The organism is Nonomuraea sp. NPDC051298 (genome assembly GCF_055586305.1).
The window spans coordinates 1-112,039 of sequence record NZ_JBVJIM010000027.1; the positions used below are offsets into that span (position 1 = coordinate 1).

The 112,039-nt window shown below is 71.4% G+C and carries 101 protein-coding genes, 5 tRNA genes and 5 pseudogenes (1 of these 111 cut by a window edge); 60 read left to right on the forward strand and 51 right to left on the reverse strand.

Annotated elements, in window-relative coordinates:
• Positions 1-276: 276 nt before the first annotated feature.
• Positions 277-456, reverse strand: coding sequence for a hypothetical protein (locus tag ACZ6S0_RS44045; protein ID WP_465925409.1), 180 nt, complete (start codon positions 454-456; stop codon positions 277-279).
• 143 nt (positions 457-599) lie between these two features.
• Between ACZ6S0_RS44045 and ACZ6S0_RS44050 the strand changes: the two genes are divergently transcribed.
• Complete coding sequence (locus tag ACZ6S0_RS44050; protein WP_465925411.1) at positions 600-1,490, forward strand: helix-turn-helix domain-containing protein; 891 nt, start codon at positions 600-602, stop codon at positions 1,488-1,490.
• A 153-nt stretch (positions 1,491-1,643) separates the two neighbouring features.
• Here the strand turns inward: ACZ6S0_RS44050 and ACZ6S0_RS44055 are convergent, their stop codons facing one another.
• From ACZ6S0_RS44055 to ACZ6S0_RS44065, 3 genes and pseudogenes are all read right to left on the reverse strand, one after another.
• Complete coding sequence (locus tag ACZ6S0_RS44055) at positions 1,644-2,579, reverse strand: CU044_5270 family protein (protein WP_465925413.1); 936 nt, start codon at positions 2,577-2,579, stop codon at positions 1,644-1,646.
• On the reverse strand, positions 2,579-2,692 hold the full coding sequence (locus tag ACZ6S0_RS44060) for a sigma factor-like helix-turn-helix DNA-binding protein (protein ID WP_465925415.1): 114 nt from the start codon (positions 2,690-2,692) through the stop codon (positions 2,579-2,581). The genes ACZ6S0_RS44055 and ACZ6S0_RS44060 overlap by 1 nt, the downstream gene beginning before the upstream one ends.
• A gap of 224 nt (positions 2,693-2,916) precedes the next feature.
• A pseudogene (locus ACZ6S0_RS44065) lies at positions 2,917-3,189 on the reverse strand (RNA polymerase sigma factor); the annotation flags it as partial.
• A gap of 176 nt (positions 3,190-3,365) precedes the next feature.
• On the opposite strand from ACZ6S0_RS44065, the gene ACZ6S0_RS44070 reads away from it, so the two are divergent.
• From ACZ6S0_RS44070 to ACZ6S0_RS44100, 7 genes are all read left to right on the forward strand, one after another.
• Positions 3,366-4,010, forward strand: coding sequence for a tyrosine-type recombinase/integrase (locus ACZ6S0_RS44070; protein WP_465925417.1), 645 nt, complete (start codon positions 3,366-3,368; stop codon positions 4,008-4,010).
• Between the two features lie 140 nt (positions 4,011-4,150).
• A complete protein-coding gene (locus ACZ6S0_RS44075) occupies positions 4,151-5,362 on the forward strand; it encodes a cytochrome P450 (RefSeq protein ID WP_465925419.1) in 1,212 nt (403 codons plus the stop codon).
• A gap of 205 nt (positions 5,363-5,567) precedes the next feature.
• A complete protein-coding gene (locus ACZ6S0_RS44080) occupies positions 5,568-5,906 on the forward strand; it encodes a DUF4190 domain-containing protein (protein WP_465925421.1) in 339 nt (112 codons plus the stop codon).
• 234 nt (positions 5,907-6,140) lie between these two features.
• The gene (gene helR / locus ACZ6S0_RS44085; RefSeq protein WP_465925424.1) at positions 6,141-8,300 is read left to right on the forward strand and encodes an RNA polymerase recycling motor ATPase HelR; all 2,160 of its coding nucleotides are present in this window, start codon (positions 6,141-6,143) and stop codon (positions 8,298-8,300) included.
• A gap of 56 nt (positions 8,301-8,356) precedes the next feature.
• Positions 8,357-9,313, forward strand: coding sequence for a hypothetical protein (locus ACZ6S0_RS44090; RefSeq protein ID WP_465925426.1), 957 nt, complete (start codon positions 8,357-8,359; stop codon positions 9,311-9,313).
• 50 nt (positions 9,314-9,363) lie between these two features.
• The gene (locus ACZ6S0_RS44095; RefSeq protein ID WP_465925428.1) at positions 9,364-10,017 is read left to right on the forward strand and encodes a TetR family transcriptional regulator; all 654 of its coding nucleotides are present in this window, start codon (positions 9,364-9,366) and stop codon (positions 10,015-10,017) included.
• A 64-nt stretch (positions 10,018-10,081) separates the two neighbouring features.
• Entirely contained in the window at positions 10,082-10,948 is an 867-nt protein-coding gene (locus tag ACZ6S0_RS44100) for an SDR family NAD(P)-dependent oxidoreductase (protein WP_465925430.1), read from the forward strand.
• 18 nt (positions 10,949-10,966) lie between these two features.
• On the opposite strand, the gene ACZ6S0_RS44105 is transcribed toward ACZ6S0_RS44100, so the two are convergent.
• Positions 10,967-11,725, reverse strand: coding sequence for an ankyrin repeat domain-containing protein (locus tag ACZ6S0_RS44105; protein WP_465925432.1), 759 nt, complete (start codon positions 11,723-11,725; stop codon positions 10,967-10,969).
• 103 nt (positions 11,726-11,828) lie between these two features.
• Between ACZ6S0_RS44105 and ACZ6S0_RS44110 the strand changes: the two genes are divergently transcribed.
• From ACZ6S0_RS44110 to ACZ6S0_RS44120, 3 genes are all read left to right on the forward strand, one after another.
• Positions 11,829-12,713 (forward strand): MerR family transcriptional regulator, encoded by an 885-nt coding sequence (locus tag ACZ6S0_RS44110; RefSeq protein WP_465925434.1) that lies wholly within the window; start codon positions 11,829-11,831, stop codon positions 12,711-12,713.
• Between the two features lie 308 nt (positions 12,714-13,021).
• On the forward strand, positions 13,022-20,404 hold the full coding sequence (locus ACZ6S0_RS44115; RefSeq protein ID WP_465925436.1) for a DNRLRE domain-containing protein: 7,383 nt from the start codon (positions 13,022-13,024) through the stop codon (positions 20,402-20,404).
• 66 nt (positions 20,405-20,470) lie between these two features.
• Positions 20,471-21,079 (forward strand): hypothetical protein, encoded by a 609-nt coding sequence (locus ACZ6S0_RS44120; protein ID WP_465925438.1) that lies wholly within the window; start codon positions 20,471-20,473, stop codon positions 21,077-21,079.
• Positions 21,080-21,132: 53 nt separating this feature from the next.
• On the opposite strand, the gene ACZ6S0_RS44125 is transcribed toward ACZ6S0_RS44120, so the two are convergent.
• Both ACZ6S0_RS44125 and ACZ6S0_RS44130 read right to left on the reverse strand, forming a co-directional pair.
• Complete coding sequence (locus tag ACZ6S0_RS44125) at positions 21,133-22,581, reverse strand: MBL fold metallo-hydrolase (RefSeq protein WP_465925440.1); 1,449 nt, start codon at positions 22,579-22,581, stop codon at positions 21,133-21,135.
• A 160-nt stretch (positions 22,582-22,741) separates the two neighbouring features.
• Complete coding sequence (locus tag ACZ6S0_RS44130) at positions 22,742-23,662, reverse strand: AraC family transcriptional regulator (RefSeq protein ID WP_465925442.1); 921 nt, start codon at positions 23,660-23,662, stop codon at positions 22,742-22,744.
• Between the two features lie 103 nt (positions 23,663-23,765).
• On the opposite strand from ACZ6S0_RS44130, the gene ACZ6S0_RS44135 reads away from it, so the two are divergent.
• Both ACZ6S0_RS44135 and ACZ6S0_RS44140 read left to right on the forward strand, forming a co-directional pair.
• Complete coding sequence (locus ACZ6S0_RS44135; protein ID WP_465925444.1) at positions 23,766-24,785, forward strand: saccharopine dehydrogenase family protein; 1,020 nt, start codon at positions 23,766-23,768, stop codon at positions 24,783-24,785.
• Between the two features lie 88 nt (positions 24,786-24,873).
• Positions 24,874-25,515 (forward strand): DNA alkylation repair protein, encoded by a 642-nt coding sequence (locus ACZ6S0_RS44140; protein WP_465925616.1) that lies wholly within the window; start codon positions 24,874-24,876, stop codon positions 25,513-25,515.
• Positions 25,516-25,524: 9 nt separating this feature from the next.
• Here ACZ6S0_RS44140 and ACZ6S0_RS44145 read toward each other — a convergent pair whose 3' ends face one another.
• The 11 genes from ACZ6S0_RS44145 to ACZ6S0_RS44195 form a co-directional block, all read right to left on the reverse strand.
• A complete protein-coding gene (locus tag ACZ6S0_RS44145; RefSeq protein ID WP_465925446.1) occupies positions 25,525-25,860 on the reverse strand; it encodes a DUF1048 domain-containing protein in 336 nt (111 codons plus the stop codon).
• A 1-nt stretch (position 25,861) separates the two neighbouring features.
• The gene (locus ACZ6S0_RS44150; protein ID WP_465925448.1) at positions 25,862-26,218 is read right to left on the reverse strand and encodes a DUF1048 domain-containing protein; all 357 of its coding nucleotides are present in this window, start codon (positions 26,216-26,218) and stop codon (positions 25,862-25,864) included.
• Entirely contained in the window at positions 26,215-26,541 is a 327-nt protein-coding gene (locus ACZ6S0_RS44155) for a PadR family transcriptional regulator (RefSeq protein ID WP_344875044.1), read from the reverse strand. Before ACZ6S0_RS44155 ends, ACZ6S0_RS44150 begins: the two co-directional genes overlap by 4 nt.
• A gap of 95 nt (positions 26,542-26,636) precedes the next feature.
• Positions 26,637-27,998, reverse strand: a complete 1,362-nt coding sequence (locus tag ACZ6S0_RS44160; RefSeq protein ID WP_465925451.1) for a serine hydrolase domain-containing protein — start codon at positions 27,996-27,998, stop codon at positions 26,637-26,639.
• Positions 27,999-28,042: 44 nt separating this feature from the next.
• Entirely contained in the window at positions 28,043-29,251 is a 1,209-nt protein-coding gene (locus ACZ6S0_RS44165) for a cytochrome P450 (protein ID WP_465925453.1), read from the reverse strand.
• 11 nt (positions 29,252-29,262) lie between these two features.
• Positions 29,263-30,027, reverse strand: a complete 765-nt coding sequence (locus tag ACZ6S0_RS44170; RefSeq protein ID WP_465925455.1) for an ABC transporter permease — start codon at positions 30,025-30,027, stop codon at positions 29,263-29,265.
• Between the two features lie 9 nt (positions 30,028-30,036).
• Positions 30,037-30,801, reverse strand: a complete 765-nt coding sequence (locus ACZ6S0_RS44175; RefSeq protein ID WP_465925457.1) for an ABC transporter ATP-binding protein — start codon at positions 30,799-30,801, stop codon at positions 30,037-30,039.
• Positions 30,801-31,205, reverse strand: a complete 405-nt coding sequence (locus ACZ6S0_RS44180) for a DUF1048 domain-containing protein (protein WP_465925459.1) — start codon at positions 31,203-31,205, stop codon at positions 30,801-30,803. The genes ACZ6S0_RS44175 and ACZ6S0_RS44180 overlap by 1 nt, the downstream gene beginning before the upstream one ends.
• 2 nt (positions 31,206-31,207) lie before the next feature.
• Positions 31,208-31,537: a PadR family transcriptional regulator gene (locus tag ACZ6S0_RS44185; RefSeq protein ID WP_465925461.1), complete on the reverse strand. Its 330-nt coding sequence runs from the start codon at positions 31,535-31,537 to the stop codon at positions 31,208-31,210.
• 272 nt (positions 31,538-31,809) lie between these two features.
• Complete coding sequence (locus tag ACZ6S0_RS44190; protein WP_465925464.1) at positions 31,810-33,174, reverse strand: ankyrin repeat domain-containing protein; 1,365 nt, start codon at positions 33,172-33,174, stop codon at positions 31,810-31,812.
• 244 nt (positions 33,175-33,418) lie between these two features.
• The gene (locus ACZ6S0_RS44195; RefSeq protein WP_465925466.1) at positions 33,419-34,300 is read right to left on the reverse strand and encodes a helix-turn-helix transcriptional regulator; all 882 of its coding nucleotides are present in this window, start codon (positions 34,298-34,300) and stop codon (positions 33,419-33,421) included.
• A 102-nt stretch (positions 34,301-34,402) separates the two neighbouring features.
• On the opposite strand from ACZ6S0_RS44195, the gene ACZ6S0_RS44200 reads away from it, so the two are divergent.
• The 3 genes from ACZ6S0_RS44200 (at position 34,403) to ACZ6S0_RS44210 (ending at position 36,881) form a co-directional block, all read left to right on the forward strand.
• Positions 34,403-35,194 (forward strand): phytanoyl-CoA dioxygenase family protein, encoded by a 792-nt coding sequence (locus tag ACZ6S0_RS44200; RefSeq protein ID WP_465925468.1) that lies wholly within the window; start codon positions 34,403-34,405, stop codon positions 35,192-35,194.
• A 185-nt stretch (positions 35,195-35,379) separates the two neighbouring features.
• Complete coding sequence (locus tag ACZ6S0_RS44205) at positions 35,380-36,318, forward strand: oxidoreductase (protein WP_465925470.1); 939 nt, start codon at positions 35,380-35,382, stop codon at positions 36,316-36,318.
• Entirely contained in the window at positions 36,318-36,881 is a 564-nt protein-coding gene (locus ACZ6S0_RS44210) for a TetR/AcrR family transcriptional regulator (protein WP_465925618.1), read from the forward strand. The genes ACZ6S0_RS44205 and ACZ6S0_RS44210 overlap by 1 nt, the downstream gene beginning before the upstream one ends.
• 27 nt (positions 36,882-36,908) lie before the next feature.
• Here the strand turns inward: ACZ6S0_RS44210 and ACZ6S0_RS44215 are convergent, their stop codons facing one another.
• Together ACZ6S0_RS44215 and ACZ6S0_RS44220 are read right to left on the reverse strand one after the other, a co-directional pair.
• A complete protein-coding gene (locus tag ACZ6S0_RS44215) occupies positions 36,909-37,553 on the reverse strand; it encodes a response regulator transcription factor (protein ID WP_465925472.1) in 645 nt (214 codons plus the stop codon).
• Positions 37,550-38,608 (reverse strand): sensor histidine kinase, encoded by a 1,059-nt coding sequence (locus ACZ6S0_RS44220; RefSeq protein WP_465925620.1) that lies wholly within the window; start codon positions 38,606-38,608, stop codon positions 37,550-37,552. Before ACZ6S0_RS44220 ends, ACZ6S0_RS44215 begins: the two co-directional genes overlap by 4 nt.
• A gap of 87 nt (positions 38,609-38,695) precedes the next feature.
• Between ACZ6S0_RS44220 and ACZ6S0_RS44225 the strand changes: the two genes are divergently transcribed.
• Entirely contained in the window at positions 38,696-39,316 is a 621-nt protein-coding gene (locus ACZ6S0_RS44225) for a hypothetical protein (protein WP_465925623.1), read from the forward strand.
• Between the two features lie 174 nt (positions 39,317-39,490).
• On the opposite strand, the pseudogene ACZ6S0_RS44230 reads toward ACZ6S0_RS44225, so the two are convergent.
• The 3 genes and pseudogenes from ACZ6S0_RS44230 to ACZ6S0_RS44240 form a co-directional block, all read right to left on the reverse strand.
• Positions 39,491-39,685 (reverse strand): annotated as a pseudogene (locus ACZ6S0_RS44230) (recombinase family protein); the annotation flags it as partial.
• Between the two features lie 995 nt (positions 39,686-40,680).
• Positions 40,681-41,490 (reverse strand): nuclear transport factor 2 family protein, encoded by an 810-nt coding sequence (locus ACZ6S0_RS44235; RefSeq protein WP_465925474.1) that lies wholly within the window; start codon positions 41,488-41,490, stop codon positions 40,681-40,683.
• Positions 41,487-41,852 carry a hypothetical protein gene (locus ACZ6S0_RS44240; RefSeq protein WP_465925476.1) on the reverse strand — a complete coding sequence of 122 codons (366 nt, stop codon included), beginning with the start codon at positions 41,850-41,852 and terminating at the stop codon, positions 41,487-41,489. The genes ACZ6S0_RS44235 and ACZ6S0_RS44240 overlap by 4 nt, the downstream gene beginning before the upstream one ends.
• A gap of 388 nt (positions 41,853-42,240) precedes the next feature.
• Between ACZ6S0_RS44240 and ACZ6S0_RS44245 the strand changes: the two genes are divergently transcribed.
• Positions 42,241-42,537 carry a DUF4287 domain-containing protein gene (locus ACZ6S0_RS44245; RefSeq protein ID WP_465925478.1) on the forward strand — a complete coding sequence of 99 codons (297 nt, stop codon included), beginning with the start codon at positions 42,241-42,243 and terminating at the stop codon, positions 42,535-42,537.
• A gap of 93 nt (positions 42,538-42,630) precedes the next feature.
• Positions 42,631-42,840 carry a hypothetical protein gene (locus ACZ6S0_RS44250; protein WP_465925480.1) on the forward strand — a complete coding sequence of 70 codons (210 nt, stop codon included), beginning with the start codon at positions 42,631-42,633 and terminating at the stop codon, positions 42,838-42,840.
• A gap of 588 nt (positions 42,841-43,428) precedes the next feature.
• Here ACZ6S0_RS44250 and ACZ6S0_RS44255 read toward each other — a convergent pair.
• Positions 43,429-43,830, reverse strand: a complete 402-nt coding sequence (locus ACZ6S0_RS44255; RefSeq protein ID WP_465925482.1) for a hypothetical protein — start codon at positions 43,828-43,830, stop codon at positions 43,429-43,431.
• A gap of 365 nt (positions 43,831-44,195) precedes the next feature.
• Positions 44,196-44,591, reverse strand: a complete 396-nt coding sequence (locus ACZ6S0_RS44260; RefSeq protein WP_465925484.1) for a cupin domain-containing protein — start codon at positions 44,589-44,591, stop codon at positions 44,196-44,198.
• 106 nt (positions 44,592-44,697) lie between these two features.
• On the opposite strand from ACZ6S0_RS44260, the gene ACZ6S0_RS44265 reads away from it, so the two are divergent.
• Together ACZ6S0_RS44265 and ACZ6S0_RS44270 are read left to right on the forward strand one after the other, a co-directional pair.
• Positions 44,698-45,723 carry a helix-turn-helix domain-containing protein gene (locus tag ACZ6S0_RS44265; RefSeq protein WP_465925486.1) on the forward strand — a complete coding sequence of 342 codons (1,026 nt, stop codon included), beginning with the start codon at positions 44,698-44,700 and terminating at the stop codon, positions 45,721-45,723.
• An 86-nt stretch (positions 45,724-45,809) separates the two neighbouring features.
• Entirely contained in the window at positions 45,810-46,070 is a 261-nt protein-coding gene (locus ACZ6S0_RS44270; RefSeq protein ID WP_465925488.1) for a hypothetical protein, read from the forward strand.
• Here the strand turns inward: ACZ6S0_RS44270 and ACZ6S0_RS44275 are convergent.
• Positions 46,050-46,736, reverse strand: coding sequence for a TetR/AcrR family transcriptional regulator (locus tag ACZ6S0_RS44275; protein ID WP_465925490.1), 687 nt, complete (start codon positions 46,734-46,736; stop codon positions 46,050-46,052). The genes ACZ6S0_RS44270 and ACZ6S0_RS44275 overlap by 21 nt on opposite strands.
• Positions 46,737-46,771: 35 nt before the next feature.
• On the opposite strand from ACZ6S0_RS44275, the gene ACZ6S0_RS44280 reads away from it, so the two are divergent.
• A complete protein-coding gene (locus ACZ6S0_RS44280) occupies positions 46,772-48,196 on the forward strand; it encodes an FAD-dependent monooxygenase (RefSeq protein WP_465925492.1) in 1,425 nt (474 codons plus the stop codon).
• Here the strand turns inward: ACZ6S0_RS44280 and ACZ6S0_RS44285 are convergent.
• Positions 48,178-49,095 (reverse strand): NADP-dependent oxidoreductase, encoded by a 918-nt coding sequence (locus tag ACZ6S0_RS44285; protein ID WP_465925494.1) that lies wholly within the window; start codon positions 49,093-49,095, stop codon positions 48,178-48,180. The genes ACZ6S0_RS44280 and ACZ6S0_RS44285 overlap by 19 nt on opposite strands.
• 122 nt (positions 49,096-49,217) lie before the next feature.
• On the opposite strand from ACZ6S0_RS44285, the gene ACZ6S0_RS44290 reads away from it, so the two are divergent.
• Both ACZ6S0_RS44290 and ACZ6S0_RS44295 read left to right on the forward strand, forming a co-directional pair.
• Positions 49,218-49,664, forward strand: a complete 447-nt coding sequence (locus tag ACZ6S0_RS44290; protein ID WP_465925496.1) for a winged helix-turn-helix transcriptional regulator — start codon at positions 49,218-49,220, stop codon at positions 49,662-49,664.
• Between the two features lie 273 nt (positions 49,665-49,937).
• Positions 49,938-50,066: a hypothetical protein gene (locus tag ACZ6S0_RS44295; RefSeq protein WP_465925498.1), complete on the forward strand. Its 129-nt coding sequence runs from the start codon at positions 49,938-49,940 to the stop codon at positions 50,064-50,066.
• A gap of 298 nt (positions 50,067-50,364) precedes the next feature.
• Here the strand turns inward: ACZ6S0_RS44295 and ACZ6S0_RS44300 are convergent, their stop codons facing one another.
• Positions 50,365-51,243 (reverse strand): alpha/beta fold hydrolase, encoded by an 879-nt coding sequence (locus ACZ6S0_RS44300; RefSeq protein ID WP_465925500.1) that lies wholly within the window; start codon positions 51,241-51,243, stop codon positions 50,365-50,367.
• A gap of 111 nt (positions 51,244-51,354) precedes the next feature.
• Between ACZ6S0_RS44300 and ACZ6S0_RS44305 the strand changes: the two genes are divergently transcribed.
• From ACZ6S0_RS44305 to ACZ6S0_RS44320, 4 genes are all read left to right on the forward strand, one after another.
• Complete coding sequence (locus ACZ6S0_RS44305) at positions 51,355-53,286, forward strand: BTAD domain-containing putative transcriptional regulator (RefSeq protein ID WP_465925502.1); 1,932 nt, start codon at positions 51,355-51,357, stop codon at positions 53,284-53,286.
• A gap of 332 nt (positions 53,287-53,618) precedes the next feature.
• On the forward strand, positions 53,619-54,521 hold the full coding sequence (locus tag ACZ6S0_RS44310; protein ID WP_465925504.1) for an aldo/keto reductase: 903 nt from the start codon (positions 53,619-53,621) through the stop codon (positions 54,519-54,521).
• Between the two features lie 33 nt (positions 54,522-54,554).
• Entirely contained in the window at positions 54,555-55,061 is a 507-nt protein-coding gene (locus ACZ6S0_RS44315; RefSeq protein WP_465925506.1) for a GNAT family N-acetyltransferase, read from the forward strand.
• A gap of 88 nt (positions 55,062-55,149) precedes the next feature.
• Entirely contained in the window at positions 55,150-55,545 is a 396-nt protein-coding gene (locus ACZ6S0_RS44320) for a YciI family protein (RefSeq protein ID WP_465925508.1), read from the forward strand.
• 22 nt (positions 55,546-55,567) lie between these two features.
• Here the strand turns inward: ACZ6S0_RS44320 and ACZ6S0_RS44325 are convergent, their stop codons facing one another.
• Positions 55,568-56,335, reverse strand: coding sequence for a MerR family transcriptional regulator (locus ACZ6S0_RS44325; protein WP_465925510.1), 768 nt, complete (start codon positions 56,333-56,335; stop codon positions 55,568-55,570).
• A 350-nt stretch (positions 56,336-56,685) separates the two neighbouring features.
• On the opposite strand from ACZ6S0_RS44325, the gene ACZ6S0_RS44330 reads away from it, so the two are divergent.
• The 11 genes from ACZ6S0_RS44330 (at position 56,686) to ACZ6S0_RS44380 (ending at position 62,682) form a co-directional block, all read left to right on the forward strand.
• Positions 56,686-56,756 (forward strand) — tRNA-Ala (locus tag ACZ6S0_RS44330).
• Positions 56,757-56,759: 3 nt separating this feature from the next.
• A tRNA-Gly gene (locus tag ACZ6S0_RS44335) sits at positions 56,760-56,831 on the forward strand.
• Between the two features lie 6 nt (positions 56,832-56,837).
• Positions 56,838-56,910, forward strand: a tRNA-Leu gene (locus ACZ6S0_RS44340).
• A 25-nt stretch (positions 56,911-56,935) separates the two neighbouring features.
• A tRNA-Glu gene (locus ACZ6S0_RS44345) sits at positions 56,936-57,008 on the forward strand.
• A 7-nt stretch (positions 57,009-57,015) separates the two neighbouring features.
• Positions 57,016-57,090 (forward strand) — tRNA-Arg (locus ACZ6S0_RS44350).
• Positions 57,091-57,423: 333 nt separating this feature from the next.
• Positions 57,424-58,242, forward strand: a complete 819-nt coding sequence (locus ACZ6S0_RS44355; protein WP_465925512.1) for a nitroreductase/quinone reductase family protein — start codon at positions 57,424-57,426, stop codon at positions 58,240-58,242.
• A 274-nt stretch (positions 58,243-58,516) separates the two neighbouring features.
• On the forward strand, positions 58,517-59,071 hold the full coding sequence (locus ACZ6S0_RS44360; protein ID WP_465925514.1) for an RNA polymerase sigma factor: 555 nt from the start codon (positions 58,517-58,519) through the stop codon (positions 59,069-59,071).
• Positions 59,071-59,910 carry a hypothetical protein gene (locus ACZ6S0_RS44365; protein ID WP_465925516.1) on the forward strand — a complete coding sequence of 280 codons (840 nt, stop codon included), beginning with the start codon at positions 59,071-59,073 and terminating at the stop codon, positions 59,908-59,910. The genes ACZ6S0_RS44360 and ACZ6S0_RS44365 overlap by 1 nt, the downstream gene beginning before the upstream one ends.
• Positions 59,911-60,163: 253 nt before the next feature.
• A complete protein-coding gene (locus ACZ6S0_RS44370) occupies positions 60,164-61,540 on the forward strand; it encodes a hypothetical protein (protein WP_465925518.1) in 1,377 nt (458 codons plus the stop codon).
• A complete protein-coding gene (locus ACZ6S0_RS44375) occupies positions 61,537-62,103 on the forward strand; it encodes a helix-turn-helix domain-containing protein (RefSeq protein WP_465925520.1) in 567 nt (188 codons plus the stop codon). The genes ACZ6S0_RS44370 and ACZ6S0_RS44375 overlap by 4 nt, the downstream gene beginning before the upstream one ends.
• Positions 62,104-62,127: 24 nt before the next feature.
• On the forward strand, positions 62,128-62,682 hold the full coding sequence (locus ACZ6S0_RS44380) for a GNAT family N-acetyltransferase (RefSeq protein WP_465925522.1): 555 nt from the start codon (positions 62,128-62,130) through the stop codon (positions 62,680-62,682).
• Here ACZ6S0_RS44380 and ACZ6S0_RS44385 read toward each other — a convergent pair.
• Positions 62,666-63,559 carry a MurR/RpiR family transcriptional regulator gene (locus ACZ6S0_RS44385; RefSeq protein WP_465925524.1) on the reverse strand — a complete coding sequence of 298 codons (894 nt, stop codon included), beginning with the start codon at positions 63,557-63,559 and terminating at the stop codon, positions 62,666-62,668. The genes ACZ6S0_RS44380 and ACZ6S0_RS44385 overlap by 17 nt on opposite strands.
• A 63-nt stretch (positions 63,560-63,622) precedes the next feature.
• Here ACZ6S0_RS44385 and thrC point away from each other — a divergent pair, with 63 nt between their 5' ends.
• The 10 genes from thrC (at position 63,623) to ACZ6S0_RS44435 (ending at position 71,706) form a co-directional block, all read left to right on the forward strand.
• Positions 63,623-64,687: a threonine synthase gene (gene thrC / locus ACZ6S0_RS44390; protein ID WP_465925526.1), complete on the forward strand. Its 1,065-nt coding sequence runs from the start codon at positions 63,623-63,625 to the stop codon at positions 64,685-64,687.
• Positions 64,688-65,013: 326 nt separating this feature from the next.
• On the forward strand, positions 65,014-65,625 hold the full coding sequence (locus tag ACZ6S0_RS44395) for a biotin transporter BioY (protein ID WP_465925528.1): 612 nt from the start codon (positions 65,014-65,016) through the stop codon (positions 65,623-65,625).
• Between the two features lie 7 nt (positions 65,626-65,632).
• The gene (locus tag ACZ6S0_RS44400; protein WP_465925530.1) at positions 65,633-67,042 is read left to right on the forward strand and encodes a class I adenylate-forming enzyme family protein; all 1,410 of its coding nucleotides are present in this window, start codon (positions 65,633-65,635) and stop codon (positions 67,040-67,042) included.
• A 1-nt stretch (position 67,043) separates the two neighbouring features.
• Positions 67,044-68,300 (forward strand): thiolase family protein, encoded by a 1,257-nt coding sequence (locus tag ACZ6S0_RS44405; RefSeq protein WP_465925532.1) that lies wholly within the window; start codon positions 67,044-67,046, stop codon positions 68,298-68,300.
• 3 nt (positions 68,301-68,303) lie between these two features.
• A complete protein-coding gene (locus ACZ6S0_RS44410; RefSeq protein ID WP_465925534.1) occupies positions 68,304-68,978 on the forward strand; it encodes an energy-coupling factor ABC transporter ATP-binding protein in 675 nt (224 codons plus the stop codon).
• 5 nt (positions 68,979-68,983) lie between these two features.
• A complete protein-coding gene (locus tag ACZ6S0_RS44415) occupies positions 68,984-69,589 on the forward strand; it encodes an energy-coupling factor transporter transmembrane component T family protein (RefSeq protein ID WP_465925536.1) in 606 nt (201 codons plus the stop codon).
• 40 nt (positions 69,590-69,629) lie between these two features.
• Positions 69,630-69,986, forward strand: coding sequence for an ArsR/SmtB family transcription factor (locus ACZ6S0_RS44420; RefSeq protein WP_344875843.1), 357 nt, complete (start codon positions 69,630-69,632; stop codon positions 69,984-69,986).
• Positions 69,983-70,588: an SRPBCC family protein gene (locus ACZ6S0_RS44425; protein ID WP_465925538.1), complete on the forward strand. Its 606-nt coding sequence runs from the start codon at positions 69,983-69,985 to the stop codon at positions 70,586-70,588. Before ACZ6S0_RS44420 ends, ACZ6S0_RS44425 begins: the two co-directional genes overlap by 4 nt.
• A gap of 14 nt (positions 70,589-70,602) precedes the next feature.
• On the forward strand, positions 70,603-71,001 hold the full coding sequence (locus tag ACZ6S0_RS44430) for a VOC family protein (protein WP_465925540.1): 399 nt from the start codon (positions 70,603-70,605) through the stop codon (positions 70,999-71,001).
• Between the two features lie 66 nt (positions 71,002-71,067).
• Complete coding sequence (locus tag ACZ6S0_RS44435) at positions 71,068-71,706, forward strand: NAD(P)-dependent oxidoreductase (protein ID WP_465925542.1); 639 nt, start codon at positions 71,068-71,070, stop codon at positions 71,704-71,706.
• 10 nt (positions 71,707-71,716) lie between these two features.
• Here the strand turns inward: ACZ6S0_RS44435 and ACZ6S0_RS44440 are convergent, their stop codons facing one another.
• From ACZ6S0_RS44440 to ACZ6S0_RS44450, 3 genes are read right to left on the reverse strand one after another with little or no spacing between them, the layout of a single operon-like run.
• A complete protein-coding gene (locus ACZ6S0_RS44440; protein ID WP_465925544.1) occupies positions 71,717-72,361 on the reverse strand; it encodes a response regulator in 645 nt (214 codons plus the stop codon).
• Positions 72,352-73,485 carry a sensor histidine kinase gene (locus ACZ6S0_RS44445; RefSeq protein ID WP_465925546.1) on the reverse strand — a complete coding sequence of 378 codons (1,134 nt, stop codon included), beginning with the start codon at positions 73,483-73,485 and terminating at the stop codon, positions 72,352-72,354. The genes ACZ6S0_RS44440 and ACZ6S0_RS44445 overlap by 10 nt, the downstream gene beginning before the upstream one ends.
• Complete coding sequence (locus tag ACZ6S0_RS44450) at positions 73,469-74,086, reverse strand: DedA family protein (protein WP_465925548.1); 618 nt, start codon at positions 74,084-74,086, stop codon at positions 73,469-73,471. The genes ACZ6S0_RS44445 and ACZ6S0_RS44450 overlap by 17 nt, the downstream gene beginning before the upstream one ends.
• A 111-nt stretch (positions 74,087-74,197) precedes the next feature.
• Here ACZ6S0_RS44450 and ACZ6S0_RS44455 point away from each other — a divergent pair, with 111 nt between their 5' ends.
• The 4 genes from ACZ6S0_RS44455 to ACZ6S0_RS44470 all read left to right on the forward strand — a co-directional run bounded on the left by ACZ6S0_RS44455 (position 74,198) and on the right by ACZ6S0_RS44470 (position 80,709).
• Complete coding sequence (locus ACZ6S0_RS44455; protein ID WP_465925625.1) at positions 74,198-76,951, forward strand: DEAD/DEAH box helicase; 2,754 nt, start codon at positions 74,198-74,200, stop codon at positions 76,949-76,951.
• Positions 76,948-78,123, forward strand: a complete 1,176-nt coding sequence (locus tag ACZ6S0_RS44460) for an SWIM zinc finger family protein (protein ID WP_465925550.1) — start codon at positions 76,948-76,950, stop codon at positions 78,121-78,123. Before ACZ6S0_RS44455 ends, ACZ6S0_RS44460 begins: the two co-directional genes overlap by 4 nt.
• A gap of 172 nt (positions 78,124-78,295) precedes the next feature.
• Positions 78,296-79,684: a cytochrome ubiquinol oxidase subunit I gene (locus ACZ6S0_RS44465; RefSeq protein WP_465925552.1), complete on the forward strand. Its 1,389-nt coding sequence runs from the start codon at positions 78,296-78,298 to the stop codon at positions 79,682-79,684.
• A gap of 2 nt (positions 79,685-79,686) precedes the next feature.
• Positions 79,687-80,709 (forward strand): cytochrome d ubiquinol oxidase subunit II, encoded by a 1,023-nt coding sequence (locus ACZ6S0_RS44470; protein WP_465925554.1) that lies wholly within the window; start codon positions 79,687-79,689, stop codon positions 80,707-80,709.
• Between the two features lie 65 nt (positions 80,710-80,774).
• On the opposite strand, the gene ACZ6S0_RS44475 is transcribed toward ACZ6S0_RS44470, so the two are convergent.
• Positions 80,775-81,737: a GlxA family transcriptional regulator gene (locus ACZ6S0_RS44475; protein ID WP_465925556.1), complete on the reverse strand. Its 963-nt coding sequence runs from the start codon at positions 81,735-81,737 to the stop codon at positions 80,775-80,777.
• A gap of 109 nt (positions 81,738-81,846) precedes the next feature.
• On the opposite strand from ACZ6S0_RS44475, the gene ACZ6S0_RS44480 reads away from it, so the two are divergent.
• Positions 81,847-82,809: an NADP-dependent oxidoreductase gene (locus tag ACZ6S0_RS44480; protein WP_465925558.1), complete on the forward strand. Its 963-nt coding sequence runs from the start codon at positions 81,847-81,849 to the stop codon at positions 82,807-82,809.
• Between the two features lie 4 nt (positions 82,810-82,813).
• On the opposite strand, the gene ACZ6S0_RS44485 is transcribed toward ACZ6S0_RS44480, so the two are convergent.
• From ACZ6S0_RS44485 to ACZ6S0_RS44505, 5 genes are all read right to left on the reverse strand, one after another.
• Positions 82,814-84,049 carry a hypothetical protein gene (locus ACZ6S0_RS44485; protein WP_465925560.1) on the reverse strand — a complete coding sequence of 412 codons (1,236 nt, stop codon included), beginning with the start codon at positions 84,047-84,049 and terminating at the stop codon, positions 82,814-82,816.
• On the reverse strand, positions 84,040-84,369 hold the full coding sequence (locus ACZ6S0_RS44490) for a hypothetical protein (RefSeq protein WP_465925562.1): 330 nt from the start codon (positions 84,367-84,369) through the stop codon (positions 84,040-84,042). Before ACZ6S0_RS44490 ends, ACZ6S0_RS44485 begins: the two co-directional genes overlap by 10 nt.
• A 271-nt stretch (positions 84,370-84,640) precedes the next feature.
• A complete protein-coding gene (locus ACZ6S0_RS44495) occupies positions 84,641-85,471 on the reverse strand; it encodes a hypothetical protein (RefSeq protein ID WP_465925564.1) in 831 nt (276 codons plus the stop codon).
• Between the two features lie 60 nt (positions 85,472-85,531).
• On the reverse strand, positions 85,532-86,218 hold the full coding sequence (locus ACZ6S0_RS44500; protein ID WP_465925566.1) for a hypothetical protein: 687 nt from the start codon (positions 86,216-86,218) through the stop codon (positions 85,532-85,534).
• Positions 86,219-86,294: 76 nt separating this feature from the next.
• On the reverse strand, positions 86,295-87,500 hold the full coding sequence (locus ACZ6S0_RS44505) for an MFS transporter (protein WP_465925568.1): 1,206 nt from the start codon (positions 87,498-87,500) through the stop codon (positions 86,295-86,297).
• A 230-nt stretch (positions 87,501-87,730) separates the two neighbouring features.
• On the opposite strand from ACZ6S0_RS44505, the gene ACZ6S0_RS44510 reads away from it, so the two are divergent.
• Positions 87,731-88,159: an SRPBCC family protein gene (locus ACZ6S0_RS44510; RefSeq protein WP_465925570.1), complete on the forward strand. Its 429-nt coding sequence runs from the start codon at positions 87,731-87,733 to the stop codon at positions 88,157-88,159.
• Positions 88,160-88,214: 55 nt separating this feature from the next.
• Here the strand turns inward: ACZ6S0_RS44510 and ACZ6S0_RS44515 are convergent, their stop codons facing one another.
• The gene (locus ACZ6S0_RS44515) at positions 88,215-89,546 is read right to left on the reverse strand and encodes a serine hydrolase domain-containing protein (RefSeq protein ID WP_465925572.1); all 1,332 of its coding nucleotides are present in this window, start codon (positions 89,544-89,546) and stop codon (positions 88,215-88,217) included.
• A 56-nt stretch (positions 89,547-89,602) separates the two neighbouring features.
• Positions 89,603-90,583, reverse strand: coding sequence for a CE1 family esterase (locus tag ACZ6S0_RS44520; protein ID WP_465925574.1), 981 nt, complete (start codon positions 90,581-90,583; stop codon positions 89,603-89,605).
• Between the two features lie 207 nt (positions 90,584-90,790).
• Here ACZ6S0_RS44520 and ACZ6S0_RS44525 point away from each other — a divergent pair, with 207 nt between their 5' ends.
• Positions 90,791-91,681, forward strand: a complete 891-nt coding sequence (locus ACZ6S0_RS44525; RefSeq protein ID WP_465925576.1) for a UTP--glucose-1-phosphate uridylyltransferase — start codon at positions 90,791-90,793, stop codon at positions 91,679-91,681.
• 56 nt (positions 91,682-91,737) lie between these two features.
• Here ACZ6S0_RS44525 and ACZ6S0_RS44530 read toward each other — a convergent pair whose 3' ends face one another.
• The 9 genes from ACZ6S0_RS44530 to ACZ6S0_RS44570 form a co-directional block, all read right to left on the reverse strand.
• Positions 91,738-91,950, reverse strand: coding sequence for a hypothetical protein (locus ACZ6S0_RS44530; RefSeq protein ID WP_465925578.1), 213 nt, complete (start codon positions 91,948-91,950; stop codon positions 91,738-91,740).
• Positions 91,951-92,066: 116 nt separating this feature from the next.
• Entirely contained in the window at positions 92,067-92,687 is a 621-nt protein-coding gene (locus ACZ6S0_RS44535; RefSeq protein WP_465925580.1) for a response regulator, read from the reverse strand.
• Positions 92,684-93,892, reverse strand: coding sequence for a sensor histidine kinase (locus ACZ6S0_RS44540; protein WP_465925582.1), 1,209 nt, complete (start codon positions 93,890-93,892; stop codon positions 92,684-92,686). Before ACZ6S0_RS44540 ends, ACZ6S0_RS44535 begins: the two co-directional genes overlap by 4 nt.
• A gap of 36 nt (positions 93,893-93,928) precedes the next feature.
• A complete protein-coding gene (locus ACZ6S0_RS44545; RefSeq protein WP_465925585.1) occupies positions 93,929-95,749 on the reverse strand; it encodes a hypothetical protein in 1,821 nt (606 codons plus the stop codon).
• Complete coding sequence (locus ACZ6S0_RS44550) at positions 95,734-96,501, reverse strand: ABC transporter ATP-binding protein (protein WP_465925587.1); 768 nt, start codon at positions 96,499-96,501, stop codon at positions 95,734-95,736. Before ACZ6S0_RS44550 ends, ACZ6S0_RS44545 begins: the two co-directional genes overlap by 16 nt.
• A gap of 211 nt (positions 96,502-96,712) precedes the next feature.
• Complete coding sequence (locus ACZ6S0_RS44555) at positions 96,713-97,057, reverse strand: hypothetical protein (RefSeq protein ID WP_465925589.1); 345 nt, start codon at positions 97,055-97,057, stop codon at positions 96,713-96,715.
• A gap of 146 nt (positions 97,058-97,203) precedes the next feature.
• The gene (locus tag ACZ6S0_RS44560; protein WP_465925591.1) at positions 97,204-98,661 is read right to left on the reverse strand and encodes an alpha/beta hydrolase; all 1,458 of its coding nucleotides are present in this window, start codon (positions 98,659-98,661) and stop codon (positions 97,204-97,206) included.
• A 265-nt stretch (positions 98,662-98,926) separates the two neighbouring features.
• Positions 98,927-102,412, reverse strand: a complete 3,486-nt coding sequence (locus tag ACZ6S0_RS44565) for a LamG-like jellyroll fold domain-containing protein (RefSeq protein ID WP_465925593.1) — start codon at positions 102,410-102,412, stop codon at positions 98,927-98,929.
• A 49-nt stretch (positions 102,413-102,461) separates the two neighbouring features.
• Positions 102,462-107,276 carry a DNA/RNA non-specific endonuclease gene (locus tag ACZ6S0_RS44570; RefSeq protein ID WP_465925595.1) on the reverse strand — a complete coding sequence of 1,605 codons (4,815 nt, stop codon included), beginning with the start codon at positions 107,274-107,276 and terminating at the stop codon, positions 102,462-102,464.
• Between ACZ6S0_RS44570 and ACZ6S0_RS44575 the strand changes: the two are divergent.
• Both ACZ6S0_RS44575 and ACZ6S0_RS44580 read left to right on the forward strand, forming a co-directional pair.
• A pseudogene (locus ACZ6S0_RS44575) lies at positions 107,256-107,999 on the forward strand (transposase family protein). The gene ACZ6S0_RS44570 and the pseudogene ACZ6S0_RS44575 sit on opposite strands and share 21 nt — an antisense overlap.
• A gap of 21 nt (positions 108,000-108,020) precedes the next feature.
• Positions 108,021-108,641: pseudogene (locus tag ACZ6S0_RS44580) on the forward strand (RHS repeat-associated core domain-containing protein); the annotation flags it as partial.
• A 578-nt stretch (positions 108,642-109,219) separates the two neighbouring features.
• On the opposite strand, the pseudogene ACZ6S0_RS44585 reads toward ACZ6S0_RS44580, so the two are convergent.
• Positions 109,220-109,622: pseudogene (locus tag ACZ6S0_RS44585) on the reverse strand (IS701 family transposase); the annotation flags it as partial.
• Between ACZ6S0_RS44585 and ACZ6S0_RS44590 the strand changes: the two are divergent.
• A complete protein-coding gene (locus ACZ6S0_RS44590; RefSeq protein WP_465925627.1) occupies positions 109,615-109,893 on the forward strand; it encodes a hypothetical protein in 279 nt (92 codons plus the stop codon). The pseudogene ACZ6S0_RS44585 and the gene ACZ6S0_RS44590 sit on opposite strands and share 8 nt — an antisense overlap.
• A 586-nt stretch (positions 109,894-110,479) precedes the next feature.
• Positions 110,480-112,039, forward strand: partial view of an SF1B family DNA helicase RecD2 gene (gene recD2, locus ACZ6S0_RS44595; protein ID WP_465925597.1) — the 5' portion only. It continues 663 nt past the right edge of the window; 1,560 of the gene's 2,223 nt are visible here — the first part of the coding sequence; the start codon lies at positions 110,480-110,482; its stop codon lies off the right edge, out of view.

Here is a 112,039-nt window from a genome sequence, read left to right on the forward strand (position 1 = left end):
GCGCGACTGCTCGTCCTGGAGGGCACCGGCCACGAGATCTTCCCCCGCCCCACGTGGGACGTGGTGGTCCCGGCGATCCTGGCCCACACGGGGCCTCGCGCCGCCTCTAGTTCCATGTGACGAGGTCGTGGACGCCTACTGCCGCCGGGGGCGGTGCGGGCAGCCCGGGCGAGCCCGCTTCGGTACGACGTTTCCCCCCGACGGTTGATTGACGTCGCCGGGCGGCTCCAGGCCGGGCGGGGAGCCGGGCTTGTTCGTTGTCAACGTGCGTTCGGCTCAGTAGGCGCCCTGGGCAGCGAACCACAGCGCCATGAAGCCGCTGAACGTGGCACCTCCAAAGATCAATGCGGTGGCAAGGCACTTGGTCTTCCAGAACTGGATGATCCCGGCGACCAGGCCGACGATCACGGAGACGGCGGCCGCCAGGGCAAGAGCGAAGATTTCGATCGTGGTCATGGCACCGACGGTCGCGCCTGGCGGCGTTCGGTCGCACCCGGTCTCGCAAAGACGGAGAAACTGCCAGGTGCCGGATGGCATGTCGCCCTAAGATCCGAACGGAACCGAATGCCCGTGCCAGGATGCGACCTCCCGAGGGAAACATGGTCGGCCCAGCAAAGATCAACAGTCGCGCCGACCTCCACTCGGCGTTGCGCCGCTTGTTCGAGAGGTTCGATGGCAGCTATCAGATCTTGGCCGCCAGTGCGGACGTCGCCCCGGCCACGATCCATGACATGGTCAACGGCAAGACGTTCCCGCGGTGGGCGACTCTGCGCGAGTTCCTGCGTGCCTGCGGGATCACTGAGGCGGCAGCAATGGACGCCTGGCGGCAGGCTCATAATCGGGCAACCGAGAGCCGCGTGACCATGTTCTCGCACCCGAAGGGGATGAAGCCCGAGGACCCGCTGATCGCCACGGCAAAAGTCGAGGTCGACAAGGACTACGCGGTTCGCATCGGCGATCAACGCTTCCCCTTGCTGCGCACAGTGAGCTTCTACGTCCAAGCCCTGACCTCGCAGGCCGTCGTTCTCCATGACATGCGTCCTGTCGTGAAGTGGAGAGGGCAACCGGGAGTATTCGAAAAGATCCATGCGATGAGGCCGAGCCCCCGGACGTATGCCGCGATACTCGACGCATCCAAACCTGACTTCAAGTTCAAACAGCGACAAGTCCGGCTCGGGCTCGGCGACGGCCGGATGAAGACCAGCCGCGGCTTCCCCTATGTGGTCACAAACAGCGAGATCGAGTACTTCATCATCACGCCACAGACCAAGCAGGCTGTGCAGTGGTACATGGAACTGGAGTGGTCCAGTACCGGTCAGAAGGGCGAGCAGAAGGGCATCTGTGAGATCCGCCCTGCAAGCCCCGGAGAAGACCTGGGCCTGCATCTCGGCAAGGCCGCGGCTCCACCTGATCCTCAGCGGCTCTTCCTCGCGCACCCGCCCCGGTCGCGGCATGGCCTCGGATGGTTCCGGAAGAGCGGCAGCCGCTGACCCACCGCCGAGGTATGAAGGGGCTCGGAGACTGCGTTGACGCCAGGTCACTGCAGCACCGGGGTCTCCCTGTTCTTCCAGACAGTGCGGTGTACCAGGGCGCCGGTTGGACCGCCGCCCTGGTTGTCGTCGTCGGGCCCGATTCTGCTGCGGTCAGGAGCGTTGGCCGGGCTGGTTCACGATCGTGGCTTCCAGCTGCGCGGTCAGGCTCACCGTGCCTGCCTTGAAGGTCTCCATACTGCCATCAGCTCCCTCGTACGTCCGGTCCTGCAGCCGCGTCGAGTGGGTGCCCATATACCGGAAGGTCTGCGGGTCCAGGACGAGCGATTGTCGTGCCCCGTCGTCGGTGAGGCTGAACGCCACGCCTCGCTGTCCGTCGGCCACGGGCACGTCCTCGGTCATGGTGATGTCCTTGATGGTGAGCAGCCCGCGGAAGAGCGCGGCCCGTACCTCGGGGGCGAGCCACTGCTCGGAGATGAGCTGATTGATCTCCATGAAGAGGGTCTGTGGGGGGACGTGGCCGTTCAGCTCCCGCGGCCCCCGGCGGTCCTCGTCAAGGATGGCCGCCTTGATCCTGGCGATCACCCCAGCCGGGGTGACAGGAGCTTTGGCCAGCTCAGCCGGGTTGAAGGCCGCGCTGCCCTGGAACATCAACTTGCCGCCCTGATACCGGGCTGACCGCTTGCCGTCCACGCTGGTCCACCGTTCCCAGGTGGCGCGCCGGTCCCGGTCGACGTCAGCTTCGACGCCCGCCAACTGCAGTTCCTTGGTGTAGAGCCACTGAGCGGGGCCCGGCGCGGGCGTCGGGTCGTTCTCGGCCGCGCTGGCGGCACGCTCGCCCAGTTCGGCCACACCGGCCACCGGTGCCATGTCCTGCTGGTCCCTGAGCGTCACGACGGTCCCGCCGACGACCAGGGCCAGAGCCGCCGCCACCGCGATCCGCCGGCCGAACCTTCTCGCGCCGGACGCGGCCGACCTGCGCGCAGCCTCCGGTTCGTGGATCGCCGCCATCAGCCGCGCCTTGGCAGCAGTCGCGGCGTTGTCAGTCATCTCCGGGGTGTTCCGGCGAAACTCCTTCAGCTCGTTCACTACAGCTCCTCATCCCCTAGCACGTTCCTGGCCTTCTTCCGTGCCCGGTGCAGTCGTGACCGCACAGTCCCCACAGAGATGTCCAGCGCCCGCGCCACTTCCTCGTACGACATGTCCTCCCACGCCACCAGTAGCAGCACGTCCCGATTCCCACGGGGCAACGACGCCAGCGCCCCCGCTCACGCTCCCTGCCCTGCGCCGCCACTCGGCGCGCCACGGTGTCGTCCAGCGCCTCAGGCAAAGGGTCCACCCCGGTGCGGCTCAGCGCCCGCAGCAGCCGCTCCTCCTGCCGCCGATGTCTGGCGATCAACGTGGTGGCGATCCCGTACAACCAAGGCCTGGCCAGCGCGAACGACGTGTCATACGTCCCGCGCCTGCGAAAGGCCGCCAGGAACGTCTCGGCCACGATGTCGTCGGCGGCCTGCGCGCCAAGCCGCCGAGCCACGTACAGATGGATCTGCTGGGCATAGCGGTCGAACAGCGCCGCGAACTGCTCTGGGTCGTGCGCCGAACGACGGATCAGTTCTCCGTCGTCGATCTCGACCGTCTCAGCACTCAACGCCTCTCCTTCGTGAGCGGGTATTTCACCCTGCTGTCTCCCGAAGGGCATCACCGGGTTCCCCAAAGCCGTGACACGCAGCGAATGTGATGCCGCCGCCCGCAGGCGACACGTTATCTGGCCAGATAGCGATCATCGGCATGGCGCGAGCTGGGCCGCCGTCGCCCGGCGCGCAGTCTTCGTTTCCCGGTTATCTGGCAACCCGGCGGATAGTGGAGGCGTACCGAATGGATCCGGTCATCGCCGAGCAGCTCGGCCGCTTCCATCCGCTCGCCCGGCACCTGGACGACTTCCTCACCGACCTGGCCAACGCCGGCGCCTCCGCGCACACCCGGCGCGCCTACCGCGGCGACCTGATCGCCTTCGCCGCCCACCACGGCGAAGAACTCGCCGAGCTGACCGTGATGCCCATCCGCGCCTACCTGGCCGAGTTCGCCGACCTGTCGCCGGCCAGCCGCAAGCGCAAGCGCGCCGCCGTCGCCTCCTTCGCCAAGTGGGCCGTCCGCCACGACCTCCTGGCTGCCAACCCGATGGACCGCATCGACACCGTCAAGGTGCCCAAGAGCCTGCCCCGCCCGGCCGCGGCCGCCGCCGTCGCCAAGGTGCTGGCGGTGATCTGCCCGCGGCGGCCGTGCAAGGACCTGCCGCTGGACCGGCTGCGGGATCGGGTGCCGTTCGAGACCGCCTACGTGTGCGGCGCCCGCGCCTCGGAGGTGTGCGGTCTCTACGTCGAGGATCTCGATCTACGCCAGGACGACGGAGCCGCGCCGCCCGACGCCGCCGCGACCGAGCGGCGCGTTGATCGCACAGTTGGCCATCTCCAAGTTCAGGCGGCTTTGATCAGGGACAACGCAATCGCGTGTACCTGGTGACAGCTTCGTTCACGGCAGGCCGAGAACCGGTCGACAACAATGGCCAAATAAGTCAACAAATATTTACATGTCTCTGCCGGGCCGGTTATCCTGCATCTGAAGATCGAGAAACTGGCCGACGTCGTTGAATGGGGACAACCGTGACCACTGACTCCGCCGGAAGGCTGCAAACCGCTCGCGGATGTCCGTTCTCGCCGCCCGAGCAGCACCTGCGGCTCCTGCGCGAGCAGCCGGTCGCCAAGGTCACGCTCCCCATGGGCACCGACGCGTGGGTGGCCGCCCGCCACGAGGACATCCGGACGATCCTGAGCGACCCGCGCTTCACCGCCAGTCGCCGCCACCCCAGCTCACCCCGGCTGTTCGACCGTCCGGACAGCCCGGAGACCCAGTCGGCGCTGCCCAAGATGATGCTGGAGATGGACCCGCCCGAGCACGGCCCGGCCCGCCGCGCGGTGGTGGGGGAGTTCACGCTGCGGCGCATCGCGGCCCTGCGGCCGCGCATCCAGCAGATCGTGGACGAGCACCTCGACGCGATGCTCGACGGCCCGCGCCCGGCCGACCTGGTACGCGACTTCGCCCTCCCGGTGCCGTCACTGGTGATCTGCGAGCTGCTCGGCGTGCCGTACGACGATCACGACTTCTTCCAGATCCACTCGGCGCAGTTGCTCAACCGCCGCGCCACCGAGCAGGAGCGGCAGCACGCCATCCTCGAGCTGGCCGTCTACATCGACAAGCTGATCGCGGCCAAGGAACTGGAGCCCGCCGACGACCTGCTCGGCCGCCAGATCGCCAAGCAGCGCGAGAGCGGCCAGGAAGACCGCCCGTCGCTGATCAGCATGGCGTTCCTGCTGCTGATCGCCGGCCACGAGACCACCGCGAACATGATCTCGCTCGGCACCTACCTTTTGCTGGAACGGCATCCCGAGGCGGTGACCGCCCTGCGCGACCAGCCGGACAAGATCGACAACCTGGTCGAGGAACTGCTGCGGTACTTCACCATCGCCGAGTTCGCCATGGCCCGGGTGGCGCTGGAGGACGTGGAGCTGAGCGGCACCGTGATCCCCGCCGGGTCGGGCGTTCTCATGCTGGCCAACGCCGGCAACCGCGACCCCGAGGTGTTCGAGGACGGCGAGAGCTTCGACCTCGACCGCGGCTCCCGCAACCACCTGGCCTTCGGCTACGGGATCCACCAGTGCCTGGGGCAGAACCTCGCCCGGGTCGAGCTGGAGATCGTCTTCGCCACCCTGTTCCGGCGCATTCCCGGCCTGCGGCTGGCCGTCCCCGCCGACCAGCTCACGTTCAAGGAAGAGGCCGCCGTGTACGGCATGCACGAGCTGCCCGTCACCTGGTGACCCACGCGGGGGGCGGGCGTCAGGAGCGGACGGTCCGCCACCCCTTGGCCCTCCGGATGCCCGGCCGGGCATCCGGTGGACCCTCCTTCCGGCCGGGCTGACGAACGCCCGACCGCGGTACCGGCACCCCGGTCAACGCCCCTTGACCGGTAGGGGGGAATGGGGGATCGTGGCGAATTGATGTTGGTCCAGGGACGGAGACGACATGCACGCTCCCCACAGGGGCGATCCCATGCCCCTGCAGCCGACGTCAGGCGCCGCCGTCGCCAGCCTCATCTTCGGGCTCCTCGGACTCGTCGGGAGCTGGTGCATGTTCGGCGTACCGTCCATCGTGGCCGTCGTCCTGGGCCACGTGGCCGCCCGGAGCACGAAACGCGGCCTGCGGGCCGGGCACGGCATGGCAGTGGCGGGACTCATCCTCGGCTACCTCGTCGTCGTTCCGGCGGTCATCGTCTCGGCAGTCGTCATCGGCTTCATGGGCCCTGAGTCGGCCGCGGATTCGATCAACACGTTGCTCGCCTTTATCTTCAGCTTGTTCGGCTGACCTCAGCGTCCCTCGACCGGAGGCCGTCCGGGGTGGGGCGGTGGGGGTACGGCCGTACGCGAGTTCGCCGCGGAAACGGTCGGCGGGTGAAAGAGGAAAGGGAGGCTGCGCGCCTCCCTCCGTTCTCAACGTATAGCGCACCAGGGGGCTTGCGGCAAGACCCGGGGCATGCCGCAGAATCGTCGGCCGAGGCCGTGCGACGGCCGCGAGCGGCCTCAGATCGGAGCCAAAGACATGAACCCCACCGCCACCACCAGCGCGTTCGACCTGCCCGGTCATCTCGCCCCCAAGGCGGACCCGGCGCTGGTCGCGGGCGACGAGCGGCATTTCGCGGCCATCGGGGAGAGCCTCGAACGGGCGATCGCCGAGCTGTCCGACCGCCTGGACGCCGAGCGGAAAGCGCCCGGCGGCAAAGGCCGGCAGGCGATGGACCGGGACCTGGAGATCCACCGCCTGACCTCGCGCCTGCGCGCACTGCGCCGCTTCGGCCTGGACCTGTGCCTCGGCCGCATGGTCGGCGCCGACGACCCCGACCCCGTGTACGTCGGACGCCTCGGCCTCACTGACAGCGCGGGACGCCGGCTGCTGCTCGACTGGCGCTCCCCGGCCGCAGAACCGTTCTTCGGAGCCACCCACGGCAACCCGATGGGCCTGGCCAGCCGCCGCCGGTACCGCTGGACCCGCGGCCGCGTCAGCGACTACTGGGACGAGGTGTTCACCACGGACGGGTTCGAGGGGCACGCCGCGCTCGACGACCAGTCCGCCTTCATCGCCAGCCTGGGCGGCAGCCGCTCGTCCCGGATGCGCGACGTGCTCGGCACCCTCCAGGCCGACCAGGACGCCATCATCCGCGCGGGATCCCGCGGCGCTCTCGTCGTGGACGGCGGTCCTGGCACGGGGAAGACCGTGGTGGCCCTGCACCGTTCCGCCTACCTTCTGTACTCCGACCCTCGCCTCGGTCACCGCCGGGGCGGCGTGCTGTTCGTCGGACCGCACCAGCCCTACCTGGCCTACGTGGCCGACGTCCTGCCCAGCCTCGGCGAGGAGGGCGTACAGACGTGCACGCTGCGGGACCTCGTCCCCGAGGGAGCCACGGCGGCGGCCGAGACGAACGCGGACGTGGCCCGGCTGAAGGAGTCCGCGACCATGGTCAAGGCGATCGAGCCGGCCGTCCGGTTCTACGAGAACCCGCCCACCACGGGCATGACGATCACGACCCCCTGGTCCGACGTCCACCTGAGCGCCGACGACTGGGCCGAGGCGTTCGAGGCGGCGGAGCCCGGCACCCCGCACAACGAGGCCCGCGACCAGATCTGGGAGGAACTGCTCACGATCCTGGCGGACAAGCACGACAACGAGGACGTCTCGCCCGACCTGCTCCGCAAGTCGCTCCTGCGGGACAGGGAACTGCTCACGACCTTCAACCGCGCGTGGCCGCTCGTCGAGGCGGCCGACCTCGTCGGAGACCTCTGGACGGTGCCCGCCTACCTGCGGCTGTGCGCTCCCTGGCTCAGCCCCGACGAGATCCGGCTGCTCCAGCGCGCGGACGCCCACGCCTGGACGGTGTCCGACCTCCCGCTCCTGGACGCCGCCCGGCAGCGGCTCGGCGACCCGGAGACAGCCCGACGCGAACGCCGCCACGCCGCCTCCCTCGCCGCCCAGCGCGAGAACATGACCCGGGTCGTCGACAACCTGATCGAGGCCGACGACGACGGCGAGGGCCTGGTGACGATGCTGCGCGGACAGGACGCCCAGAACTCCCTGGTCGACGAGAGCGCCCTGCCCACCGCCGACCCGGACCGGCTCGCCGGGCCGTTCGCGCACGTCGTGGTGGACGAGGCCCAGGAGCTGACCGACGCGCAGTGGCAGATGCTGCTGCTGCGCTGCCCGTCGCGGAGCTTCACCATCGTCGGGGACCGGGCCCAGGCCAGGCACGGGTTCACCGAGTCGTGGCGGGAACGGCTGGACCGGATCGGGCTCGACCGGATCACCCTGACGTCCCTGACCATCAACTACCGGACTCCGGAAGAGATCATGAAGGAGGCCGAGCCGGTCATCCGGGCCGTGCTTCCCGACGCCAACGTGCCGACCTCCATCCGCGACAACGGTCTCCCCGTCGTCCATGGATCCACCTCGGAGCTGCGCTCGATCCTCGACGCCTGGCTCGCCGCGCACGCGGACGGGACCGCGTGCGTCATCGGCGATCCCGCCTTCGAGGCGACGTCCCGCGTCCGGTCGCTGACCCCGGAGCTGGCGAAGGGGCTCGAGTTCGACCTGGTGGTCCTCATCGACCCGGAGGCGTTCGGCGGCGCAGGCGCCTTCGAGGGAGCGGTCGACCGGTACGTGGCGATGACCCGGGCGACCCGGCAGCTCGTCATCCTCACCAGCCCCTGACCTCGACGGCTTCGCCGGAACTCCGGCGGCGGGAACGGCGACGTAGTCTGACATCCATGATCGAACGCGTGAGAGTCGCCGTCGTCGGAGTCGGCAACACTGTGTCCGCCCTGGTGCAGGGGGTGGCTCTGCACCGTGCCACGGGGGACCTGGTCGGGGTCCGGCGGCCGGTGATCGACGGGCTGGGCGTGGGGGACATCGACTTCGTGGCGGCGTTCGCCGTCTCCCCGGAGAGGATCGGGAAGGACCTCACCGAGGCGATCTTCCTGCCGCCCAACAACCTGCCGCCGCTCACCGCCGAACTGCCGCCCTCGGGCGTCGCGGTGAGCTGCGGCCTCACCGACGCGACCGAGGTGGACCGCGTGGCCGGGGAACTCGCCGGTGCCGAGGTGGTGCTCTACGCGGCTCCCAGCGGGCGGCAGGAGACGGCGCGGGCGTATGCCGAGGCGGCGTTGCGGGCGGGAGCGGCGTTCGTCAACATCACCTCGGACGCGGTGGCCCGCGATCCGCAGTGGCCTGACCGGTTCGCCGCGGCTGGGCTGCCCCTGCTGGGTGACGATCTGGCCAGCCAGTTCGGCACGTCGGTCGTGCATCACGCGCTGCTGCGGCTGCTGGAGGAACGCGGGCTCACCCTGACCGGTTCCTACCAGGTCAATCTGGGCGGAACCGAGGACTTCCGTAACCTGGTCGAGAACGGCGGCACCAAACTGCGGTCCAAACTCAACGCCCTGGCCGTGGACGGCTCCGCGGCGGACCTGGTGCAGGTGGCCCCGTTCGGTTACCTGCCACACCTGGAGTCGCACAAGGTGGCGCACATCAACATCGAGGCGAAGTCCTGGGGCGGTGCCTCGGTGAGCCTGGACGTGAAGTTGAAGGTGCACGATCCCAGCGGTGGCGCGGGGGTGAGCATCGATCTGATCCGTCTGGCGGCGAGTGCGTTGCGGCAGGGGCGCGGCGGCTGTCTCGCCGAGGCCGCGCCGCTGCTCAAGTCCCCTCCCGGGACTCCCGTCTAGCTCAGGGCGTGTGCCCAGTTGCGAAACGGCGTTGCGATAATATGCGCGACATGAGCAACTCCTCGTTCCAGCGTGCCCGGAGTCCTGAGGCCAAACAGCAGCGCCAGGAGGCGATCCTGGACGCCGCCCGCGCCCTGGCCACCGCCCGCACCGTACGGGAGGTCACGCTCAGCGACATCGCGGAGGCGGTGGGCATGCACAAGTCCGCCATGCTCCGATATTTCGAGACCCGCGAGCAGATCTTCCTGATCCTGACCGCCGAAGGTTGGCGCGAGTGGTCCGCGCACGTCTGCGAGCGACTGGGAGCGATCGAGACCCCGGCCGCGCCCTCGGTGGCGGAGACCCTGGCGGAGACACTCGTCGCCCGCCCGCTGTTCTGCGACCTGCTCGCCCAGGCACCCCTCAACCTGGAGCGCAACGTGTCGCTCGACGCGGTCCGGGACTTCAAGCTCGTGGCCCTCGCCGCGCACCAAGGCGTCGCGCTGAAGATCCAGGACGTGCTCGGGGTGGGCGCCCCGGCCGCCCGCGAGATCGCCTCGGTGGCGACCAGCATGGCAGGCGCCCTCTGGCAGATGGCGGCGCCCGGCACGGCGCTGCGCGAACTGTATAGAAGCGACCCCGTCCTGTCGCACGCGATCGTGGAGGTGCGGCCACGGCTGACGGGCATCCTGACGGCCTTGATCAGGGGATTCGAGAGCGCCTGAGCCTCGACAGCGAGGCTAGCGCAACAAGGTTGCGTAAATAACGCAACCTTGTTTTACTGTCATCATGGCAGTTCAGACGTGGCTCATCACCGGTTCCTCGCGCGGCTTCGGCCGCGCTCTCACCATCGCCGCGCTCGAAGCGGGCGACCAGGTCGTCGCGACCGCGCGCAGGCCCGGGCAACTGGCGGACCTCGCCGAGCAGTACGGCGACCGGATCCTCTCCATCGCCCTCGACGTGACGAGCGCCGAGCAGGCGAGGGCGGCCGTCGAGGCGGCCGTCGAGAGGTACGGCCGGGTAGACGTGGTCGTCAACAACGCCGGATACGCGAACATCGCCCCGATCGAGACCGCCCCCGAGGACGACTTCCGCCGTCAGTTCGAGACGAACTTCTGGGGCGTCTACAACGTCTCCAAGGCGGCCCTGCCCGTGCTCAAGAGGCAGGGCGCGGGGACGATCGTGCAGTTCTCCTCGATCGGCGGTCGTGTGGGGTGCACCCCTGGCCTGGGCTCGTACCAGGCGGCCAAGTTCGCGGTCGACGGGCTCACCCGGGTGCTCGCGGCCGAGACCGCGCCGTTCGGCATCCGCTGCCTCGTGGTCGAGCCCGGCGGGTTCGCCACCGACTGGGCCGGGGCGTCGATGGACATCCAGGGCATTCCCGAGGAGTACGAAGCCACGGTGGGGGCCGTCGCGGGCATCATGGGCACCGAGTTCACCGCCGCCGGTGACCCGAAGCGTGCCGGGGAGAACCTCGTACGCGTGGTCAAGCGCGAGCACCTGCCGACGCATCTGGTCCTCGGCGGTGAGGCCGCGCGGATGGCCATCGACTATTCGCTCGGGCAGATCGCCGAGGCCGGCCGGTGGCTGACGGTCAGCAGTTCCCTCGACTTCGGCCAGCCGTACCCGGTCGAGCCGCCCGCCGACACGGCCTGACGGCCCAAGCCCCCGGCCCTACGGACGCGTCCTGGCCTCCAGCAGGCGGACGATCTCGGCGTGCCCGGTGCCCAGCCGCGACTCAGAACGCAGGTCGCCCGCCGCCTCCCACATCTCGCCCACGACCTGGACCTCGCCACCTTCGGACTGCTCGCGCCGCACCGTGACCCGTGCCCCCGCCGGAGCGTGCTCCCCGGCCAACGCCAGCACCTCCGCCTCGGGGTCGCGGCCCGCGTACTGCCGGGCGTGGTCGAGGGGAGTGCGGCCGAGGTTGTCAGTCGGCGCGGGGTCGGCCCCGTGGTCGAGCAGCGCCCTGACCACCGCCGCCGAACCGCGCCGGGCGGCACAGGAGAGCGCGGTCCCGCCGACGCGGTCGCGTACGTCGGGGTCGGCGCCCCGCGCGAGCAGCGTGCTCACGGTGGTGAGGTGGGCGTTCGCGGCCGCCCAGTGCAGGGGCGCCATGGCGCTGCGGCCGACGTCTTCCTGCCGGTTGGGGTCGGCGCCGGCGTCGAGCAGCACGGTCACGGCGTCGAGGTGCCCCCAGCAGGCCGCGGCGCACAGCGGCAGCCCTTCGCCGTCGCCCCCGCTCTCCCGATCGGGGTCGGCCCCGGCCTCCAGCAGCATCCGTACGATGGCCGCCTCTCCCTGCACGGCGGCCCGGTAGAGCGCGGTGGTGCCGTCCTCATCGGGCGCATCGGGGGACAGGCCGCCGGCCAGCAGCCGCCTGACCTGCTCAGTGTCCCCGGACGCCGCCTCCACCAGATCTTCTCCCGTCATCGCCCCAGTCTGTACGGCGACCAGGGCCAAGATCCACCGGATTTCCCACGAAAGGCGGCCAGGGCTTGACCTTCGACTCGACTCGAAGGTCTACCGTCCCTGCATGAGCACGATGCGGATCTCCCAGCTCGCGGCCCTCACCGGCATCCCCGCCACCACCCTGCGCTTTTACGAGGACGCCGGGCTGCTGTCCGCCGAACGCACCCCGGCCGGCTACCGCCTGTACGGTCCCGAGGCGGTGGACCGGCTGGCGTTCATCGGCTCGGCCAAGCATCTGGGGCTGTCGTTGGACGAGATCGCCGGGCTGCTCGCGGTGTGGGAGGCCGGATCGTGCGCCCAGGTCAAGGCGGACCTGCGGCCCCGCGTCCAGGAGCGCCTGGCCGAGGCTCAGGTCCGTGCAGGGGAGTTGGCCGCGTTCACCGGCTTCCTGAGCACCGCGCTGGCGCACCTGGACGCCCTGCCCGATCGCGACGCCCGGTGTGATCCGCAGTGCGCCTTCCTCGCTCCGCCGGGTGTCGGCGATGCCCCGCGATCGGCGAACGCGCCGCTGCCGTCTCCTCTCCGCCTCGAACCGGGCGGGGAACGGTGGCGTACCGCGCCGGTGGCCTGCTCGCTGACCGGGGACGGGCTCCGCGAACGCCTCACCCGGTGGCGCACGCTCCTCCACGGGGCCGAGCGGGAACAGATCCCCGATGGGCTGCGGGTGACCCTTCCCGCCGGGCGGGCCGCGGCGCTGGCCGAACTCGCCGTCGCCGAGCAGCGGTGTTGCCCGTTCTTCGACTTCCGGCTCCACCTGGACGGTCCGGTGCTACACCTGGAGGCGCGCGCCCCCGCGGAGGGGGCCGACCTGCTCGCCGAACTGCTCGGCGAATCCCGGGAAAATGCGGGAGAGGATCTTCAACGCACATTTCCATTCAGGCCGCCGATCATCGGCGAAGCGACTACCAGCCCTCATAACGGAGGGGGTCTTGCCGGTTGCGAAAAATGATCTTTACGTGCACTTTATAGGCTGCCAAGATCGCCTCGTTCTATTGCCTTGTGCCTGAAAGGGTGCATGTGAACTCCAATCGATCGGCGTCTGGTTTAGCAGCCGCAACACGTCGCGGAGGCTCGCTCCTGGGGACCTTCGCAATCTCAGCCTCGATCCTGGCGGCACCGGCCGTCGCCGAACCCACTCCGCCTCCTGACCCGGCTTCCGCGGTCGCGCCGGTCGAGCCGGGCTTCGTCGATCTGGCCAAGGCCGAAGCCAAGCGGACGGGTAAGGAGGTGGAAATTCCCAGCCTTCATACCGAGAACATGACCACCGTCGCCATGCCCGGTGGCAAAACGGTCAAGACGTATGTGTCGAGCACTGTCGTCCGGGTCCGGCGCGATGGCGAGTGGCACAAGGTGGACCCGACGCTGGTCGTGGAGAACGGGGTCGTCAAACCCCGGATGACCAAGCTGGACATCAAGCTGTCCAACGGCGGCGGCAGCGCCCCGCTGCTGGCCGCGAAGGGCGACTTCCTCGGCCTCGAGGAGGACCGGCCCGGCGAGATCAGGGTCGCCGCGCCCGGCACGCTGCCCGTGCCCGAGTTGTCCGGCCAGAGCGCGACCTACCGGTCCGCCTACGGCCGCAACATCGACCTGGTCGTCACCGTGACCCCGACGGGCTACCAGCAGCAGATCGTGATCCGCGAGCGTCCTGCCGGACAGCTCAAGCTGCCCGTGCGGATCGACCCGCCCTCCGGGATGAGCCTGGGCAAGTCCGTCGGCGGCAAGCCGGCGGCGCTCGCAGGCGGCAAGGTGATCGCCGACCTGTCGGTGCTTCCCGTCATGGACGCCAAGGAGATCACCACGCCTGGCAGCGGCAAGGCGGGCACCGCGACCGCGACCCTCACGGGAAGCGGTGACGACGCCGCGCTCGTCCTGGCTCCGGACGCCGCGTTCCTGGCCGACCCGGCGGTGACCTACCCGGTGACGGTGGCCGCGGCCAACCCGACGCCGTGGCACGGGGCCGGCGCTCCCGCCGACACGTTCATCGCCAACGGCGGCAGCTACGTCAACGGCAGCTACTCGGCCAACAGCAACGCGATCTTCGCCGGGCGCCGGGACGGCTACAACTATCGTTCCTACCTGAAGTTCGACCTCACGAACGCGCCGTTCTTCGGCCAGCAGATCATCGACGCGAACATCACGCTGTGGAACTACATCTCCAGCGCCTGCGGCTATGTCGGTGACATCTCCATGCACCGCGTCGCCTCCAACTGGACCCCCACCACGATCAAGTGGTCCGAGCAACCGCTCGCCGTGGCCGACGGCTACGTGGTCAACCCGTATGGCAAGGATGCGAACTGCTCCGACTGGATGGCCGAGGGCGAACTCTGGTACTCCATCGAGGAGATCGCGCAGTCCTGGGCGGACGGAACGGCCAACCACGGCTTGATGGTCCGCGCGGTGGCCGAGTCGGGCGGGAACAACTGGCGCCAGTACCTGTCGGGCAACTACCCGGAGACCGCTCCGGACGGCAGCCACCATCCCTACTTCTTCCTCGAGTACGAGGCACCCGCTCCGCCCAAGGTCGACGGCTTCACGTGGATGTCGCCAGACCCGATCACGAGCCTTCCGACGTTCGAGGAGGCGCGCGCCCGGTCGATCTACGAGCCGGCGGGCAGCGAGCGGACCGTGGTCGACAACGCGTTCGCCGGTCAGATCGCCGGTCAGCGCGACGGCGAGCCGTACGAGGTCGTGACGGACGAACTCGACCGCAGCCCCGGGGGCAACGACGGCGAGGACGGAACCGGCGAGGACACGCTCGGGCCGCGCGTGGTCGGCGTCGAGCCCGCGAACGGCGCCACCGACGTCCCCTTGGACACGAAGCTGAAGGTCACCTTCTCCGAGCCGGTCGCCGAGGCCGCCGTGGCGCTCAAGGACGCCGGCGGCGTGGAGGTGCCGGCGACGGCGACGTACGACAGCAGCGGGACGGTGGTGACCTTCACGCCGGAGCGCGCGCTGACCGCGGGAACCACGTACACGGTGGTGCTCTCGGACGCGGCCGACGATTGGGAGAACAGGATGACCACCTACACGTGGTCCTTCAGCACCCCCAAGCAGGCCGCGGGTCACTGGAAGTTCGATGAGGGCTCCGGTGACACGGCGGGCGATTCGTCGGGCCAGGGCCACGATGCGAAGCTGAACGAGACGGCGTCGTGGACCCCGGGCAAGAGCGGTACCGGGCTGACCAACACCCCCGCGGGCACGCCGGCACCGGCCGGACCCGCGCCATCCGCCCGGTCGAACGCGGTGGCGGCCGCTCCCACGGTCGCCGGTTTCGGCCTCACCCCCGCGCAGACGATCAACGGCGGCATCGTGACGTCGTCGTTGACGCCGACGCTCAAGGCGACGGCGACCGATGCCGCGTCGGGCGCGTCGACGGTCGAGTTCCGCGTGCTCAAGTACATCGACGACAGCCTCGTGTGGTCGGGTTCGCTGGCCAATGTGCCCTCCGGTACGGAGGCGTCGATCACGGTGCCGACCGGCAGGCTGGCCGACGGCATCAGGTACGAGTGGCAGGTGCGTGCGACGTCCGCGGGTGGCGCTTCGGCCTGGTCGTCGTACCAGTTCTTCACGGTGGACGTGCCCGAGGCCGTGGTGGACCAGTTCCAGGTCACCCCTTCGTCGGGGCCCGCCAGCGACATCAAGAGCGCCTCTCTGACCCCGACGTTGAAGGCCAGAGTCACCGATCCACTCGGCGGTCCTGCCACGGTCGAGGTCCAGGTGGCCCGCTACTCCGACGACGTGGTGGTGTGGTCGACCACCTTGTCCGGCGTGGCGTCCGGCTCGTCGGCCTCCGTGACGGTCCCGGCCGGAAAACTGCTCGACCTCACGAGATACGAGTGGCGGGTCAAGGCCACCACGCCGGGCTCCACCCCCGCCTGGACGCCCTATCAGTTCTTCACCGTGGACGCCGCCCCCGTGGTGGACCAGCTCCAGGTGAGCCCGTCGGCGGGCACCGGCTCCACGATCACCACCTCCACGCTCACGCCGACGCTCCTGGCCAGGGTCGTCGACAAGCTGGGCGGCACGGCCACGGTCGACTTCCAGGTGGCCCGCTACGCCGACGACGTCGTTGTCTGGTCGGGTTCGGTGGCGAACGTCGCCTCCGGTACGCAGGCGTCGATCGTGGTCCCCGCGGCCAAGCTGCTCGACGGCACCAGGTACGAGTGGCGGGTCAAGGCCACGGCCGGCGGCGCCACCTCGGCGTGGACGCCGTACCAGTTCTTCACGGTGGACGTGCCCGAGGCGGTGGTGGACCAGTTCCAGATCACCCCCTCGTCGATCTCCGGCACCGAGATCTTCACCAGTTCACTGACCCCGACCCTGCGTGCGCGGGTGACCGATCCGCTGGGTGGTCCCTCGACAGTCGACGTCCAGGTCGCCGACTGGGCCACCGACACCGTGCGGTGGTCGGGTTCGCTGCCCGGCGTCGCATCGGGCAGCACCGCCACGACCGTGGTGCCGAGCGGCATCCTGACCGACGGCATCAAGTACGAGTGGCGGGTCAAGGCGACCACACCGGGCTCCACCCCGGCCTGGTCGGCCTGGCAGGTCTTCACCGTGAACGTGCCCGAGGCGGTGGTGGACCAGTTCCAGATCACGCCGTCGGAGAACGTGGGCACGAGCACGGTGACACCGTCGCTGACCCCGACCCTGCTGGCCCGCGTCACAGACCCGCTCGGCGGTACGTCCGCGGTCGACTTCCAGGTCGCCGACTGGGCCACCGACACCGTGTTCTGGTCGACGACCGTGACGGGCGTCGCCTCCGGTTCACAGGCGTCGGCAGCCGTTCCGGCCGGGAAGCTGTCCGACAAGATCGACTACGAGTTCCGGGTCAGGGCCACCACGCCGGGCTCCACGCCGACCTGGTCTGCCTGGCAACGGTTCCGGACCGACATCTTCGACCCGGCCACCGACCCGGCGGTCAGCCGGCTCCAGGTCGTTCCTTCGCAGACCCAGGACGGGGTGACGGTCGCCACGTCGGTCACCCCTGAACTGCGCGCGCTCGTGTCCCATCCACAGGGCACCGCCTCGCGAGTGGAGGTCGAGCTGGAGCACGACCCGGCCGCGCCGCAGGGGCAGGGAAGCGGCCAGATCTGGGCCACGGCACTGGACAACGTGGCCTCCGGTACGGCTGTCGCGGTGCCCGTCCCGCAAGGCAGGCTGACCGACGGCTGGCTCGTGCGCTGGCGGCTGCGTTCGCTGGTGGGCGCCGCCTCCTCCACCTGGTCGGCGTGGCAGCAGGTGAAGGTAGCCGTGCCCAAGCCCGGGGTGGGCCAGTTCCAGGTCACCCCGTCGCAGGTGGTCGACGGCAAGAACGTCACCACCGTGCTCACACCGTCGCTGCACGCGCAGGTCACCTACGCGCCCGGCGGTGACCTGCGGGCCGAGTTCGAGATCGAACACGACCCCGCTGCTCAGGAAGGCCAGGGCAGCGGGCAGATCTGGGCCGGCGCCGCCGACGGCGTCCCGGTCGGGACACCGGCCTCGGTGACCGTCCCGGCAGGCGAGCTGCGCGACGGCTGGGCCGTGCGCTGGCGCGTGCGCGCCACCACAGGCACGCTCGCCTCGGCGTGGTCGGACTGGCAGCAGTTGCTGGTGGACCAACCGGACTCGGCGCCCGCCGTACAGGAGTTGCAGGCCACTCCGTCGCAGCAGGTGGACGGCAGGACCGTCACCTCCACGGCGACCCCGCAGTTGCGCGCCACCGTGCTCGACCCTCGCGGCGAGGCGCTCACCGCGGAGTTCGAGATCGAGCACGATCCGGCCGCTCCCGAGGGGCAGGGCAGTGGCCAGATCTGGGCCGGGAACGTGGCCGGTGTCGAGGTCGGAGCCCAGGCGGTGCTCGGCGTGCCCGCCGGGGAGCTGACCGACGGCTGGGTGGTGCGCTGGCGTGCCCGAGCCACCTCGGCGACCGTGTCCTCGGCGTGGTCGGAGTGGCGGCAGCTCACCATCGAGATTCCCAAGCCCGGGGTGGACCGGCTTCAGGTCACCCCGTCGGAGCAGGTCGACGGCAAGAACGTCACCACCGTGCTCACACCGTCGCTGCACGCGCAGGTCACCTACGCGCCCGGCGGTGACCTGCGGGCAGAGTTCGAGATCGAACACGACCCCTCGGCTCCAGAGGGCCAGGGGAGCGGGCAGATCTGGACGACCTCGGTCGAGGGGACCGCGGGCACCCAGGTCACGGCGGTCGTGCCGGCCGGGCGGCTGACCGACGGCTGGACGGTACGCTGGCGCGTCCGCTCCCACCTCGGCGAGCTGGCCTCGCCCTGGTCGGGCTGGCAGCGATTGGCCGTGGATCGACCGGACTCCGCGCCCGCGGTGGACGATCTCGAGGTCACGCCGTCCAAGAAGATCGACGACCGGACCGTCACCCGCGTCGAGACGCCGACACTGGCCACGAAGGTCACCGATCCCCGTGGCGACGCGCTCACGGCGGAGTTCGAGATCGAGCACGATCCGGCCGCTCCCGAGGGGCAGGGCAGCGGGCAGATCTGGGCCGGGAACGTGGCCGGTGTCGAGGTCGGAGCCCGGGCCGCGCTCGCCGTACCCGCCGGGGAGCTGACCGACGGCTGGCTGGTGCGCTGGCGCGTTCGCGCGGTGTCGCCCAGCGCGGCATCGGCGTGGTCGGACTGGCAGGTGCTCAAGGTCGACGTCATCCACCCGGGGGAGGAGCCGCTCGCGCAGACCGCCCGCTCGGTGATCCGCACGGACGAGAGCTTCACGGTGACCGCCTGGCTGCGGTGGAGCGACGCCAACGGCGACTACGACGTCGTCGCCCAGAGGGGCGAGCATCAGGCGCCGTTCCGGCTCGGCAACGATCCCGGACACGGGCTGGTGTTCACCCTTACGAGTGCCGACACTGCCGGTGCGGCGGTCGAGGGCGCCGTCTCGGGCACGCGGGCGCCGGTCGACGAGTGGTTCCACCTGGCGGGTGTGTACGACGCGACGGCCAGGACCGCCTCGCTGTACCTCAACGGCGTGCTGATCAAGAGCGCGCCGGTGAGCCTCACCACCTGGAACGCCGGTACGGCCATGGCACTCGGCAGCCGGATGAAGGGCGACCTGGACGAGGTCCAGGTCTTCCAGCGGACTCTGGACGCCACCCAGATCCTCGCCCTGCTGGCGAGCCCGGCCGCCCAGCCTGCCCAGGGCAGGGCGTCCGCCACGCCGGGCGCCGGAACAGCGGCCATGGCCGGCAACTTCGACTACAAGCACCCCTCGTTGGAGACCTGCTACGCCACCGAGAGGGCCCCGAGGTTCACCGACGCCTATTCGCGGATGCAGGAGCGCCCGCATTCGGCCTGCTGGACAAGCTGGATCGGGCACGGCGGATGGGAGGAGGTCGATGAGAACGGCGTCAAGCGGCGCAAGAACCGGACCGCCTGGTGGGTCAGGCTGTTCCCCGGGCCGCTGCGGATCCCGGCGTACCTGCTGGACAAGGTGACCGACGACGACGTGTTCACCTTCCGTGTGACCTGGGTGGCGCACACCTACATCGGCAACCACACCGGGACGTCCGTCTACAAGGGCAGCGAAGCCGGGCTGAAGCCGCAGAACATCAAGTTCTTCGTGAAGCTGACGGACTTCGGCATCTGGAACAGAGGTGTCAGGCGTACCGAGCTGGATAACGATCTGAACGACGTCCAGATCGAGTTCGACCTCGACACCCAGGGCTGCGCGGTCCAGGCGGGCAGCCCCAATCCCACCCAGCTCAAGACGATCTCCGGCTGGCGCTCGACGCCGTACCTCGCGTACCTGATCAACACGGCCAAGCCCGCGTCACACGACAGGGAGGTTTGCTCGATCCTGCCCGCCATCACCAAGTACGAGAGCAAGCGGGGCCGGCTTCCCCTGTGGGACCAGGAAGTCCTCAGCGAAGCGGGCAAACGGCAGGGGGTTGTGCGGTGGGGACAGGGCGTTCCGAGCAACCCCCTGTGGTCTCCCAGTTTCCGCTGCGACTGGAGAGAGCTGGGGAACTTCGGTGAGGAGACGGCGAACACCGGCGGGTGCATCTACATCAGAGCCGACCGGGTGTTCACGATGTCCAAGAGCAGGGACGACGAATTTCTCGACGTCATCAATCACATCGAGAAGGCCATGAACCCGGCGACGAACGCCCTCACCTATCCGCCCTACCGCCCTGGGGACACGACCGATGGGCGAACAAAGAGCCGCCCGCCGGTCAAGGGGCCGCTGGGCAACGAACTGCCGAAGGTCATCGGGGGCAACTACGCCGCAGCCCCGAACACAGCACAGGGACAACCCCTGTGGAGAGCCGCCAAGGGCGTCTACGCCAAGAACAGGAGGGTGTTCTCCGGGACTCCCTTCGCGGTGCCCGAGGACGACTGGGAGCTGCCCTACGGAGGGACCTATTGCCGGTACTACACCAAGGAGGTGTACCAGCAATGGGGCTATCGGAACGTGCAGTGCGACGAATACCCCTTCGCGTCGACCGAGCAGGGAGCGCTGAAGGACAAGATCCACTATTCGATTCAAGGGGTCAGGAAAGAGCACAACGAAGATCATGGAGATGCGCTGAAGGCGTTCTACGGCCACTACCGCCTTCTCGACTACGATCCTGAGAACACCATCACCAAGGTCAGCGACAGCCCGTTCTGGGTGAAGATCGTCAAATAACCGGCCATCGGATGCGGGGCTGCCGAGCGCGGCCCCGCATTCGCGTTGGACAGCAGGATGTGGACAATGACCGACACGGAACAGGAACTTCCCGCGGAGAACCAGTGGGACCTGCTGGTCGAGCACGGCCGCGGGCTCCAGCTCGGCTTTCATGCCCTCTGGGTGGAGAGCGACGATCCGGAAGAACTGGCCGGCCGATTCCGCGTGGACCCCGGCACACGCCTGGAGTGCGACGTGACGACGCTCGCGGGAACGTACAAAGGCCCTCCGGCGAAGGGCATCTGGATCGGCCCGCACGCGCCGGGCTGGACCCACCTCTTCGTCTTCGGGCTGTCCTCCACCCATCCCGCGATCGGCGGGCTCGGAAAGCGGCGAGCCTTCCAGATCAAGTTCTGGGGCGAGGTGGGTGAAGGGCTCGAGCCGCTGTACGTCCATTACGACGGGGAACTGCTCGGCGATGTCAATCCGCCGTACGAGGAGGGCGGATACATGCACCTCCCCGACTACCGGCCCTTCACGGAAGGGCTGGCCCTCGACCCCGACGGCGACCTGGAGCACGACGTCCACACCCTGTGGTGCGTGGTCGGCAGGATCACGGGACGCTTCGCGGACCGGGAGTGGTGGACGCGGGCCCGTACCTTCTACAGCGTCCCTGCCGGAGCCTGGGAACGCTGAGCGAAGCGGCCCTCCCACCGCCGTCGCCCGGCTCCTCGGTGTCGCCTCTTCGATCAGTTCGCGTAGGTCAGTTCGGCCTTGGTGATGGACGCGCCGTCCACGGTGAAGGCGTAGTTGGCCTCGAAGCCGCCCTGGCCGCCAGGGGCGAAGCGCACGAGGAGGCGCTGGTGGCCGGGCCGGTTCTCGGCGACCCTGATGACCGTGAGCGTGCCGCCGATCACCTCGGCCTCGGCCCAGGCGCGGATCTCGGCGCGGCCGTTGAAGCGCCGCCCCACGTCGACGAGCTCCGCGTCGGCGGCGAACGCCCCCGCCAGCGCGTCGAGGTCCCGGCCGTTGACCGCCGTGACGTAGGCGCTCACCGGCGCCAGCAGCCCGTCCGCCGCTTCCTGGGGCTGGTCCGCGCAGACGGCGGGGGTGTTCGCGGGGTCCTCGGCGGACAGCTCCCGTGCGACGGCCTTGATGTTCTCCTCCACGAGGGTCGGCAGGTCCGCGACCGGCGGATGGCCGGGGTAGTCGCGCTCCATCTCGGCGGTGATCGACTTCTGCTCGCCGGCGCTGACCGTCCTGCCCTCGGGCGAGTCAGGGGCGGCGGCCGGACGGACCAGCCCGCGGAACCGCAGCAGGTACCGGCGCTGCTCGTCGATCAGCGTACGGGCCGGGCCCGCGACGCCGTGTCCCGGGTACATCGTCCCGGCCCCTGAGAAGCGCCTGCCCAGCTCGTCGAGGACCTGGAGCCAGCCGCAGCTCGTCCCCTCGATCAGCGCGGGCGTGACCTTGCCGGTCGCCAGGTCGCCCGAGAAGAGATCGCCGGTGTCGGGGCGGTGGAAGACGGTCGCGGTGTCGGACTCGCCATGGGCGAACGTGGCGGTCTCGAAGCGCAGGCCGCCGACCTGCAACGGCGCGCCGTCTTCGAAGGTCCTGTCGGCGTAGGTGACTTTGGCGGGAAAGTCGGCGTTCGCCGTACGGGCCAGCGGGTAGAAGCCCCGCTCGTCCTCCCGCATCGTCTTGTCGGTCTCCTTCGACGCGTAGACGGGGGCCTGGGGGAACGCCTCCTTGAAGGCGCCCGCGCCGCCCACATGGTCGGGATGGGAGTGGGTGAGCAGGATGGCGGCGACCGGCCTGCCGATCTTCTTGACCTCCGCCACCGCCTTCCTGGCGTCGGCCGGCGTGCGCAGCGTGTCGATGAGGACCAGGCCCTCCGGCGCCTGGATCCAGTAGGTGTTGACCGAACCCGGGTCGGCCGAGGCGAAGCGTCCCGGCTCCGCGCTCTTCGCGGACAGCGCCGCGGTCGTGCCGTCGTCCGTCGCGGACGGCGCCGCGGAACTGGCGCCGCTCGAACAGCCTGCCGCCAGCGTGATCGCGCATGCGCCGGCGGCGCCCGCGGCGAGAAGGCGGCGCATTCTCTGGTTCATCTGGAGCCTTCGCGGATCGCAGATGCGCTCGCGCCGGTCGGCGTGCGATGCCGTACGCGTGCAGGTGTCGATGACGTCAGAACGTTCCATGCGCCACAGAATGGCGGCCCCGAGGGGGAGCCAGGCAGGTGGAGTGGTTGCAGAACCGGCTGCAGGATCTTGCAACGCAGGTCAGAGCCGACCGCGCCCCTTCGCGCGCGGGGCGACCCGGAACGCGGGGGCGGTCAGCTTGCCCGCGACAGCGCGGGCCTCAGCCAGGGTTGACGTCAGTGGTGTCGCGGTAGTGGCCCGGGGCGGCGCCCAGCTCCCGCTTGAACGCGCGGGCGAACGCGAACTCCGAGGTGTAGCCGACCTGTGCGGCCACGGAGCGGACCGTCAGGTCGGTGTCGCGCAGGAGCCGCGCGGCGATGGTCATGCGCCACCACGTGAGGTAGGCCATGGGAGCGGACCCGGTCAGCTCCGAGAACCTGCGGGCGAACGCGGCCCGCGACAGGCCGGAGCGGTCGGCCAGCGACTGTACGGTCCAGGGCCGTTCGGGCTGCTCGTGAATGCCGTGCAGCGCCGCCAGCACCGCCGGGTCCCGTAGCGCCGCGCCCCATCCCGTGGCCACCTCGGCGGGCCGGTCGTCGTACCAGGCGCGCAGGATGTAGAGGAGCAGCACGTCGAGCAGGGCGAGCACGGCCGCGTCGCCGCCCGGCCGGGGCCCGCCGTCGAGTTCCTGACCGAGCAGCTCGATCGCGCCGCGGAGCGAGGGGTGGCGGCCGATCCTGGCGGGCAGGTGAACGACGTCGGGGAGCCCCGCGAGCAGCGGGTGCGCCCGCGACTGGTCCAGCAGGTACGCCCCGCACAGCATTTCCGTGCGGGGACCGTCCACGGGCGCAGGGCCTTCAGGCAGCGGGGACAGGGGAGAGCGCGCCCAGGTGAGCGGTGTCGTCGGGGCGTCCGCGATGGCGTGGCCGAGTTCGCGGGGCAGGAACGCGACGTCTCCGACGCCGAGCGCGACCGGTTCCCCGGTGACCGGTATCAGCCAGCATGAGCCCTGCAGGATCACGTGGAACCCGGCGCCCGCCTGCGGCTGGAAGCGGACGCCCCAGGGAGCCCGCCAGACCGTACGCGAGGAGTGCGGCCGCCCGAGACGCATGGCGGTGATCGCGTCGCTGAGCACGTCCATGCGATCGATCGTACAGACGGAGCGGCGGTGATGAGACGGACGGATATGGACCGTGGACGTGCGGTCATTGGGTGTCTCTTGGCGGCACCCTACGGTGATTCACATGAAGATTGCCGTCTATGGTGCGAGTGGATTCACCGGTGGGCTCGTCGTCGCCGAACTGCGTCGCAGAGGCGTGCCGGCGGTGCTGGTGGGCCGGGACGAGGAGCGGCTCAGGAAGCGGGCCGCCGAGTACGGGGCGGCCGACGTCCGGGTCGCGGGGCTCGACGACCCGGAGAGGCTGGCGGCCGCGTTCCGCGGCTGTGATGCCGTGGTGAACTGCGCGGGGCCGTTCACCACCCGGGGCGAGCCGGTCGTGCGGGCCGCCGTCGCCGCGGGTTGCCCGTACGTCGACACCGCGGGAGAACAGGGCTACATCAAGCACATCCTCGACTCCTACGCCGACTCCAGCGTGACGATCGTCCCCGCCATGGCGGACGACGGCGGGCCCGGCGACCTCATCGCCGCCCTGACCGCCGCGTGCCTCGGCGGCGGGCCGCTGGACGAACTGCTCATCGCCGACCTGCGGCCGCCCGGCGTGGCGTCACGTGGGACGGCTCGGTCGATGGCCGAGGTCGGCGTGCGGTCCCCGCTCGAGTACGCCGACGGCGCCTGGCATCCCGCCGACGAGGTGGCCGGCCGTGCCGTCCTCACCGTGCCCGGGGAACGGGCGGAGGCGGAAGTGTCGGCCTTCGCGCTTCCCGGGGTCGTCATGGCGCCCCGTCATCTGCGCGTCGGCCGCGTACGGAGTGCCATTCGCGCCGAGGTCGCGGACCTCCTCACGGGGCTGACCGCCGACGTGGTCGAAAGCATCCCGGAGGTCCCGGAGGAGGAGGCTCGCAGAGCCGCCCGATGGCTCATGACGGCCGAGGCCACCGACCTCACGGGCAACCGTGCCCGCGGCTGGGTCACGGGGACGGACCCCTACCGGCTCACCGCGGTGATCGCCGTGGAGGGCGCGCGCCGTCTGGTCGTGGACGGAGGCCCCACGGGCGCCCGTACACCGGCCCAGGTCTTCGACCCGGCCGATTTCCTCGACTTCCTGATCCCGTTCGGCGTGACCTGGAGCGTCGAACGGGCCTGACCGGCGGGAGCCCCGGCTTCCGTCTAGGCTGAATCTCGCAGGTGACGGACAGGAGGCTGAGGTGGCCGAGACGACTGTGGCCGGGGTGATGGCCGAGCTGGCCGGCATCGAGGACCCGAAGGTTCGCGAGGTGAACGAGAGACACGGCGACGACCACGGTGTGAACCTCGGCAAGCTGCGCGCGATCGCGAAGCGGCTGAAGACGCAGCAGGAGCTCGCGTACCGGCTGTGGGAGACCGGTGACACCGCGGCGAGACTGCTGGCGATCCTGATCTGCCGCCCGAAGGCGTTCGAGCGTGACGAACTGGACGTCATGCTGCGCGCGGCGCGTACGCCCAAGGTGCACGACTGGCTCGTGAGCTATGTGGTGAAGAAGTCCCGGCACTGCGAAGAGCTGCGACTGGCCTGGTTCGCCGATCCGGATCCGGTGGTCGCGAGCGCCGGGTGGGCGCTGACCGCCGAGCGCGTGACGAGGCAGCCGGAGGGCCTCGACCTCCCCCGGCTGCTCGACGTCATCGAGGCGGAGATGAAGGACGCCCCCGACCGCCTGCAGTGGGCGATGAACCAGTGCCTGGCCCACATCGGGATCGAGCACGCCGGGCACCGCGCCCGTGCGCTCGCCATCGGCGAGCGCCTGGAGGTGCTCAAGGACTACCCGACCTCTCCGGGCTGCACGTCTCCGTTCGCGCCCGTCTGGATCACCGAGATGGTACGCCGCCAGCAGGCTTGAGGCGTCTCGTCACGCGCCAGTGCCTTGCTGCGGCCCTGGGGGATTTCCCATGGACTCCTGATAGATGTCCGCGAAGGTGCGCGAGTCCTTGATCAGTTCGTCGCAGAAGGCGGCGACGTCGTCGCCGATGAGTTCCAGGACTCCCTTGCCGGCCGCGACGCCCTCCTCGAAGAAGTCGAGGATCCCTGAGAGCAGGGACCCGTCGAGCAGCTCGATCGGCCCGACCTTGAAGAAGTACCTCTGGATCTCCTTGTAGACGATCTGGTAGTCCCGCGGCAGCGCCTTGACCCGCGCCATGTGCGCCCGCCACTGCTTCTTGCCCTCGATGATGTCCTGGATGCCCACGTCAGCCTCCTAGCCGGCCCAATTTCCTTGCGACGTTCCTGTTCAACTGCTCACGCCACCGGTCGCGATAGGTCCTGGCCCCCTCGCCGCCGGCCAGCGCCGCGCAGAAGCCCCCGATGTCGTCACCCAGCACCTCGTGGATGCTCTGCCCGTCGGCCGCCGTCTCCTCCAGCAGCCCCAGGGCGCCGTCGAGGATCGGCATCAGGTTTCGGCCGGTGAAGTCCCCGTAGGGAAAGAGGTGACCCTTGATCTGTTCCCACGCCGCCCGGTAGTCGGCCGGCAACGCCTCGGCCCGAGCTTCGAACGCCTTCCATTCCCTGGTGAGATCGTTGCCGGTAATGGTGTCCCAGAAGCTCATCTCCCGCCCTCCTTGAGCTTGTCGATGCGTGATGTGATGTACTCCCACTTCGCCCAGAACGTCGCGAGTTCTTCGCGGCCCGCGTCGTTGAGCGCATAGAACTTGCGCGGCGGGCCCAGCCCGGACGGTCGTTTCGTCACCTGGACGAGCCCGTTCTTCTCCAGCCGCAGCAGAATGGTGTAAACCGTCCCCTCGACGACGTCGGCGAAGCCGAGTTCGTTCAGCCGACGCGTGATGGCGTACCCGTAGGTCTCCTCGCTGTCGATGACCTTGAGCACGCAGCCCTCGAGCGTGCCCTTCAGCATCTCCGTCAGGCCGTCCATCGTCGGTCCACTTCCGCCTCCTCCTGGTACTCTGTAGCACAGAGTAGCTGGTCCATGCGCGTGGTGCCGCGTCACCGGTGCGCAGGGATTCTCCGTCATCCGAGGCAGGAGCGGACGGCCTTGGCCAGGTTCGTCACCCGAGGGTCGTCGGGCCGGTAGTTCCAGAGATTCGTGACGTAGCCGAAGCCGACACCGCTGTCGGGGTCGGCGAAGCCGATCGACCCGCCGGAGCCCGGGTGTCCGAACGAGCCAGGACCGGTCAACGGCAGCGGCGGGCAGGCCCGCCAGAACCCGAGCGACATGTAGAAGGAGCGGTCGGCCGGGAGGTTCAGGCCCGGCGGCAGCCCGTGCATCGGTGTCGTGTCGGTCTGCACGTCCGTCATCCGCTCGACCGTGGACCGGTTGAGCAGCCGGACCCCGTCGACGTGGCTGACCGTGGCGGCGTACATGCGCGCGACCGATCGGGCGTCCGCGAGCATGTTCGCGGCCGGGAACTCGGCGGCGCGCCAGGCCCGCGTGGTGTGATATCCGGGGGTGGTCAGGGCGCCGCCCAGCTCGCCGGCGCGGGCTTGGACCGAGCCTGGCGCCCATACGGCGTTCACCCAGGCGGTGACCGTGTCCGCGTCGAGCCCGGTGGTCGCGATCAGCCCGGCCAGCAGTTCCTCCACGCTGAACGGGGCGGCGTCGTGGAGCCGGGCCACCCGCTTCTCCTGCTTCTCGGGCAGTCCGATCCAGGCGCTCAGTCCGAGCGGGGCGGCCACCTCCTCGGCGAAGAAGGTGCCGAGCGACTTGCCGGTGATCCGGCGTACGACCTCTCCGACCAGGAACCCGTACGTGACGCTGTGGTAGACGTGCTCGGTGCCCGGCTGCCACAGCGGCCGCTGGGCCTCCAGCGCGCGGATGACCGGGTGCCAGTCACACGCCTGCTCGAAGGTCAGCGGTCCGTCGACGATGGGCAGGCCGGCCTGGTGCGACAGCAACCAGCGCACCGGGATCCGCTCCTTGCCTGCGGCGGCGAACTCCGGCCAGTACCGCGCCACCGGGGCGTCCAGATCCAGCTCACCGCGCTGGACCAGCAGGTGGGCACAGATGGCGGTGGCGCCCTTCGTCGTGGATGCGACCTGGACGATCGTGTTCTCGCGCCACGGCCGGTTCGCCTCGCGATCGGCGAGGCCGCCCCACAGGTCGACGACGGGGCGGCCGCCCACGTAGACGCTGCACGCCGCGCCGACCTCGCCAGGGTTCTTGAAGTTCGCGCGGAACGCGTCGGCGACCTTTCCCCAGCCGTGCTCGACACCGCGCTCGCCACCGTCACGCCCGCCGCTCACGGAGGCGTTGGCGGGGCCGGTGAGTGCGGCGTGAGTGCCGGCGAGCGCACCGGCGCCCAGCACGCCCTTCAACACGGTCCGGCGCCCGACGTGTCCGGGTTCAGGTGTCCCGCTCGTCGTGTCCTTCATGCTGCGATTCCTTTCCGTGGAGCTGAGGATCGGGGGAGTTCCTGTCACGCGTCCCAGGTGACCGGGAGGCTCTTGACCCCGTAGATGTCGGCGGCCTCCGGGCGCAGCGCGACCTCTTCGGCCGGTACGGCCAGGCGCAGCGTGGGGAAGCGGCTGAGCAGGGCGGGGAGGGCGACGCGCAGCTCGACGCGGGCGAGTTGCTGGCCCAGGCACTGGTGGATGCCGTGGCTGAAGGCCAGGTGGCCGCCGTCCCGCCGGTGGAGGTCGAGCGTGTGCGGGTCGGGGAAGCGTTCTGGGTCGCGGTTGGCGGTGTTGAGGGACAGGATGACGGTCGTGCCGGCCGTGATGGTGTGGCCGCCCAGCTCGACGTCCTCCAGCGCGACCCGGTGGAACTGCTTGGCGACCGACAGGTAGCGCAGCAGCTCTTCCACGGCCTGTTCGGCGAGGCCGGGGTCGGCGCGCAGCGCGGCGAGCTGCTCCGGATTCCGCAACAGGGCGAAGGTGCCCAGGGCCAGCATGTTGGCGGTGGTGTCGAATCCGGCCGACAGCAGGATGAGGGCCATGCCCTTCAGCTCCTCGTCGGTCAGGTCGCTGTCGGTGAGGTCGCTGAGCACGTCGTCGGTGGGGTTGGCGCGCTTCGCGGCGACCAGTTCGGCGAGGTACTGCTGGGTCGCGAGGTAGGCGGCGATCAGCTCCTCGTCGCCCACCTCGCCGCCGAGGAACTTGTCGATGTTCTCCTGGAAGCGGTCCCGGTCCTCGTACGGCACGCCCAGCAGCTCGCAGATCACGATGGCGGGGATGGGCTTGGCGAACGCGGTGACCAGGTCGGCCGTCGGCCCGGCCTTCTCCATGGCGTCCAGGTGCTCTGCGGTGATCTGCGCGACGCGCTCCGTGAGCAGCCGCATCCGGCGGACGGTGAACTTGCCGACCAGCGGTTTGCGGTAGCGGCCGTGCTGGGGCTCGTCCATCAGCAGGAACTCGCCGGGCGGCGCCGGGGGGACCTCGATGTCGCCGTAGTCGATGGTCGGGTGGTGGCGCATCAGCTCCTTGCGGGAGCTGAAGCGGGGGTCGGCCAGGATCGACCGGGTCAGGTCGTATCCGGTGACCAGCCAGCCCTGGTGCCCGTCGGGGAAGGGGAAGCGGCTGATCGGGCTCTGCTCGCGGGCCTCGACCAGTTCCCTGGGCGGGTCGAAGGGGCAGCCGGGCTGACGCTCGGTCGGCATCGCCGTGAGGGTGTGGAGGGGTTCAGTCATGATCTTTCCTTCTAGGAGATCTTGCGGCGGTAGGCGTTCATGGCGAAGACGTAGGCGACGACGAGGATGCCGACACACCAGGCCAGGGCGATCCAGAGGTCGGCGCCCACCGGCTGCTCGGCGAACAGGGCGCGGACGGCGTTGACGATGGAGGTCACCGGCTGGTGCTCGGCGAAGGCGCGCACCGGGCCGGGCATGGTGGCGGTGGGCACGAAGGCCGAGCTGAGGAACGGCAGGAAGATGAGCGGGTAGGAGAACGCGCTCGCGCCCTCCATGGTCTTGGCGGACAGGCCGGGGATGACGGCGATCCAGGTCAGCGCCAGGGTGAACAGGATCAGGATGCCGGCTACCGACAGCCACGCCAGCACTCCCGCGCTCGAGCGGAAGCCCATGAGCAGGGCCACGAGCATGACGACCACGAGCGAGACCAGGTTGGCGACCAGCGAGGTCAGCACGTGTGCCCACAGCACCGACGAGCGCGCGGTCGGCATCGACTGGAAGCGCTCGAAGATGCCGCCCTGCATGTCCATGAACAGCCGGTACGCGGTGTACGCGATGCCCGAGGCGACCGTGATGAGCAGGATGCCGGGCAGCATGTAGTTCACGTACGACGTGTCCGACCCTGTTCTGATCGCGCCGCCGAACACGTAGACGAACATGAGCATCATGGCGATCGGCATGATCGCGGTCGTGATGATGGTGTCCGGGCTGCGGGTGATGTGGCGCAGTGACCGTCCCAGCAGGACGGTGGTGTCGCCGAAGAAGTGCTTGGTCATCGTTGTTCCTTATGCCTTCGTGCCGACGAGGGTGAGGAAGACGTCCTCGAGGGTCGGCTGCTTTTCCACGTATTCGACCTTGGCGGGCGGCAGCAGTTGCTTGAGCTCGTCCAGGGTGCCGTTGACGATGATCCGGCCCTCGTGCAGGATCGCGATCCGGTCGGCGAGCTGTTCGGCCTCGTCCAGGTACTGGGTGGTGAGCAGCACCGTGGTGCCGCCGGCGGCCAGGTCCTTGACGGCCTGCCAGACCTCGATGCGGGCCTGGGGGTCGAGCCCGGTGGTGGGCTCGTCGAGGAAGATCACCGGCGGGTTGCCGATGAGGCTCATCGCGATGTCGAGACGGCGTCGCATGCCGCCCGAGTACGTCGACACCTTCCGGCCGCCCGCGTCGGTGAGCGAGAACTGGGCGAGCAGGTCGTCGGCGACCTTGCCGGGGTTTGCGAGGTGCCTCAACCGGGCGACCAGCACCAGGTTCTCCCGCCCGCTGAGTATCTCGTCCACGGCGGCGAACTGTCCGGTGAGGCTGATGGACTCCCGTACGTCGGCCGCCTGCGTGGCGACGTCGAAGCCGTTCACGCGGGCGATCCCCGCGTCGGCCTTGAGCAGCGTGGACAGGATCTTCACGGCCGTGGTCTTGCCCGCCCCGTTGGAGCCGAGCAGGGCGAAGATGCTGCCGCGCGCCACGGTGAACTCCACGCCGCGCAGCACTCGCAGGTCTTTGTAGGACTTCTCCAGGCCGTGCACCTGGATCGCCGGGGCTTGCTGTGTCGTCATCAGTCTGTCCTGTCTCTTCTTGCGGTGTTCTCGCCGGCGGCGCGGTCGATGGCGCTGGTGAAGCGGTTGCGCTCCCGGGTCCGGTACTGGCCGAGGGGGTAGTTGGCCATGAACGCCTCGACGAACTCCACGGGGTCGTCCCCGAAGATGTCGCGGATCGGGGTCCGGTCGGCGGCGCTCTGCTCGAACAGCTCGGCGAGGTCGTCGTACATCGCCATCGCGCCGTCGCCGTCGGCCGGCCCGAAGTGCATCAGGTACCGCTCGAGCGCTTCGACCGCCGTGCGGTAGTTCTCCGGAAGTCGTTTGATGCGCGCCTTGTACTGCCGATAGCGCTTCTTCTCCTCCAGTGACCCGGTGACGATCTCCAGGTACTGCAGATAGCGGCTCTTCGGTTCGTCGGCCACGTCTACTTGCCTCCCTTGCGAAGCTGTTGGAGTCGTTCGGTCAGGAAGCTCCAGGTGTTCCAGAACTCGTCGAGGTACTTCCGTCCCTGGGTGTTGAGGGAGTACACCTTGCGCGGCGGCCCCTTCTCCGACGGCACTTTCCGTACGTCGACCAGGCCGCGCTGCTCGATCCTGACCAGCAGGGCGTAGACGGTGCCCTCGGCGATGTCGGCGAAGCCCCGGTCGCGCAGCCACACCGTGATCTCGTAGCCGTGGGCGGGCCGGCCGGACAGGATCGCCAGGACGACGCCCTCCAGCGTTCCCTTGAGCATCTCCGTCAGTTGCCCGCTCATCGTCATCCCCCTTCGGCTACTCGGTGTTGCTGACTACCGGTACAAAGTAACACTGACTACCAGTACCTAGCAACACCGAATAGTCGAGGTGCGAGCCGGAGCCCTGAGCGTGAGTGCGTGCGGCCTGATCGCCGTCCGTGCGGGGTGTCCATGGCGTCAACCATCGCCGGACGCGCTGACACCGGGCCGTCACCGCGCTGACACGGAGCACTCGAACCGGGGCGTTGGGGCGTTCCCCCCGAGGTGGACGACCCCGGACCCGCGGCCGCGGCTCAGCGCGATCGAGACTCGATCAGGTCATGGAGCTGCTGAGTCACGGGATCGTGCGGGTGAGCGGCGTGGGACATGTGCAGCCAGCCGTCGGCGTCGGCCTGGAACAGATCGTCGCGGATGGACGGGTCGGCGCCGCGCTCCAGGAGCAATCGGACCACCTGGAGATGGCCGCCCGGGATCGCCCAGTGCAGGCCGGTCCGTCCGAGACAGGGCGCGACGTCGGGGTCGACACCCCGGTCGAGGAACCAGCGTGCGACCTCGATCCGGCCGTGCTGGCAGGCGTGCACGAACGCCTCCCCGACGATCTCCTCCGGATCCTCGGTCGCCGGCAGCCTGGACAGGAAGCCGGCGCCGGCGTCCGCGAGGTTGGGGCGCGCCGACGCGGCGTCCGGACGCAGCCTGCCGTCCGCGTCAAAACAGGCCCGTACGAGATCCAGCCGGCCGCAGGCGGCATACGTCCACAGCGCCCGCGGGACGATCCCGCGCCCGGCGAGCAGGTCGACGATCTCCGTACCGCCAGAGAGGATGGCGTTCTCCAGCGGAGTGCCGCCCCAGAGGCGGGCGCCGGGATCGGCGCCGGCTTCGAGCAGCAGGGCCACATACTCGACCCGATCGGAGCGGACAGCCTGGATGAGCGGGGCGTCCAGGCGGGTGGCCTTGCCGATCAGGACCTCCACCGCGGCGCGCGGCACGCCGAGCCGCTTCCCAAGCCGGACACCGGGGATCGTCTCGGGGCCCGCGAGCATCTCCAGCAGGGTGTCGGCCTGCTCCGCGGTCAGCGCGGCCAGCCGATCGAGGTCACCGGCCAGCAGGGCTTCGGCCTCGCGGTGCAGCCGCCGCCGCTTCTCCTGGCGTTCGTCGAGATCGCGCCTGGACTTCTCGGTGAACGACAGGAGCTCTCGCCAGGTCGGGAAGCCGGACTCCCGCGCGATGATCAGCCGCGCGTCCCGGAGCTCGACGGTTTCTGTGGAGGTCGCGGTGGTGTGCCTGGGCACGTAGGCCCGCAGTCGTCGCAGCGCGCCCGGGTCGTCGCGGCGCAGGTCGGCGAGGAGACGGTCGGCCATCGAGACGTACGCGCCCGGCCGGATCCCCATGAGACGGGAGACCGGCCGGTCCTCGGCCGTGCCGCGGCCCTCGATGTGAGCGCGGAAATCGGCCCAGGTCCGGAATCCGTGTTCCTGAGCGAGCACGAACTGGGCGTCGCTGAGCAGGAACCGTTCGGCGGCCCGGTCGCCCAGCACCTCAGCGACCCGGGCCTCGGCTGCCGCGTCGCCCGTCTCGTACGTGCGGTGCAGGTGCTTGGCCTGCTTGCGGTAGTACTCCAGGTTCGGATGGGCCGGCAGCTCGAAATGACGATCGGACATCGCAACCTCCTTCGTCGCCGAGGTCCGCTCGCTCGGCCGGAAAGAGGTCGGTCCTGTCCGGTGCGTCGAAGTGCTGCTCGAGGTGGGAAAGTCCCTGCCCGCGGACTGGCAGCGCCCTCGCACGCTCCGTCCAGAGTAGTGATCGGCTCTGTGGGGAGGCAACCGGTGGAAAGTGCCGCCGTCACCTCCTGGGCGATGAAGGCGACGTCGGCGGGCGTGGGGGAGAGCGACCGCGGGGAGGCCGTCAGGGATTCCGGTGCTCGTCCGCCGCGGCTGACCGGCTGCGCCGCCGGTACTCGGCGGGCGTCAGCCCGACCAGCGTACGGAAGCGGCGGGCGAAGTACGTCGGGTCGTCCCAGCCGACGGCGGCGCCGACCCGAGCCGTCGGCAGGGACGAGTGCGCCAGCAGCGTGGCGGCCCGCTCGGCCCGCACCCGGGCCAGGAAGCCCAGCGGCGTCAACCCGACGTACCGCCTGAACAGCCGGCCGAGATAGGCGGGATCGAGATTGACCGCCCTGGCGAGGTCGTCCAGCCGCCAGGGATGGGCCGGTTCCGCCTCGATCCGGGCGACGGTGTCGGCGACGGCGGGGTGGACGGCGGACTCCGTCTCTCGTTCGGGCTCACGGCCGTCGGACAGGACCCCGAGCACGGTGACCAACCGGCCGAGCACGCGGCCCGGCCGCCGCCGCCCGGCGCGAAGGTCCTGTTCGAGCAGGCCGATCTCCGTGATGGCCGCATCGGCGGCGGCCGGATCGACGGACGTGACGGCCACGCCGTGCGTGCCCGAGGCGACTGGGTCGGTCCAGAGCAGCCGGCGCAGCATCGGGAGGTCGTACAGGGCCGCCAGCTCGGCCCGGAGCGCCTGGGCGGACAGGCAGCAGTTGGCGACCGTGAGGCCGGCGCAGTCCGCGAACCCGTGCCAGGCACCGGGCCGGAGCACGACGACCTGCCCGCGCCGCAACGGGTGCGCGCCCCGGCTGGTCACGTGCCGGCCGTGACCGGTCCCGATCACGGCGATCTCGAGGAAGTCGTGCGCGTGCTGCTCGATGCCGGAGGTCAGGTGGTGGACCCCTGCCATGACCGGGCTCCCCGCGAACAGCGCGTACTCGTGCAGGGTGGCAGGCATGTCGGAATCGTACGACCAAAGGCTGGGATCGGCCTAGCCCGAGGGGGCCCGTAACGACGAGGCTTACAGGTGTCCAGAGACCAGAAACCTTGGAGGTCAGTGATGGAAACGACCGAGACAGGGCGGTTCGCGAGCGACGTCGACGCCGATGGCAGAGTGCGGGACGGGCTCGTGGCGGCGTACCGTGAGCACGGTTTCGTCCGAGTGAGGGGAGTGCTCGAACCCGAGCAGGTCGAGCGCTTCCGCGCGAGCGCCGAGGCGTTCCTGGCGGCGCATCGCACGGAGAGCCTGGAGAAGCAGGCCGTCTTCAGCCAGTTGGTCAACGTCTGGGAACGCGACCAGACGCTGAGGGAGCTGACCTTCGACCGGCGGCTCGGCCGGATCGCCGAGCAGCTCGCCGGGTTCCCGCTGCGGCTGTGGCACGACCAGATGCTGGTCAAGGCGCCGCACAACAACGCCGCCACGGAGTTCCACCAGGACCGTCCGTACTGGCCGCATGCGGGCGACCGGCTGCCGCTGTCGGCGTGGATCGCGCTGGTCGACGTTCCGCCGGAACGGGGCTGCATGACCTTCCTGCCGGGCACCCAGGACCGTACGGGGCTGCGCCCGCAGGACCTCCACCACGAGGAGGACCTGTTCGAGATGGACCCGTCCCTGCGCTGGATCCCTCGGGTCACCGTGCCGCTGCGGGCCGGCGACTGCACCTTCCACAGCGGGTACACGGGCCACATGGCGCTGCCCAACCGTACCGACCGGGCCCGTCTCGCACACGTCACTATCTACATGGACGCGGCGACCCGCTACAGCGGGAGCGAGCACGTCGTGACCGACCCTCTCGGACTCGCCGCGGGCGACCCGCTGGACGGCGACACCTTCCCGCGCCCCTGGGCATAGACATCTCTGGACGTTGGATGTCAAACGGCGAGGTCGTTTTGCCGTGGGACCATGCGGTCGCAGGGTTGTAGGCAGTGGCGGAACTGCGGGCTGTCCCTGGCTTGGCCGGGAGTGTCTCCGCTGCCCGGCTTGCCGTTGGAGAACAGCCGACATAGCATGAATGAACATTCATTCGGAGGTGTGAGATGGGCTGGACCGTAACCGACATCCCTGACCAGCATGGCCGCACGGCCCTCGTCACCGGTGCCAACGGCGGGCTCGGGCTGGTGACCGCCAGAAGCCTGGCGGCCAAGGGCGCGCATGTCGTGATGGCCGTCCGCAACCAGAAGAAGGCGGCCACCGCGGTCGAGGAGATCCGGGCGGCCGTCCCGGACGCCTCACTGGAGGTGGTCGCGCTCGACCTGTCCTCGCAGGCGTCGGTGAAGGAGGCGGCAGGGCGGGTCCTGGCCTCTCACGACCGTCTCGACCTCCTGGTCAACAACGCGGGCGTGATGGCGATCGCCGAGGCGCGGACGGTCGACGGCTTCGAGATGCAGTTCGGCGTCGACCATCTGGGCCACTGGACCCTGACCGCGCTCCTGCTGCCCGCGCTGCTGGGCACGCCCGGATCCCGCGTCGTGACCGTGACCAGCACCGCCCACCACGCGGGCCGCGCCGTCGACGTGGCCAATCCCCACCTGGAGGGCCGTTACGGGCCCTGGCGCGCCTACGGCCAGGCGAAGCTGGCCAACTTCCACTTCGGGCTCGGGCTGCAGCGCGAGCTGGAGCGGGCGGGCGCGCGAACGGCCAGCCTGATCGCGCACCCGGGTCTGTCCAACACCGACCTGCAGGCAGTCAGTGTGCAGGGCTCGGGCGGCGGCGCCTCCCAGCGGTTCTTCCACGCCATGGCCCAGCGCACCGGCATGTCCCCCGACGACGGCGCGCTGCCGCAGCTACGCGCCGCAACGGACCCGGCGGCCAAGGGCGGGGAGTTCTACGGGCCGGTGTTCGTGAACAACGGCGCCCCGGTCCGCAAGCCGGTCCTGCGCAGGATCGGGATGGACCGGGCCGTCGCGAAGCTCTGGGAAGTGTCCGAGCGCGAGACCGGCGTCGCGCTCGTGGTCCGCACTGCGGCCGGCGCGTGATGGGGGCGCCGGCCGACAAGGCGGCAGCCGTCCGCGCGGCCCTGCGCAGCCTGGTCGCGCGGAACGGATTCCATGGCGCTTCCATGAGCGCGATCGCCCGGGAGGCCGGTGTGGCCACCGGCACCGCCTACACCCACTACTCGTCCAAGGACGAACTGGTGCTGGCCGCGTATGCCGAGACAAACGCCGAGCTCGGCCGGGCCGTCACCCGAGGGCTGGACCCGGGCCTCTCCGCCGAGGACCGGTTCCACGCCCTGTGGCAGGCCTGCTACCGGTACCTGCGAGCGCACCCGGACCACGCTCAGTTCCTCCTGCAGGTCGAGCACTCGCCCTACCGCGGCCCCGCCCACCAGTCCGCCCTCGCCGACGGGAACGACCCGCTTGTGGCCGAAGTCGCCCTGCCCGTCTTCGCCGGGCGACTGCTTCCGCTGCCCACCGACGTCCTCTACGAACTCTCCCTCAGCCCCGCCGTCCGACTGGCCGCAGGTGGCGTCGAGCTTACCCAGGCCCAGCTCGATGAGATATCCGCCGCCTGCTGGCGGGCCGTCAGCCAACCCGAGTGACCACCGCGAGCACCGGCGTCGCCCGCCTCAGGGATCCGGGGCACCGGCGAAGACGAGGCCGAGTTCGTAGGCCAGGACGGCCGCCTGGGTGCGGTCGCGAGCGCCGAGCTTGCCCAGGACATTGCCGACGTGTGTCTTGACCGTCTCCTTGGTGACGTGCAGGGCGGCCGCGATTTCCGCGTTGTTCTGCCCGAGCGCGATGTGCCGCAGGACGTCCAGTTCGCGAGGGGTCAGCTCGACCGGCACGCGTGGCGTGGCTGTACCGACGTGCGGGGAGGCGATGCGGCGCAGCGCGTCGGGGAAGAGCAGCGCGTCGCGTGAGTGCACCAGCCGGATGGCCTCCACCAGTTCGTCGGCGGGCGCGCGTTTGAGCACGTAGCCCGCGGCGCCGGCGCGCAGGGCGCCCCAGACCAACTGGTCGTTCTCGAACGTGGTGACCACGATGACGCGCGTCGCCGGGGAACGGCGGGCGAGCTCCTGGGTCGCGGCCAGGCCGTCCATGCGGGGCATGCGAACGTCCATCAGCACGACGTCCGCGCCGGTGCCGGCCTCGACGGCTTCGCGACCATCGCCCGCCTCGCCCACCACCGCGATGTCGTCGTGGAGGGACAGCATGGTCGTCCAGCCCGAACGGATCAGCTTCTCGTCGTCGGCCAGGACGACCCGGATCACAGCGGCAGCCTCGCCTGAACGCGCCACGTCCCGTCCGCCTCCTCCCAGGTACACGTGCCGCCGGCCAGGCGGGCCCGCATGCGCATGCCGGTCAGGCCGCGCCCCTGTCCGCCGGGGCTGCCCGCGACCGCGTTGTCCACCGTCAGGACCAGGTCGGCGCCGACGGCGACGTCCAGCGTGACCGGGCCGCGCCCGTGACGCAGGGCGTTGGTGAGCGCCTCCCGCGCGAGGGCGAAGGCCGTGCGCGAGGCTGCGGCCGGGACCTTGCCGAGGTGTTCGATGACGTTCATGTGCACGTCGAGGCCGCGGGTGAGCGTGTGGAGGGCCTCCAGCGTGGGGGTCTCGGTGGTGCCGCCGTCGTCGAGCACGCTCAACAGTACGTCCAGGTCCTGCTGGGCGTTGCGGGCGGTGGCCGTCAGGTGCTCCAGCGACTGTACGGCGAGCGCGGGTTTGGTGCGCTGCAGTGCCGCCTGGGCGGCCATCGCCTGCACGAGGACGACGCTGAGGGCGTGGCCGACGGAGTCGTGCAGTTCCAGGGCGAGACTCTGGCGGCGGCCGAGTTCGTCGATCACGCGTGATGGCTCGGTGCGCAGCAGCCGGCGCGCCGCCCAGCGCTGGCCGAGTCCCGCGGCGACCATCACGGTCAGCACGGTGGCGGCGATCAGGAGCACTTCGGCAGGCTCGCCGAGCCCCGCCCGCGCCAGTTCAGGCAGCGACACCAGTCCGGGCGTCAGCGCCAGGATGCCCGCGCTGAGTGTGCCACCGCCGTACAGGTGCACGCTGGTCAGCACCACCAGGTAGACGCGGTCCGCCCGCTTGGGCACCTCGACGTCGAGCAGCTCCGACAACGCGGCCGCCTCCAGACGCCGCATCAGCGGCGTCAGGGCAAGCAGCACGGAGGCCGGCAGGCAGGCCGCCCACAACACCAGCACGCGCCCCGGCGTCCACTCGGTCAGGATCGGCAGGCCGAGCACCACGGCGACCGGAGTCAGCAGCGCGGCGCCCAGCAGTTGGTAGATCCCGGCCCGCACGGCCAGAACGATTTGGTGCTTCACGACGATCGACGTTAGCCGACGGCCCGTCTGGCGCACTCCCTCGCCAGGGGGAGGCGGCCGGGTCCGGTCATTCTTAGCGTGATCGGCATGACGAGAACTGATCGGATCCTCGGCGCGCCGCTGCCGGCTGCCATGACCACCGCAACAGCAGAATCGACCATGAACGCGCCGGTGGCCACCGGGCGGCCGCGCAGCGTGTGGAGAGCCGCCCATGCCCCGGTGGCCGGGGTCCCCCGCTGGGCACGGATCGCCGCCTACGCCGTCCCCTTCACCGTACTGCCGTCCAGCCTCTGGCGACTGCCGGCCGCGTTCGGCGACGGGCTCCCGTTCGGCGAGCGGGCCTACATCGTCCTGCTGTCGATCGTGTCGGAGCTGGTGGCGTTCGCGGCCGTCGGACTGGTCGCCGCCTGGGGGGAACGATTCCCGCGCTGGGTTCCCGGGCTGGGTGGCCGCAGAGTGCCGACGTCGGTCGCCGTCATCCCCGCCGGTCTCGGCGCCGTGGCTTCGACGGTCTTGTGGACAGCCGCCGTCGTCACCGAGCTGGTCGGAGTGACCCTGCGAGGCGAGCCGACTCCCGCCGGCTTCCCCACCCAAGCAGGCGGCTGGGAGGCGGCGATCTACTACCTCTGCTACCTCCCGCTGCTGCTGTGGGGACCCCTGCTCGCCGCCGTCACCTACGCCTACTACCGACGCCGCCGCAACAACTGACCCGATCGGCACGGCACGGGCGCACTTCCTCAAAGTCCTGGCCGACCTTCCCCTGCGGCCTTGCGGCGCGGCACGGTGTGCAGCATGTCGCCGGTGATCACAGGGTGGCGGCCGCCGTGCTTGCCTTTGCGGGCTGCGGCGTCCAGTCCTTCCAGCGTGGCCTTCGCGGCTGGCCTCGCGTTCGGTCTCGGCCATGGCGGCGAAGAACGCGAACAGCACCCGGCCCGGCCCGGCCGGATCGTAGATGCCGGCCAGTGGCCCGGCGCGCATCTCCAGGACCAGGCCGTGCGTGGACAGGTGGTCGGCCAGGGCGGTGAGTTCGGCGGCGTCGCGGCCCAGGCGCTTCATCTCATGGACGGTGAGGGTCACCCGGCAGTGTGGCGCGTGGGCCTTGACCTCGCGGGCGACCGCGAGCGCGGCCTCGTACTGGGGGGCGCACCTTCACCCGGGTGGAGATCTTCTCGGAGAAGATCTTCTTCCGCGGGATGCCATGCACGGCGAGGGCGTCCATCTGCGACTGGAGTTCCTGGGTGAGTGAGCTGTACCGGGCGTAGCCGATGCGGATGTCGGCGGTCGGCCGGTCGGGGTCGGTCGGCAGATATCGCGCCCTGCCCATTTCTCGCCTACCTGCATGCGGCCCACCGACGACGGTTCGTCCGGCTCGGGTCGTTGGTAGCCGGGCTGGTCGGCGTGCGGCAGGACGACGTACCAGAAGGACTTCCTGCTCCGGCCGGGGTGGTGGGCGCGCCACAGCCAGTCCTCAGCCTCCGTAGCCGTCAGGCAGGCGATCAGCAGCGGGCGGTTCACCCGGCAGTCAGCATCCCACGGGCTCGCCGCCGGAACGGACGCCCAGGTGGTAGCTCGCTCCAGCAGAGCAGACGTGCGGCAGGCCCGGCGGACGGTCTCCATCTGCGCGGCGCTCGGCGTCTCGGTACGGTGAATCAGACGCGAGAGCCCGATCGCCGACATGTACACCGGCAACTCGTAGATGTCGCGCTGGATCTTCCCCGGTCCACGGCTCGACCAGCACACCGTGAGTGTTGAGTCGTTTCGGCGCGCGCCACTTCAACACTTACTGCTCTCGGCCCACCTGCCTAACGTGCCGCAACGCTGACCGGGCCGCTGACCTGCATGATCGCTCGAGAACCCCACCGCGCTGCTGCCGTTCCTGCCGACCTCCACCCTTGGCGCTCCCGCCAGCGCCCTCAGCCTGATCGAGGGCGTCTCCGACGATTGGTGAACGGTGGCTGCGTCGCGACAGCGGGTTCAGGAGGACGTCCACGTCGATTGATTGCTCGGCGGGGGTTTGATTGGGCAATCGTGCGGGCGAAGCCCGGCGACCCAGTGCCCGGCAAGGCGTCGGGTCAGGATCGGTGGAACGCCTCGACGACCGCGAGACTGTCCTCGTACATGTGGTGCCGGGTGATCAGGCCGTCCTCGACGGTCAGGCGCAGCGCGAACGTCATGGCGAAACGCCTTCCTGTCGCCTTCACCGCCTGCGAGCTTGTACCGATCAGCACCGCGTCCGTGCCGTCGACCGTCGTATGGTCGATCGACACCCGGCCCTCGTCCGGCGGGCAGTGCTCGCTGAAGGTGCGGTGATGGTCGGCGACGTCGGCGCGGGTGGATCGGGGGCGGATCCAGGGCACGTCCGGGTGACGCTCGACCGGCCAGCTCACCCGCCAGTCGACCTTGGCCGCGTACATCTCGGCGATCCGCTCGGGGTCGCCCTGCGCGCAGCGACGCAGGTACTCCCGCACCACGGCCCGGGTCCCGGGCGCGTTCCCGGTGACCACCCCGGCGGGCGGCGGGTCGCCGAACTGGTGGTCGCGCAGGATTCGCCCGTCCTCGTTCAACTGGACGAAGACGGACCCGGTCCAGGCGATCTCACCGCCGTCCGCCGGGAGCATGTAGACGGTGAAACGGATCCCGCCGTGGTGTCCGACGACGTCCCCGGCCGCGCGGAACACGAACCCGCCCCCCTCGACCAACTGCTCATGGGCCAGGGTGATCCGCTCGTACAGGGCCGGATGGCCGCGGTACTCGGCGGAGTCAGTGAACTCCACACCGTCCCGCACCCACAGCCCGGCGATCGCGGAGCGACGCCGCCTGGGGTCCGGCTCGTTCCACACCGCGACGTAGCGGTCGACGAATTCTTCAAGGTGAATAGTCATGAACGGGACGCTAGTGACGGTCCACTGACAGGGAGTGTCAGTGGACTCGGAGAACTTGGGCAAGGGCACGCCGTCAGCGCTTCACCGGCGGGATGAGCGTCGGGACCGTGCTGAACAAGCTGGCCGAGACCGGCCCGGTAGAGCACCTTGCCCGCGGTGACCACCTGGCCCACGGCGGGCAGCTCGGCCACCGTACCACCGGCCTGGTTGACGATCTGGTGGTTGCCTGCGTAGCCGAGCGTGCCGTTCCGCAGGGTACGGGCCGACAGCGAGTCCTTGATCACCTGCGCCACGCCGACCCTGGCCGCGCTCTGGGGCACGGTGCTCGCGGTGGGCGCGGCGAGCGGTCGGCGCCCAGGCACCAGACACCCCCGGCCACCAGCGCGCCAACCACCGCCAGCATGGCCACCCAGCGCATCGCGCCCAACTGCCGCCGCCGGTCGTGTTGGGAGTCATGCTCCGGATGCTCTGCGGCTGGTATCGCTCGCAGGCTTCCTCGGCCTTCTTGAACTGCGCCGAGCTGGGGTCGTCGTCGAGCCTGATACCGCCACTCGCGTCAGGGGCGGGGAACGACGGCACGCCGTTCTCACGCATGCACGCAGCGTACTCGAGCTTGTCCGCCGTGGACCACGTCCGTCGGGGTTGGTCTGCGAGGGCGGGGCGGGTATGAAGCTCCGACCCCTTCGATCGTGCAAACAGCCATCAATGGGACACTATGTCTGCAATGTCCCCGGGGGAATGGAAAGAGTCATGTCGTTCCAGGCGTATTTGGACAACATCGAGGACAAGACCGGCCTGACGCCGCGGGAGTTCATCGCCTTGGCGAAGGAGCGCGGGTTCGATGGTCCGTCCACGAAGGCCGGGACGATCATCGAATGGCTGAAGCAGGACTATGACCTCGGGCGAGGACATGCGATGGCGCTGGTGCACGTGATCAAAAAGGGTTCGAAGATCGATGCCAAGCATGTCGGCAGCTCCGGCTCCCACAGCGACGAGTCCGACACGCTGTGGCTGGACGGGAAGAACAACCGCACCCAGACGAGCTGACACCATGATGTGAAGATCGCCGGCGGCAGTCGGATGGGAGAGCTTGCACACCCTGGTGGGGCAGTCGGCCGGTGGCCCCTTTCGCACGCCAGCATGCTGCAGAACCTGATGTACGTGCCGAACCTGGCCAATGTGCTGTGGACACTGTCCTACGAGATGGCCTTGGGCGCCGGGCTGCTGCCGGTGACACTCCTGGCGGCCGGGCGGGGCGGGCCGCATGCTCACGGTTGTGGTCGTCGTGACCGCCATGCTGGCTGCACCGAGCCCCAGCGGAAAGCATCCGCCACAGCCCCGCTCGCGTAGAGGGATGTCACGGCGCGACAGCAGCCGGTGGTTCGCGGTCTTAGGTCCCGGCGGACGTGCTCGACGCCTGGTTCCCGCCCGCGCCCGTCGTGGTCGATGCGCTGGGCGAGGATCAGGGATGGCTGGCGCGTACCCTTCTCCTCCCGCCTGCCCGGAGGGGCCGGTGCCGGAGATCGCCCAACGGCGCGGCCGGGGCGGGCTCGTCGGACCTGATCTTCCGGGCGTTCCGCGGCTGGCTGCACCGCTCGTCGCGCCCGACTTCCGGCGTACGTTCACCGGCGAACTCCTCGACGCCGGCGTGGACCTGGCCACCGCGCAAGCCCTGCTCGGACACGCCTCCCCGGCTACAACGACGCGATATGACCGGCGGCCGGAGCGGGCCCGCCGCGGCCATCGACAAGCTTGCCACCCCCGGCGCCGTGCCTCTGCCGGGTGCCGCCCCGCACCGCCGCCGGACGGCCACGCCAGGCGCATGATCTCTGTGCCACCGGACCGAGACATCAGCTTCCGCCGGTGGCCAGACTCGCCCGCCTGATCGAGAACACCAGCGCGGCCAGGCGGTGGACCGGCCGGACCGCGTTGGCGTCATCAGTAGTTGAGGCACGCCTTGGGCCGGTTACGGTAGCCCTGCGCCCAGTCGCTGTTGGTGATCGGCCACGTCGTGGCGCACCAGCGCTGCACGCCCTTGCGGTTGTTCACCCATGAGACGGCCTCGCAGGAGGTCGCGACGCACGCCCGCTGCCTCTTCCCGACCGCGGTGCCGTCTCTGGTCCCGGTGGCGATGATGTTGAGGTCGGCTCTGCGGTTGCATTCGATGTACGCGCGGAGCTTGATCTTGGATCCGGTGTTGACGCTCACATAGCTTCGGCACCTGGCTTTGACGGTGCTGAGCCTGGTCCTGACCGTGACGGTGTACCACTTGCTCCACTGTTCCGCGCCGGCGCGTGCGGTCCCCACGGTCGACCCGGCGACAGCGGCAGGCGCTGTCATCGCCTCGGTGGTGACGACCGCAGCGGCGGCAGGAGCGAGGGGGAGAGAAGTGTTGACGGCCAAGACGGCGGCACCGAGGACGGCGCTTTTGCGCACAGACATCATTCTCCTCAGATTGAGGATGACGGCACGACTGATTGATGCAATCGAGTCCTGCCACGTGTCGTTCCGGCGACATATCGAGACATCGTGGGACTCTTCCCAGAGATAGTGGCCCGAGGATTGTTTGGCAGCCCCCTTCGCCCGTCCGAACAATTACTGTCGGCGGCCTTTCCGCCCGTGCGGGTTCCCCGCCGATACCGATTCGCACCTGCAGCGGACGAACCTGACCCGGTATCCCTGGGCGGCGGTGGAGAGGTACGTCCTCAGGATCCGAGCGCGTGCCCTGTCGTTGCGTCGATGTGGTCAGGGATCTCGGCATGGCGGTCGCCGACCGTCGGTGTCCCAGTGGGCTCGAACATGAGAATCGCGGCGCCGGTGGGCGCAGACGGCTTGTGCTCCGTGCCACGAGGGACGGTGAACACCGCGCCCGCAGGGAGCCGGACCGCGCGCTCCCCACCGGGCTCACGCAAGGAGATGTGCAGTTCCCCATCGAGAACCAGGAAGAACTCGTCGGTGTCGTCATGGACGTGCCAGATGTGCTCGCCCTCGACCTTGGCAATGCGTACGTCGTAGTCGTTGACGCGCGTGACGATGCGAGGGCTCCACAGGGCGTCGAAGGAGGCGAGGGCCTTACTGAGGACAACGGGTTCGGTGCTCACGCATAGATCCTGGTCCATCAAGCGTAATTGGGGTAAGTGCTAGGAATAGCACATGACGCAAGGATCCTCGCACGTTGCCCATACTGCCGGCCCACACCGGGTCGTCGTGATCGTGGACGAGAACTCCAACCCCTTCGAGCTGGGCTGCGCGACCGAGATCTTCGGCCTGCGCAGGCCCGAGCTCGGACGCGATCTCTACGACTTTCGCCTGTGTTCCCCCGAGCCGCGCACAATGATGAGGGACAGGTTCTTCACACTCACGGACGTCACCGGCCTGGAAGCGGCTGAATCGGCAGACACGTTGATCGTCCCGAACCGTCCCGACGTCGAGGTGCCCCGAAGAACCGCCGTGCTCGATGCCATCCGGCGGGCGCATGCGCGCGGCGCCCGCCTGGTCGGCTTCTGCAGCGGTGCTTTCACCCTGGCCGAGGCAGGGGTCCTCGACGGGCGCCAGGCCACCGCGCACTGGCAGTGGGCAGATTCCTTCCGGGCCCGCTTCCCTGCCGTCCGGCTCGAAACAGACGTGTTGTTCGTGGACGACGGCGACATCCTCACGGCCGCGGGGAGCGCAGCCGCGCTCGACCTCGGCCTGCACATCGTACGCGGCGATCACGGCGCGGAAGTCGCCAACTCGGTGAGCCGACGGCTCGTCTTCGCCGCCCACCGCGACGGCGGGCAACGGCAGTTCGTGGAGCGGCCCATGCCTGCGGTGCCGGACGAGTCCTTGGCGCCCATCCTCGCCTGGGTCCAGGAGCATCTGGACGACCCGCTCACGGTGTCCGACCTCGCAGCGCGCGCCTCCGTCAGCCCGGCCACCCTGCACCGCCGTTTCCAAGTGCAGATGGGCACCACACCGCTGGCGTGGCTCACGGGGGAACGACTCGCCCTGGCGTGCCGGCTGATCGAGCGGGGCGAGTCGCGCTTCGAGACGGTCGCGCGGCACAGCGGGCTGGGCACCGCTGCCAATTTGCGTGCGCTGATGCGTCGCAAGATCGGGCTCACTCCGTTGGAGTACCGGCAGCGATTCGGCCCGGGGCAGTCCAGCAGGGCTCAGTGGACCGGACCGTCCCCTCGCGCGAACGCGGGCACCTCGATGGCGTCAGGGATCGGACACATCAGCAGCACGGGATGACCGGCCCGGCGCACCATGGTCACGACGCGTCGCCACACCCGCCTCGCCGTGCCGGGCGTCGCACGCGCTCCACCACGCCGGACGCGGTGGAGGCCGACCTGGCCACCCCCGACGGGCCGGAGCGCCGTCCGCGCGACCGGGCGGCGCTCCCGACCCTGCTGGACCGTCGCGGCGCGGTGGTCGACATCAGCTCGGTCAACGCCAGGCTGCCGCAGCCGTGTCTGGTCGCTCAGTCCGCGGCCAAGGCGCTGTCGAACCTCGGCAAGGCGCTCGCCGAGGAGTTCGCCGCCCCGGAGGAGATCGCGTCCCCTACCGTTGCCGCACCCTCAAGGGGCACTGGCTACTGAGGCCGCGATCCCGGTGAGGATGCGGTGCAAGCCGGACGAGAACTGTTCGGCCGGGCTCAGGTCGGCGGACTCGATCATGCGCGCGACCCGGGGATAGGCGCCGCTCTCGATGACCTTGCGCATGTAGGGGGCGACGTCGGCGCGCCACTCGTCCTCGGTCTGACCGGTGCGCCGCCGGGTCTCCTTCTCGGCGAGTTCGCGCATGACCGCGCCGCGCACGTAGTCCCTGATCAGCCCGACGACCGGGCCCGCGTCGGCGAGGTCGGAGGTCAGCGGGGCGGCCGCGGCGAGGGCGTGTTCCAGGCCGCGCAGCCAGTTGGGGCCGAGCGATGGCCGGGTCGCCAGCAGCGGGGCGAGCCAGGGGTGCCGCAGCCACAGCTCGCGCTCGTGGTGGGCGTACGCCTCGAGGTCGGCGCGCCACTCTCCCGTCAGCGGCACGTGATCTTCCTGCACCGCGTCGGCCATGAGGTCGAGCAGGTCGTCGCGGCTGTCGACGTAGCGGTAGAGCGAGGTGGTGCCGGTCGACAGCTCGGCGGCGACGCGGCGCATCGACAGCGCGTCGAGCCCCTCGGCGTCGGCGATGGCGACGGACGCGTCCACGATGCGCTCCACGCTCAGAGCCTGCCTTTTCGGCCGGTACGGCTCGCGCTCCCAGATAAGCGGCATGGACATGAGTCTACCGAAGTGGATACAGTGTTCCCATGAACGGGCACACTGTATCCACAGATGTTCTGATCGCCGGCGGCGGATCCGTCGGGCTGATGCTCGCGGTGCTGTTGCGCCACCACGGCGTCAAGCCTCTCGTCGTCGAGGAGCGGCCGGAGCTGTCGCACCACCCCAGGGCCAACGGCATCGGGCTGCGGTCGGTGGAGATTCTGCGCGAGGTCGGCCTGGAGCAGGCGGTCAACGAGGCCGCGGTCGACCTGCGGGCGGGGAAGATCAGGGGGCGCACGCTCGCCGAGGCCGACTTCACCGAAGGCGTGGCGTGGAAGACGAACGCCGCGGCCGAGTTCACCTACACGCCGGCCAGGATCCGCGGCACCTGCGCACAGAACCGGTTCGACCGCGTGCTGATCACCAAGGCGGGCGACGTGGAGTTCGGCGTGGCGCTCGACTCGTTCGAGCAGGACTCCGACGGTGTCACGGCGACCCTGTCCGACGGGCGGGTCGTGCGGGCGCGCTATCTGGTGGCGGCCGACGGTGTGCGCAGCCGGGTTCGGCAGCTCCTCGGCATCGGGCTCACCGGTCCCGGCGTGATCGGCCAGGAGACGACGAGCGTCCTGTTCGGCGCTGATCTGCGTCCGCGTCAGCCGTTCGCCATGTGCGACATCGAACATCCGGACGCGACCGGACTGCTGGTGACCGTCGACGGCGAACGTGAGTGGGTCTTCCTCACCCGCCTCGGCACGGAGCCGACTCCGGAGCTGATCCGCACCGCGCTCGGCGACCCGTCGATCGAGGTGGAGATCCGCAGCGTGCAGACGTTCCGAGGGCGCGGCCAGGTGGCCGATCGACTCTCCCTCGGACGGGTCTTCCTGGTGGGGGACGCGGCGCACGCCATCCCCCCGCTGGGCGCGTTCGGGCTGAACGCCGGCATCGCCGACGCGCACAATCTGGCGTGGAAGCTCGCGCACGTGCTGCGCGGTGAGGCCGGGCCCGAACTGCTGGAGACCTATCACGCGGAGCGCCGTCCGGTGGCCCTCATGACGATGGAGCAGGCGCGCCTGCGGTTCAACGATCCGTCCCTGCACTGGGGGAAGGACATGGCGGAGGCGCGCAAGGCTGCGGGGGCGATCAACGCGCCGGTGGTGCACATGGGCTACCGGTACGGCGGCGCGGAGCTGCCCTCCACCGAGGACGTCGCCCTCGACCTCGACGGGTCGCCCGGGTCCCGCCTGCCGCACATGTGGGTGGCCGACGGGGTGTCCACGCTGGATCTCGTCGGATCGCGGTGGTGCGTGCTCACGGCCGATCCCGGCGTGGCGGCAGACGTTCCGGTGCACGTCGTGGACGGCTGGCCGTACGGGACGGTGCTGGTCCGCCCTGACGGTTTCGTGAGCCGTGCGTACGGCCAGCGCCGCCTTCGGCCGGATTCCGGGCGAGCCGGTCAGGGTTCGAGCACGTAGCGTCCGCGGGCTCCGCCCTTGGCCATGGCGCGGTGGGCCTCGGCGATCTGGTCCAGTGGCATGACGGCGTGCACGCGGGCGGGCAGCTCACCCGACGCGGTGCGGGCGAGCAGGTCGCCGAGCCGAGCGCCGTCGGGATGCGCGACCACGACGTGCACGGTGATCCCGCGCTCCGCGGCCGGTCGGGCGCTCGGCTGGACGCCGACGAAGACTCCGCCGTCGCGGACCAAGGCGAGGCCCCGCTCCTGCAGCGCCGCACCGTCGGCGACCGCGTCCCAGCCCGGCTCCGCGTTCGTGGTGAACTCGGCGCCCAGGCCACGGACGAACTCCTCGTCCCCGGCTCTGGCCAGACCGGTCACCTGCCAGCCGCGGTCCTGCGCGAGCGAGGCGACGTACCCGCCGACCGCGCCGGCCGCCCCGGTCACCAGCAACCGGCCGCCGTCGCTGGGGGCGTCACCGAGCAGATCGACGAGTTGGGCGGCGGCCAGCCCGTTGAGCGGCACCGTCGAGGCCGCGACCAGGTCCAGCCCGCCGGGGACGACGGCGATGTCGCGGGCCCGCACGACGAGTTGTTCGGCGTGGGTGCCGAAGTCACGGTCGAAGCCGTCGACCAGCCCGGCGACCCTGGTGCCGGTGCTCAGGTCCACGCCGGGGCCGGTGGCGACGACGGTCCCGGAGAAGTCCCAGCCCAGGCCGGTGCGTTCGGGCTGGTCGATCAGCCCCATGGCGTGGAAGACGCCGCGGGCGACCCCGAGGTCGACGGGGTTGACCGACGCGGCGGCGACCGCCACCCGGACCTCGCCGGGCCCTGGCTCCACGACGGGAACGTCGATGATCTCGATCGAGTCGGGCCCTGTCGGGGTGCGGACGGCGGCCGTCCGGAAAGTAGAGCTGCTCATGGTTCCGCTCCTCATGGCTGGTGTTCGCCGGTTGACCTGCTCCACTATGGGCAGGTAGCTCTCCAGCGGGAAGTACGCACCCAGAAGTGCGTAGGTCACCCGCCGGTAGGAAGGAGCGGTCCATGCCGACGCGGACGGCGGCCCAGAAGCGGGCGCAGGCGAAGGGGGACTACGACGCGTTCCTGGCGAACTGCCCCAGCCGCCAGTTGCTCGACCGGATCTCCGACAAGTGGGTCGCGCTGATTTTGGCCGCGCTCGGCAGCGACGGCCCCCATCAACCGGGGGCCGACTGCGCCGCCGGTGAGCCTCGATCGATGCGCTACTCCGAGCTGGCCCGCAGGCTGGCCGGGGTCAGCCAGAAGATGCTCACCCAGACGCTGCGCTCCCTGGAGCGCGACGGGCTGGTCACCCGTACCGTGACGCCGACGGTGCCGGTCACGGTCACGTACGAGCTGACCGCCCTCGGCCTCTCGCTCCACCACGTGATTCTCGGCGTCAAGGTGTGGGCCGAGGCGCACATGGACGAGGTGCTCGCCAACCGCGACGAGTACGACGCCCACCCCGCCTGAACGCTCACCGTCCCCACCGCTCATGACCGCTCCGCAGCGCCGAAACAACATCTCGCATGACCGATATTGACAATGGATTGACAAGGATGTTGTTCGCTGGTTGTGTGATGATTGTCGGCATCGCAGAAGGAAACGCCGCCCCGGTGGCCGCGCAGAGTCGCGGCCACCGTGTCCAGCGGAATCCACGATCAGCTTCTGGTCGGGGGAGTACCTGCGACACCCGAAATTCCTGGACCTGGAAAAGCGACCGAGTTGCGGCAACAGAGAGTCGATGTGCGGGTCAGCGACCTGTACGCGATGCGCTGGAAGGCGGTCGTGGACGCCGGGGACTTCGGCCCGTCCGCCTCGACCCCGCTGAAGGTCGCCAGCCCTCTCGGACCGCGGCGCCACGTTCGCCGGTGAGTACGCAAAGCTCCACAGCGGGGGCCAGACGGTCACTGCCCAGCAGGCCCGGCCGCATCTGGGCAGGGAGATCAAGCACGCGCTCGACGACCTGGAGTGCGGCAAGGACTCCTACCCCGAGTACGAGCCCAGGAAGCGGGAGATCACCCAGCAGATGGCGCAGAAGTTCGGCAGAAGCGGGATCTGAGACGGCCTGTCCGGGAAACGGGCGGCATCGAAGGCGTCAGGTCTACCACCGGGCGAAACAACCTCGCCAGTTCCCCGGCCAAAGGCGTTGAAGCCGTCGAGAACAGCGGGCTCAGCGGGCCAGCAGGTCCTGGATCGCCGCCGCGATCTCGTCGGGTGCCTCCTCGGCCATGAAGTGCCCCGCCCGGGTCAGTCGGTGGTCCAGGTCCGGCGCCCACGCCTTCCACACCGCGGCGGCGTCGTAGCCGAGCTGCGAGCCCCAGTCCTGCTGGACGACCGTCACGGGCATGGCCAGTTGCGACCCCGCGTCCAGGTCCGCCTGGTCGTGCGTGACGTCGATCCCCGCCGAGGCCCGGTAGTCCGCGACGATCGACGGCACCGCCGCGGCGCAGGCCCGCAGGTATTCGGCACGCACCTCCTCCGGTATGGCGATCGGGTCGCCGGCCCAGGCGTCGAGGAACGAGCCGAAGAACGTGTCCGCGCTGTTGGCGATCAACGCCTCCGGCAGGCCCGGCGGCTGCGCCATCAGGAAGAGGTGGTAGCCGACCGCCGCCGAAACGCCGTGCAGAACGCGCCACATGTCGAGGGTCGGCACGATGTCGAGGATGCCCAGGTGCGTGATGGTCTCCGGGTGGTCCAACCCCGCCCGGAAGGCGACCAGGGCGCCACGGTCGTGGCCGACGAGGGCAAAGCGTTCGTGGCCGAGCGCCGCCGCCAGGGTCACGACGTCGGCGGCCATGGTGCGCTTGGAGTACACCTCGGGATCGGTGGCCGCCGGCTTGTCGCTGGCGCCGTAGCCCCGCAGGTCGGGGCAGATCACCGTGTGCTCGTCGGCGAGCCGCTCGGCGACGTGCCGCCACATCAGGTGGGTCTGGGGGAAACCGTGCAACAGCACGACCGGGCTGCCGCTGCCGCCGACGGCGGCAGCCAGTTCCACACCGCTCGCACCGGGCAGGCGGAGGTGATCGAAACCGGGAATGGTGAGCGTCATGAAAGGCCGTCCTTTCGGGCCGGGGACTGACCGGATCAGCCTGGACGACGCCGATCAGCAGCCGATCAGTACGGTTGGGCAGAGCCCGCCCCCGGCATACAGGATGGGGACATGCGAATCGACGTGCTCGGTGCCGTACGAGCGCTCCGCGACGACGGCAGCCCGATCGACCTGGGCGGGCCCCGCCACCGTGAGGTGCTCGCCCGGCTGGTCGCCGCCGAGGGACGGCTGGTCACCACCGATACTCTCGTCGACGACCTGTGGAACGATCCACCGGCCCGGGCCGTGGGCGCTCTGCGGACGTTCGTCGCCGCGCTGCGCCGCGCCCTCGAACCCGACCGGCCGCCCCGCAGTCCGCCGCGCGTCATCGTCACCGAGGGCCCCGGCTACGCGCTGCGCCTGCCGCGTGAGGACGTGGACGTCCATCGGTTCCAGGACACCCTGGCCCGCGCCCGGCGCGACCCCGACGCGGTGACCGACCTCGGCGCGGCGCTCGCGGCCTGGCGCGGACCCACCTACGCCGATGTGCCCGGCTCCGCATGGGCGCAGCGCGAGCGGACCCGCCTGGAGGAGCTGAGGTTGGAGGGGGTGGAACTGCGCGCCCGCATCCTGCTCGACCACGGCGAAGGGGACGATCTCGTCGCCGGGCTGGGTGCCCACGTCGCCGAGCACCCGTGGCGCGAGCCGGCCTGGGGCCTGCTCGCCCGAGCGTTGTACCGTGCGGGCCGCCAGGCCGACGCGCTGGCCGTGCTCCGCCGCGCCCGCGCGATGCTCGTTGATCGACTCGGACTCGACCCGAGCGCCGAACTCCAGCGTCTGGAGACGGACATCCTCAACAGGTCAGCGCCCCTCGAAGGCGCGCGTGCCGCGTGGACCGGCCCTGGTGTCCATCTCGGCCCGCGCACCACCGTGGACCTGGCCCGCACCCTCGCGCTGGCGGGTGGCGACGCGCTCGTCCACTCGCGGCGCGACCGCCTCGCCGCGATCCAGGCCGCGGAACGCACGGGAGACCCCTCCCTGACCGCCCGGGTCATCGGCGCCTACGACGTGCCCGCCATCTGGAGCCGGGCCGACGACCCTGAGCAGTCCCGCGCCGTCGTCGCGGCCGCCGAGCGCACGCTCACCGCGCTCGGCCCCGACTGCCCCGCCGACCTGTCCGCCCGCCTCCTGGCCACGATCGCCGTCGAGAGCCGCAGCGCCGATCTGTCCGGGGCCGAGCAGAGGCGCGCGCGGCAGGCGGCGCGGCGGGCCGAGGCGCTGGCACGGGACCTGGCCGATCCCGCCCTGCTGGTCTTCGCCCTCAACGGGGTGTTCCTGCAGTCCTTCACCCGCCCCGGCCTGGCCGTGGCACGGGACGGGATCGGCGCCGAGATCCTCGACCTGGCCACCCGGCACGCGCTGCCGAACTTCGCCGTGCTCGGCCGGCTCATCCGCCTGCAATCCGCCTCGGCCCTCGGCGACCTCGACGCGGCGGCCTCGCACGCCCAGGCCGCCGAACAGCTCGCCGCCGCCACTGAGGCGCCCCTCGTCCCCGTCCTCACGCGATGGTTCCGGGCCCGGACCGTGGCCGCGCGCAGCACCGAACCCGGCGGGCCGACCGCCGCCACGGCCGCGGCGCACTACCGCGCTGCCGAGAACGCCCTCCAGACGGCCGGAATGCCGGGGCTGCACCGTGGCCTGTTCCCGCTCGCCCTCCTGGGGCTGCGCCTGCTGCACGACCGGCCCGCGCCCACCGACCCCGGCCTCGACTGGGGTCCGTACCGGCCGTGGGCGCGACCTCTCGTGCTGCTCGCCCAGGACCGGGCCGGGGAGGCCCGTACCGCCCTCGCCGCGGTGCCCGAACCGGCGCTCGACCACATGCAGGAGGCCATGTGGTGCCTGACCGCCCGCGCCGCCGTACGCCTCGGCGAGCGCGAAGTCGCCGCGCGCGCCGCGGCCTCCCTGCTCGATGCCCGTGGAGAACACGCCGGCGCCGCAAGCGGGATGCTGACCCTGGGCCCGGTGGCGCTGTACCTGGCAGAGGCGGAAGCCTGCGCCCGATGAATCCGGCGGCCCCGAAGACGATCGAGTCGGGCGGCATGGACAACTCCTTGAAATAGATCGATCTACATATTTTTCGGCCACGCGGAAGCCCGCGCCTCCTCGGATTCAGCCGCCGAGCAGGATCGGGATCCGCCGGGCCACGCGGTTTTTTGCAAGAGCCGTGATCCCGGGGGGCTGGTAGAGTGTCTGACGACGTTCAAGCCTCTTCGGCCGGTTTCGCACCGGCCGGGGAGGCTTTTTTCATGCCCGAGTCCGGGCGTGCGGGCCGACGACCGGCGGCCTCTCTTCCTCGGTCACTCCTTCGATGACCGCGATTACCACGAGGAGCACGTATGACCATGCAGACGAGCACGTGGCGGCTCGGCGACCTGACCGTCAACCGGATCGGGTTCGGCGCGATGCGCCTGACCGGCCGGGCGGCCTTCGGCGCCGCCGCCTCCCGTGACCGTGACCGTGACGGGGCGATCGCGGTGTTGCGGCGCGCGATCGAGCTGGGGGTCGACCACATCGACACGGCCGCGTTCTACTTCTCTGGGGAGCTGGCGGCCAACGAGCTGATCAGGCAGGCGCTGGCCCCGTACCCGGACGGGCTGGTCATCGCCACGAAGGTGTGGCCGGGCAGGGACGCGTCGGGCGAGTGGCACTGGGCCACGCCCGAGCAGTTGCGCGGCCAGGTCGAGGACAACCTGCGCGGACTCGGCCGCGACCACCTCGACGTGGTCAACCTCCGCGTCCCGCCGAGCCTGCGCGGCGGCTCGATCGCCGAGCACTTCGCCGCCCTGGCCGAGCTGCGCGACGCCGGGCTCGTCCGCCACCTGGGGGTCTCCAACGTCACGCTGAAGCAGTTGACGCAGGCCCAGTCCATCGCGCCGGTCGTGTGCGTGCAGAACGCCTTCGGCCCCGGCGCACCCGCCCGCGAACGCGAGCTGCTGCGCGTCTGCGGCGAGCGGGGCATCGCGTTCGTGCCGTTCTTCGCGATCGCCGGGTCCGGGCGGGAGGCGGGCGCCGCCGCGTCCGAGCACGAGAGCGTGCTGGCCGTGGCGCGGGCCCACGGGGTGTCGCCCGCCCAGGTACGCCTGGCCTGGACGCTCCGGCAGGGGCCACACGTCCTGGCCATCCCGGGCACCGGCGACCTCGCGCACCTCGCCGAGAACATCGCGGCCGGAGATCTGCGGCTCACCGACGACGAGACGGCCCGCCTCCAGGCCCTGGGCCAGGCGGGCGCCGCTGTTTGACCCCTTTGCCGGTGCTGCAGTAGTACTGGTCGGATGATCGAGCTACGCGCGTTCCAGCCCGCCGACGCCGCCACGGTCGTCTCCTGGATCGACGGCCCGGACACGCTGGTCACCTGGTCCGGCAGCGTCGGCTTCACCTGGCCCTTCGACGCCGGCCAACTGCTCGCCTTCCAGGCCGCCAACCCCACGCGCCGCCTCCTGGTCGCGGCCGACGCCGCCGGGAGCCCGGTGGGAAGCCTCACGTTGCGGCCGGACCCCGATCACTCCGTACGCCTGGGCCTGGTCCTGGTGTCCCCGGCCGCCCGTGGCAGGGGACACGGCCGGGCCATGGTCGAGGCGGCCCTCGGCGCCGCGTTCGCCGATCCCGGGGTGCCGCGCGTCACCCTGGGCGTCTTCGCCCACAACGGCGGGGCCAGGCACTTGTACGAGCGGCTGGGCTTCCGCCAGGAGAGCGTCGACGAGCGGGCCCACCAGGTCGGCGACCAGTGGTGGTCGTCGGTGTCGATGAGCCTGTCCCGCCAGACGTGGCGCGGAGAGTAGTCCGGTACGTCGAAACCGGCGCTTCGGCTCCGACCCGTGCTTGAGTCGCCCGATCCGGGGCACCGCGAAGGGTGAGGAGCCGAACGCCATGAAGTACCTGCTGATGATCTACACCAACCCGCGGACCTGGGGCCACCCGTCGTTCCTGCGCGCCGTGGAGGCCGAGACGATGTCGCAGGACGAGCACGAGGAGCTGAGCGAGCAGTTCGAGGCCCTGATGAAGGAGATCGTGGAGTCGGGCGAACTGGTCGGCGGTGAGGCGCTGGCCGCCCCGGTGCACACCAGGACCGTACGCGTGCGCGAGGGAGCGCCGGTCACCGCCGACGGCCCGTACGTCGAGGCCAAGGAACAGCTCGCGGGCTTCTTCGTGGTCGACTGCGAGAGCCCGGAGCGCGCGTACGAGATCGCCGCCCGGTTCCCGGAGGCCAGGTTCGCGGCCGTGGAGGTGCATCCGATCATGAACCTGTCGGCCCAGGAGATGTGACGGCGCCCGGGAGGGGTCGTCGTCACCTGGAGCGTACGCGGGCGGCGATGAGCCGGATCGCCCGGCGTACCACCTCGGCCTGCGCCGGGGCCAGGTCGTCGAGGAAGGGCTCGACCATCTCCGGATCCCACCGGGCGCCCGGGCCGAGATCGGCCAGCAGGTGCTCCATGCTGTAGTCGGCCAGCACCTCGGCGAGCGGACCGACGCGCGGGTCGCCTGGCTCGGCCTCGGCCAGTTCGTCGAGCCCGCGGTAGAACTCGTGCCCGCGCGCCCGCGCGCCGGGGTCGGCGGTCAGCCCGTCGAACATGGCCAGCACCCGTCCCCGATCGCCCGCGCCGGGCACGCTGTCCATCAGCACGAGCAGGTCGCGGTCCCAGGCCGCCGCCCTCGACGCGGGCACGTCGATGACCCGCAGGAAGGCCAGCAGGTCGGGCGAGGCGGTGTCGTCGAGGCCGAGCACGCCGTCCTCGGCCCGCTGGAGCACCTCGGCTAGGCGGGCCCGCTTCAGCCGGATCTCCCGCTCCTGCGCGGCCAGGTCGGCGTCGATCTCGGCGAGGATCTCGGGCAGCTCCCTGGAACGGTCGTCGTCGATGACGTCGCGCGCCTCGTCGAGGCTGAGCCCCAGCTCGACCAGCCGGCGGACGCGGGCCAGGGCGACGGCGTCGCGCATGCCGTATTCGCGGTAGCCGTTGGCCAGGCGCGGCGGCTCCGGCAGCACGCCCTGATGGTGGTAGTGCCGCACCGTCCGGGTGGACACCCCGAGCAGCGCGGCCAGCTCTCCGATCCGCATGCCCCAACGTTATGACGCCGACGTGGCGTCAGGGTCGGGTCAGGGACGCCGGGCTGAAACTCCGCGGGATTCTCCCGCGTCGAATAAATGAGTGGCACGGCCGCCGCACCCGCCATTACCGTCGACCATGTCGAAACACGGGAGGCGGACCCGATTCCGCCACCCACCAGATCCAGGGAAAGGCCAGTCATGCTGATCGCAGCCGCCGAACGCGGGCCGGAACGGCGTCTTCGCCGCCGCGCCGAGGCGCTCGGTCGAGCGCTGCCGGAGGAGGCTTCCGGATAATCCTCGCAACGGATTCATCCGAGGCCGCCGGGCAGCTCCTGGCGGCTTTTTCCTTGTCATTCGAGGGGCTGATGGTGAAAAGGCATCACACCTGCCTTGCAAGCAGGAGTTCGGGTTTCGAGATCCCGTCGGTCCACATGCCGCAGAAGCCGAACCGGTAAGGCAGCCGGCCTCCAACCGGCAGGACGGGGTTCGAGTCCCCGCTGCGGCTTTCCACGCGTCCGTGGCCCAATGGCAGAGGCACCGGCCTAAGGAGCCGGACGGTGCGGGTTCGAATCCCGCCGGACGTACGAACTCTCCCCTGGAGGGAGACGCGCCCCGTTGGTCTAGTGGTCAGGACGCCCGGCTTTCACCCGGGAGATCGCCGGTTCGAATCCGGTACGGGGTATTTCACCGGCCCTATAGCTCAATGGACAGAGCGCCGGCCTACGAAGCCGGGTCACGTGCAGGTTCGAATCCTGCTGGGGCCACTGCCGGGTAACTCCCGGAGATTGTGGCGGTCGGTTCGACTCCGTCCTTCGCGCGGCCGACCGCGGCGCGGCTTGACAGGCGCGGTGCGATGTGGGCGTAATGACCGTCGCGTCGCGTGTCGCCGGCCGGGAGGACGACGGAGGCATGGAGGCGTTCTATCAAGGGGGATGACGCCATGGCTACTCACACCATCGGTCGTGCCTGAGCACACCGCCCCCGTGCGTTATCCCATGCCTGCGGCGGTGTCGTAAGAGCATCCGCGCGCCTCGGCATGTCCGTGCGGGGTTTTCCAGGTCATCGGACACCCATCACGCCAGGAGCCACAGCTCAGCATGCCCAACACCTTCAATCAGCAGATCATCGACGAATTCCGTGCCAACCGGGGCCAGGTCGGCGGCCCGTTCGAGGGAGCCCGGCTGCTCCTGCTGACCACCGTCGGCGCCAGGTCCGGCGCCAGGCACACGACGCCGCTCGGCTACCTGCCCGACGGCGACCGCCTCCTCGTCATCGCCTCGGCCGGGGGCGCGCCGTCGCATCCGTCCTGGTACCACAACCTGCGCGCCAACCCGCAGGTCACCGTCGAGGACGGCATCCTCACCTACCAGGCCAAGGCGGTCGTGCTCGAGGGCGAGGAACGCGACCGGCTGTTCGCCCGCGCCGTCGAGGCGGACCCCGGCTGGGGCCGCTACCAGGAAAGCTCCGGACGCGTCCTGCCGGTGGTGGCGCTGCTGCCGATCGACGCGGGTCCGCCCGCCGGGCCCCTGGGCGACGCGCTGATCACCATCCACGACGCCTTCCGCCGGGAGCTGGCCCTGATCCGCGGGGAGGTGGCCGTCTCCGGGCCGCGCGTGGCCGCGCAGCTCCGCGTCACCTGCCTGACGATGTGCCAAGGGCTGCACGTGCACCACTCGCACGAGGACGCCGGACTGTTCCCCGCCCTGGAGGGTCGCTATCCGGAGCTGGCCGAGGTGATGGCACGGCTTCGCGCCGAGCACGAGGTGGTCGCAAGGCTGCTCGGCGAGCTGAAGGCGCTGCTCGCCGACGACGACGTCGCGCCCGAGGACCTGCGCGCCGGGGTGGACCGGCTCACCCGCGAGCTGGAGGCCCACCTGGACTACGAGGAGGAGCAGCTCGTACCGCTGCTGAACTGAGCGACGGCGGGGTGCCGCTGTGACAGCGCGGACAGGTGGGACGTATCCTGGAACGGCGTCCGGGCCCGGCGCCACACCTCACCCACCTGCTCCGCGCACTTTCCCATGCCGACGGCGGCGGGTTGCCGGTTGCCCCGTGGGACCCCGTACGAGCTGCCGCGCATCCCGCGCGCGATCGACGATTCTGCGATTCGCGAAAATTGGGGTGAAACGCTGCGGCGGTTTCGGACAGGTACATCGTGTCGGGTCCGTCGGATTGAGAGCAGGCAACACCGTGACACTCCATGATCGCAAACAGCGCTTCGAGGAGATCTACGTTGCCAACTACGCCGACATACTGGCCTACATCCGGCGGCGTACGGACTCCCACGACGACGCCGCCGACGCGCTCGCCGAGACCTTCACCACGGCCTGGCGTCGCCTGGACGACGTGCCCGGGGGACACGACGCGCGCCTGTGGTTGTTCGGCGTGGCCCGCCGCGTGCTGGCCAACGGCCGCCGGGCCGAGTCCCGCCGCAGCGAGCTGGTGGAGCGGCTGGGCGCCCAGCTCGCCCTCTGGGCGGAGTCGGCCGAGCCGTCCGACGATTTCGACGGCGTACGCGAGGCGTACGCGCGCCTGAGCGACGACGACCGCGAGGTCCTCGCGCTGGCCGGGTGGGAGGGGCTGGGCTCCGACGAGATCGCCACGGTGCTCGGCTGCTCGTCCGGCGCCGCCCGGTTACGGCTGCACCGGGCCCGCAAACGCCTGGCCAGGCAGTTGCAGACCGCGGGACTCGACGTGACCCGCATCGGCCTGCGCGCCGTCGCGCTGACGAAGGGGGCGATGTGATGCACGACCTCGACCGCCTGGTGGCCGGCATCGCGCCCGATCCCGGGCCCGGCCTGACCCCGTTGGCCGGGGACCTGCTGGAGGAGATCACCGCGCTTCCCGTTCCTCCGCCGCGGGCCGCGCGCCGCCGCTGGTTCGCCGTGCCGCGACTCCGCCGGTGGGCGGCCGTCCCGGTGCTGGCCCTGCTGACCGCTCTGCTGTCGTTCGGGGTCGCCCAGGCTCCGGCCTCCGCCGCGCTGGACATCGAACGCGACGGCGACCACTACGTGATCACGGTCAAGGACCTGCTGGCCGAGCCCGAGGTGTACGAGAGGGAGCTGCGGGCCCGTGGCCTGGACATCACGCTCCAGCTCTCGCCCACCTCCGCGAGCCTGACCGGTCAGATGTTCGTGCTGAACGACGTGGACCTGCTCAGGTCCGGGCGACCGGTGCCCGCGGAGGGGCCGATCACGACCATCGACTCCCCGCAGCCCTGCCCCCGGTGGGGCGGCTGCCCGATCGGCCTGAGGGTGCCGGTCGACTTCGCCAGGCGAGCCGAGGTCGTGCTCGGCCGGCGGGCCGCTCCCGGCGAGTCGTACCAGGTGCCGCCCGGCGTCGCCATGCCCGGAGAGCCCCTGCACTGCGTGGACTTCGTCAACCGGAGCGTCGCCGAGGTCACCGCGATGTTGCGGGAGCGCGACGTGCGGGCGAGCTACACCTCGGCGGGACAGGGCCTGCGGTGGTCCGCCCCCGGCGACTGGCGCGTCCACGACGGCGTGATGAGCGCCGACGGCCTGGCCCTCCTCCAGATCGGCCCCGAACCCACCACCACCGAGCGGCCGCCCGACCGGACCTGCTGACGACGCCAATCCGCTGACGGGGCCGGTCCGGGGCGCGGCGAGGGTTCTGCCGCGCGCCGGAGCGCCGCCGACGCGCGCCCGTAGCGCTTGCCGGTAGCCGTGCTGGTAGCCGTGCCGGTGCGCGCCCCCTGCCGCCGCCTCGCGGGTCGAGCCCGTCGCGCCGCCTCTCCGTGCGCGGCTGAGCCGCCACTTCACCCACCGCCGCGCGTTCTGTTTCGCATGCGCGGATTTCCCGCCGACGATCGGATCTTCCGTGCTCACAGACCTCCGGACGGCGCTGCCCTCGCCGCGCCGTCTCGCCGCCCTCGCGGACCACCGCGTCTTCGCCGTGCTGCTCGTGCTGGCCGCCGCCCTTCGGGTGGTGACGATGCTCGGCTACCGGCCCGCCACCCTCTACTGGTACGACTCCTTCACCTACCTCGACACCGCCGTGCACCTGGCGCCCTCGGCGACGTTCCACCCCATCGGCTACCCGCTGATGTTGCGGGCACTGCTGCCGTTCCACAGCGTGGAACTGATCGTGGCCGTGCAGCACGCCCTGGGCCTGGGCATCGGGATCATGCTCTACGCGGTGCTGCGCCGCAGGTCGCTGCCGGGGTGGGCGGCGTCGGTGGCCACCGTGCCGCAACTGCTCGACGCCTCGTTCCTGCGGCTGGAGCACGGGGTCCTGTCCGACACGCTGTTCATCTTCCTGGTCGTGGCCGGGCTGAGTGTGCTGCTGTGGTCGCCGCGGCCGTCGGTGCGCGCCTTCACGGGGGCGGGCCTGCTGTTCGCGGCGGCGGCGCTCACCCGGACGATCGCGCTGCCGCTGTTCCTGCTCGTCGTGCTCGTGCTGGCCGTCCAGCGGGTGGGTGTGCGCCGCCTGGCCGCGTTGTCGCTGGCCGGGGCGTTGCCGCTGGCCGGGTACGCCGCCTGGTACGCCCAGCACCACGGCCGCTTCGCCCTCAGCGGCGCCGACGGGGTGGCCCTGTGGGCGCGCACGATGACGTTCGCCGACTGCGCCCGCATCCAGCCGCCGCCGAAGCTGGCCCCGCTGTGCCCCAACGGCACCCGCGTGGACGCCGCCTCCGAATACGTCTGGGCCGCCGACGCCTCGCTCAACCGGCTGCCCGGCGACCGCTTCTCGCACAACGGCCTGGCCCGCGAGTTCGCGATCAGCGCGATCCTGGCCCAGCCGCTGGACTATCTGGGCAACGTCATACGCGACACCTCCATCGCCTTCTCCTGGACCCCCATCCCGCACCCCGACCGCACCACGCCCGCCTTCGGCTTCCGGCACGGCGTGTGGGGGCTGCCCGAGCAGCCGCTGGTGGACAAGGTGAAACGGGAGTACGACCCGGACATCCGGGCCCAGTCGTCGGTCTCGCCGTACGCCGACTTCCTCATCGCCTACCAGTACCCCGCCTACCTGCGCGGCCCGATGCTGGGCGCGATCCTGCTGCTCGGGGCGGCCGGGGCGGTGCTGCGCCCGCGTACGGCGCTGCTGCCGTGGGCGGTCGCGATGGGGCTGCTGGTCGGCCCGGTCATGGTCCTGGACTTCGACCACCGGTACGTGCTGCCCGTGATCCCCGTCGCCTGTCTGGCCGCCGCGCTCGCGCTTCCCAGATTTGGGATAAGGTCTCGCATGTGAGACAGAGGGATGACGTGGAGTCCAGGCTCGCCGATCGGCTGGCCGCGTTGCGGGTCGAGCGGGGCTGGTCGCTGGATGAGCTGGCGGGCCGTTCCGGGATCAGCCGCTCGACGCTGTCGCGGCTGGAGCGCGGCGAGATCAGCCCCACCGCGGCGCTGCTGGGCAAGCTGTGCGAGGTGCACGGCCGGACGATGTCGCGGCTGCTGGCCGAGGTGGAGTCGCAGGCGCCGCAGCTCGTGAGCGCCGCCGCGCAGCCGGTGTGGCGTGACGAGGAGTCGGGGTTCGTCCGCCGCTCGGTGTCGCCGCCCCACCCCGGGCTGCGCGGCGAGGTGGTCGAGGGCACGCTCAGGCCGGGGGCCGACATCGCCTACGACGCGCCGCCCGTGCCGGGGCTGGAGCAGCACATCTGGGTCCTGGAGGGGGCGCTGGAGATCACCGCGGACGGTCGCGCGCACACCGTGCGGGCCGGTGACTGCCTGCGGTTCCGCCTGTGGGGAGCCTCCCGTTTCCGCTGCCCCGGCCCGACCCCGGTCCGGTACGGGGTCTTCGTCGTCCTGCCCTGAGCCGTCACTCCTGGAGGGAAGTCCATGCACGCCATCGCCCGCCTGTCCGCCGAGGAGTTCGGCACCTGCGTCGAGGAGCTGGCCGACCTCCTGGTCGACGCCGTCGACGACGGCGCCTCGGTGGGGTTCGTGACGCCGTTCGGCCATGGGGCGGCCGAGGCGTGGTGGCGCGCTCAGGCGCCCGCCGTGGCAGCGGGCGACCTGCTCGTGTGGGTCTGCCGCGCCGACGGGGCCCTGACCGGCAGTGCGGTCGGGGTCGTCGGCCTCGTACGCGCGGGCAAGCCCAACGCTCGCCACCGCGGCGAGATCGTCAAGCTCATGGTCCGCCGTGACGCCCGCGGCCTGGGCCTGTCGCGCGCCCTGCTGGCCACCGCCGAGCAGACCGCGCTCGAGACCGGCATCGACCTGCTGCTCCTCGACACCGAGACCGGCAGCACGGCCGAGCACGTCTACCTCACCGGGGGCTGGACCCGCTACGGCGTCGTCCCCGGCTACGCGGGCTCCCCGGACGGCACCCCGCGCGACTGCAGCTTCTTCTACAAACGCCTCACCACCCGGGATGTCACAGGCTCTGCGTGAGCGCGTCCAGCTCGGCCAGCCGCCGGGCGGGCGACAGGCGGGCGGCCACGGCGACGAGCAGCAGCTCGGTCACGGCGATCTCGTGCGCGAGCGGCGCGATCGGCCCCGCGGCCTCGCGCGGCAGGCTGACCAGCACCTCGGCCAGGGCGGCGAGCGGTGAGCCCCAGGCGTCGGTGACGAGCACCACGCGGGCGCCCCGTCCGTGCGCGGCCCGGACGAAACGTTCGGTGGCGGGGGAGTAACGGCGGAAGTCGTAGGCCACCACCACGTCGGACGCGCCCAGATCCAGCACGGCACGGGCGCGGGCGGCGGCCGGCTCCGGCACCCGGTGCGCGCCGGGGCGCAGGCTGGCGAGCTGCCGGACCAGGTATTCGGCGGCCAGCTCACTCAGCGGCCCGCCCAGCGCCCACACACTCCTGGCCTCCGACAGCAACGCGGCCACCTGCGCGCCGAGCTGCCCGGAGACGACGGCCAGCGCCCCGTCCAGCCCGGTACGCAACTCCTCGGCCGCCCGCGACACCTCGTCTCCCGCCGACGCACCGGGCACGGACCCGGTGGACGAGGACGCGGTGGACGAGGACGCCGTAGACGAGGATGCGGTGGAGCCGGGCGCGCTGACGTACTCCAGCAGCCGCGAACGATCGCGCTCCCCGTCCCGCACGGCGGCCTGGAAGGCGGCGAAACCGGCGAACCCCAGCCGGTCGAACAGCCGCGAGGCCGTCGGCGGGCTCACCCCCGCCCGCTCGGCCAGCGCCCGCAGCGACCCCAGCGCCGCGAACGGATAGTCATCGAGCAGCACCCGCACCACCGCCCGCTCCCCGGCGGGCAGCTCCGCGTAGACGGCGCCGAGCCTGGCTGTCATCGCGTCGTTCTTCATCTGACAAATGTTACGCCATCTGACGGTTGTTTATTTCGGCGAAACAGATGTTACGTTGCTCGCATGACAACGTGGCATGGCTTGATCGACAGTCCGTACCGGCGCTGGTTGCCGGTCAGCTCCTCCACCCCGTCCGTCTCGCTCAACGAGGGCAACACCCCGCTGCTGCGCTCCGAACACCTGTCCGGCCTCACCGGGTGCGAGGTGTGGCTCAAGGTCGAGGGCGCCAACCCGACGGGCTCGTTCAAGGACCGGGGCATGACGGTGGCCGTCAGCCGGGCGGCGGAGGCGGGCGCCGGGACCGTCCTGTGCGCCTCGACCGGCAACACCAGCGCCTCGGCCGCCGCCTACGCCGCCCGCGCGGGGCTGGGCGCCGCCGTACTGGTGCCCAAGGGGCAGGTGACGCCGGCCAAGCTGAGCCAGGCCGTACGCTACGGCGCCGAGATCGTCGAGGTCGGCGGCACCTTCGACGACTGCCTGCGGGTGGCCCGCGAACTGGCCGCCCACCACCCCGTCGCCCTGGTCAACTCGGTGGGCAACGAGCCGCGCCTGGCCGGGCAGCGCACGGTCGCCTACGAGATCGTGGACGCCCTGGGCGGCGCGCCCGACGTGCACTGCCTGCCGGTGGGCAACGGCGGCAACATCACCGCCACCTGGGGCGGCTACCGGGTCTACCGCGAGGCGGGCCGGTCGGCGACGCTGCCGCGCCTGTGGGGGTTCCAGGCGGCCGGGGCGGCCCCGTTCGTGCACGGCGCGCCCGTGCCCGAGCCCCGTACGGCGGCCGGAGCGATCAGGATCGGCCACCCGGCCACCTGGGACGGCGCCATCGCCGCCCGCGACGAGTCCGGCGGCCTGATCGCCGCGGTGAGCGACGAGCAGATCTTCGCCGCCTACCGCATGCTGGCCCGCCACGACGGCGTCTTCGCCGAGCCCGCCGCGGCGGCCGGGGTGGCGGGCCTGCTCGACCGGCACGCCAGGGGCGAGCTGACGCCCGGCCTGCGCGTCGTGATCACGCTCAGCGGCAACGGGCTGAAAGACCTCGACGCCTCCCTGCGCGACGGCCACACCGCCACCAAGACCTCCGCCGTCACGGCCGACGTGGCCCGCGCCCTGCGCCTGGCCGCCTGACCTTCCCGCGCCACCCGGCCCGCTCGCCCGACCCGTCCCAGATGCCTGCCCAACCTTGACGACCGGCCTGCCCGGACGGCCAGGACCGGCGCCGGAGCCCCCTCCACCGGCTCTCCGCCCCTGCCCGACCGCGCCCCGACGGCCGAGGACTACGATCCCGGCAGGAAAGGATCGCCAAGGCGCCCCCGCCCGCCCGCCGTGGCGGGAACGACGCGAAAGGCCGGTATCGATCGCCCTCAGATGATCGGAGCCAATGTTGTGGGATACCTCCATGCCTGAGCGCGGGCGTCGTGGTGTGGGATCGACTCCATGAAGGGATCGGCTCCATGAAGGACGAAGGGAAACAGCGCGGCAAGCTCGCGACGCGGACCCTGGCGAGGGTGGCCGTGTTCGCGGCGCTGATCGCGGTGCTCGGCCTGCCCGGCTCACTGAACGTCTTCGGCAACGCGGTCCCGATCACGTTGCAGACGCTGGGCGTCATGCTGGCGGGGGCGATTCTCGGCTCGTGGCGGGGCGCGCTGGCCGTCGTGGTGCTGCTCGTGCTGGTGGCGGCGGGCCTGCCGCTGCTGGCGGGCGGCCGGGGCGGGCTGGGCGCGTTCACCGGGCCGTCGGCCGGGTTCCTGCTCGGCTGGGTCCCCGGCGCGGCGGTGACGGGCTGGCTCGTCGAGCGGGCGGGCCATCGGCCGAGCCTGCCGTGGCTGCTCATGGCCTGTGTGGTGGGCGGCATCGGGGTGATCTACCTGATCGGCATCCCGGTGCAGGCGCTGGTGACGGGTGCGCCGCTCGGCGCGACGGCCCTGATCAGCGTCGTGTTCCTGCCCGGCGACCTGGCCAAGGCGGTGCTGGCCGCGGTGGTGGCAGGGGGCACGCAGCGGGCCTACCCCGACGCGGTGCCCGCCGTGCACCAGGAGCGCGTACGCACGGGCCGGGGGCGTTGACCTGCCGATGCCCGTAGCCGCACATGTGTTGTCGCACGCCGCCACCCGCCCCTCGCGGGTGGCGGTGCGCGGACCCGAGGGCGAGCTGACCTACGCCACGCTCGCCGACAAGATCCACGATGCCGCCCGCCACCTACGCGGCCGCGGGATCGGCCCCGGCGCGCTGGCCGCGGTCGGCCTGGCCGACCCGGTCGAGCTGCTCGTCGCCGCGCTGGCGGCCGACCTGGCCGGGGCGACGCCGCTGGTGGGCGGGCACACCTGGGACCGCGAACGGTGGGCAGGGGTCACCGCCCCGCTGCGCCCCGACGTCCTGATCGACCGGCCGCTGCCGCCGGCGCCCGGCCCTCCCGTACGCCGCCGGGCCAGACCCGAGGATCTGGCCTGGGCCTGCTTCAGCTCGGGCAGCACCGGCCGCCCCCGCGCGATCGTGCGCACCCGGGCGTCGTGGACGGCCTCGTACCCGCATCTGAACGCGCTGACCGGCATCGGCGCCGACGACGTCGTGCTGGTGCCCGGCCCGCTGGTCTCCTCCCTGTACGCCTTCGCCGCCCTGCACGCGCTGGCCACCGGCGCGACGGCCGTCGTCCCCGGGCGCTGGCCCGGCGGCGCGCTGACCGCCCACCTGGCCGGCGCGACCGTCGTGCACCTGGTGCCGCACCGGCTGCCCGACGTGCTCGAACACCCCGGGTCGCTGCGGGTGGCCGTGGTCGGCGGGGCGGCGCTGACGCCGGGCGCGCGGCAGGCGGCCGATCGGGCCGGGGTGCGGGTGGTGGCGTACTACGGGGCCTCCGAGCTGTCGTTCGTGGCGGTGGACGCCGACGGGGGCGGGCTGCGTCCCTTTCCCGGCGTCGAGATCGAGGTGCGCGACCTGCCGAGCGGGCGGCACGAAGGGCTCGGAGGGCTCGGGGGGCGGCTGGGCGAGGTGTGGGCGCGCTCGCCCTGGCTGGCCGAGGGCTACCTGGGCGACGCGGCCGGGCCGCTGCGGCGCGACGGCGACGGCTGGGTGAGCGTGGGCGACGTCGCCGAGCCGTACCGGGACGGGCAGGTGCTGCGGGTGCGGGGGCGCGGCGACGGGGCGATCCAGACCGGCGGGGCGACCGTCGTGCCCGAGGACGTGGAGGCGGTGCTGCGGCGGGTGCCCGGTGTGGGCGACGTCGTGGTGGTTGGGTCGCCGCATCCGTCGCTGGGCGCGGTGGTGACCGCGATCATCGAGACCGGGGTCACCGGGACCGGGCAGCCGGCGCCGCCGCGCGCGTTGCTGGAGGCCACGGCCAGGGGCGGGCTCGACGTGGCGCAACGGCCGCGCCGCTGGTACGCGGTGCCGAGCCTGCCGCGCACCCCCACCGGCAAGCCCGCGCGGGCGGTGGTGGCGGGCTGGCTGTCCGACGGCTTTCCCGGCATCAGCCGGCTGTCCTGACATGGGCGACTTCGGCATGCGCGACTCCAACAGGACCGACTCCAACAGGACCGACTCCAACAGGACCGACTTCGGCAGGACCGACCTCGGCAGGGGTGGCCTCGGCAGGGGCGACCCGGGCCGGCTCGATCCGGGTGCGCCGGTCGTGGTGGCGGCGCGGCGTACGCCGATCGGGACCGCGGGGCACGCCTTCAAGGAGCTGACGGTCGACCGGCTGGCCGCCCCCGTGCTCGCGGCCGTCGCCGCCGAGCTGCCGGGACGGCGGGTCGACGACGTGGTGCTGGGCAACTGCATGGGCCCGGGCGGCAACGTGGCCCGGGTGTCCGCGCTGGCCGCCGGGCTCGGGCACGAGGTGCCGGGGCTCACGGTGGACCGGCAGTGCGGCAGCGGCCTGGCCGCGATCCTGGTGGCCGCCCAGGCGGTACGCGCGGGCGAGGCGGACCTGGTGATCGCCGGAGGGGCCGAGAGCGCCTCGACCGCGCCGCGGCGGACGTTCCCGGGCTCGCGGACCCCTTATGAGCGGGCTCCGTTCGCCCCCGACGGCCACCCCGACCCTGACATGGGCCCGGCGGCCGAGGCGCTGGCGGCGGCGTACGGCATCGGCCGCGACCGCCAGGACGCCTACGCCTGCCGCAGCCACGCCCGCGCCCTGGCCGCCCGTGCCGCGGGCCGGTTCGGGGAGGAGATCGTCCCGGTCGGCGGCCGGGCCGACGACCAGCGCCCGCGCCCGCTGCGGGCGGCGTCGCTGGCCCGGCTGCCCGCCGCGTTCGTGGCGGACGGTACAGTGACGGCCGGTAATGCGTCCCCGGTCAGCGACGGCGCCGCGGCGGTGGCCGTCGTGCCCGAGCGGCTGCGCGCGGGCCTGCCGGGGATGCGGCTGGTGGCCGGGGCCGTGGTCGGGTGCGATCCGGCGCTGCCCGGATGGGGGCCGGTGCCCGCGGTGCGGCGGGTGCTGGCGCGTACGGGGGTGGGCATGGAACGCGTCGCGGTGGTGGAGATCGTGGAGGCGTTCGCGGCGCAGGTGCTGACCGTCACCGACGCGCTCGGGCTCGACCCGCTGGGCGCCGACGCCGATCGGGTGTGTCCCGACGGCGGGGCGCTGGCGCTGGGCCATCCGTGGGGGGCCACGGGGGCGGTCGTGGTGGCCAGGCTGTTCAGCGGGCTCGTTCGCGCCGCCGCCCCGCCGGGGACGCTGGGGCTGGCGGCGGCCGCGGTCGGCGGCGGGCTCGGCGTGGCCGCCCTGTTCGAGGTGGTCTGAGAAGTGATCGAGTTCGCCGACGTGCACGTCCGGCTCGGCCGGCGTGACGTGCTGCGCGGCATCACGGCGTCGCTGCCGGAGCGCCGCGTGGGCGTGGTCGGCGCCAACGGCTCGGGCAAGAGCACGCTGGCCCGGCTGGTCAACGGCCTGGCGCTGCCCACCTCGGGCAGCGTCACCGTGCTGGGCATGGACACCCGCCGCGACGGCGGCCGGATCAGGCGCGGGGTCGGCTTCCTGTTCACCGACCCCGACGCGCAGATCGTGATGCCGACCGTGGCCGAGGACGTCGCCTTCTCGCTGCGCCGCAAGAAGCTGGCCCGCGCGGAGGTGGAGCGCCGGGTGGGGGAGGTGCTGGCCCGCTACGGCCTGGCCGATCACGCCGACCATCCCGCCCACCATCTGTCGGGCGGGCAGAAGCAGCTCCTGGCACTGTGCTCGATCATGGTGCTGGAGCCGGACCTCCTGGTCATGGACGAGCCCACCACGCTGCTCGACCTGCGCCACTCGCGCCAGGTGGCGGCCCTGCTGGACGAGATGCCGCAGCAGGTGCTCGTGGTCACCCACGACCTGCCGCTGCTGGCGGGCTTCGACCGGGTGCTGGTGCTCGACGAGGGCCGCGTCGTCGCCGACGGCGCTCCGGCCGAGGCCGTCGCCCACTACCGCGCGCTCATGGCGTGACCGGCGTGAACAGCCTGACCGGCGCGTACGTCCCCGGCTTCTCACCGCTGCACCGGCTGCCGGCGGGCGTCAAGCTGGCCGGGCTGGCGGTGGCCTGCTCGGTGCTGGTGCTGCTGCGCTCGCCGTGGGCCCTGGCCGGGGCGGCGGTCGTGGTGGCCGGGCTGTACGCACTGGCCCGGGTGGGCGTGGCGGCGGCCTGGGCGCAGGTCAGGCCGGTGCGCTGGTTCGCGGTGGTGTTGTTCGGGATGCAGTTCGCGTTCGCCGGGCTGGACGGGGCGGTGACGACGACGCTGCGGGTGGTGCTGGCCGTGGCGCTGGCGGGGCTGGTGACGCTCACCACCCGGGTCTCGGACATGATGGCCGCGCTGGAGCGGTGCCTGTCACCGGCCCGGTTCGTCGGGCTGGACCCGTTGCGGCTGTCGTTGCTGCTGTCGCTGACCGTACGCAGCGTGCCGGTCGTGGCGGAGCTGGCCACGCGGGTGAGGGAGGCGCAGCGGGCCAGGGGCGTCGAGCGCAGCCTGCGCGCCTTCGCCGTGCCCCTGGTGGTCAGCTCACTGCGGCACGCCGACGCGCTGGGGGAGGCGCTGAGCGCCCGTGGCCTCGATGACTAAGGTTTGACTTATATAAGCAGGCCCTGAAATACTCGGGGCCGTGCACGCATTCGATGTGCTCGGCGATCCGGTCCGCCGCAGGATCCTGGAGCTGCTGGCCGACGGCGAGCAGAGCTCCGGCGAGGTCACCGCCGTCATCCAGCGCGAGTTCGGCATCTCCCAACCGGCCGTCTCCCAGCACCTGCGGGTGCTGCGCGACAACGGGTTCGCCAGCGTGCGGGCCGAGGGCACCCGGCGGCTGTACGCCGTCGAGCCGGGCCCGCTGCAGGAGATCGATCTCTGGCTGGAGCGGTTCCGCGGCTTCTGGGGCCCGCACCTGGACGCCCTGGCGACGGAGCTGGCCCGCGGCAAGCGCCGGCGCCGCATGGAGAGCGAAAGAGAGAAGGACACCCGATGAAGATGATCGACGAGCTGAACCGGGCTCATCGCGAGCTGCTCGACGGCACGCGCAAGGCCGTCGTGCTGAGCCGCCACTACGACGCCGAGGTCGAGGACGTGTGGCAGGCGTGCACCGACTCCGATCGGCTGAGCCGCTGGTTCCTGCCCGTCAGCGGGGACTTCCGGGTCGGGGGCTCGTACCGGATCGAGGGCAACGCGCACGGCGAGATCCTGCACTGCGAGCCGCCGAGCCTGCTGCGGATCTCGTGGCTGTTCGGCGAGAACCCCGGCTTCTCCGAGGTCGAGGTGCACCTGTCGGCCAAGGACGGCGGCACGCTGTTCGAGCTGCGGCACACGGCCGAGGTGCCCGAGGAGTTCTGGGGGCAGTTCGGGCCCGGCGCGACCGGCGTCGGCTGGGACCTGGCGCTGCTGGGCCTGGCCCTGCACCTGTCGGGCGGCGAGAAGTCCGACGAGGCCACCTTCCACCTGACCCCCGAGGGCCGCGCGTTCATCACGGCCAGCGGCCAGGCGTGGGGCCAGGCGCACCGGGCCGCGGGCGGCAGTCCTGACGAGGTCGCCGCCGCCGTCGCCAACACCACCGCCTTTTACGCACCCGAGTAGGAGTCCCGTTCCCGATGCCACAGAAGATCACCACGTTCCTCATGTTCCAGAACGGCGACGCCGAGGAGGCGATGACCTTCTACGTGTCGCTGTTCGACGACGCCGAGGTGGTCGCCGTCGAGCGCTACGGCCCGGGGGAGCAGGGGGTGCAGGGCTCGGTCAAGCACGCCACGTTCCGGCTGGCGGGTCAGGACTACATGTGCATCGACAGCGCCGTCAGGCACGAGTTCGGCTTCACGCCGTCGATGTCGCTGTACGTCGGGTGCGACAGCGAGCAGGAGCTGCAGCGCCTGTACGACGCGCTGGGCGAGGGCGGCCAGGCGCTGATGCCGCTGGACTCGTACGGGTTCAGCACGAGGTTCGGCTGGGTCAACGACCGCTTCGGCGTCTCCTGGCAGCTCAACCTCCCCTGAGAGGCGGGCGGCGTACCCCCTGGGTAGGGTGGGTGAGTAACCGCTTACCCACCCTTGGAGGGAGCCATGAGGATCACGGTCTTCGGCGCCAGCGGCGGCACCGGCCTGGAGCTGCTGCGCCAGGGGCTCGACCGCGCCCACCAGGTCACCGCCGTGGTGCGAAGGGCCGATCGCCTGCCCGCCGAGCTGCGCGAGCGCCTGGACGTCGTGGAGGCCGACGTGATGGACCCGGCCGCCGTCGCGCCCGCCGTTCGGGGCCGCGACGCCGTGCTGAGCGCGCTGGGCTCGCGCGAGCGCGGCCCCACCACGGTGCAGACCGGCGGCATCGGCTCGATCCTGACCGCCATGCGCGGCGCGGGCGTGCGCCGGCTGCTGACGGTCGGCGCCGCGGGCATGGTGGCCGACGCCGGCGACGGCCCCCTCACCCGGTACGTGCTCAAGCCCCTGGTCATCCAGCGCCTGTTCCGCCACAGCTACGCCGACCTGGCCGAGGCCGAGCGCCTGCTGCGGGCGAGCGAGACCGACTGGACGATCGTCAGGCCCGCCCGCCTGACCGACGCCGGCCGGACGAACCGCTACCGCACGGCCCTCGACCGCAGCGTCCGGGGCGGCCTCAGCACCACCCGCGCCGACCTGGCCGACTGCCTGCTGGAGCTGATCGCCGACCGCACGTCGGTGCGGCACGTCGTCTCGGTGGCCTCGTGACCGCTGCCGCTCACGACTTCAGGAAGTGCAGCACCGCCAGCACCCGGCGGCTGTAGCCGGTGGCGTGCGACAGGCCCAGCTTGTCGAACAGCGAGTTGACGTGCTTTTCCACCGCGCTCTGCGAGACGTGCAGCTCCTGGGCGATCGAGGCGTTGGTCAGGCCCTGGGCCATGCGTTCCAGCACCTCGCGCTCGCGGGCGGTCAGCCGGGCCAGCGGGTCGACCTGCGTCGTGCGGGCCAGGAGCTGCCGCACCACCTCCGGGTCGAACGCCGCCCCTCCGCCGCCCACCCGTTCCAGCGCGTCGAGGAAGTCGCCGACCTGCGCCACCCGGTCCTTCAGCAGGTAGCCCACGCCCGACACGTCCGAGCTCATCAGCTCGGTGGCGTAGCGCTTCTCGACGTACTGCGACAGCACCAGCACCTTGACCGACGGCCAGCGGCGCCGGATCTCCAGCGCCGCCCGCAGCCCCTCGTCGGTGTGGGTGGGCGGCATGCGCACGTCCACCACCACGATGTCCGGCAGGTGCGCCGCCACCGCCGACACCAGCGCCTGCCCGTCGCTGACGGCCGCCGGCACCTCGTGGCCCTCCTCCAGCAGCAGCCGCACCAGGCCCTCGCGCAGCAGCGTGGAGTCCTCGGCCAGGATCACCCGCACGGCAGCACCGCCGTGATCGTCGTGGGGCCGCCCGACGGGCTGCTCACCTCGAACCGGCCGTCCAGCGCCGCGACCCGGCGGGCCAGGCCCGACAGGCCCCTTCCCGAGGGCTGCGCGCCCCCGCCGCCGTCGTCGCGCACCCGTACGAGCACCGCCGCGTCCTCCCCGCCGTCCTGGATCTGGTGCACCTCGACGGTGATGTGCGTGGCGCCGGCGTGTTTGGCGGCGTTGGTCACCGCCTCGCACACCACGAAGTACGCCGCCGTCTCCACCGCTCGCGGCGGACGTTCGCGCAGCCGGCAGAGCACGGCGACCGGCACGCTGGAGCGTTCCGCGACGCCCGCCAGCGCGTCGTCCAGCCCGAGCGAGTCGAGCCCGCTGGGGTAGACCCGCCAGGCCACCTCGCGCAGCTCGGCCAGCGCCTGCTGCGCCTCGTGGTGCGCCTGCTCCAGCAGCTCGGGACGGCCCCGCCGGGAGCGGCCGATGAGCATCGACAGCGCCACGAGCCGCTGCTGGAGGCCGTCGTGCAGGTCGCGCTCGATCCGGCGGCGCTCGGAGTCGACGGCCGCCACGATCCCGGCGCGGCTCTCGGCCAGCTCGGCGATCCGGCGCTGGAGCGCCGCGGTCGGGTCGGGCCCGAGCAGGTGCCGGGCCAGCCTCCGTTCCACCGTCCGCACCCCTACCAAGCCCGACAGATCCAGAAAAAGCAGGACAAAACAACCCACGGCCAGGTACGCCACCAGCGGCGGCGCCGGCCACATCCCGTCGAACGACTCGCCCCGCACCCACGCGGCCACGAGTTGGGCCACCATCGCCGCCCCGACGACCAGGAGCGCGAACACCAGCCCGCCCAGCACCCCGAGCGGCACCCGCGCGGCCAGGTAGCGCACGACCCTGCCGCCGGGCTCGGCCGGGTCAAGCGCGTCGAGCGAGGCCGGGTCGAGCCGCAGGCGGCGGGCCTCGAACCGGGCCAGCCGCCGCGCCGCCGCGGCGACGTTCGGATTACCCAGGAACGGCAGCGTCAGCAGCAGGAACACCAGCTCGGCCAGCGCGGTGACGGCGCCCAGCACCACCGCGCCCATGGCCGCGCCCACCAGGCGCGCTCCCTCAGCGGCGACTCCCATGCCTCCCCTTGCGCCGCTCGGCCAGCCGGACGCCGACGAAGACCACGACCGCCAGCACGACGATCGCGATCACCACGTTGGTGCCGACGCCGACGTATGCCTCCACCAGCTCCCAGTTTTCGCCGAGCAGGTAGCCGGCCATCACGAAGATAGTGTTCCAGATGAGGCTGCCGGCCGTGGTCAGCAGCGTGAACGGGAGCAGCGGCATCCGCTCCACCCCCGCGGGCACGGAGATGAGGCTGCGGAAGATGGGGATCATCCTCCCGAAGAACACGGTCTTGCGGCCGTGGCGCTGGAACCACGCCTCGGTCTTCTCGATGTCGGAGAGCTTGACCAGGGGCAGCTTGGCGGCGATCGCCAGCGTGCGTTCGCGCCCGAGTAGGGCGCCCACCCCGTACAGCGCCAGGGCGCCGACCACGGAGCCGAGCGTGGTGAAGACGAGCACGTCGAGCAGGTCCATCGAGCCCTTGCTGGCCGTGAAGCCGGCCAGCGGGAGGATCACCTCACTGGGCAGGGGCGGGAAGAGGTTCTCCAGCGCGATCGCGATGCCCGCCCCGAGAGCCCCGAGGCTCTCCATCAGTCCAACCAGCCAATCAGTCATGGGGATAAGGCTATGGAAGATCGGCATAAGCGGGGAATGAGGAGGCTGCCCGTTCTCAGACTGTGGTAAACCACACCCTCACGTACCGTACACTGTACGGCCGTGAGCTCTATGACGGACCTGGCCCGGCACCCGGCAGTCTTCCAGCCCGGCGACCCGCCCCGAACCGGGCACGTCGCCTTTCTCGACCCCGACGGTGAGAGTCTCCTCACCGTGGCCGAGCGGCGGGAGGACGGCACACTGGGCACCCGCAGGGCCCCGGCCACCCTCATCCCGGTCGGCACGGCCGTGGCGGGCCTGGCCAGGGCCCGCATGGACCCGCTGGCGCACCCGGCCGCCCGCTTCTGGGGAGCGGCGGCGCTGGTGGCCCTGCAGCTCGTCACGCGCGGGCGCATCCTGCCCGGCCTCTCGCCCGCCGAGCACGACTCCTGGCGGGCCGGGCCGCTGGACACCGACGACGTGCGGCGCGTACGCGAGCTGGCCGCCGCCATGCCCGCCACCGCCCGCGCCGTCCCCGCCGACGCCCCCATCGAAGGGGAGCCGCTGCTGCCCGACGCGGAACCGCTGCTGCGGGCCTTCCTCGACGCCGTGGCCGACGCCATGCCGCGCTCGCCCGGCGCCGTACGCGCCACCGGCGCCACCGCCTACGCCGCCGCCGCGCCCGTCAAGGTGCCCCACCTGCGCCGCTGGGCCGAGGAGGTCTCGGCCGGGCTCGACTCCGGGGTGCGGCTGTCGCTGCGCGTCGAGGCCGACGACCCGGCCGCCGCCGAGTTCCGCGCGGTCGTCCAGCTCCACAGCCTGGCCGACCCGTCCCTCGTGGTGGACGCCGCCGACCTGTGGCGCGGCGAGGAGCACAGGCGCGGGCAGGCGCTCGGCGCCCGCGCCAGGATCGAGGCCACCCTCGCCGTACGCCGGGCCGCCCGCGCCTGGCCGCGCCTGGAACGCCTGCTCGACAGCGCCGTGCCCGACGAGCTGACCCTCTCCGACGGTGACGTGGAAGAGCTGCTCGCCGGAGCCGTCGACCGCCTGGCCGCCTCCGGGGTGGACGTGCACTGGCCCAGGTCGTTCGTCCGCGGCCTCAGCGCCCGCGCCGTCATCGGCGAGCGCGACGCCGCACCATCCGACCTGCCCTCCTTCCTCGGCGGCCAGCACCTGACCAGCTTCGACTGGCAGCTCGCGCTCGGCGGCGAACGCCTGAGCGCCGCCGAGATGGACCGCCTGGCCGAGGCCCACCGCCCCGTGGTACGCCTGCGCGACCAGTGGGTGCTCATCGACCCCGCCCTGGCCCGCAAGGCCCGCCGCCGCGACCTCAAGCCGCTGACCGGCATCGAGGCGCTGGCCGCGGCGCTGACCGGCACGGTCGAGGTCGAAGGGGAGGACGGCCGGGCCGAACAGGTGCCCGTCGAGCCGACCGCCTGGCTGGACGAGCTGCGCGAGCGCCTGTCCGAGCCCGCCGACGCCGCCCCGCCCGACGGCCTGGCCGCCACCCTGCGCGACTACCAGCTCGCCGGGCTGCGCTGGCTGGTCAGGATGACCTCGCTCGGGCTCGGCGCCTGCCTGGCCGACGACATGGGCCTGGGCAAGACGATCACGCTGATCGCCCTGCACCTGCACCGCGCCTCGGGGGCCACGCTCGTGGTCTGCCCCGCCTCGCTGCTGGGCAACTGGGAGCGCGAGATCACCCGGTTCGCGCCCGGGGTGCCCGTGTACCGCTACCACGGCGGCAGCCGGGCCCTGCCGGAGGAGGGGGCGCAGGAGGGGTTCGTGCTCACCACGTACGCGACCATGCGCCTGGACGCGGGCCGCCTGGCAGAACAGCCCTGGGGCCTGCTGGTCGCCGACGAGGCCCAGCACGTCAAGAACCCCGCCTCCGGCACCGCCAAGGCGCTGCGCGAGATCCCCGCCGCCGCCCGCGTCGCCCTGACCGGCACCCCCGTGGAGAACAACCTGTCGGAGCTGTGGGCCATCCTCGACTGGACCACGCCGGGGCTGCTCGGCCCGCTCTCCCGGTTCCGCGCGCGCTGGGCCAAGCCGGTCGAGTCGGGCGACCGCGAGGCGGCCGAGCGGTTCGCGCGGCTGGCCGGGCCGTTCCTGTTGCGCCGCCGCAAGAGCGATCCCGGCATCGCGCCCGAGCTGCCGCCCAAGACCGAGACCGACCGGCCCGTCCCGCTCACCCCCGAGCAGGCCGGCCTGTACGAGGCGGTGGTCCGCGAGAGCATGGCCCAGATCGCCGGTGCCGACGGCATGGCCAGGCGCGGGCTGATCGTCAAGCTGCTCACCGGGCTCAAGCAGATCTGCAACCACCCCGCCCACTACCTGAAAGAGGCCGGGCGGCACCTGCCCGGCCGCTCCGGCAAGCTGGAGCTGCTCGACGAACTCGTCGACACCATCGTCGCCGAGGACGGCGCGGTGCTCGTCTTCACCCAGTACGTCGCGATGGCCCGCCTCCTGGAACACCACCTGACCGGCCGCGGCGTGGCCACCCAGCTCCTGCACGGCGGCACTCCCGTCGCCCGCCGCGAGGAGATGGTGCGGCGCTTCCAGGACGGCAGCGCGCCGGTGTTCCTGCTGTCGCTCAAGGCCGCCGGCACCGGCCTCAACCTCACCCGCGCCGACCACGTCATCCACTACGACCGCTGGTGGAACCCGGCCGTGGAGGACCAGGCCACCGACCGCGCCTACCGCCTCGGCCAGACCAGGCCGGTGCAGGTGCACCGGCTCATCGCCGAGGGCACGATCGAGGACCGCATCGCCCAGATGCTCGCCGCCAAGCGCTCGCTCGCCGATGCCGTGCTGGCCTCCGGCGAGGCCGCCTTCACCGAGCTGACCGACGCCGAACTCGCCGCCCTGGTGGAGCTCCGATGACCGCCTCCGGTAAGTCCGCCGCCCGTGGATTCGCCGCGTTCGCCCCGCAGCGCGCCGGCGCCCGCTTCGCCACCTCCTGGTGGGGCCGCGCCTGGGTCCAGGCCGTGGAGGACACCTCTCTCGACCACGTCCTGCTGCGCAAGGGCCGCGCGTACGCCAAGACCGGCCAGCTCGGCCCCATCACGGTCAGCCCCGGCCGCATCGCCGCCGTCGCCGAGAGCGAGTACGACGTCGTCGTCCGCGTCGAGCAGCTCACCGACGCCGCCTGGGAACGCTTCCTGGACCAGGTCGCCGCCAAGGCCGGGCACATCGCCGCGCTGCTCGACCGCGACATGCCGCACGAGCTGGTCGAGGCCGCCGAGGACGCCGCCGTGCCGCTGCTGCCGGCCGTCGGCGACCTGGAGCCCGAGTGCTCCTGCCCCGACTGGGGTCACCCCTGCAAGCATGCCGCCGCCCTGTGCTACCAGGCGTCGTGGCTGCTGGACGCCGACCCGTTCGTGCTGCTGCTCATGCGCGGGCGGGGCGAGGGCGAGCTGGTCGAGGCGCTGCAGGAGCGCGACGTGCCCACCGCTGTGCCCACCGCTGTGCCCGCTGAAGGGTCCGCTGGAGGGGAGGCCGTGGCGCCGTCCGGGACGCCGGCCGGCGTGGCGTTCGCGGCCGGGGTGCCGCCGCTGCCGCAGCCGCCGCCGTACGACGTCGTCTACACCGCGCCCGCCCTGCACCCCGCTCCCGGCCTCGACCCGGCCGCGCTGGCGGTGCTGGCGGCCGCCGCGGCCGCGCGGGCCCGCGAGCTGCTGCTGCGCGGGGAGCTGCCGGAGCTGACCGAGCACCAGGACCGCGTGCGGCTGGCCGCCGAGCACGATCTCAGCCCCGGCCCCGGCTCCGAGGCCGCCGTGCAGGCGTGGCGCTACGGCGGCGCACAGGCCCTGGAGGTCCTGGAACACTCCTGGACGCCGCCCAGCCGCGACCTGGCCAGGGCGCGGGCGCTGCTGGAGTCCGGCTGGGAGGGCGAACGGCCGCCGCCCGTCGAGGCGTGGCGCAACCGCTGGACCCTCGGCTCCCGGCAACTGCGCTACGGCCGTGACGGACGCTGGTACCCCTTCGTCCTCCGCGAGGGCGAGTGGTGGCCCGCCGGACCGCCGGAACGCGACCCGTCCGCCCTCCTGGCGTGAGCGCCCCGCGCGGGTGCGTCGGGGGGCGGCCCGGCGGGCGCGTGGTCGCCGACGCCCGGCGCGGATTGAGCGGGCGGCGTAAGGGGTAGGCCCGGCAAGGCGTGTGACCTGCGAAAAGTCACTCAGTGTGGCGGCGGGTGCGGAAGTCGGACGACCCCTTCTGGAGGATCTGGTGCTCGCGCGTGTCCTGACGGCGGCCGGCCCGGCCTGGGCGGCGGGGGCCGGCCCCGTCGACCTGGCGGCGGCGCGCTCGCAGATGGCGTTGTCGCTCGGCTGGCACATCGTGCTGGCCTGCCTGGGGGTGGGCATGCCGGCCATCACGCTGCTGGCCGAGTGGCGCGGGCAGCGTACCGGTGACGTGCACTACCGGCTGCTGGCCCGCCGGTGGGCGCGGGCGCTGGGCGTGCTGTTCGCCGTGGGCGCGGTGTCGGGCACGATCCTGTCGTTCGAGATGGGGCTGCTCTGGCCGGGGCTGATGGGCGTGTACGGCGAGGTCATCGGGCTGCCGTTCGCCCTGGAGGCGATCGCGTTCTTCGTCGAGGCCATCTTCCTGGGCATCTACCTGTACGCGTGGGACCGGCTCCCGCCCCGGGCGCACCTGCTGACCGGCGTGCCGATCGTGGTGGCCGGGGTGGCCAGCGCGTTCTTCGTGGTGGCGGCCAACGCCTGGATGCAGACGCCGACCGGGTTCGCCGTGGAGGGCGGCAAGGTGGTGAGCGTCGAGCCGTGGGCGGCGATGTTCAACCCGGCCACGCCGGCGCAGACGGTGCACATGATCCTGGCCGCGTTCATGGTGGCCGGGTTCTGCATGGCCGGGGTGTACGCGGTGGCCATGCTGCGCGGCCGGCGCGACCGCTATCACCGGCTCGGGCTGCTGCTGCCGCTGACCGTGGCGGCGCTCGTCACGCCCGCGCAGATGGTGGTGGGGGACTGGGCGGCGAGGGTCGTGGCCGACCACCAGCCGATCAAGCTGGCCGCGATGGAGGGGCTGTTCAGGACCGAGCGCGGCGCCCCGCTGCACGTGGGCGGCGTGGCGGTCGACGGGGAGCTGCGTTACGCCCTGGAGATCCCGTACGCGCTGTCGCTGCTGGCCCACGGCAGCCCGGACGCGGTGATCGCCGGGCTCGACGACATCGCGCCCGTCGACCGGCCGCCGGTCAACGTCGTGCACTGGGCGTTCCAGATCATGGTCGGGCTGGGCCTGGCGCTGCTGGCCCTGTCGGTGTGGCTGGCGGTGAGCTGGTGGCGGCGGCGGGACCTGCCGGACTCACGGTGGTTCCTGCGGGCGGTGGCCGGCTCCGGCGTGGCGGCGGTGCTGGCGCTGGAGGCGGGGTGGGTGGTGACCGAGGTGGGCCGTCAGCCGTGGACGGTCTACGGCGTCCTGCGCACCTCCGAGGCGGTCAATCCCGCGCCGGGCCTGGTGTACGGGTTCGTGCTGGTCGCGCTGGTCTACGTGGTGCTGACCGCGGCGGTGGTCTACGTGCTGCGCAGCCTGGCGCGTGACGTGCCGGTGCCACTCGCGCCGCAGGAGAGCGACGTCACCGGTTACAAGGTAGTGTGACCATGCCGTTGCCGGAGATCACGCTGGCCGTGCTGTGGGCGGGGCTGACCGCGTATGTGCTGTTCGGCGGGGCCGACTTCGGCGGCGGGTTCTGGGACCTGGTGGCCGGCGGCGCGCGGGCGGGGCGGCGGCAGCGGGCGCTCATCGAGCATTCGATCGGCCCCGTCTGGGAGGCCAACCACGTGTGGCTGATCTTCGTGATCGTGCTCATGTGGACGGGCATCCCGCCCGTGTTCGCCGCCGTGACCTCCACCCTCTACATCCCGCTCACGCTGGCCGCGCTCGGCATCATCGGCCGGGGCGCGGCCTTCGCCTTCCGCAAGGTGTCTACCGAGTTGTGGCAGCAGCGCCTGCTGGGCGGCACGTTCGCGGTGTCGTCGGTGCTGACGCCGTTCTTCCTGGGCACGGCGGCCGGCGCCATCGCCTCCGGACGGGTGCCGCCCGGCCTGGCGCGCGGCGACCTGGTGGGCAGTTGGCTGGGGCCGACCTCGCTGGTGGGCGGGCTGCTGGCGGTGGGGACGGCGGCGTACCTGGCGGCGGTCTATCTGGCCAGGGACGCGCAGCGTACCGGGGACGCGGGGCTGACCGAGGCGTTCCGGCGGCGCGCGCTGGGCTGCGGCGCGGTGGTGGGGGTGCTGTCGGCGGCGGGGCTGCTGGTGCTGCGGGCGGACGCGCCCGGCCTGTTCGCGGAGCTGACGTCGGGGCGCGCGCTGCCGTTCCTGGTGCTGTCGGTGCTGGCCGGGCTCGCGTCGCTGGTGCTGCTGTGGCTGCGGTCCTACGTGGCGGTGCGGGTGACGGCGGCGCTGGCGGTGGCCGGGCTGTTGTGGGGGTGGGGCATGGGGCAGTATCCGACGTTGCTGCCCGGGCTGACGCTGCGCCAGGCCGCCGCGACGGACGCGGTCCTGGCGGCCACGCTCGTCTCGCTGGCCGTGGGCGCGGCGCTGCTCCTGCCGTCCCTGTGGTGGTTGTACGCCACCTTCCAGCGCGAGCACACGCACCCCGCACCGCCCGCAGCCGACCGGTAGAACTGCCTTGTGGAAGCGTGGAGGTGTCCCGAACGACCGGCCGCCGCTCAGGCGGAGTCGATCTTCTAACGCCCTGCCCGGAACGTCCGCCGATAAGCCAGCGGCGACACCCCGATCGCCGCGTGGAGGTGCTGGCGCAGGGACGTGCCCGTGGCGAAGCCCGCCTGGCCGGCGACCTCGTCGACCGGGAGGTCGCTGGACTCGAGGAGGTGGCGGGCGCGGGCCACGCGCTGCTGGACGATCCAGCGGCCCGGGCTCATGCCGACCTCGTCGTTGAAGCGGCGGGCGAAGGTGCGCAGGCTCATCTGCGCGTGCTCGGCGAGATCCGCCAGGGCGAGCGGCTCGTTGAGGCGTTCGAGTGCCCACTGCCGGGTGGTCGCCGTGCTGTCCTGCGGCCGCTTGGGGACCGGCTGCTCGATGTACTGGGCCTGGCCGCCCTCCCGCCACGGTGGCACCACGCACCGGCGCGCCACCTGGTTGGCGACCTCGCTGCCGTGGTCCTTGCGTACGAGGTGCAGGCAGATGTCGATGCCGGAGGCGGCTCCGGAGGAGGTGAGGACGTCGCCGTCGTCGACGAACAGCACGTTCGGGTCCAGGTCGACCTTCGGGAAGAGGCTTCGGAACCGCTCGGCCTCCTGCCAGTGCGTGGTGGCCCGGCGGCTGTCCAGCAGGCCGGCCGCGGCGAGGATGAAGGCGCCGGTGCAGATGGACACGAGCCGGGTGCCGGGCCTGATCAGCGCGAGCGCCGCCGCGACCTTTTCCGGCAGCTCGCCCGAGACCAGCTCGGCCACGGCGGCGGACGGCCCGAACGACGCGATCACCACCGTGTCGGCGGTGCCCAGCACCGCGGGGCCGTGCTCGACGGCGATGGCGAAGTCGGCGGTCGTGCGCACAGGCCCGCCGTCGACGGTGCAGGTCAGCACCTCGTACCGATCTCCGGCCGCACCGAAGATCCGGCTCGGCATGCCGAGCTCGAACGGGTACGCCCCGTCGAGGGCGAGGACCACCACACGATGCGCGCGTGTCATGTCAGGACTCCATCGGGAAGCGGGATCACAGGGACTGGTGGCAGGATCCCAGCGAATGATGGCCATTATGCCATTGCTGCGATCGTGAGTCCCCCGGGAGGCTGGAGGCATGACCGAAAACACCGACAGCAGCGCCACCATGCGTGTCATCAGCCAGGACGCCTTCGGCGGTCCGGAGGTGCTGAAGGAGGCCGAACGGCCGCGGCCCGTGCCCGGTATGAGCGAGATCGTGGTCCGGGTCCACGCGGCGGGGGTCAATCCGACCGACTGGAAGCACCGCGCGGGCAGGATGGGCGTGCCTGAGCCCGTCCCGGTTCTCGGGTGGGACGTTTCCGGGGTCGTCGAGGCGGTCGGCCTCGGAGTCACCCTGTTCGAGCCGGGCGACGAGGTGTTCGGCATGCTGCCGTACCCGCGCGGAGCGGGCGCGTACGCCGAGTACGCCAAGGCCCCCGCCCGGTGCTTCGCCCGCAAGCCGTCGAACATCGACCACGTGCGGGCCGGCGCCCTGCCTCTCGCCGCGCTCACCGCGTACCAGGCGCTGGTCGACACCGCGGACGTCCGTCCCGGGCAGCGGGTCCTGATCCATGCCGCCGCCGGCGGGGTCGGCCACCTGGCCGTGCAGATCGCCAAGGCACGCGGTGCGTATGTCATCGGCACGGCCAGCGCCGGCAAGCACGAGCTGCTGCGCGAGCTGGGCGCCGACGAGCTGGTCGACTACCGGACCACGGACTTCGCGGAAGCGGCCGGTGACGTCGACGTGGTGCTGGACTCCCTCGCGGGCGAGGTCCGCACCCGCTCCCTGGACGTCCTGCGCAAGGGCGGCACGCTGGTCTCGATCCTGCCGATCGGCGTCGAAGCCGACGCGAGGAAGGCAGCCGAGCTGGGCGTCCGCCTGGCGCCGATGCTCGTGGAGGCCGACCGTTCGGGCATGCTCGCGATCGCCGAACTCGCCGGGGAGGGCAGGCTCCGCGCCCACATCGACGCGACCTTCCCGCTCGCCGAGGCCGCCAAGGCCCACACCCACGGTGAGACGGGCCGCACCACGGGCAAGGTCGTCCTCGTCGTACGTTGAGCGGTCAGAGGCCGAGGGCCAGCTCGCTGAGCGTGGTGAGCCATCGCCGGTCCCAGGCTGTTCCGTAGTCCTCCGCATAGCTGTACGAGTCGAGCCGGTAGGTCTGGTACTGCCTGTCCTCGCTGGCCGCCATGCCGACCCGTTGCCGCTCGGCGTCCGTCAGCGGGGGTTCGCCCGCCCGCCGCCGGTCGGCTTCGGCCAGTGCGACGGCGTCGTAGTAGGACTTCTCGTACGCGTACTGGGAGACGTCCTTCACCGGCTGGGGATGCAGGGACTGCCACTCACGGGTCATCTCGTAACCCGCGACCTCGCTGCGCGCCTCCTCCCTGATCCGGGCCTCGATGTACTCGTCGCGGCTCATGCTGTTCGCGTCGGCCGCCAAGCGGTGCTTCGCGTGGCCGACCTCATGGACGAACGTCGCGGCGAGTTCCTCGGGGGACCGGCCCTCGCCGGTCCGGACGCGGATGTGGTTGTACACGGCGTTGTAGTCGCCGAGGTGTTCCTCGCCTCCGGACTCCGAGAGGTAACTCACGGTGACGCCGTGTTCGCGAGCCCAGGCGAGCGCCGCCCGGCCGGTGGGGGTCTGGTTGAGGATCTTTTCGACTTCCCGCTGCGTACCCTCGTCGTTGCTGCCGACGCCGAGTCGTACCGCTTGCCAGGCCAGGCCCCCGGTGACGATCGCGGCGGGGACCCAGTGCGGCCATGACGCCATCGTGGCCGCAGCCTGGCGCGCGCCTGTGACGGCGACCGTCGCGATGTTGCGTTCCACCTGGCCGAGGGCCAGCCTGAGCGCGTTGCGGGTACCCGTGACCCGCCTGATGGTCAGGAAGAACCCCATGGCCGGGCCGAACCGGAACGCCTGGATGATCGAGACGAGCAGGACCGTCAGCAGGTAGATGACCAGCAGCTTCCAGAGCATCCGCCAGAGCACCACGATGACGGTCATGGCGCCGGTGGCCAGCGAGGCGTTCCCGGAGTCGTCCAACTGCGCGAGCACGCCGTCGGCGGCCTGCCACTCGCCGTCGAACGTGTCCACGTCATCGCCCTTGTTGCCCGCCGCCCGGATGTGCCTCGCGGCGGCGTCCGCCTGCCCCGCGGCCTCCTGCGCCGCGGAGCCGACCTCCATCCACGCCTGCGCCTGATGGAGATTCCGCTCCTCGTTCCAGTCTTTCGACCACGGAGCCTCGTCGCGCACCATGTCGTACACGCCGGACAGTCCGGCGGGCAGGTCTAGGCCCACGGCCGCTCACCGGCGGGCCACACCGCTCGCGCGGCCTCCACGTTCGCCTGTTCGGCCGTCGTGTGGTTCCGCTCCGCCTCCGCCAGCTTGGCGGCGACGTCACGCAGCCGTGCGGCCGCGGAGGTGAAGGTCTGCTGGGCAAGGCCGGGCAGCCCGGCGTACGCCACGTCGAACTCGGCACCCGGGCGTTCGGGCTCGGCCCCCGGGCTCAGGGTGTCGACCAGTCGCCGCACGGCACGGTCGAGCCGGTCCGCCGTGTCGGACAGCTCGTCCGCGGAGACCGATCGGCTGCCGTACACGACCTCCAGGTCACGCGGCATGTGTCCACCGTCGCTCGTCGAGCGTGCCCGGCTCGGACCCCACCGCCGGGGCGGCGCACCAGCCCGAGGCACCGCTGGATTCTTCCCTCATGCCACGAGCCCCGTGCCGCCTCTCCTCTATGGAGGCATAGCGTAGTGGGCGATCTATCCGCTTTAAGCATTGATCGCTACAGTTCGACACTTGTTCACCTGGACAACTCCATGCGGCAGCAGCCGGGTGACCGTCTCGACACCGACCGGCCCTCCGCAAGGGGGCAGGGCCGAACCCGGCTTACGAAGACCCTTTCAGGCTTTTCAGGGCTGAGCCGGGGTCGTCGGCGTAGAAGCGGATCGTGGTGATGCGCTCGCGACGGCCGAGGGGCCTGGTCACGGCGATCGGCTCGGTCAGGTTGACGATCAGGTTGGTCTGGGCGTCCACTCCCAGCGTGAGGCGCCCGTCCGTCACTGCGATCACACCGCGCGCGTCGTAGTTCCGGCTCACCTTGACCGAGGCGATGAGCCCGCGCGGGACGCGCAGATCGAAGTACGCGCCGTAGCGGATGCGCAGCTCCGCCGCGGTCACGACATGCGGCCGGGTGGCCGACGCCGCCCCGAGGGCCAGCACGAACAGGAGCTGGTAGAGATCGGCCACCAGGACGACGGCGCGCAGACCGGCCGCGGCGTTCGAGACCGCCAGCATCCACTCCAGGGCGACGGCCTGCACGACCACGGCGAACAGCAGCATCAGCAGCAGCGGCCGCTGATTCTTCGCATACGACAGGGCGGTACCGCCCGGCGGCACCCCGTCCTGACGCCGCCTTACCCACAGGGCGAAGCTGGCCAGGCTCCGGTGCTCCGCTCTCATGAGCATGCGGACCTGCAGCGGCACCAGAGCATCGGCGACCGTCCGCAGCGCGTCCCGTGGCGCGGCGCCGGCCTCACGAGCGGCCCTGAACAGCCGGTACGCATGCAGGTATCCCATGACGGACAGCGGCGCGACCACCGCCGCGGCCACCAGCCCCGCCGGCGTGGGCGTCAAACGCCCCGCAACCATCAACAAGGCGACGAGCAGGTCCAGTGCCGCCACTGCCAGCAGGACGTTACGGGAGAGGCTGAGCCGCATTCTCGTGTCCTTCCATCACCGGAGGAGGCTATGAAGATCATAGGATGTGGGCCATTGACGTCAGCGCGCCCAGGTCGGGGAGTATTCGACGTGGATCTCCTGCCCGTCGCCCGGATCCAGATGCGGCCAGTAGAACAGCCGGCAGACGTGATAGTTGCAGCCGCGCGGGAGGTACAACGAGGTCGCCGCGGCGGGCGGCCCCTCCTTCGCCACGGCGAAGAAATGGCGGGCCGGCTGCCGGAACGCCGCGGCGCTGCCGGTCAGAATCAGCGTCTCGGCGTACACGCGCTGGTGGAGCACGTCCCTGTTGTCCCGGTAGTTCAGGGCGCGGTAGTCGATCTCGTCGTCGGCGGGGAGATCGGTGTCCGGTACGCTCGCGGTCCGCAGCTCACGGGGAGCCTTCGGGACGGAGATCCTCGTTCGCACCTCCTTCCAGCGTGACGGCGGGAACTGCAACGAGTGGTGGACCAGCACGAGATCGAGCGGCCGATCCTGGCTGTCCCAGTGGAGTTCGACGCTGGGGGAGGACGGAGCGGCGCGGATCGGCAGGTACACCAGCGAGCGTGGGGATCGTGCGGCGAGCAGCCACAGAGCGCCGATCCGACGGCCGTCGTCCCGGTCCACGTTGATGAAGTGCTGGCTGCCGGAGTCGAAGAGGGCCGCGTTGGCCAGCGGCTTGGCCGGGCGGATCACCCGATGTTCCGTGGCTCCCACCCGTACCCGCTGGATGACGATCTTCACCCGCATGGTTGTCATCCAACCCGATCTCGCGCTGTCGCCGCACCGGCACGACGGCACCGGCCCCTGGACCGGCGAGGGGCCGTCACGGCGAGGGCGGCTTGTCGCGCAGGACCGCGTACGCGACGCAGGCGCCCACGGCCAGCGCCGGGACGCCGATCAGGATGGGGGTGCGCAGGCCGAACTCGGCGCCGATGAGACCGCCGATGAGGGCGCCCAGGGGTGAGGCGGTCATTACGACGGTCGTGGCGGAGCTGGTCACCCGGCCGAGCAGCTCGCGCGGGGTGCTCCGCTGGCGCAGCGTACGCGCCACGACCACCCAGACGCCGAACGCGCCGCTGGTGACCACCAGCCCCAGCCCCGCGACAACGACCTCCGACGTCAGGCCCAGCAGCAGTTGCCCGGCCGCGCCCGCGGCGAGGCACCCGGCCAGCGCCACCGTGGGGCCGGTGGCACGCGCGATGCGACCGGCCAGGAAACCGCCGGCCAGCCCGCCCAGAGCGCCGACGCCCACCAGCAGCCCGTACGCGGCGGCGGGCAGCAGCAGCACCTGCTGCACATAGAGCACGAGCACGACGAACCACATGCTGTCGGCGAAGGCGAACAGGCCGGACAGCAGGGTCAGCGTGAGCAGGCGTCGCCGGCCCGCCAGCCAGCGCAGGCCCGCCACCGTGTCGCCCCAGATGCGCCCCTTCCGCTCGCCGTCCCGGGCGGGCGCGAACACGTTCGGCAGGCTGAAGATCAGCGCCGCGGCCAGGGCCAGCACACCGCCGTTGACCGCGAACGGCAGCACCACCGCGATCCCGAACAGGTAGCCGCCGACGGGCGGGCCGATCAGCTCGTTGCCCGCCACTTCGGCGTTGACCAGGCGTCCGTTCGCCCGTTCGAGGTCGGTGTCGGCCACGAGGGGAGGCAGCAGCGTGGCGGTGGCGGTGTCGCGCAGGGTCTCGCCCACGCCGCACAGGAACGCCACCGCGTAGATCCACGCCATGGTGGCGTTGCCGGTGGCCGCGGCCACGATCAGCGCGCCCAGCGCCACCGTGCGCCCGCAGTCGACGAGGACCGCCAGGCGGCGCTGGTCGAACCGGTCCACCAGCGCCCCGGCCACCAGCCCCAGCAGCAGCCACGGAAGCTGCCCCGCCACGGCCACGCCCGCCACCAGGACCGGGTCGGTGGTGATCGAGGCGGCCAGCAGCGGCAGCGCCGCGCTCCTGATGCCGTCGCCGAAGTTCGACAGGGCCGTGGCCGTCCACAGGCGGTGGTAGGCCGGGCCGAGGGGGGTGGCTGCCATGACCTCGATCATGCCATCGGGCCGTGGGCCCCGTGCGGCCCCGTGCGGGCGGCCGGACGCGGCCACGGGGAGTGCGGCCGCAGCCGTGCCGGGCGATCTCCTCAGGGCACGTCGGATTCGGCGGGCCCGATCACGAGCAGGTACTTCATGAGAGCCGACACATGGTCGGCGGGTCCGGCCGTCCGGCGGGCGCCCGCGAGGACGGCGGTGAGCGGAGGAGGTGGATCGGGATGAGACCGGTGTACGCGGCGGCGGCCGTCGAGGTCGGTGCGCCGCCGGAGCAGGTGTTCGCGCTGATCACCGACTGGCCACGGCACCGGGAGTGGATGGTGCTGACCTCGGCCAGGCTGGTGGGCGAGAACGAGGTGGCCGCCTTCACGGGGGTGTGGCCGTTCGGTTTCCTGGACACGATGACGATCACCTGCTGGCGTCCGCCGGAGCTGGTGCGCGTCACGCACACCGGCCGTTTCGTGCGCGGGCGGGGCGCGATCCGGGTGCGCCCGCATCGGGGCGGCAGCCGCGTGGTGTGGGCGGAGGAGCTGGAGCTGCCGTTCGGGCCGCTGGGATGGGCGCTGTGGCCGCTGGTACGCCCGCCCGCGCTGGTGCTGCTCCGGCTTTCGTTGCGCAGGCTGGCCAGGCTGCTGCCCGCCGCCCCCTGAACCATCGCGCCCCCGGACCGTCGCGCCGAACGATGGCCGCCGCGCCCGCCGGGGTTCAGGCGTGCCAGTCGCTCGCCCCGCCGGGCACCGGTGCGGCCGGGTCGTACGGCTCGCGGGTGAAGACGAAGGTGTTGAGGTCGAGGTGGTCGGCCGCCACGCGCAGGGTTTCACCGGCGTAGTAGCCGTCCAGCCCGAGCCACGTCCCGTCCTGCTGCGGCACGAACCGCGAGGCGCGCCCGCCCCCGCCGATCGGTTCCAGCGACAGGGCCCGGCCGGGCAGCAGCCGCAGCGCGTACGGTTTGGGCCCCCAGTGCCACAGCCCGGTCAGGGCGAGCAGGCCGGCGTCGGCCGGAGCGGGACGCCATTCGTCGGGCAGGCGCGGCTCGTGCTCTTCCAGGATGTCGAGCAGGTCGGGGAGCAGGGTGCCGCTCATGCCGGCGGTGGTGTTGGCCATGAACAGCACCCCCAGCCCTTCGTCGGCGTCGGCCCACACGGTGGCCAGGAAGCCGGGCATGGAGCCGGTGTGCCCGGCCAGGCGGCGGCCGCGGAGGCGGGCGAGCTGCAGGCCGAGCCCGTACCCGCTGGTCCAGGTGTCGCCGTCCTCGACGCCGGCCGGTTCGCGCATCTCGGCGAGCGTGCCGGGGCACAGCACGCCGGCGCTCTCCCCGCACAGGAACGCGGCCCAGCGCGCCAGGTCGTACGGGGTGGACCAGAGCTGCCCTGCCGGGCCCATGGCGTCGGCGTCGTGCTCGGGCTCGGCCAGGACGACGTCCGCCCACGGGTGCACGGCGTAGCCGGTGGCGTGCGGGGCGCGCGGGCGGGGGGTGGTGTCGTGCATGCCGAGCGGGTCGAGCACCTCGGTGCGCAGGGCCTTGAGCCAGGTGGTGCCGCGCAGGCGGCCGACGAGTTCGCCCAGCAGCGCGAAGCCGACGTTGGAGTAGTGGAAGCGGCGTCCTGGCCGGTGTTTGAGCTCGGCGGGGCCCAGGCGGGCACGCAGGTCGTCGGCGGGCAGGCCGGGGGTGCGTTCCCACCAGTCGGTGGGCGGCTCGGCGGTCAGGCCGGCGGTGTGCGACAGCAACTGGGCGACGGTCAGGTGGCCGAACGGTGTGCCGGGAAGGTGCCGTTCGAGGGGGTCGGCCAGGTCGAGGAGGCCCTCGTCGCGCAGCCGCATGACGACGACGGCGACCATGCTCTTGGTGATCGAGGCGATGCGGTACTGGGTGGCGGCGGACGGGGCGTCGTCGCCGACCCGGCCGCGGCCGCCGAACCAGACCGGCCGCCCGTCGCGCACGATCACGGCCGTCAGCGACGGCACCCTGCATTCGGCCTGTTCGACGGCCAGTCTGCGCAGCAGGGCGCGCGCCGTCGGGTGTCCCACCTGAGTCATGAGCGACAAGGGTAGCCGTTCGTCCGGCACGGGACGCTTGCTGACGCCTCCCCGGCTCAGCGGGCGGGGGCGCGGTCGAAGGTGTCGAGGATGAGGGCGGTGGCGTCCAGGTCGCGGGAGGTGGTCCCGAGCCAGGGCACGTCGATGGGGCCGGGCCAGGTGTGGCCGCCTCCGTCGATCGTGTACAGGCGCAGGGCGGCGCCGCCGCGGCAGGTCTTCCAGTCGCGCACGCGTACCTTCCTGGCCGCGGCGGAGGTGGTGCGGCCGGTGCAGCCGAGCAGCGCGGCCCAGCCGTCGGCGGCCCGCTCGACGGGGTCGAGCACGACGAGGTCGGCGAGTTCGCGCAGGCCGCCGGTGGCGTCGCGCAGGGGATGTCCGCCCCGGTAGGGGACGATGCGGTCGGCGGTGCCGTGGAAGGCCACGAGGGTGACGGGCGGTACGGCCCGAGGGCAGGGGCGGACGAGGTTGAGCCCGGCCACGGCGGCGACGGCGGCCAGGCGGCCGTCCAGTTCGCAGATGAGCGCGGTGGCCATCGCGGCCCCGTACGACAGGCCGGCGGCGAACTCGCGGCCCGCCCGTACGCACAGGCCGCGTTCGAGGTGGTCGAGCAGGGCGGTGAGGAAGCCGGTGTCGTCGGGGCCCGCGGTGTGGGGCAGCGTCCAGCCCATGCGTCCCTCGGCGGCCTGCGGGGTGGCCACGATGTAGCCGCGCCGGGCTCCGGTGTCGGCCAGGCGGCTGTAGGCGCTCTGGCGGGCGGCGTCGGAGTTGAGGCCGTGCAGGTCGAGGATGACGGGGTGGGGGCCGGGCCCGTCCGGCACCGACAGCAGGAAGCGCCGCTCCAGCCCGCCGTGCCGGATGCGGTGGGCGCCCGGCTCCAGGCGCTGGGCGGCCCGGCAGCCGCTGGTGGCGGCGGCCCGCGCGGGCGGGCTCGGCGACGGCGATGACGGCTGCGATGACGGTGGGGGTGATGGTGGCGCGGCCGTGCAGCCGGTGGCCAGCAGGACGGCCGCCATCAGCAGGGTCATGCGTGTGGGCATGGTCGTGCCTCCCGCCGCGCCAGAGATCCCTCTGCCAGTGTGCGCGACCGGAACGGGACGGCGCGAGCGCACTCGCTGGACGATCTCAACCCCGGACGGCCTCAACCCCGGACGGCCTCGACCTGCGGCGGCCGGTGCACCGGATCGGGAGGAATCGTCCGCTGCGGTAGCGTCGTGGCCTCAACGCAGGCGCGAGCAGGAGACGACGTGATCCACAAAGCCGTGATTCCGGTCGCCGGCCTGGGCAGCCGGTTGCTGCCCCTGACCAGGGCGCTCCCCAAGGAGATGCTGCCGATCGGCGACAGGCCCGTCATCGAGCACACCATCCGGGAGCTGGTGGAGTCGGGCATCGAGGAGATCACCATCGTCACCTCGGGCCGCAAGCACCTCATCCAGCAGCATTTCGCCCCGGACGCCGATCTCGAGCTCCAGCTCCGTACGACCGGCAAGCCCGAACTGGCCGACGCGGTCGCCGAGCTGTCGTCGCTGGCCCGCATCACGTACCTGTACCAGGACGGGCCCTACGGCAACGGCACTCCCGTGCTGAACGCGGCCCGCGTCCTCGGGGACGAGCCCTTCATGGTGCTGTGGGCCGATGACGTCTTCGTGGCCGAGGTGCCGCGGGCCAAGCAGCTCAAGGCCGCGTACGAGGCCACGCGGGCCCCCGTCCTGGCCCTGATGCCGATGGCCGCGCAGGACGCGCCGCGCTACGGCGTCCCCGTCGTCAAGGAGGACCTCGGGCAGGGGCGCCTGCTGATCGGCGGCCTGGTGGAGAAGCCGTCCCCCGAACGGGCGCCCTCCCGCTACGCCGCGATCGGCGGGTACGTGATCACGCCGGGCGTCGTCGACGCGCTGGAAGCCCGTACCCGAAGCTGGCACGAGAACCCGGCCGGCGAGATCTACCTCACGGACGCGCTGAACGACCATGCCCGCACGCACGAGGTGTACGGGCAGGTCATCGGCGGCACCTGGTGGGACACGGGGTCGCCGCTCAACTACCTCAAGGCCCAGTTCGCCGCCGCCCTCGCCCACCCGGACTACGGCCCCGAACTGCGCGAACTCGCTCAATCCCAGGACGGCGACCCCGCCGGGACGTGACGGCGGGCACCCCGGCCCTGGCCCGCGCCCAGGCGGGACGACCCCCGGCACCCCGTTCACCGCGCCGGTGTCACCGCGTCGATGAAGTCCGCGCCGAACTGGGCGGGCACGTCGTCGTGCGGCGCGGGCACCTCCCAGCGGCCGGGCTTCGTCTGCACCATCAGATGGTTGCAGGTCCGGATCTGCAGATATCGGCGCAAGAGCCCGATGACGGCGACCGCGCCCAGGAGGAGGGCGGTGGCGGGCAGGACAAACTGGAGACGTCTCACAAACACACCGTATCCGATCTGTCACCGAAAGTAATGTCAGGGCGACAGCAGGCGCGCATCCCACCGAAAGGGACGCAGGAGAACGCGCCACATGGGCCGGACGGGTGGCTGGTCGGCTAACTGAGCAAACCGCGCCGATACCCCTCGCCGACGGCGGCCGCACGGTCGCGGACGCCGAGTTTGTCGTAGATGTGCAGCAGGTGGGTCTTGATGCTGGCCTCGCTGATGAAGAGTTTGGCGGCCGCCTGCCGATTGGAGGCGCCGTCCGCGACGAGGGCGAGGACCTGCAGTTCGCGGTCGGTGAGGGCGGCCTTGACCGGTCGGCGTACCTGGCCCATCAGGCGGCCGGCGACCGAGGGGGACAGGACCGGCTCGCCCGCGGCGGCGGCGCGGACGGCGCGCAGGAGTTCGTCGGTGGGGGCGTCTTTGAGGAGGTAGCCAGTGGCGCCGGCTTCGATAGCGGGCAGGACGTCGGAGTCGCCGTCGAAGGTGGTCAGGACGAGGACCTTGATGTGAGGGTGGGAGTGGCGCAGGGCGGTGATGGCGGTGACGCCGTCCATTTCGGGCATGCGCAGGTCCATGAGGACGATGTCGACCTCGAGTGCGGCGGCGCGGTCGATGCCTTCGCGGCCGTTGGCGGCTTCTCCGGCGACATCGATGTCGGGTTCGGTTTCGAAGGCGGCGCGCAGGCCGTCGCGGACGATGGGGTGGTCGTCGACGATGAGGAGGCGGATCACTGGGGGCTTCCTTGGAGCGCGGGGACGGTGGCGCTGACGGCGGTGCCCTCGCCGGGCGTGCTCTCGATTTCGAGGGAGCCGCCGACGCCGCGCAGGCGTTGTCTCATGCTGCTGAGGCCGAATCCTTTGCCGTTGGGGTTGTGGACGCCGGTGCCGTTGTCGCGGATGTCGAGGAGGACGACGGTGCCGGTGTAGGACAGGGTGAGGCCGACCCGGGTGGCGCGCGCGTGTTTGGCGACGTTGGCGAGGGCTTCCTGGGCGACGCGGAAGAGGGTGACCTCGATGGCGGGGCTGAGGGGGACGCGGTCGCCGGTCACTTCGACGTGGAGGTCGACGCTGGTGGTCTGGGTCCAGTTGCGGGCCATGGTGGTCATGGCTTCGGGGAGGTGGGCGTCCTCGAGCTGGTGGGGCTGGAGGGCGGCGACGGAGCGACGGGCTTCGGTGAGGCTGTCCTGGGCGAGGGTGAGCGCGAGTTCGACGTGGGTGTCGGAGTCCTCGACGCGTTGGGCGGCGCGTAGCTGGGTGATGATGCCGGTGAGGCCCTGGGCGAGGGTGTCGTGGATCTCGCGTGCCATGCGCCGGCGTTCGTCGAGGATGCCGGCTTGGTGGGCTTGGGCGAGGAGCTGGGCGTGGAGGTCGGCGTTCTCCTCCAGGGCGATCTGAAGGTCGTTGACTGCCTTCTGGTATTTGCGCTGCCGGTTCTCGATCTTGATGCCTGCGATGGAGCCGCCGCCGATGGCGACGGTCTGCACGGCGATGATCACCAGGTGGAAGGCGATGAGCTGGATGGTGGCCTGGGCCCAGTCGAGCGTCGAGCCGTACAGGACGACGGACGTGGCGGCGACGGCGGCGAAGGTCCACTTGGAGGGAGCGAAGTTGGCGGCGAGGAAGAAGCCGGAGATGCAGTAGATGAGGAAGCTGGGGTGGTGGAAGGCGAGCAGCCCGGCGGTGACCAGGACGCCGAGGAAGTGAACGGTGACGACGACCCGGCGTCCGCGCAGGGCCGCGGGCAGGAGGGTGTGGGCGGCGAGAATCCAGGCGAGGGCCACGGCGGTGAGCGCGAGGGTTCGGGGGATCCCGCCTTCGGGCCGGTCGGGTGAGGCCAGGCTGATGACCAGGGAAGCGGCGAGGGTGATGTAGGGGACGATCTCGACGGCGCGCTCGAAGCGTTGCTCCCAAGCCGAAGGCGGAAAGGGGTCGTTCATCTGGGGTGCGCCCCTCCTCGCGGGTATGGATGGCTTTCACCTGGTGGCGGCCGGTGAGGGCGAGTTTAGGCGCATGGGGATCAGGATGGCGTAGCCGTACATGAGCAGCCCCAGGGCGATCATGAAGATGACGGTGGGCCATTGCCAGATGGGCGGGAGGTGCAGGGCGAGGAACCACCCGGGATCCCCGATGCCGAAGATCTTCATGACCATGGGGACGAGTCCCTGGGGGAAGAGGGGCAGCCAGGCGATGAGGTAGCAGATGGTGACGCCGATGCGGTGGTGGATGGGGAGGTCGGCGGTGGTGGGTTTGCCGGCCTGGGGCGCGGGGCCGTGCTTCATGAGGTTGAGCAGCTCGATCCCGTGGTTCTCGAGTCTGCGGTAGGCGATCTTGCCGAGTCCCCAGGCGCTGAGGGCGCCGGTGAGGACGCCGGTGGCGATGCCGGCCCAGGGGTTGAGGAGGATGGCGCCGGCGGTGGGGAGGGCGGTGGCGGGGACGGCCATGAGCACGAGCCAGGCGAGGCTGGTTTCGGCGGTTTCGTCGGCGCCGGTGCTGAGCGGGTTGCCGCCGCGCTTGTGGGGGTCGGTGCCGGGGACGAGCGAGGTGACGGCGAGCAGGACGATGATCCCGGCGCCGCCGCCGAGGAGGGCGGGGAGCAGGCCGAGTACCCATGGCCAGGCCCAGGTCTGGCCGCTGACGAGGGTGCCGGCCAGGGAGAGGAGCACGGCGGCTGGGCCGACGACGAGGAGCCAGGCCAGTTGGCGTCCGCGGACGTCGGCGCGTTCCGCGCCGGGGGTCATGAGGGTGAGCCAGAGGGCGGTGCCGTCGGCGCCGTAGAGGTTGGCCGAGGAGGCGGCGGCCATCACGATCGCGATGAGCCCTGCGAAGGGGACCATGATCCAGGCGTCGAGGGCGAGGAGCAGGAGGGGGGTGAGGATGGCGTAGGAGAAGGCGGTGGCCAGGAGCTGGATGCGGACGAGGTCGCGCCACCAGGCGCGCAGCTCCTTGGCGGCGGTGATGCGGGCCCGGCTGGTGGCGGGGAAGGGGCGGGGCGCGCCGCGGCGGAGCGGCACGCCGCCGCGTGCGGCCGAGACGACGCGTCGTGACAGCAGGCCGGCCCAGGCGGCCAGGAGGAGGGCGATCACGCCGGCGTTGGCGACGAGGATGGCGAGGGCGAGGGGCCAGGGGGCTTCGATGGCGGCCACGCCCCAGCCGGAGGGCAGGACGCGGACGAGGACCTGCGACCAGGCGGCGGTGTCGGCGCCGCCCAGAGCCGCGACGGGTGCCCAGCCGTTGGTGCACAGGGCGATGGCGGTGCCGGTCACGATGCCGGCGGCGGCCGCGGTGGCGCGGGATCTGACGAACAGGCCGATGAGCGCCACGATGACGCGGGAGATCATCACCATGGTGATGAGTGTGGTGGCGGCTGCTGCCAGGCCGATGAGCACCCCTGCCGGGCCGAAGCGCCAGCCGTACACGGGCAGGGACAGCAGGGCGATGAGATTGACAGCGGGTGCGGGGCCCGCGAAAGCTCCGGCGAGCAGTGCCGCCGCGATCCGGCCTGGCGTGGCCGGGAGCATGGAGAAGTACTCGGGGCGCAGGGCCTCGTTGCCGCCCCCGATGAAGATCGGGCCGAAGATCCAGCCGGAGAGCCACGCGGCCAGGGTGAGGGGCAGGTAGGCGGGCCACAGGACGGCGACGGCGATCGTCGCGAAGGCCAGGGTCAGCCCGCCCGCGACGCCGGTGTAGAGGTTGGAGGCGTTGTCGCCGCGCAGGGAGTTGCGCATGAGGGCCAGCCGCATGCGGATCATGTGCTGTGCCGAGGCGGCCGGGCCGGGGGTCAGGAGGTGAGCCATGCCAGCCCCTCCGTTCCTGCGGTGCGGGCGCCGACGAGGTCGACGAAGGCGTCCTCCAGGGTTGCCGCGCCGCGTACGTCGGCCAGCGGCCCGGCGGCCACGACGCGGCCGTCGGAGATGACGCCCACGTGGTCGCAGAGCTGCTCGACGAGGGCCATGACGTGGCTGGAGATGATCACGGAGCCGCCGTTGCCCGCGAACCTGCGCAGGATGGTCTTGATCGTGGCCGCGGAGACGGGGTCGACGGCCTCGAAGGGCTCGTCCAGGACGAGCAGGCGGGGCGCGTGCAGGAGGGCGACGGCCAGGCCGATCTTCTTACGCATGCCGGTGGAGTATTCGATGACCAGGGTCCGCTCGGCGGAGTCGAGTTCGAGGATCTGGAGGAGTTCGTCGGTGCGCTCGGCGACGACGGCGGGCCGCAGGCCGCGCAGCAGGCCGAGGTAGGTGAGGACCTCGCGGCCGGTGAGCCGTTCCGGCAGGGCGTTGCCGTCGGGCAGCACGCCGATCAGTTCCTTGGCCTGGACGGTGTCACGCCAGACGTCGACGCCGAAGATCTCGGCGCTGCCCGCGTCGGGGCGGAGCAGGCCGACGGCCATGGCCAGGGTGGTGGTCTTGCCGGCGCCGTTGGGGCCGACCAGGCCGTAGAAGGATCCGGCGGGGACGGTGAGGTGGATGTCGTCGACGGCCTCGTGGTCGCCGAAGGCTTTGCGGAGTCCGATGGCGCGGAGGGCGGGCTCGCGGTGTGTTGGCATGCCTTGAGAATCGCGCGGGAACGGGGGCGGCGCGTCGTCCGGCCGGAGAGCGGGATGGTGGATTCCGGCATCAACCGATCGGTTGATGCGGGCACGCCCGCCGTCCCGCCGGCCTGGCGATCTCTGCCTGATGATCTCGCGGAGCCGCCTCGCCCACATGAGCCAGAGCGGCACGAAGCCCGGATGTTCCGGAACCCGGGCTTCGTCACCTTCAGGCCGCGCAGACTCCGGCCGGCTTGACCGACAGCACGGTGTGGGCACGGGTCGCCGTCTTCCTGGCGCCCAGCGTGTAGCCGTAGGGCGTGCTGCTGACGCAGTAGGCCACGCCGGTCTGGTTGGTCACCTGGCTGACCTGCAGCCCGCCGGAGAAGGAGCGGCTGTCGCCCTGCTTGACGAGGACCTGCTTGGCCGACGACGCGCTCGGCTGCAGGCACAGGTAACCGGTCGGGCAGACGGCCGCGGCCTGGCTCGCGGCGGAGGCCGGCTGGGCGGCGAAGGTGGCGGCGGCGGTCATGGCGATCGCCGTGGCGGCCATGACGTTGCGGTTGATCTTCATGTGATCTTGGTATCGAGGTTGGCTGACGTCCCGGTTGACGCCGCCTTCACAATCTTCTCCGTACGGGCGAATTTCTTGATCCACTCCGGTCGCGCCGGGCCTGCTGGAGAGGTCCGTCAGGAAGACCCGGCGGTGCTCGAAGGCGATCAGCCTGCCGGGCAGGAACTGCCCGCCGCCGGCACCGTCCCGTCGAAGTAGTACGCGTGGATCAGCGCGTCCACGCACGTGTTGCCCAGCCCGAACGAGCCGTGCCCCTCGCCCTCGAAGGTGACCAGCACGCCCGTCCTCAGCTTGCGCACCATGCTCTCCGCCCACTCGAACGGCGTCGCCGGGTCCGCCTTCCCGCCGATGACCACGATCGGGCCCGAGCCCGTCGCGTCGATCCGATCGTTCGGCTGGGCCGGGACCGGCCACATCGAGCACAGCGGCGTCCCCGCGCCGAACAGCGGCGACACCTTCCGCAGCCGCCGGTCGGCCTCGATCATCTGCCGCAGCGTCGGCGACTCGACCGCGTCGCGGCAGACGACGGCGGAGGCCGCCTGGAGCATCGTGGAGTAGCGCCCGTCCGGCGATCTGCCGGTGTAGATGTCCGACAGCGCCAGCAGGTCACGCCCGTCGCCGTCGACCGCCTTGCTCACGGCGGACTCGATGAAGGGCCACGTCGACGTGCTGTACAGGCCGATCGCGACGCCCACGGTCGCCAGCGCCCCGCTCAGCTTACGCTTGCCGACCTGGAGCGGGGTGGTCTTGAGCCGGTTGACCAGGCGCTCCACGGTCCGGTTCGCGGCCTTCGCCGTGGCGCCGAGGTCGCAACCGTTCTTGACGCAGTCGTCCAGGAACAGGCGGTAGGTGCGCTCGCGCCCGGCGACCCCCGCCTCGGCCAGGCTCAGATAGGGCTGGGTCATGTCGGCCGCGGCGTCCAGGACCATGCGGCCGACGTTGCGCGGATAGAGCGTCGCGTACGTCGCGCCCAGCATCGTGCCGTAGGAGTAGCCCAGGTAGTCGAGCTGGTCCTCGCCGAGCGCGGTGCGCAGGCGGTCGAGGTCGCGAGCCACGTTCGGGGTGCCGACGTGCGGCAGGATCTCGCCCGAGTTCCGCACGCAGGCGTCGATGTACTCCCTGGCCGCCGCGAGGACCTTGGGACGTTCCGCGGGCTTGGAGATGCTGCCGTCCGTGGCGAAGAACCGGTCGAGTTCGGCCGTGGTGCCGCAGGTGATGGGTGAGCTCCTGCCCACGCCCCGCGGGTCGATGGCCACGAGGTCGTAGCGTTCGCGCAGTTCCGTGTAGCTGCCGAGCGCCGCGGCCAGCGCCTCGACCGCCGGGGCGCCGGGTCCGCCGAAGTTGAACACCAGCGAACCGAGCCGGTCGCCGCCGGCCTTCGCGCGCAGGACGGCGAGGTCGATCGTCTTGCCGTCCGGGTCGTCGTAGTCGAGGGGGACGGTGAGGGTGCCGCACTCCAGGTCGGCCGGGCCCGGCAGGCCCGTGCACGCGGACCAGGTGATCGCGGGAGCGGCGGCGGTCGTGGTGGCGGTCGTGGTGGCCACGGCGGGAGCCGCGCCGGCCGCGAGCAGCAGAGCCACCAGAGGGATCAACGCTTTTCGCATAGCGACCATGCTGGCGATCCCCGCGAAGCCGCCATAGTGTCCGGTACACCCGAAATCTGATGACAGATGTCATCTCACCGCGCAGCCGTTCCGCCGAGCAGAAGCACAGGGTGGTCGCCGGGCCGAAGGCGTGATGGCCCGGCGACCTCGTCATCGACACCCTCGACATGTCGGGCCGGACCGTGGTCCCCGAGGCCGCCCGGTCCCTCCGTACCACGGCTGACGCGCCGACGTCACCGTGCCGGGCGGCGGGAGGGAGCGTCCGTCAGCCGCGCCCGGCGGACGCCGTGGTGTGGTGGAGGCGGATGATCTCGTACTCCGGCAGCGCGGTGGCGTAGGCCCGTACGTCGTCGACGGAGCCCGCGAAGTGATCGACCCGGTTGCCGAGCCACTTCGACGCCCCGATGACGAACGGACCCGGCGTCGCGGGCTGCCACAACGTGACGCCGTCGAGCCGCCCGGCCAGAGCGCCGTTGACGTACAGCCGCGTCTGCCTGGCCGGCGCGTCGTAGACGCCCACCAGATGGGTCCACTGGTCAAGGACGGGCGGCGTCGGCGCGGCGGCGCGACCCGAGGTCGCGTTCGGCTGGTCGCCGCTGGAGGTGGACAAGCTCCACCGGTCGACGTCGTCGGCGTACTGGAGCATGAACGGCGAGTTGGTCTGCCCGTCCTGGGACAGGACGGTGAACCAGCCGTCCGACCGTTGCAGCGAGACCCACGCGCTCACGGTGAAGCTCTGGTCGGTCCGCAGCACGGGGCCGGACGTCGCCGCGAACCCGGTGCGGTCGAACCGTCCCGCGCCGCCGCCGTCGCGCCCGCCGGTCCAGGTCATCCCGCCGGTCCTGGTCGCGGCGCGGCCGCCGCCGGAGGAGTCGGCGATCGTGTCGCCCGCGCCCTCGTCGAACGTCCACCAGCCGTCCGGCGCCGGCAGCGGGGCGGGGGCGACGGCCTGGCCGCCGACGAAATAGCCCCACAGGTCCAGGCCGACATGGCTGTGCCCGGTGTTGTTGCGGACGTCGAGCGTGCGGGAGGCGCCGAGCGGGGTGAGCGCCACGTTGCTCTGCCGATAGGACAGCGTGCTGTTCGACACCAGCAGGTTCCGGCCCGACCAGCCGAACTCTTCCGCGTACACGCCCACTCGCGTCCGCCCGGGACGTGGGGAGAAGCCGGGGCGGACGGACACGACCGCGCCCGTGGCGGTGTACGGCACGGTGCCGAGGCCGCCGACGGGGACGGTGGCCTCGCCGCCGGGGGCGAGCTGGCCGCGCGGCGCGGACATGCCGGTCTCGGTGTCCAGGACGCGGGTCGGGTGCTGGAGGGGGACGTACCTCGCCCCGTCGCCGCGCCCGAACCAGCCGAGGACGTCCACGGCCAGGTGGACGGTGCCGGCCTCGTTGAGCACCTGTACGGAGCCGTCCTCGGCGATCGGCACGATGATCGTGTGGGTGAGCTCGTCGCCGGGGTACGGGCTGAGCGTCCAGGCGCCCCAGCTCGTGCTCGTGAACACCTGCAGGTGGGTGGCCACGCTCGCCTCGGACGCGGTCAGGTTGAGCTGGACCGCGGTGGCGTCGGCCGGGACCCCCGCGACGCCGCGGATCTGGATCCGGCGCTGCTCGCCGGGCCCGTACTTCGCGTTCGGGATGGCGTGCACGCCGGTCTCCTGGATCCGCGCCGGCTGCTGGAGCCCGAAGTAGGTGGAGGCGCTGGTCGTCGGGCTGAAGTAGCCCACCAGGTCGGCGATCAGGTGCACCCTGCCCTTGGTGTTGCGGATCCTGACGTGCTTGTCGGCCGGGTCGACGGTCGCGATCACCATCGTCTCGCCGACCCGTCCCGACGTCACCTCCATCGCGGTGACGCCGGTCGGGCGGCCCTGGTAGGGGTAGACCTCGATGGTGGTGGTCTTGGGGACGGTCAGGTCGTCCTCGATCCCGGTGAGCTGCAGCGCCAGCGCGGTGACGTCGTCCGGCAGCCCGTCGATCCGCAGGGAGAACTCCTCGCCGGCCGTCAGCGCTCCCGGATGGTTGCCGACCGAGCCGTTCGTGTCGAGCACCCGCCGCAGCGGGATCGGCGTGTACGCGCTGCCCTTCGGCGGGGCCGGGACGCGTACGGGGCCCAGCTCCATCAGCCCGTGCCCCCGGTCGTTGTCGAGGCCGGGCGGGTTGGCGCGCCAGGTCAGCTCGGACTGCGCCTGCGAGGCGTCGAGGCCCGGGTTCGCGCCGAACAGCAGCGCGGCCGCGCCCGTGACGTGCGCGGCCGCGACGGAGGTGCCGGCGAGCCTGCGCGTCCCGGTCCCGCCGGTGAACGTGCTCACGCCGGTGTAGCTCGCCAGGTCCGGCTTGCGACGGCCGTCGATCGTCGGCCCGCGGCTGCTGTAGCGCTCCAGCGAGGTCGCCCCGGGGCGGATGGCCCCCACCGTCAGAGCGGCCGGCGAGGTGGCGGGCTCGGCGATGGTGCCCGCGCTCGAACTGTAGGAGAATCCGCCGGCGTTGCCGTAGGCGGTGAGGTCGTACCGGGCCGACGAGGGCATCTGCACCTGCTTGACCTGCACGTACGCGAAGTAGGTGGCCGCCTCCTCACCTGAGGCGGCGAGCTTCACGGTCTCGACCGGGCTGAGCCCGCCGGGAGTGCCGGCCTGCGGGCGGATGGACTTGGCGACGATGGCCGGATCGTTGGGGCCGTCCGGTTTGACCGCTGTGGGCATCACGTACAGGTCGACGTCGGTGGTGGTCGCCGGCCAGGCGTCCCACTTCAGCTCCAGGGTGACCTCCGAGCCTGCGTGCACGGTGAAGGCCAGGCTCTCGCCGGCGCCGCTGATGTTGACCCACTGGTTCTGGTCGTCGTCGGTGAACGTACCGGCCCAGTGTTTGTCCGCCTCGTTGCCGGCGGCCGCGACGACCAGGACGTTCGACGCCCGCAGCCAGCGGACGACACCGGCCGGCGACCAGTCGGGCGCCCCGCCCGGAGCGGGGCCGCCGTCGCCCCGGGCGATGCCGGGGAAGGCCAGCGAGACGTTCACCACCCGCACCCCCTGGTCCTTCAGCCAGCGCGCGGCGTCGTCGAAGTCGAGCGTGTCCTTGACGCAGGCGAGGTACAGCTCGGCCTTCGGCGCCATGTCGTGGACGACCTCGGCCATCGTGGTGCCGTGCGAGCTGGCGTGCTCCGGGCCGCAGGCGCCGTCGTAGGTGGTGATGCCGGTGGCGGGCAGCTCGCCGTTGGCGCGCGCCGTGTCGAGCCGGCCGAACCCGACGTCCAGGATGCCGACCTTGACGCCGGCTCCCTGCTTGCCGTCCTCGTGCCAGGCGGGCGCGCCCGCCGCGATCGCGCCCTCCGACAGCAGGGCCATCGGCACCGCGGTGTCGGGGCGGCGCACCTCCTTGACGCCCGCCTGCCGGGCCAGGGCGACGAGCCGGTCAGGCGGCACGGACGCGCGTACGAGGCCGGACGTGCCGTCGGTGACCACGCCGCCGGCTTCGGCCACCGCCTCGGCCAGCGCGGCCCGCGAGTCGCCGTGCACGTACACGACGCTGCGGCCCCCGGCGTCCTCCTCCAGCGGGAGGAACCGGCCGCGCGCCCTCGCGGCCAGGTCCTCGACGCCGGCCGCGACCCGCGCCGCGGGGTCGAGCCGCTGGAGCGCCTGCGCCTGCCCGGCGGGCGGCGTCAGTCCGGCGGGCGCGGCCTGCGCCGGTGGGGTCAGGAGCGCCGCGGCGCTCACGCCCGCCACCACGGCCGCGGATAATCTGAACAGTTTCACGAAACCCCCGTAAGGATGGTCCGGGCAGGAATGGTCCGGCAGGCCCGGCTCACGCGCAGTACTCCGTCAGCGGGCCGCGCGGATGCGAGTCGTTGACGACGCTGAGATAGCGCCGGTAACCCTTGTCGCCGATCGCGGTCAGTTGCACCCCGTACGGCGCGAGCTGGTCCTCCTTGTAGGCGGGCACGGCGAGCACGAAGACGCGTTCGCCCTGTTCCAGCCGTTCGGCGACGCACTTCTCGAACTGGTTGTACATCTGGTTGTTGGCCCGGTGCGTCAGGGGCACCAGGTTCTCCCGGTGCTTGCCGGAGCCGCCGTACTCGGCGCCGATCAGATGCCCCCTGTCGGTGTAGGTCGCGTCCTTCCCGACCGGTTTGATGCTCTTGTCGGCCTTGTAGGCGTCGTGATCCTGGGCGTTCGGCACGAGGCTGCTCTTGTCGAGACAGGCGTCGGCGCCGGTCGCCCGCCCGAGGTCGTCGAGATCCCAGTACGTGATGGCCGTTCGCTGCGTCCCGGTCAGGCAGCGCTCGATCTCGTCGGTGAGGATCTCCGCGTCGTCCTTCGACAGCTTGGCGATCACGGCGATCGCGAAGACCAGGGCGAGCACGCCGCCGACCGCCGTCCACGCCGTCGTTCCCGTCGTCTTCATCAGCGTGCCCGCGAGGTCGAGCGAGCGGTCGATGACCGGGGCGGGAACGAGACCGACTATGACCGGGCGCTCGACGGTCGTCGCGCCGGGCTCCTGGCGGGGCACCGGGTTCCACAGGTTGACCAGCCACAGCGGGGGCGGCGGCGGTGGCGGCAGCACGCGCGGGCGCTTGACCGGCTTCCTGCCGCCGCCCGGCTTGCCCGGGCCGCCCGCACTCGTCCCGCCCTCCCCGGCCGGGTCGAACGGCATCACCGAACTCGTGGCCCTCGACACGTTGCTGCCGCCGCCGCTTTGAGGGCAGGGGCACGTCGGCGCGTGCGCCTCCGGCGCCCAGATCAGCTCACCCACGAAGATCGCCCCGTGGATGAGCAGGTGGGCGGCGAACACCCAATGCCCCGAGGGGTCGGTGTGGTTCAGCGGGCCGCCGCCGCCGTAGCCGTACCGGTTGGCCGCCGCCGACATGGGCGTCGCCGGCACGGTCAACGTGTCGCGGCTGGTGAACCCGGCATGGCTGGGCTGGTACCAGCGCGCGTGCATGTTGACCGCGCCACTGGCCGGATCCGTCCACTCGCCCTGGAAGCCGAGGTTCGGCATCTCCCCGGTGGTGGAGCGCACCGCGCCGAACGGGTCGAACACGCGCTGCCCGTAGGCGTCCAGGCCCCGGTAGCGGGCGGTCACGTCGCCGTGCTGATCGGCGTACAGCAGCTTGGCCGTCGCCGGGTCGCCGACCGCCCGGTCCGACACCGGCTCGCCGCCCGGCCCGCGGCCCGTCACCCGCACGCCGTCGGAGACCACGTCGTTCTCCATCCCGGAGTAGGAGAACGCGGCCCCGTCCCGGGTGGCGACGCGATTCAGGCTGTCGTACCCGTAGCCGACGGCGCCGTCGGCGACCATGCGGCCGAACGCGTCGAAGGCCGTCGTGGTCGTCGCGCCGCCCTTCGTCGCGGACGTCATCGTGCCGCGCGGGCTGTGGGTGTAGGTCGTGTCGCCCGCCGTCAGCGGCGCGTTGCGCTGGTCATAGGTGAACGTCGTGCCGCCGGCCCTGGTCCGGTTGCCGGCGTCGTCCCACGCGTAGCCGGTGACGGCGCCGTCCGGCGCCGTCCACGTCGTGAGCCGGTTGGCGCCGTCGTAGCCGTAGGCGTTGGCCGAGACGGCGTCCTCGGCGATCGTCTTCTTCGAGGTGAGGTTGCCGTCGCCGTCGTAGCCGTACTCCGTGCCGTGCACGACGCGCGGCGCGCCGCCCCCCGGGTCGGCCTCGGTCACCTTGTCGGAGGCGACCCGGCCGAACGGGTCGTACGTCGTCGTCCGGCGCACGTACTCGGCCATCCCGCGTTCGGCGGAGTACCAGGGCCGCCCGGCCTGGTCGTAGGTCTGGTCGATCGTGCGGCCGGACAGGCCGTCGGCGGTCGAGGTCAGCCGGCCGGCCTGGTCGTAGCCGAACGTCGTGGTGCCCGACGCGTCCGTGCGGCTCTTCGGCAGGCTCTCGTTCGTGTAGGTGAACGTGGCCGTGCCCATCGCGCCGGTCGTGGACAGCAGGTTGCCCCGGTCGTCGTAGCCGAGCGTCGTGTCGCCGCGGGGCGAGCCGAAACCGGTGACGCGCCCGCCCGCGTCGTACTCGAACGTCCGGCCGGCCGTGGCCGCCTCCGCGCCCGTCCCGGTCTGGGACGTCAGCCTGCCCTGCGCGTCGTAGGTGCTCGTCCGCACGGCACCGCCCGGGTCGAGCTCCCGCGCGACCTGCCCGGCGGCGTCGTAGACGGTGGTGAACGTGCGCTCGGCGGCGGCCGGGTGCGCCGCGGTCGCCGGCTCGACCGTCGACTCCCTCAGCCCGAGGGAGTTGAACGTGTAGTCGGTGGCGTTCTGGTTGCCGTCGACGAAGCGCGTCCTGTTGCCGGCCTGGTCGTAGCCGAACGTGACCCGCACCGTCCTGGTGTCGCTGACCTTCTCGTCCTGGCGGACCACCCGGCCCAGCGCGTCGAACCCCCACGTCTTCACCCGGCCGTCCGGCGAGGTCTCCTGGACCAGGTTGCCGTTCGGGTCGTACCCGCGCGTGGTCGTCCGGCTCCGCGCGCCGCCCGTCTGCGTCACCGCGACCTGGTTTCCGAGCAGGTCGTAGGTCGAGGAGACGCTGATGCCCGCCGGGTCGGTGACGGTCGCGATCCGGCCGGCGAGGTCGTAGCCGTAGGTCAGCTTCCTGCCGGTCGGGTCCGTCGTCACCAGGGGCTCGCCCGCCCTGTTGTACGTCGTGCGTGCCGCGTGCCCGCCGGGGGAGACGTGCGCGGTCCTGTTGCCCGCGTCGTCGTACTCGTAGCCCGTGACGTAGTACGTCGGCGAGGGCTCGCGTTCCACGTCGGTCGCGGTGAGCTGCCGGCCCAGCTCGTCGTAGGTGGCCAGCGTGGTGGCCCCGTTCGGGTCGGTCGCCGAGAGCCGCTCACCGACGCGGCTGTAGCCGTACGTCGCCGTGCCCGGCCGGCCGTCGGCCGCGGGCGGCTGCTCGGTGAGCTGGTTGCCGTACGGGTCGTAGGTCCACTCCGTCACCCGGCCCAGCGCGTCGGTCAGCCGGGTCAGGTTGCCGGCCTGGTCGTAGTCCCGCCGCAGCACCGGGTCGAGCGGCTGCCCGCCCGGCGGGGTGTACTGCGGCAGCCGGATCGTCCTCTGCCGCCCCATGGCGTCGTACGTCGTGGCCAGCACGTTGCCGTTCGGGTCCCTGAGGTGGGTGATCTCGCCGAACGCGTTGCGCCCCATGACGGAGGCCGGCCGCACACCGGTCGGCTGCCGGCCGTTCTCCCAGGCCGTCACGGCCGGGGAGGTCGTCGTCACCAGTTGCCCGAGCGCGTCGTAGCCGTACTCCACCGTCTGGCGGCGCCGGTCGGTCCGCTCGATCGGCAGCCCGCGCTCGTCGCGCACGTACGTCGTGCTGAGGACGTCGCCGGCGCTCGGCTCGACGTCCTCGCGGGCGAGCCGGCCGGCCGCGTCGTAGGCGTAGCGGGTGGTCTCGGCGCGGCCCGGTTGCGCCGCGCCGGTGCGGGTCACGGTGCGCGGCTGCCCGTCGGCGTCCCTCGTGTACGTGGTGGCGCGGGCGAGCCCGGCCGGGTCGAGGGTCTCGGTGTCGGGCAGGCCGGCCGGGTCGTACGTCGTCGTGACGACGCGCCCGCCAGCGGTGGTGAGCGAGGTCCGGTTGCCCGCCGCGTCGTAGTGGTGACGCTCCAGCTCGACGTCGCGCCTGCCGCCGCCGGGCTGGGTGACCCCGACCGCGGTGACGGTGGCCAGCCGGTCGTCGGCGTAGTACGTGTAGCGCTTCTCCCGCCCGGCGGCGTCCTGCTCGGCCGCCAGCCGCCCGGCCGGGTCGTAGGACAGGATCCGGAGCACCAGCGCGGTCGCGTCCGGGTCCTCGGGGTCGACGCCGGCCCCGCTGGCCACCTCGCGGATCACGCGGCCCCGGGAGTCCCGGCCGGTGATCCAGGTGATGCCGCGGGCGTCGGTCCTGCGGACCTCCATGCCGGCCTCCAGCGTCCGCGTCGTCTCCTTGGTGCCGTCGGGGAACGTCGTGGAGGCGAGCCGGTCGAACTGGTCGTAGGTGTAGGAGGTGACCCGCGGCGGGTCGCCCCCGGTCGCGTCCGACGACGTCACCTTGGTCTCGTTGCCGTTGCCGTCGTAGTCGTAGGTCGTCACGAGCGTGTGCCGGACGCCGGTGACCGGGTTGGCGATGGCCGACATGGTCGCCGTCCTGAGCTGTGAGCGCGGCGTGTAGGTGTAGGCGACCGAGCCGAAGTCGACGCCGAGCGCGGACTTCACGGCCACGCTCGTGCGCCGGCCGAGGCCGTCGTAGTCGTAGCGGGTGCGCAGGCCGGACGCCTCGCGCCGCTCGACCAGGTCGCCGTTGGCGCGGTAGACGTAGCCGGTGACCGCGCTCGAGCGTTTGCCGGTGTGCTGGAGGAGCAGCCCGCGGGGCACCGTGCCCCCGCCGTCGGCCGCCTCCGTGCCGGTGGAGAACGTCCAGGTCTCGGTCGGCGCGCTCGCGCCCTTCGGCGCCGGGTGCGTCGTCGAGATCAGCCGTCCGACCGCGTCGTAGCCGTACGTGGTGCGGTAGGCGGGGTCGTCCGGCCCCGACGAGCGGGGGTCGGAGTCGCTCAGCCTGCGGTCGTTGCGCGGGTCCAGCGAGTCGCGGGGATGGACGTAGTAGGTGGAGTACCTGGTCTGGCACGAGCGCGGCCACAACCAGGGGCTTCGGATGCTTTCTATCGTGCTGCCGTCGATTTGTCGCGCTCAACCCTGAACTACGTCGCCAGTCTGATCCGCCGGCACCGCAAAACGATCAGGTCGACCTGGCGTCTCCTCAACCCCGGACAGCAAGCCCTACTCGTACTGGTCTACCTGCGCAAAGGCGAGACGTTCGACGAACTCGGCGCCGGGTTCGGAGTGTCGACGGCGACCGCCTGGCGCTACGTGGAAGAGACCGTGATGCTGTTGTCGGCCCGCTCGCCCAAACTCGCGCAGGCCCTGCGCAAGGCGAAGCGGGACGGGCTGCACTACCTGGTGCTGGATGGCACGCTGATCCACACCGACCGCGTGAGAGCAGACCGCCCCTACTTCTCCGGCAAGCACCGTGGGCACGGGATGAACGTGCAGGTGATCGCCTCACCGGACGGGACGATCCTGTGGACCTCCGGAGCCTTGCCGGGCAAGGCCCATGACCTGAGCGCCGCTCGGATCTGGGGCATCCTGCGCGCGCTGGAGCAGGCCGGCATCATCACCCTGGCCGACAAGGCATATCAAGGCGCCGAAGGTCCTGGTCGTCACTCCATACAAGGGTAAGAACAAGCCCGAGTCCCAAAAGCGGGCCTGCGAAAGCTCCGCTGCAGCCCCAGCAAGGCCGGCCACCTATGTAAGGCCATCGCTGTCCTTCAGAATCACCGTGTCGCACAGGGCGCACGAGGATGAAAAGAGGTCAGTGATGCCCAGGGCGGCGTAGTGCTCATGGGAGCCCGCGTCTACAATCCAGTAACGAGGCGGTTCCTGCAAAAAGATCCGGTGTACGGCGGGAGCGCTAACGACTACGATTACTGCGGCGGCGATCCGATCAACTGCACCGATCTCGACGGAGCCACAGCTAAAAGGAGTCCGCTACCCATCGGCACGTGGAGTAAGATTCCTTTGTTCAAGAAGATCGCGAAGCAACTCGCGCAAGCAGGGCACTGTGGATCTCTTGGTCTCAGCAAAGATGGCTGCGCACTCTATGCCCACCTGATTGTGATGGCCTATAAATTGTCTGACACATCGCCGACCAAGAAGGGCAGCGAGACCGGCGGTGACAGCCAGAAACGGCACTTCCTTTGGGTCGCGTCAATGGCAATCCTCTTCGGTGAGGACACCGCCCGCAAGGCAGCGAACATCCACGAGTGGAGCGAGGATCCCAACAATAAGGACCATCAGAGGGACGTCAAGGTCAGCGAGGCCGCAATCAAGAGGGCTAAGAAACACATGCACCTTGGGGACCTCTTCTGGAAAGAAGAAGACGCGTCCTGGGCTGAGATCGAAAAGGGATATGACTGCTACAAGAAATGCCAGAATATTAACAAGTGAAGCATCCATGCCAAAGAATCCGTGGGCGGTTTTAGCCCTGATCCTTTCGATTCTCGGGCTGGTTGCACTCGCCATTCCAAGTGTGGCTGGGGTCATACTCGGGCACGTGGCCCTCTGGCGAGCAAATCATCTTAGCGGGAAGGGAATGGCAGTTTCTATCACGGCGATGATCCTCGGCTACGTGGGTATCTCCATTTACGCAACGATATTCGTCCTGTGGAACATCCTCTTGTGGAACTTCTAACCTGAGTCGACCAACCTCGGTTCATCGGGCTACTCGGCGAACCGAGGTATCATTCACATGCGCTGGAATCCAGCCTGCACCGTCAACCTCGATGACTCACGAGGTAGGCGTCCCTCCTGACAGGTTTCGGCTGATGGAGATTTCCGCCTGATGTCCTGTTCGTCTCAGCGAATGGCACAGCGGTCTGCCCGAGACGCTCGGGCGGACGGCGGTTCCACGGGCCGCGGTGAGGCCGGGCCACTCCTTTCTGAATAGGCGGGAGGCATTCGCCCTGGCCAGGTGGGTGCAGGCAGAGCACGCAAGCGCTGCCAGCAGGTTAGTACTCCAGTCGCACTTAGCCGTTGAGGAGGCGTTGTTGTCGCTGGTAGTGGCAACGGCGGGCGCGGGCTTGGTGGCGGCGTCTCCATCGTGACCAGCGCAAACAATGCCAGGCGGGGTGCTGGGGTTGGTGGCGGCGGGCATGGAGGCGACGGATCTCGTTGACGGTGAGCGGGACCAGATCTTCTGGTGTGTCCAACTTGTAAGGGTCGGTGGGCTCGGGCGGTGATTGTCCGGCGGAGGGCCCCCTGTGTGTCGGACGGGGCCGACTGCTGGGCGGCGAGGAAGGCCAGGTGGGCGCGGGCGTGGGCGACCATGACCAGGGTGATGTAGCAGTACCAGGAGATTGCGCGGCGGACCTGGTAGTGGTCGAGCCCGATCTCGTTCTTGGTGGCTTGGAAACACTCCTCGATGCTCCATGCAAGGACTGGACCGTCAACGCCGACTGGATGCTCGCCGCCCAACCTCGGCCACGACCTGGACTGCTGGCGACGCCTGCTCACCCTGCACGACCAAGACGGCCTGGAACGTGCCGAGCCTGACATCATGCGCTACCGGATCTACCACCTGCCCGCCCGCCTGGCAGACCACGCCCGGCGACGCCACCTGCGCATTGAACGCACCTGGCCCTGGGCTCAGGCATTCGTCCTGGCCTGGCAGCGCCTCACCCACCTCCCGGCCCTCGCCTGAGCGCCGGCCCCTCACCCTCAACGACCAGGAAGGAGCCCAGCCCCGGGCCCGTGGAACCCGGCGCACCCGCAGCGACATGCGACGGCCCGCCCCAACCGCACAGGGGACATAACGGGCAAGGCCGCAGACCCGATGAACATCAACAAGCCCCTGACGAATCAGGACCCAGCCGACATTGACGTTCCACGTCTTGGACGGCAGGTTGCGCAGCCCCATGGCCTTGTTCGAGCGCACCCGGTCCTCGACATTCCGGCCGAGTTACCCAGGTCAACGCGAGCACGCACTCGCGCATCGAGGCGGCGATCTGCTCCATCGCCACCATCACGGCCGACGGCACAACGACATCTTCGGCGACATGCGCGGGGGCCAGCGCTTGTTCTGGTACGTCTCGCTCACAGCGGCCCCCATCTCACTCTGAGTGACTTGACGGTTACCCGAGACCTGCCATCAGGTGAGCCCCGAAATGGGAATCGCCACTTCAAGTTCTACGAGCTTCGGGACAACCTCGCGGCAGGGCCGAGAGCCCCAATGTCCGGGCCGTTCCTCTACTCTTGCCCCGGAAGCGGTACGGCGGAGGGGCTGAGCGGTGGGCGAAGGTGCAGATACTGTCGTCGGCACCGAACTTTCATGTGTTCTCGAACGCGTCACCTACGCCAATGAGGAGACCGGCTACACCATCGCCCGCGTGGCCACCGAACGCACCGGCTCCGAGCTGCTCACCGTCGTCGGGCCGCTGCTCGGCGCGCAGGTCGGCGAGTCGCTGCGGCTGCGGGGCCGCTGGACCTCCCACCCCCGCTACGGCCGCCAGTTCGAGGTCTGGTCCTACACCACCGTGCTGCCGGCCACCGTCCAGGGCATCCGCCGCTACCTCGGCTCCGGCCTGATCAAGGGCATCGGCCCGAAGATGGCCGAGCGCATCGTCGACCATTTCGGCACCGGCACCCTCGACGTCATCGAGCAGCACCCCGAACGCCTGGTCGAGGTGCCCGGCCTGGGCCCCAAGCGCACCAAGATGATCGCCGCCGCCTGGGAGGAACAGAAGATCATCAAAGAGGTGATGATCTTCCTGCAGGGCGTCGGCGTGTCCACCTCCATCGCCGTGCGCATCTTCAAGCAGTACGGCGAGAACTCCATCACCGTCGTCCGCACCCAGCCCTACAAACTCGCCGACGACGTGTGGGGGATCGGCTTCAAGACCGCCGACACCATCGCCCAGGCCGTCGGCATCCCCCACGACAGCCCCGAACGCGTCAAGGCCGGCCTGCGCTACACCCTGTCCCAGGCCGCCGACGACGGCCACTGCTACCTGCCCGCCCCCAACCTCGCCGCCGACGCCGTCAAGATCCTCGAGGTGGGCGCCGACCTCGTCACCACCTGCCTGGAGGAGCTCGTCACCGAGGAGGGCGTCGTACGCGAGCACGTCCCCGCGGGCGACACCCTCGTGCCCGCCGTCTACCTGCCGCCCTTCCACCGCGCCGAGACCGCCCTGGCCGGCGGCCTGCTGAGCCTGCTCAACAGCGGCCACGACCGGCTCAAGGCGTTCGCCGACGTCGACTGGGAACGCGCCGAGACCTGGCTGCACGGCCAGACCGGCGCCGAACTGGCCGCCGAGCAGCGCCAGGCCGTCCGCCTGGCCCTGACCGAGAAGGTGGCCGTGCTGACCGGCGGGCCCGGCTGCGGCAAGAGCTTCACCGTACGCTCCATCGTGCTGCTGGCCCGCGCCAAGCGCGCCAGGGTGATCCTGGCCGCCCCCACCGGCCGCGCCGCCAAGCGCCTGGCCGAGCTGACCGGCCACGAGGCCACCACCGTGCACCGCCTGCTGCAGTTGCGGCCCGGCGGCGAGGCCACCTTCGACCGCGACAACCCCCTCGACGCCGACCTCGTCGTGGTGGACGAGGCGTCCATGCTCGACCTGCTGCTGGCCAACAAGCTCGTCAAGGCGGTCGCGCCCGGCGCGCACCTGCTGTTCGTCGGCGACGTCGACCAGCTTCCCTCGGTCGGCGCCGGCGAGGTGCTCAAGGACCTGCTGGCCGCCGACGACGTCCCGCGCGTCCGGTTGACCCAGATCTTCCGCCAGGCGCAGGAGTCGGGCGTCGTCGTCAACGCCCACCGCGTCAACACCGGCCGCCACCCCGTCCTGGAGGAC

Coding starts and splice junctions, on each gene's coding strand:
- ACZ6S0_RS44520 (WP_465925574.1), bottom strand. CDS start 90,583: ATGCCCACACGCATGACCCTGCTGATGGCGGCCGTCCTGCTGGCCACC.
- ACZ6S0_RS44365 (WP_465925516.1), top strand. CDS start 59,071: ATGCACGACCTCGACCGCCTGGTGGCCGGCATCGCGCCCGATCCCGGG.
- ACZ6S0_RS44255 (WP_465925482.1), bottom strand. CDS start 43,830: ATGACAGCGCCTGCCGCTGTCGCCGGGTCGACCGTGGGGACCGCACGC.
- ACZ6S0_RS44505 (WP_465925568.1), bottom strand. CDS start 87,500: ATGGCAGCCACCCCCCTCGGCCCGGCCTACCACCGCCTGTGGACGGCC.
- ACZ6S0_RS44050 (WP_465925411.1), top strand. CDS start 600: ATGGTCGGCCCAGCAAAGATCAACAGTCGCGCCGACCTCCACTCGGCG.
- ACZ6S0_RS44555 (WP_465925589.1), bottom strand. CDS start 97,057: ATGAAGATCAACCGCAACGTCATGGCCGCCACGGCGATCGCCATGACC.
- ACZ6S0_RS44290 (WP_465925496.1), top strand. CDS start 49,218: ATGCCGACGCGGACGGCGGCCCAGAAGCGGGCGCAGGCGAAGGGGGAC.
- ACZ6S0_RS44305 (WP_465925502.1), top strand. CDS start 51,355: ATGCGAATCGACGTGCTCGGTGCCGTACGAGCGCTCCGCGACGACGGC.
- ACZ6S0_RS44135 (WP_465925444.1), top strand. CDS start 23,766: ATGAAGATTGCCGTCTATGGTGCGAGTGGATTCACCGGTGGGCTCGTC.
- ACZ6S0_RS44105 (WP_465925432.1), bottom strand. CDS start 11,725: ATGACGGGAGAAGATCTGGTGGAGGCGGCGTCCGGGGACACTGAGCAG.
- ACZ6S0_RS44495 (WP_465925564.1), bottom strand. CDS start 85,471: ATGCGGCTCAGCCTCTCCCGTAACGTCCTGCTGGCAGTGGCGGCACTG.
- ACZ6S0_RS44405 (WP_465925532.1), top strand. CDS start 67,044: ATGGGCGACTTCGGCATGCGCGACTCCAACAGGACCGACTCCAACAGG.
- ACZ6S0_RS44175 (WP_465925457.1), bottom strand. CDS start 30,801: ATGACGACACAGCAAGCCCCGGCGATCCAGGTGCACGGCCTGGAGAAG.
- ACZ6S0_RS44300 (WP_465925500.1), bottom strand. CDS start 51,243: ATGACGCTCACCATTCCCGGTTTCGATCACCTCCGCCTGCCCGGTGCG.
- ACZ6S0_RS44150 (WP_465925448.1), bottom strand. CDS start 26,218: ATGAGCTTCTGGGACACCATTACCGGCAACGATCTCACCAGGGAATGG.
- ACZ6S0_RS44060 (WP_465925415.1), bottom strand. CDS start 2,692: ATGTCGTACGAGGAAGTGGCGCGGGCGCTGGACATCTCTGTGGGGACT.
- ACZ6S0_RS44130 (WP_465925442.1), bottom strand. CDS start 23,662: ATGGACGTGCTCAGCGACGCGATCACCGCCATGCGTCTCGGGCGGCCG.
- ACZ6S0_RS44430 (WP_465925540.1), top strand. CDS start 70,603: ATGCCACAGAAGATCACCACGTTCCTCATGTTCCAGAACGGCGACGCC.
- ACZ6S0_RS44310 (WP_465925504.1), top strand. CDS start 53,619: ATGACCATGCAGACGAGCACGTGGCGGCTCGGCGACCTGACCGTCAAC.
- ACZ6S0_RS44160 (WP_465925451.1), bottom strand. CDS start 27,998: ATGAAGGACACGACGAGCGGGACACCTGAACCCGGACACGTCGGGCGC.
- ACZ6S0_RS44095 (WP_465925428.1), top strand. CDS start 9,364: ATGAGCAACTCCTCGTTCCAGCGTGCCCGGAGTCCTGAGGCCAAACAG.
- ACZ6S0_RS44090 (WP_465925426.1), top strand. CDS start 8,357: ATGATCGAACGCGTGAGAGTCGCCGTCGTCGGAGTCGGCAACACTGTG.
- ACZ6S0_RS44395 (WP_465925528.1), top strand. CDS start 65,014: ATGAAGGACGAAGGGAAACAGCGCGGCAAGCTCGCGACGCGGACCCTG.
- ACZ6S0_RS44545 (WP_465925585.1), bottom strand. CDS start 95,749: ATGGCTCACCTCCTGACCCCCGGCCCGGCCGCCTCGGCACAGCACATG.
- ACZ6S0_RS44125 (WP_465925440.1), bottom strand. CDS start 22,581: ATGGAACGTTCTGACGTCATCGACACCTGCACGCGTACGGCATCGCAC.
- ACZ6S0_RS44115 (WP_465925436.1), top strand. CDS start 13,022: ATGACCACCGTCGCCATGCCCGGTGGCAAAACGGTCAAGACGTATGTG.
- ACZ6S0_RS44250 (WP_465925480.1), top strand. CDS start 42,631: ATGCTGCAGAACCTGATGTACGTGCCGAACCTGGCCAATGTGCTGTGG.
- ACZ6S0_RS44245 (WP_465925478.1), top strand. CDS start 42,241: ATGTCGTTCCAGGCGTATTTGGACAACATCGAGGACAAGACCGGCCTG.
- ACZ6S0_RS44205 (WP_465925470.1), top strand. CDS start 35,380: ATGGGCTGGACCGTAACCGACATCCCTGACCAGCATGGCCGCACGGCC.
- ACZ6S0_RS44170 (WP_465925455.1), bottom strand. CDS start 30,027: ATGACCAAGCACTTCTTCGGCGACACCACCGTCCTGCTGGGACGGTCA.
- ACZ6S0_RS44320 (WP_465925508.1), top strand. CDS start 55,150: ATGAAGTACCTGCTGATGATCTACACCAACCCGCGGACCTGGGGCCAC.
- ACZ6S0_RS44325 (WP_465925510.1), bottom strand. CDS start 56,335: ATGCGGATCGGAGAGCTGGCCGCGCTGCTCGGGGTGTCCACCCGGACG.
- ACZ6S0_RS44515 (WP_465925572.1), bottom strand. CDS start 89,546: ATGACTCAGGTGGGACACCCGACGGCGCGCGCCCTGCTGCGCAGACTG.
- ACZ6S0_RS44480 (WP_465925558.1), top strand. CDS start 81,847: ATGACCGAAAACACCGACAGCAGCGCCACCATGCGTGTCATCAGCCAG.
- ACZ6S0_RS44425 (WP_465925538.1), top strand. CDS start 69,983: ATGAAGATGATCGACGAGCTGAACCGGGCTCATCGCGAGCTGCTCGAC.
- ACZ6S0_RS44510 (WP_465925570.1), top strand. CDS start 87,731: ATGAGACCGGTGTACGCGGCGGCGGCCGTCGAGGTCGGTGCGCCGCCG.
- ACZ6S0_RS44275 (WP_465925490.1), bottom strand. CDS start 46,736: ATGCCGCTTATCTGGGAGCGCGAGCCGTACCGGCCGAAAAGGCAGGCT.
- ACZ6S0_RS44500 (WP_465925566.1), bottom strand. CDS start 86,218: ATGCGGGTGAAGATCGTCATCCAGCGGGTACGGGTGGGAGCCACGGAA.
- helR (WP_465925424.1), top strand. CDS start 6,141: ATGAACCCCACCGCCACCACCAGCGCGTTCGACCTGCCCGGTCATCTC.
- ACZ6S0_RS44070 (WP_465925417.1), top strand. CDS start 3,366: ATGGATCCGGTCATCGCCGAGCAGCTCGGCCGCTTCCATCCGCTCGCC.
- ACZ6S0_RS44435 (WP_465925542.1), top strand. CDS start 71,068: ATGAGGATCACGGTCTTCGGCGCCAGCGGCGGCACCGGCCTGGAGCTG.
- ACZ6S0_RS44315 (WP_465925506.1), top strand. CDS start 54,555: ATGATCGAGCTACGCGCGTTCCAGCCCGCCGACGCCGCCACGGTCGTC.
- ACZ6S0_RS44385 (WP_465925524.1), bottom strand. CDS start 63,559: ATGAAGAACGACGCGATGACAGCCAGGCTCGGCGCCGTCTACGCGGAG.
- ACZ6S0_RS44225 (WP_465925623.1), top strand. CDS start 38,696: ATGACGAGAACTGATCGGATCCTCGGCGCGCCGCTGCCGGCTGCCATG.
- ACZ6S0_RS44140 (WP_465925616.1), top strand. CDS start 24,874: ATGGCCGAGCTGGCCGGCATCGAGGACCCGAAGGTTCGCGAGGTGAAC.
- ACZ6S0_RS44210 (WP_465925618.1), top strand. CDS start 36,318: ATGGGGGCGCCGGCCGACAAGGCGGCAGCCGTCCGCGCGGCCCTGCGC.
- ACZ6S0_RS44445 (WP_465925546.1), bottom strand. CDS start 73,485: ATGGGAGTCGCCGCTGAGGGAGCGCGCCTGGTGGGCGCGGCCATGGGC.
- ACZ6S0_RS44540 (WP_465925582.1), bottom strand. CDS start 93,892: ATGAACGACCCCTTTCCGCCTTCGGCTTGGGAGCAACGCTTCGAGCGC.
- ACZ6S0_RS44165 (WP_465925453.1), bottom strand. CDS start 29,251: ATGACTGAACCCCTCCACACCCTCACGGCGATGCCGACCGAGCGTCAG.
- ACZ6S0_RS44280 (WP_465925492.1), top strand. CDS start 46,772: ATGAACGGGCACACTGTATCCACAGATGTTCTGATCGCCGGCGGCGGA.
- ACZ6S0_RS44120 (WP_465925438.1), top strand. CDS start 20,471: ATGACCGACACGGAACAGGAACTTCCCGCGGAGAACCAGTGGGACCTG.
- ACZ6S0_RS44080 (WP_465925421.1), top strand. CDS start 5,568: ATGCACGCTCCCCACAGGGGCGATCCCATGCCCCTGCAGCCGACGTCA.
- ACZ6S0_RS44490 (WP_465925562.1), bottom strand. CDS start 84,369: ATGCCGCGTGACCTGGAGGTCGTGTACGGCAGCCGATCGGTCTCCGCG.
- ACZ6S0_RS44450 (WP_465925548.1), bottom strand. CDS start 74,086: ATGACTGATTGGCTGGTTGGACTGATGGAGAGCCTCGGGGCTCTCGGG.
- ACZ6S0_RS44355 (WP_465925512.1), top strand. CDS start 57,424: ATGCCCAACACCTTCAATCAGCAGATCATCGACGAATTCCGTGCCAAC.
- ACZ6S0_RS44195 (WP_465925466.1), bottom strand. CDS start 34,300: ATGCCTGCCACCCTGCACGAGTACGCGCTGTTCGCGGGGAGCCCGGTC.
- ACZ6S0_RS44045 (WP_465925409.1), bottom strand. CDS start 456: ATGACCACGATCGAAATCTTCGCTCTTGCCCTGGCGGCCGCCGTCTCC.
- ACZ6S0_RS44285 (WP_465925494.1), bottom strand. CDS start 49,095: ATGAGCAGCTCTACTTTCCGGACGGCCGCCGTCCGCACCCCGACAGGG.
- ACZ6S0_RS44235 (WP_465925474.1), bottom strand. CDS start 41,490: ATGACTATTCACCTTGAAGAATTCGTCGACCGCTACGTCGCGGTGTGG.
- ACZ6S0_RS44400 (WP_465925530.1), top strand. CDS start 65,633: ATGCCCGTAGCCGCACATGTGTTGTCGCACGCCGCCACCCGCCCCTCG.
- ACZ6S0_RS44475 (WP_465925556.1), bottom strand. CDS start 81,737: ATGACACGCGCGCATCGTGTGGTGGTCCTCGCCCTCGACGGGGCGTAC.
- ACZ6S0_RS44460 (WP_465925550.1), top strand. CDS start 76,948: ATGACCGCCTCCGGTAAGTCCGCCGCCCGTGGATTCGCCGCGTTCGCC.
- ACZ6S0_RS44590 (WP_465925627.1), top strand. CDS start 109,615: ATGCTCCATGCAAGGACTGGACCGTCAACGCCGACTGGATGCTCGCCG.
- ACZ6S0_RS44560 (WP_465925591.1), bottom strand. CDS start 98,661: ATGCGAAAAGCGTTGATCCCTCTGGTGGCTCTGCTGCTCGCGGCCGGC.
- ACZ6S0_RS44200 (WP_465925468.1), top strand. CDS start 34,403: ATGGAAACGACCGAGACAGGGCGGTTCGCGAGCGACGTCGACGCCGAT.
- ACZ6S0_RS44455 (WP_465925625.1), top strand. CDS start 74,198: ATGACGGACCTGGCCCGGCACCCGGCAGTCTTCCAGCCCGGCGACCCG.
- ACZ6S0_RS44110 (WP_465925434.1), top strand. CDS start 11,829: ATGAGCACGATGCGGATCTCCCAGCTCGCGGCCCTCACCGGCATCCCC.
- ACZ6S0_RS44550 (WP_465925587.1), bottom strand. CDS start 96,501: ATGCCAACACACCGCGAGCCCGCCCTCCGCGCCATCGGACTCCGCAAA.
- ACZ6S0_RS44155 (WP_344875044.1), bottom strand. CDS start 26,541: ATGGACGGCCTGACGGAGATGCTGAAGGGCACGCTCGAGGGCTGCGTG.
- ACZ6S0_RS44380 (WP_465925522.1), top strand. CDS start 62,128: ATGCACGCCATCGCCCGCCTGTCCGCCGAGGAGTTCGGCACCTGCGTC.
- thrC (WP_465925526.1), top strand. CDS start 63,623: ATGACAACGTGGCATGGCTTGATCGACAGTCCGTACCGGCGCTGGTTG.
- ACZ6S0_RS44190 (WP_465925464.1), bottom strand. CDS start 33,174: ATGTCCGATCGTCATTTCGAGCTGCCGGCCCATCCGAACCTGGAGTAC.
- ACZ6S0_RS44185 (WP_465925461.1), bottom strand. CDS start 31,537: ATGAGCGGGCAACTGACGGAGATGCTCAAGGGAACGCTGGAGGGCGTC.
- ACZ6S0_RS44100 (WP_465925430.1), top strand. CDS start 10,082: ATGGCAGTTCAGACGTGGCTCATCACCGGTTCCTCGCGCGGCTTCGGC.
- ACZ6S0_RS44470 (WP_465925554.1), top strand. CDS start 79,687: ATGCCGTTGCCGGAGATCACGCTGGCCGTGCTGTGGGCGGGGCTGACC.